The organism is Paraburkholderia sp. BR14374, from assembly GCF_040948685.1.
Lineage (GTDB): Bacteria > Pseudomonadota > Gammaproteobacteria > Burkholderiales > Burkholderiaceae > Paraburkholderia > Paraburkholderia youngii.
In genome coordinates, this window is sequence record NZ_JBFPKF010000010.1 from 56208 (window position 1) to 171550 (window position 115343).

92 protein-coding genes, 1 tRNA gene and 11 pseudogenes (2 of these 104 cut by a window edge) are annotated in these 115343 nt (G+C 62.5%); 56 read left to right on the forward strand and 48 right to left on the reverse strand.

Annotated elements, in window-relative coordinates; translation table 11 throughout:
• Together AB3X86_RS22825 and AB3X86_RS22830 are read left to right on the forward strand one after the other, a co-directional pair.
• Positions 1-360, forward strand: the 3' end of a protein-coding gene (locus AB3X86_RS22825; protein WP_368597765.1) for a cytochrome c oxidase assembly protein. It extends 591 nt beyond the left edge of the window; the window shows 360 of its 951 coding nt (coding positions 592-951); its start codon lies off the left edge, out of view; its stop codon occupies positions 358-360.
• A complete protein-coding gene (locus AB3X86_RS22830) occupies positions 357-1715 on the forward strand; it encodes a cytochrome c (RefSeq protein ID WP_368597766.1) in 1359 nt (452 codons plus the stop codon). The genes AB3X86_RS22825 and AB3X86_RS22830 overlap by 4 nt, the downstream gene beginning before the upstream one ends.
• Before the next feature lie 18 nt (positions 1716-1733).
• Here the strand turns inward: AB3X86_RS22830 and AB3X86_RS22835 are convergent, their stop codons facing one another.
• The 3 genes from AB3X86_RS22835 to AB3X86_RS22845 all read right to left on the reverse strand — a co-directional run bounded on the left by AB3X86_RS22835 (position 1734) and on the right by AB3X86_RS22845 (position 5874).
• Positions 1734-2486 (reverse strand): endonuclease/exonuclease/phosphatase family protein, encoded by a 753-nt coding sequence (locus AB3X86_RS22835; protein ID WP_368597767.1) that lies wholly within the window; start codon positions 2484-2486, stop codon positions 1734-1736.
• Entirely contained in the window at positions 2483-4762 is a 2280-nt protein-coding gene (locus AB3X86_RS22840; RefSeq protein ID WP_368597768.1) for a VTT domain-containing protein, read from the reverse strand. Before AB3X86_RS22840 ends, AB3X86_RS22835 begins: the two co-directional genes overlap by 4 nt.
• A 308-nt stretch (positions 4763-5070) precedes the next feature.
• A complete protein-coding gene (locus tag AB3X86_RS22845; protein ID WP_368597769.1) occupies positions 5071-5874 on the reverse strand; it encodes a gamma-glutamylcyclotransferase family protein in 804 nt (267 codons plus the stop codon).
• A 257-nt stretch (positions 5875-6131) separates the two neighbouring features.
• Between AB3X86_RS22845 and AB3X86_RS22850 the strand changes: the two genes are divergently transcribed.
• Entirely contained in the window at positions 6132-6620 is a 489-nt protein-coding gene (locus AB3X86_RS22850) for an NUDIX domain-containing protein (RefSeq protein WP_368597770.1), read from the forward strand.
• Between the two features lie 88 nt (positions 6621-6708).
• Here the strand turns inward: AB3X86_RS22850 and AB3X86_RS22855 are convergent, their stop codons facing one another.
• Together AB3X86_RS22855 and AB3X86_RS22860 are read right to left on the reverse strand one after the other, a co-directional pair.
• Positions 6709-8067: a 2-hydroxycarboxylate transporter family protein gene (locus AB3X86_RS22855; protein ID WP_368597873.1), complete on the reverse strand. Its 1359-nt coding sequence runs from the start codon at positions 8065-8067 to the stop codon at positions 6709-6711.
• Between the two features lie 486 nt (positions 8068-8553).
• A pseudogene (locus tag AB3X86_RS22860) lies at positions 8554-8835 on the reverse strand (DUF3579 domain-containing protein); the annotation flags it as partial.
• Between the two features lie 695 nt (positions 8836-9530).
• Here AB3X86_RS22860 and AB3X86_RS22865 point away from each other — a divergent pair.
• From AB3X86_RS22865 to AB3X86_RS22875, 3 genes and pseudogenes are all read left to right on the forward strand, one after another.
• The gene (locus tag AB3X86_RS22865) at positions 9531-10661 is read left to right on the forward strand and encodes a porin (protein WP_368597874.1); all 1131 of its coding nucleotides are present in this window, start codon (positions 9531-9533) and stop codon (positions 10659-10661) included.
• 105 nt (positions 10662-10766) lie between these two features.
• Positions 10767-12392, forward strand: coding sequence for a methyl-accepting chemotaxis protein (locus AB3X86_RS22870; protein ID WP_368597771.1), 1626 nt, complete (start codon positions 10767-10769; stop codon positions 12390-12392).
• 346 nt (positions 12393-12738) lie between these two features.
• Positions 12739-13236: pseudogene (locus AB3X86_RS22875) on the forward strand (LysE family translocator); the annotation flags it as partial.
• A 58-nt stretch (positions 13237-13294) separates the two neighbouring features.
• On the opposite strand, the gene AB3X86_RS22880 reads toward AB3X86_RS22875, so the two are convergent.
• The 9 genes from AB3X86_RS22880 to AB3X86_RS22920 form a co-directional block, all read right to left on the reverse strand.
• Positions 13295-15304 carry a hydantoinase B/oxoprolinase family protein gene (locus tag AB3X86_RS22880; protein ID WP_368597772.1) on the reverse strand — a complete coding sequence of 670 codons (2010 nt, stop codon included), beginning with the start codon at positions 15302-15304 and terminating at the stop codon, positions 13295-13297.
• Between the two features lie 29 nt (positions 15305-15333).
• Positions 15334-17373 (reverse strand): hydantoinase/oxoprolinase family protein, encoded by a 2040-nt coding sequence (locus AB3X86_RS22885; protein WP_368597773.1) that lies wholly within the window; start codon positions 17371-17373, stop codon positions 15334-15336.
• 68 nt (positions 17374-17441) lie between these two features.
• Entirely contained in the window at positions 17442-18770 is a 1329-nt protein-coding gene (locus AB3X86_RS22890) for an NAD(P)/FAD-dependent oxidoreductase (protein ID WP_368597774.1), read from the reverse strand.
• Between the two features lie 52 nt (positions 18771-18822).
• Positions 18823-19167 (reverse strand): cupin domain-containing protein, encoded by a 345-nt coding sequence (locus AB3X86_RS22895; RefSeq protein ID WP_368597775.1) that lies wholly within the window; start codon positions 19165-19167, stop codon positions 18823-18825.
• Positions 19164-20156: a M14 family metallopeptidase gene (locus AB3X86_RS22900; protein ID WP_368597776.1), complete on the reverse strand. Its 993-nt coding sequence runs from the start codon at positions 20154-20156 to the stop codon at positions 19164-19166. The genes AB3X86_RS22895 and AB3X86_RS22900 overlap by 4 nt, the downstream gene beginning before the upstream one ends.
• 2 nt (positions 20157-20158) lie before the next feature.
• Positions 20159-21637, reverse strand: a complete 1479-nt coding sequence (locus AB3X86_RS22905; RefSeq protein ID WP_018435674.1) for an NAD-dependent succinate-semialdehyde dehydrogenase — start codon at positions 21635-21637, stop codon at positions 20159-20161.
• A gap of 89 nt (positions 21638-21726) precedes the next feature.
• Entirely contained in the window at positions 21727-22821 is a 1095-nt protein-coding gene (locus AB3X86_RS22910; RefSeq protein ID WP_368597777.1) for a tartrate dehydrogenase, read from the reverse strand.
• Between the two features lie 94 nt (positions 22822-22915).
• Positions 22916-23839: a 2-hydroxyacid dehydrogenase gene (locus AB3X86_RS22915; RefSeq protein ID WP_368597778.1), complete on the reverse strand. Its 924-nt coding sequence runs from the start codon at positions 23837-23839 to the stop codon at positions 22916-22918.
• A 6-nt stretch (positions 23840-23845) separates the two neighbouring features.
• A complete protein-coding gene (locus AB3X86_RS22920; RefSeq protein ID WP_368597779.1) occupies positions 23846-24727 on the reverse strand; it encodes a GNAT family N-acetyltransferase in 882 nt (293 codons plus the stop codon).
• 290 nt (positions 24728-25017) lie between these two features.
• Here AB3X86_RS22920 and AB3X86_RS22925 point away from each other — a divergent pair, with 290 nt between their 5' ends.
• The 11 genes from AB3X86_RS22925 (at position 25018) to AB3X86_RS22975 (ending at position 35422) form a co-directional block, all read left to right on the forward strand.
• The gene (locus tag AB3X86_RS22925) at positions 25018-25632 is read left to right on the forward strand and encodes a cupin domain-containing protein (protein ID WP_018435678.1); all 615 of its coding nucleotides are present in this window, start codon (positions 25018-25020) and stop codon (positions 25630-25632) included.
• A gap of 459 nt (positions 25633-26091) precedes the next feature.
• On the forward strand, positions 26092-27585 hold the full coding sequence (locus AB3X86_RS22930; protein ID WP_368597780.1) for an aldehyde dehydrogenase: 1494 nt from the start codon (positions 26092-26094) through the stop codon (positions 27583-27585).
• A gap of 106 nt (positions 27586-27691) precedes the next feature.
• Positions 27692-28360 (forward strand): haloacid dehalogenase type II, encoded by a 669-nt coding sequence (locus AB3X86_RS22935; protein WP_368597781.1) that lies wholly within the window; start codon positions 27692-27694, stop codon positions 28358-28360.
• Between the two features lie 79 nt (positions 28361-28439).
• Positions 28440-29717, forward strand: coding sequence for an NAD(P)/FAD-dependent oxidoreductase (locus AB3X86_RS22940; protein ID WP_368597782.1), 1278 nt, complete (start codon positions 28440-28442; stop codon positions 29715-29717).
• A gap of 77 nt (positions 29718-29794) precedes the next feature.
• Positions 29795-30607 carry an ABC transporter substrate-binding protein gene (locus tag AB3X86_RS22945; RefSeq protein WP_176366235.1) on the forward strand — a complete coding sequence of 271 codons (813 nt, stop codon included), beginning with the start codon at positions 29795-29797 and terminating at the stop codon, positions 30605-30607.
• A 115-nt stretch (positions 30608-30722) separates the two neighbouring features.
• A complete protein-coding gene (locus AB3X86_RS22950) occupies positions 30723-31379 on the forward strand; it encodes an amino acid ABC transporter permease (RefSeq protein ID WP_129958560.1) in 657 nt (218 codons plus the stop codon).
• 18 nt (positions 31380-31397) lie between these two features.
• A complete protein-coding gene (locus AB3X86_RS22955; RefSeq protein WP_368597783.1) occupies positions 31398-32174 on the forward strand; it encodes an amino acid ABC transporter ATP-binding protein in 777 nt (258 codons plus the stop codon).
• The gene (locus tag AB3X86_RS22960; RefSeq protein WP_176381850.1) at positions 32171-32482 is read left to right on the forward strand and encodes a (2Fe-2S)-binding protein; all 312 of its coding nucleotides are present in this window, start codon (positions 32171-32173) and stop codon (positions 32480-32482) included. The genes AB3X86_RS22955 and AB3X86_RS22960 overlap by 4 nt, the downstream gene beginning before the upstream one ends.
• Positions 32461-33837, forward strand: coding sequence for an FAD-dependent oxidoreductase (locus AB3X86_RS22965; protein WP_368597784.1), 1377 nt, complete (start codon positions 32461-32463; stop codon positions 33835-33837). The genes AB3X86_RS22960 and AB3X86_RS22965 overlap by 22 nt, the downstream gene beginning before the upstream one ends.
• Positions 33834-35006, forward strand: coding sequence for an NAD(P)/FAD-dependent oxidoreductase (locus tag AB3X86_RS22970; RefSeq protein ID WP_368597785.1), 1173 nt, complete (start codon positions 33834-33836; stop codon positions 35004-35006). Before AB3X86_RS22965 ends, AB3X86_RS22970 begins: the two co-directional genes overlap by 4 nt.
• Positions 35007-35017: 11 nt before the next feature.
• Positions 35018-35422, forward strand: a complete 405-nt coding sequence (locus AB3X86_RS22975; RefSeq protein WP_368597786.1) for a helix-turn-helix domain-containing protein — start codon at positions 35018-35020, stop codon at positions 35420-35422.
• 35 nt (positions 35423-35457) lie between these two features.
• On the opposite strand, the gene AB3X86_RS22980 is transcribed toward AB3X86_RS22975, so the two are convergent.
• The 3 genes from AB3X86_RS22980 to AB3X86_RS22990 all read right to left on the reverse strand — a co-directional run bounded on the left by AB3X86_RS22980 (position 35458) and on the right by AB3X86_RS22990 (position 38535).
• A complete protein-coding gene (locus AB3X86_RS22980) occupies positions 35458-35961 on the reverse strand; it encodes an Lrp/AsnC family transcriptional regulator (protein ID WP_176110758.1) in 504 nt (167 codons plus the stop codon).
• Between the two features lie 88 nt (positions 35962-36049).
• On the reverse strand, positions 36050-37450 hold the full coding sequence (locus AB3X86_RS22985) for an aspartate aminotransferase family protein (RefSeq protein WP_368597787.1): 1401 nt from the start codon (positions 37448-37450) through the stop codon (positions 36050-36052).
• A gap of 194 nt (positions 37451-37644) precedes the next feature.
• Entirely contained in the window at positions 37645-38535 is an 891-nt protein-coding gene (locus tag AB3X86_RS22990; protein ID WP_368597788.1) for a GNAT family N-acetyltransferase, read from the reverse strand.
• Between the two features lie 495 nt (positions 38536-39030).
• On the opposite strand from AB3X86_RS22990, the gene AB3X86_RS22995 reads away from it, so the two are divergent.
• The 6 genes from AB3X86_RS22995 to AB3X86_RS23020 all read left to right on the forward strand — a co-directional run bounded on the left by AB3X86_RS22995 (position 39031) and on the right by AB3X86_RS23020 (position 46171).
• Positions 39031-40611 carry an ABC transporter substrate-binding protein gene (locus AB3X86_RS22995; protein ID WP_368597789.1) on the forward strand — a complete coding sequence of 527 codons (1581 nt, stop codon included), beginning with the start codon at positions 39031-39033 and terminating at the stop codon, positions 40609-40611.
• Between the two features lie 75 nt (positions 40612-40686).
• Entirely contained in the window at positions 40687-41640 is a 954-nt protein-coding gene (locus tag AB3X86_RS23000) for an ABC transporter permease (protein ID WP_176110762.1), read from the forward strand.
• Positions 41637-42629 (forward strand): ABC transporter permease, encoded by a 993-nt coding sequence (locus AB3X86_RS23005; RefSeq protein WP_368597790.1) that lies wholly within the window; start codon positions 41637-41639, stop codon positions 42627-42629. Before AB3X86_RS23000 ends, AB3X86_RS23005 begins: the two co-directional genes overlap by 4 nt.
• Positions 42629-44578: an ABC transporter ATP-binding protein gene (locus AB3X86_RS23010; protein ID WP_368597791.1), complete on the forward strand. Its 1950-nt coding sequence runs from the start codon at positions 42629-42631 to the stop codon at positions 44576-44578. The genes AB3X86_RS23005 and AB3X86_RS23010 overlap by 1 nt, the downstream gene beginning before the upstream one ends.
• A 93-nt stretch (positions 44579-44671) precedes the next feature.
• Positions 44672-45052 carry a helix-turn-helix transcriptional regulator gene (locus tag AB3X86_RS23015; protein WP_018435697.1) on the forward strand — a complete coding sequence of 127 codons (381 nt, stop codon included), beginning with the start codon at positions 44672-44674 and terminating at the stop codon, positions 45050-45052.
• A gap of 498 nt (positions 45053-45550) precedes the next feature.
• Positions 45551-46171 carry a glycine zipper 2TM domain-containing protein gene (locus tag AB3X86_RS23020; RefSeq protein ID WP_368597792.1) on the forward strand — a complete coding sequence of 207 codons (621 nt, stop codon included), beginning with the start codon at positions 45551-45553 and terminating at the stop codon, positions 46169-46171.
• A 126-nt stretch (positions 46172-46297) separates the two neighbouring features.
• On the opposite strand, the gene AB3X86_RS23025 is transcribed toward AB3X86_RS23020, so the two are convergent.
• Positions 46298-47119: a LysR substrate-binding domain-containing protein gene (locus tag AB3X86_RS23025; RefSeq protein ID WP_368597793.1), complete on the reverse strand. Its 822-nt coding sequence runs from the start codon at positions 47117-47119 to the stop codon at positions 46298-46300.
• On the opposite strand from AB3X86_RS23025, the gene AB3X86_RS23030 reads away from it, so the two are divergent.
• The 4 genes from AB3X86_RS23030 to AB3X86_RS23045 all read left to right on the forward strand — a co-directional run bounded on the left by AB3X86_RS23030 (position 47085) and on the right by AB3X86_RS23045 (position 50384).
• Positions 47085-47291 (forward strand): hypothetical protein, encoded by a 207-nt coding sequence (locus AB3X86_RS23030; RefSeq protein WP_368597794.1) that lies wholly within the window; start codon positions 47085-47087, stop codon positions 47289-47291. The two genes, AB3X86_RS23025 and AB3X86_RS23030, sit on opposite strands and share 35 nt — an antisense overlap.
• Positions 47292-47308: 17 nt before the next feature.
• A complete protein-coding gene (gene hcaD / locus AB3X86_RS23035) occupies positions 47309-48535 on the forward strand; it encodes a 3-phenylpropionate/cinnamic acid dioxygenase ferredoxin--NAD(+) reductase subunit (protein WP_368597795.1) in 1227 nt (408 codons plus the stop codon).
• A 340-nt stretch (positions 48536-48875) separates the two neighbouring features.
• A complete protein-coding gene (locus tag AB3X86_RS23040; RefSeq protein WP_176110770.1) occupies positions 48876-49151 on the forward strand; it encodes a transposase in 276 nt (91 codons plus the stop codon).
• Between the two features lie 165 nt (positions 49152-49316).
• Entirely contained in the window at positions 49317-50384 is a 1068-nt protein-coding gene (locus tag AB3X86_RS23045) for a purine nucleoside permease (RefSeq protein ID WP_368597796.1), read from the forward strand.
• A 470-nt stretch (positions 50385-50854) separates the two neighbouring features.
• On the opposite strand, the gene AB3X86_RS23050 is transcribed toward AB3X86_RS23045, so the two are convergent.
• Positions 50855-51547 carry a Crp/Fnr family transcriptional regulator gene (locus tag AB3X86_RS23050; protein WP_176366223.1) on the reverse strand — a complete coding sequence of 231 codons (693 nt, stop codon included), beginning with the start codon at positions 51545-51547 and terminating at the stop codon, positions 50855-50857.
• Positions 51548-51750: 203 nt separating this feature from the next.
• On the opposite strand from AB3X86_RS23050, the pseudogene AB3X86_RS23055 reads away from it, so the two are divergent.
• Positions 51751-51858: pseudogene (locus AB3X86_RS23055) on the forward strand (LysR family transcriptional regulator); the annotation flags it as partial.
• Positions 51859-52160: 302 nt separating this feature from the next.
• Here the strand turns inward: AB3X86_RS23055 and AB3X86_RS23060 are convergent.
• Positions 52161-53630 carry a PLP-dependent aminotransferase family protein gene (locus AB3X86_RS23060; RefSeq protein ID WP_368597797.1) on the reverse strand — a complete coding sequence of 490 codons (1470 nt, stop codon included), beginning with the start codon at positions 53628-53630 and terminating at the stop codon, positions 52161-52163.
• 103 nt (positions 53631-53733) lie between these two features.
• Here AB3X86_RS23060 and AB3X86_RS23065 point away from each other — a divergent pair, with 103 nt between their 5' ends.
• The 5 genes from AB3X86_RS23065 to AB3X86_RS23085 all read left to right on the forward strand — a co-directional run bounded on the left by AB3X86_RS23065 (position 53734) and on the right by AB3X86_RS23085 (position 59134).
• The gene (locus AB3X86_RS23065; RefSeq protein WP_368597798.1) at positions 53734-55788 is read left to right on the forward strand and encodes a PepSY domain-containing protein; all 2055 of its coding nucleotides are present in this window, start codon (positions 53734-53736) and stop codon (positions 55786-55788) included.
• A gap of 43 nt (positions 55789-55831) precedes the next feature.
• Positions 55832-56575, forward strand: coding sequence for a DUF4198 domain-containing protein (locus AB3X86_RS23070; RefSeq protein WP_368597799.1), 744 nt, complete (start codon positions 55832-55834; stop codon positions 56573-56575).
• A complete protein-coding gene (locus AB3X86_RS23075) occupies positions 56572-56739 on the forward strand; it encodes a hypothetical protein (RefSeq protein ID WP_368597800.1) in 168 nt (55 codons plus the stop codon). Before AB3X86_RS23070 ends, AB3X86_RS23075 begins: the two co-directional genes overlap by 4 nt.
• Before the next feature lie 210 nt (positions 56740-56949).
• Positions 56950-58104, forward strand: a complete 1155-nt coding sequence (locus AB3X86_RS23080) for a porin (RefSeq protein WP_368597801.1) — start codon at positions 56950-56952, stop codon at positions 58102-58104.
• Between the two features lie 76 nt (positions 58105-58180).
• Complete coding sequence (locus AB3X86_RS23085) at positions 58181-59134, forward strand: IS5 family transposase (protein WP_368597802.1); 954 nt, start codon at positions 58181-58183, stop codon at positions 59132-59134.
• A gap of 223 nt (positions 59135-59357) precedes the next feature.
• Here the strand turns inward: AB3X86_RS23085 and AB3X86_RS23090 are convergent, their stop codons facing one another.
• The 5 genes and pseudogenes from AB3X86_RS23090 to AB3X86_RS23110 all read right to left on the reverse strand — a co-directional run bounded on the left by AB3X86_RS23090 (position 59358) and on the right by AB3X86_RS23110 (position 63789).
• Entirely contained in the window at positions 59358-60605 is a 1248-nt protein-coding gene (locus tag AB3X86_RS23090; RefSeq protein ID WP_368597803.1) for a GNAT family N-acetyltransferase, read from the reverse strand.
• A 63-nt stretch (positions 60606-60668) separates the two neighbouring features.
• The gene (locus AB3X86_RS23095) at positions 60669-61064 is read right to left on the reverse strand and encodes an RcnB family protein (protein ID WP_368597804.1); all 396 of its coding nucleotides are present in this window, start codon (positions 61062-61064) and stop codon (positions 60669-60671) included.
• Between the two features lie 155 nt (positions 61065-61219).
• Positions 61220-61561 (reverse strand): DUF4148 domain-containing protein, encoded by a 342-nt coding sequence (locus tag AB3X86_RS23100; RefSeq protein ID WP_368591899.1) that lies wholly within the window; start codon positions 61559-61561, stop codon positions 61220-61222.
• Between the two features lie 765 nt (positions 61562-62326).
• A pseudogene (locus AB3X86_RS23105) lies at positions 62327-62583 on the reverse strand (TRAP transporter substrate-binding protein); the annotation flags it as partial.
• A 300-nt stretch (positions 62584-62883) separates the two neighbouring features.
• Positions 62884-63789: an AraC family transcriptional regulator gene (locus AB3X86_RS23110; protein WP_368597805.1), complete on the reverse strand. Its 906-nt coding sequence runs from the start codon at positions 63787-63789 to the stop codon at positions 62884-62886.
• Between the two features lie 141 nt (positions 63790-63930).
• Between AB3X86_RS23110 and AB3X86_RS23115 the strand changes: the two genes are divergently transcribed.
• Complete coding sequence (locus tag AB3X86_RS23115; RefSeq protein ID WP_368597806.1) at positions 63931-64710, forward strand: SDR family NAD(P)-dependent oxidoreductase; 780 nt, start codon at positions 63931-63933, stop codon at positions 64708-64710.
• A 404-nt stretch (positions 64711-65114) separates the two neighbouring features.
• Here the strand turns inward: AB3X86_RS23115 and AB3X86_RS23120 are convergent.
• A pseudogene (locus tag AB3X86_RS23120) lies at positions 65115-65662 on the reverse strand (substrate-binding domain-containing protein); the annotation flags it as partial.
• Complete coding sequence (locus AB3X86_RS23125; RefSeq protein WP_368597807.1) at positions 65647-68187, reverse strand: DUF3772 domain-containing protein; 2541 nt, start codon at positions 68185-68187, stop codon at positions 65647-65649. The gene AB3X86_RS23125 and the pseudogene AB3X86_RS23120, both read right to left, overlap by 16 nt.
• Before the next feature lie 923 nt (positions 68188-69110).
• On the opposite strand from AB3X86_RS23125, the gene AB3X86_RS23130 reads away from it, so the two are divergent.
• Together AB3X86_RS23130 and AB3X86_RS23135 are read left to right on the forward strand one after the other, a co-directional pair.
• Positions 69111-69293: a hypothetical protein gene (locus AB3X86_RS23130; RefSeq protein WP_368597808.1), complete on the forward strand. Its 183-nt coding sequence runs from the start codon at positions 69111-69113 to the stop codon at positions 69291-69293.
• Positions 69294-69649: 356 nt separating this feature from the next.
• The gene (locus tag AB3X86_RS23135; protein ID WP_368597809.1) at positions 69650-70705 is read left to right on the forward strand and encodes an AI-2E family transporter; all 1056 of its coding nucleotides are present in this window, start codon (positions 69650-69652) and stop codon (positions 70703-70705) included.
• Positions 70706-70808: 103 nt separating this feature from the next.
• On the opposite strand, the gene AB3X86_RS23140 is transcribed toward AB3X86_RS23135, so the two are convergent.
• Positions 70809-71570: a TetR/AcrR family transcriptional regulator gene (locus tag AB3X86_RS23140; RefSeq protein WP_368597810.1), complete on the reverse strand. Its 762-nt coding sequence runs from the start codon at positions 71568-71570 to the stop codon at positions 70809-70811.
• 219 nt (positions 71571-71789) lie between these two features.
• On the opposite strand from AB3X86_RS23140, the gene AB3X86_RS23145 reads away from it, so the two are divergent.
• The 7 genes from AB3X86_RS23145 (at position 71790) to AB3X86_RS23175 (ending at position 81716) form a co-directional block, all read left to right on the forward strand.
• Complete coding sequence (locus AB3X86_RS23145; protein WP_176381923.1) at positions 71790-71978, forward strand: hypothetical protein; 189 nt, start codon at positions 71790-71792, stop codon at positions 71976-71978.
• Positions 71979-72047: 69 nt separating this feature from the next.
• Positions 72048-73172: an efflux RND transporter periplasmic adaptor subunit gene (locus AB3X86_RS23150; RefSeq protein WP_368597875.1), complete on the forward strand. Its 1125-nt coding sequence runs from the start codon at positions 72048-72050 to the stop codon at positions 73170-73172.
• Positions 73169-76342: an efflux RND transporter permease subunit gene (locus AB3X86_RS23155; protein WP_368597811.1), complete on the forward strand. Its 3174-nt coding sequence runs from the start codon at positions 73169-73171 to the stop codon at positions 76340-76342. The genes AB3X86_RS23150 and AB3X86_RS23155 overlap by 4 nt, the downstream gene beginning before the upstream one ends.
• A 2-nt stretch (positions 76343-76344) precedes the next feature.
• Positions 76345-77826: an efflux transporter outer membrane subunit gene (locus AB3X86_RS23160; protein WP_368597812.1), complete on the forward strand. Its 1482-nt coding sequence runs from the start codon at positions 76345-76347 to the stop codon at positions 77824-77826.
• Between the two features lie 164 nt (positions 77827-77990).
• Entirely contained in the window at positions 77991-79412 is a 1422-nt protein-coding gene (locus AB3X86_RS23165; protein ID WP_368597876.1) for a paraquat-inducible protein A, read from the forward strand.
• The gene (locus AB3X86_RS23170; RefSeq protein ID WP_368597813.1) at positions 79384-80979 is read left to right on the forward strand and encodes an intermembrane transport protein PqiB; all 1596 of its coding nucleotides are present in this window, start codon (positions 79384-79386) and stop codon (positions 80977-80979) included. Before AB3X86_RS23165 ends, AB3X86_RS23170 begins: the two co-directional genes overlap by 29 nt.
• Positions 80976-81716 carry a membrane integrity-associated transporter subunit PqiC gene (locus AB3X86_RS23175; protein ID WP_368597814.1) on the forward strand — a complete coding sequence of 247 codons (741 nt, stop codon included), beginning with the start codon at positions 80976-80978 and terminating at the stop codon, positions 81714-81716. The genes AB3X86_RS23170 and AB3X86_RS23175 overlap by 4 nt, the downstream gene beginning before the upstream one ends.
• A 68-nt stretch (positions 81717-81784) precedes the next feature.
• Here the strand turns inward: AB3X86_RS23175 and AB3X86_RS23180 are convergent, their stop codons facing one another.
• The gene (locus tag AB3X86_RS23180; RefSeq protein WP_368597877.1) at positions 81785-82540 is read right to left on the reverse strand and encodes a TetR/AcrR family transcriptional regulator; all 756 of its coding nucleotides are present in this window, start codon (positions 82538-82540) and stop codon (positions 81785-81787) included.
• A gap of 394 nt (positions 82541-82934) precedes the next feature.
• Here AB3X86_RS23180 and AB3X86_RS23185 point away from each other — a divergent pair, with 394 nt between their 5' ends.
• From AB3X86_RS23185 to groL, 10 genes and pseudogenes are all read left to right on the forward strand, one after another.
• Positions 82935-83945 carry a VOC family protein gene (locus AB3X86_RS23185; protein ID WP_368597815.1) on the forward strand — a complete coding sequence of 337 codons (1011 nt, stop codon included), beginning with the start codon at positions 82935-82937 and terminating at the stop codon, positions 83943-83945.
• Between the two features lie 41 nt (positions 83946-83986).
• Positions 83987-84540 (forward strand): annotated as a pseudogene (locus tag AB3X86_RS23190) (fumarylacetoacetate hydrolase family protein); the annotation flags it as partial.
• Positions 84537-85009: pseudogene (locus AB3X86_RS23195) on the forward strand (AMP-binding protein); the annotation flags it as partial. The pseudogenes AB3X86_RS23190 and AB3X86_RS23195, both read left to right, overlap by 4 nt.
• Positions 85010-85637 (forward strand): annotated as a pseudogene (locus tag AB3X86_RS23200) (4Fe-4S dicluster domain-containing protein); the annotation flags it as partial. It abuts the pseudogene before it with no gap.
• A 174-nt stretch (positions 85638-85811) separates the two neighbouring features.
• Positions 85812-86480, forward strand: coding sequence for a TetR/AcrR family transcriptional regulator (locus AB3X86_RS23205; RefSeq protein ID WP_368597816.1), 669 nt, complete (start codon positions 85812-85814; stop codon positions 86478-86480).
• A 55-nt stretch (positions 86481-86535) separates the two neighbouring features.
• The gene (locus tag AB3X86_RS23210) at positions 86536-87435 is read left to right on the forward strand and encodes a LysR family transcriptional regulator (protein WP_368597817.1); all 900 of its coding nucleotides are present in this window, start codon (positions 86536-86538) and stop codon (positions 87433-87435) included.
• A gap of 257 nt (positions 87436-87692) precedes the next feature.
• Positions 87693-87848, forward strand: a pseudogene (locus AB3X86_RS23215) (DDE-type integrase/transposase/recombinase); the annotation flags it as partial.
• A gap of 204 nt (positions 87849-88052) precedes the next feature.
• Entirely contained in the window at positions 88053-88691 is a 639-nt protein-coding gene (locus AB3X86_RS23220) for a diguanylate cyclase (RefSeq protein WP_368597818.1), read from the forward strand.
• A gap of 167 nt (positions 88692-88858) precedes the next feature.
• Entirely contained in the window at positions 88859-89176 is a 318-nt protein-coding gene (locus tag AB3X86_RS23225; RefSeq protein ID WP_026228167.1) for a co-chaperone GroES, read from the forward strand.
• 76 nt (positions 89177-89252) lie between these two features.
• Entirely contained in the window at positions 89253-90875 is a 1623-nt protein-coding gene (gene groL / locus AB3X86_RS23230) for a chaperonin GroEL (protein WP_368597819.1), read from the forward strand.
• A 62-nt stretch (positions 90876-90937) separates the two neighbouring features.
• Here groL and AB3X86_RS23235 read toward each other — a convergent pair.
• The 4 genes from AB3X86_RS23235 to AB3X86_RS23250 form a co-directional block, all read right to left on the reverse strand.
• Positions 90938-91010 (reverse strand) — tRNA-Lys (locus tag AB3X86_RS23235).
• A 43-nt stretch (positions 91011-91053) separates the two neighbouring features.
• A complete protein-coding gene (locus AB3X86_RS23240) occupies positions 91054-91617 on the reverse strand; it encodes an Hsp20/alpha crystallin family protein (RefSeq protein ID WP_368597820.1) in 564 nt (187 codons plus the stop codon).
• Positions 91618-91852: 235 nt separating this feature from the next.
• The gene (locus AB3X86_RS23245) at positions 91853-92260 is read right to left on the reverse strand and encodes an Hsp20/alpha crystallin family protein (protein ID WP_176110855.1); all 408 of its coding nucleotides are present in this window, start codon (positions 92258-92260) and stop codon (positions 91853-91855) included.
• 15 nt (positions 92261-92275) lie between these two features.
• Entirely contained in the window at positions 92276-92716 is a 441-nt protein-coding gene (locus AB3X86_RS23250; RefSeq protein ID WP_368597821.1) for an Hsp20/alpha crystallin family protein, read from the reverse strand.
• A 247-nt stretch (positions 92717-92963) separates the two neighbouring features.
• Between AB3X86_RS23250 and AB3X86_RS23255 the strand changes: the two genes are divergently transcribed.
• Positions 92964-93347, forward strand: a complete 384-nt coding sequence (locus AB3X86_RS23255; RefSeq protein WP_176381952.1) for a hypothetical protein — start codon at positions 92964-92966, stop codon at positions 93345-93347.
• 685 nt (positions 93348-94032) lie between these two features.
• A complete protein-coding gene (locus tag AB3X86_RS23260) occupies positions 94033-94326 on the forward strand; it encodes a hypothetical protein (protein ID WP_368597822.1) in 294 nt (97 codons plus the stop codon).
• Between the two features lie 645 nt (positions 94327-94971).
• Here the strand turns inward: AB3X86_RS23260 and AB3X86_RS23265 are convergent.
• The 12 genes and pseudogenes from AB3X86_RS23265 to AB3X86_RS23320 all read right to left on the reverse strand — a co-directional run bounded on the left by AB3X86_RS23265 (position 94972) and on the right by AB3X86_RS23320 (position 112034).
• Entirely contained in the window at positions 94972-95754 is a 783-nt protein-coding gene (locus tag AB3X86_RS23265; RefSeq protein ID WP_368597823.1) for an ABC transporter ATP-binding protein, read from the reverse strand.
• Positions 95751-96629, reverse strand: coding sequence for an ABC transporter ATP-binding protein (locus AB3X86_RS23270; RefSeq protein ID WP_368597824.1), 879 nt, complete (start codon positions 96627-96629; stop codon positions 95751-95753). Before AB3X86_RS23270 ends, AB3X86_RS23265 begins: the two co-directional genes overlap by 4 nt.
• 1 nt (position 96630) lies before the next feature.
• Positions 96631-97545, reverse strand: a complete 915-nt coding sequence (gene nikC / locus AB3X86_RS23275) for a nickel transporter permease (protein WP_368597878.1) — start codon at positions 97543-97545, stop codon at positions 96631-96633.
• Positions 97546-97609: 64 nt separating this feature from the next.
• Positions 97610-98680 (reverse strand): ABC transporter permease, encoded by a 1071-nt coding sequence (locus AB3X86_RS23280; protein ID WP_368597825.1) that lies wholly within the window; start codon positions 98678-98680, stop codon positions 97610-97612.
• A gap of 55 nt (positions 98681-98735) precedes the next feature.
• Positions 98736-100343 (reverse strand): ABC transporter substrate-binding protein, encoded by a 1608-nt coding sequence (locus AB3X86_RS23285; protein WP_368597826.1) that lies wholly within the window; start codon positions 100341-100343, stop codon positions 98736-98738.
• A 63-nt stretch (positions 100344-100406) separates the two neighbouring features.
• Positions 100407-100970: a D-alanyl-D-alanine dipeptidase gene (gene ddpX / locus AB3X86_RS23290; protein WP_176381967.1), complete on the reverse strand. Its 564-nt coding sequence runs from the start codon at positions 100968-100970 to the stop codon at positions 100407-100409.
• Positions 100971-101003: 33 nt separating this feature from the next.
• Positions 101004-101892, reverse strand: a pseudogene (locus AB3X86_RS23295) (MurR/RpiR family transcriptional regulator).
• A 290-nt stretch (positions 101893-102182) separates the two neighbouring features.
• Positions 102183-103696, reverse strand: a pseudogene (locus AB3X86_RS23300) (ISNCY family transposase).
• 385 nt (positions 103697-104081) lie between these two features.
• Entirely contained in the window at positions 104082-104846 is a 765-nt protein-coding gene (locus AB3X86_RS23305; RefSeq protein ID WP_368597827.1) for a hypothetical protein, read from the reverse strand.
• Between the two features lie 14 nt (positions 104847-104860).
• Positions 104861-108649: a hypothetical protein gene (locus AB3X86_RS23310; protein WP_368597828.1), complete on the reverse strand. Its 3789-nt coding sequence runs from the start codon at positions 108647-108649 to the stop codon at positions 104861-104863.
• A 236-nt stretch (positions 108650-108885) separates the two neighbouring features.
• Positions 108886-111033, reverse strand: a complete 2148-nt coding sequence (locus AB3X86_RS23315; RefSeq protein WP_368597829.1) for an ATP-binding protein — start codon at positions 111031-111033, stop codon at positions 108886-108888.
• A gap of 2 nt (positions 111034-111035) precedes the next feature.
• Positions 111036-112034: a hypothetical protein gene (locus AB3X86_RS23320; protein ID WP_368597830.1), complete on the reverse strand. Its 999-nt coding sequence runs from the start codon at positions 112032-112034 to the stop codon at positions 111036-111038.
• 252 nt (positions 112035-112286) lie between these two features.
• On the opposite strand from AB3X86_RS23320, the gene AB3X86_RS23325 reads away from it, so the two are divergent.
• Positions 112287-112631, forward strand: coding sequence for a hypothetical protein (locus AB3X86_RS23325; RefSeq protein ID WP_368597831.1), 345 nt, complete (start codon positions 112287-112289; stop codon positions 112629-112631).
• A gap of 361 nt (positions 112632-112992) precedes the next feature.
• Here AB3X86_RS23325 and AB3X86_RS23330 read toward each other — a convergent pair whose 3' ends face one another.
• The 3 genes in view from AB3X86_RS23330 to AB3X86_RS23340 are tightly spaced (at most 23 nt apart) and all read right to left on the reverse strand, a layout consistent with a single transcriptional unit that may run on beyond the window.
• Positions 112993-113556: a hypothetical protein gene (locus tag AB3X86_RS23330; RefSeq protein WP_368597832.1), complete on the reverse strand. Its 564-nt coding sequence runs from the start codon at positions 113554-113556 to the stop codon at positions 112993-112995.
• Between the two features lie 18 nt (positions 113557-113574).
• Positions 113575-114723: a hypothetical protein gene (locus AB3X86_RS23335; protein WP_368597833.1), complete on the reverse strand. Its 1149-nt coding sequence runs from the start codon at positions 114721-114723 to the stop codon at positions 113575-113577.
• Between the two features lie 23 nt (positions 114724-114746).
• Positions 114747-115343, reverse strand: partial view of a hypothetical protein gene (locus AB3X86_RS23340; protein ID WP_368597834.1) — the final stretch only. 1440 nt of this gene lie beyond the right edge of the window; only the last 597 of its 2037 coding nucleotides appear in the window; its start codon lies off the right edge, out of view; its stop codon occupies positions 114747-114749.

Here is a 115343-nt window from a genome sequence, read left to right on the forward strand (position 1 = left end):
AGCTTTTTGCTGAGTGCGCTGCTCTTCTGGTGGACGGTGACGGGCGACGGCGCGCGCCGCGGCAATGGCGGACACGCGATGCTGTCGCTGTTCACGACGATGGTTCACACGAGTGCGCTGGGCGCGCTGATCACGCTCGCTCCGGGCCTCTGGTATCCGTCGTATACGGAGCCGTGCGCGGCGTTGGGCGTCGATCCTCTGCAAGATCAGCAATTGGGCGGACTGATCATGTGGGTGCCGGGCGCGCTGGCCTATCTGACCGGCGGGCTGCTGGTTGCGGCGCGCTGGCTGAGCCGGGCGGACCGGCAGCCGGCTTTTACGCACGACGCGGCGCGGGCCCGCGGGGAGGGCGCGCGATGATGCGAACGCGCACGGTGGTGCGAGCGGCGGCAGCGGGTGCGTTGCTGGCGGTGTGCGTTGGGATGCTGGCGATCGCATTCAGCGGCGGGGCCAGCGCGACGGATGCAGCGGCGAGCACTGACGCGCAGGCTCCCGGCGGTGCGGCGAGCTTGGATCCGTCCCGGCTCGCGCGTGGCGAGTACCTGGCGAAAGCCGCCGACTGCGCCGGCTGCCACACCGCGCCGCAGGGCGGCGCGCCGTACGCGGGCGGCCTTGGCATGGGCTCGCCGTTCGGCACGATCGTGTCGAGCAATATCACGCCGGACCCGCAGTACGGCATCGGCCGCTACACCTACGAAGACTTCGAGCGCGCGCTGCGAGAGGGCATCGCACGCGGCGGCAAGCGGCTCTATCCGGCGATGCCATACGTGTCATTCTCGAAGCTCAGCGACGAGGACGTGCACGCGCTATATGAGTACATGCTGCACAGCGTCGCGCCGATCGCGAAACCGACGCCGCGCTCGGACGTCGCGTTTCCGTTCAACCAGCGCTGGGCGCTGCGCTTCTGGCAGATGGTGTTCGTGCCGTCGAAGCCATACGTGCCGCGCCCGCAAAGCGACGCGATCTGGAATCGCGGCGCGTATCTGGTGCAAGGCGCGGGACATTGCGGCGCATGTCATACGCCGCGCGGCATGTTCTACCAGGAAAGCGGCCTTGACGAGTCGTCGAGCGACTATCTGGTGGGCGGCGTCAACGATCACTGGTTCGCACCCAACCTGACCGGCGACATGGGCTCGGGACTGGGCCGTCTCACCGCCGCGGACATTGCCGCGTTCCTGAAGACCGGCCACGGCGCGGGAGTCGTCGCGTACGGCAGCATGGTCGAAGAGGTCGAGGACAGCTCGCAATACCTGACCGACGAGGACCTGCATGCGATCGCGCATTACCTGAAGTCGCTGCCCGCCCAGCAGCCGTCGGGCACCTATACGGGCGGCGCCGATCCCGCGCGTTCGAGTGTGAACGGCAGCCGCGTGGCCGACACGCTGAGCGTCGGCTTCAACGTCTACCGGTCGTTCTGCGCGAGTTGCCATCACGCGGACGGACGCGGCGTGCCGAACGCGTTTCCCGCGCTCGCCGGCAACCCGTCTGTGATCGCGGAAAATACGACCTCGCTGATCCGGCTGCTGATCGAAGGCGGCAACAGTCCGACGACCCAAAGCGGACCGCCACGTCAGTCGATGCCGGCGTTCGCGACGACCCTCGCCGACGTCGAGATCGCCCAGGTGTTGACGTACATCCGCGGCGCCTGGGGCAACAATGCGCAGCCCGTCACCGCCAACGACGTCGCGACGTTGCGCAGCGAATTGCACAAATAGCCGGAAGCCGCGCGCGGATCATTCATTGACCGACGCGCTGATATGCGCGATCAACGGATAGTGATCCGACGCGATTCGCGAAAGCGCCGTGCGATGCACGACGACACGCAACAGCCGTTCGCCCGGATGCACCCAGATGCGGTCCAGCGCGAACAGCGGAAAGCGCGTAGGAAACGTACGCAGCGCAGTCGCGCGATGGAAGTGTGTGACGAGCCGCCTGAGCGTACGGCCGTAGACGAACCACTCATTCAGATCGCCGAGCAGGATGACGGGCAGCGCGGGCGTGTCGAAGCTCTGCAATACCTGCTCGACTTGCGCGCGCCGTTCGCTGGAGGCAAGGCCGAGATGCGTCGCTACCACGCGCCACAGTTCGCCGTTGCAATCGATATCGGCGTCCAGCGCGCCGCGCGGCTCGCGGCTCCTGAAAGATAGGTCTAGCGTGCGCACCGCGCGCACCGGATAGCGCGTCAGCACGGCGTTGCCATAGCGCCGCGCGGGGGTGTCGAAAGTGGGTCCGGAGACGGCGTCCAGGCCCGTCATGCGTTGCAGAACTGCAAGCACATCGGGCGAACTCGCACCGCCCAATGGCACTTCCTGCAGCGCGAGAATATCCGCATCGATTTCAGCGAGCACATCGCCAATGCGTTCCGGCGCGAACTTGCCGTCGATCCCCACCGCGCCATGCAGGTTGTAAGTCCCGATGCGCAGTTCGCGTTCGCGCGCAAGCGTCATGCGCGGCCGCTCGATGCCAGGGTCGTGCATCAGTGTCATGGGCTGGCCTCGTCCTGACATCGTGACGACGTTTTGCCCGATGTATCACGAGGCATCCCGCTGTGGTCGCGCAAACGCTGCGCGCGTTCGGCTTCATCGCTGGCGCGCGGCTTGTCGGCATCGCTCGGGGCGCCTTCGTGCGCATCGCTCCCGCCCGATCTGCCGAGAAAACGCTGCAACAGCACCGACAATGCAATCAGCCCCGCGCCAATGCCGATCAGCACGGCGAACGAGCCGGCCGTCGGGCGCCGCAACGAAGCGACCAACTGATGCGCGAATGCAACCGTCAGGAAGATGCCCGGACCCATGCCGAGCATCGTGCCGATGATGAAGTCGCGCATGCGCACGTGTGATGCACCTGCAACGAGATTGACGATGGCGAACGGTGCGACCGGCAGGAGCCGCAACACGACGACCGCGACGATTCCGCGCTTAGCCACACGCTCCGACAGCCGGTTCACGCGTGCGCCCGCGAGTTTGCGGACCGCATCGCGCCCGAGCCGGTGGCCTATCCAGAAAGACGTCGCGGCGGCCACGGTGGTGCCGATGAACGCATACAAGCCGCCCCACGCCGCGCCGAACACGACTCCCATTGTCGCGATGAGCAAGGTCACGGGCGCGGCGACGACGGCCGCGGCGACATAGGCGAGCACGATCCACAGCGGCGCAAGCGGCAGCGCCTCGATCTGCCGCGTCGCATTCGCGAATGATTTCAGGTTGAGGTAGCTGGCGAGCGGCGACCAGTGCCACGCCGCCGCGAGCCCGACGACCAGCAACGCGAGCACGCCGAGCAACGCATATCGTCCAATCAGCGGCCGCGCTTTCTCGGCGGGCACGAACTGATCGATGAGCTCGTTCGCGGCGATGGGTGTTTCGGGATCGATGAGCGCATCGGGCGGAATGAGTCGATCGAGCTCGGCTGAGACCTGCGGATCGAGATCGACGAGCGTTCGATGCTTCGCGCGATCGCGCTGCAACGCATGAATCGCCGCTGTCACGCTGCCGCGCGCATCGCGCTCGCGCACGAAGTCCGCGACTTCGCAGCCGAGATGCTCGGCGAGCAAGGTATCGCGCATCTTCGCGATCGCACGGCGGATGCGTGCATCGGCACCCGCATCGATCGACACATTGCACTCGCTGTCGAGCACCATCGAGCGATTGTTCAGGTTCGCGGAACCGACGATCAGCAATTCGTCGTCGACGATCATCAGCTTGCTGTGCACGTTGACGATGGATTCGCCCAGGCCGGGCACGTCGGGACTCAGCAGGCGATAACGGCCGTACTGGTCCGCATCCTTGAGAATGCCGTGCAGTCGCGCACGCAGCACGCCCATCGTCACTTTCTGCAGCCAGCCGGTCTGATTGCGAGGCACGACGATCGTCAGCTCCGGGCCATCCTCCCGCGCGAGCGATTCGCTCAGCGCCGCGCCAATCGATGCCGACGTGAAGTACTGGTTCTCGATATAGATGCTGCGGCGCGCACGAGCGATGGCATCGAGATACTGGGTGCGGATTTGCTGCTTACTTTCGCGGCCCAGGTATGCGGGCTCGGTGAGCGAGATGGCGATGTCGACATTTTCCAGCTCGACGCTGCGCGACGGCGGCCACGGGTCCTGCGTCGGGGGCACCGGTTGCGCGTGGATTGCGTGCTTTCTCTTGCACGCACGTGCCCACCGCTCGCGCGCGAGCGTGCCGATTTCGCGTGCGGCCTCGCCATCGAACATCGAATGGACATCGTGAGACGGCTGATACGGCGCGCCGTTTGCATCACGGCGCAGAGGGTTATCGGCCTGATGCTGTTGCGTGTCCCAGCGCGACCGCGTGAGATCGAGACCGCCGACGAACGCGAGACAATCATCAATTACGACGATTTTCTGGTGGTGCGAGCCGCCCAGCGGATGCTTGCCGTCCATCTGAAACGCGATGCGCCGGTGCGTGCGCCAACCCATCCTGAACACCGGTAGCCATTCGCGTTCGAACGCATAGAGCATCGCGAAGTCCCACGCGAGAATGTAGACGCGCAGCAGGCGCTTTTGCGCGGCGACTGCGTGCAGAAAATCGCCGAGCGCTTCAGGAAAGCCATCGTTCGAACCTTCGGGCGTCAGCTTCATGCGGCTGTCGATATCCCAGCCGAGGATGAACACCGTGCGCTCAGCACGCGTGATCGCCTCGCGCAGCACGCGGAAATAATCGGCTCCGTCGATCAGCAGGGTGAAGCGATTCGCATGACGCACGCTCGCGCAGTTGCGTCCCGGCTCGAAGAACGATTCATTCATGGCAAGTTCGCGGTCACATTGCGGAAACGATGCGCAAGATGCGTGCCGCGGCGTCCATCAGCCGCGCTTTCGACGCCTGAAAGTATCGAGTCTCGCCCGGGAATCGGGACACATCGTGCGGAACGCGGGTATCGACATGGCAGCTCGAGAACATACCGAGCTTCGCCAGTTCTGCATCCACGCGCAACCGGCCCCCGCGGACAGGCTTGCCCAGCCTGATAGCCAAAGCAGACGACGAACGCCGCGAACGGCAACGCTTTGTGTTTGAGCCATTTGGCCGCATTGATGCCCGCAGGGCGGTGGCCGGTCTAGCGACCGTGATTCACCAGAATGCACACGGGACTTTTGCGTTTGGCGATCGCGGCGGCATAGTCCTCGGAGAACGCCCGCTGCGCGAAGCAAGGCGCCGAGCTCGCGAGCAGGGCATCGACCTGCGCATATTGTTTGTTGAACACCCATGGCCGGCGTGCGAGCGTGCGGTCGTCGAGCCAGTAGGGACTCCAGTCTCGGGTCGTCTCGATGACCTCGCGCGCGAATTCCGGCCCGTACTCTAGCGCGCCCTCGATAACAACATCGATATACGACTCGACGAGCGGGAATTTCGCATCAGGCACCGGAAGCCCTTCTCCCGGCGCTTTGCCCTGGGCCTTCGGCACGTAGACCCAGACAGTTCCCTGCGTCGGCAGCGGCTGCCAGGACACCGCCTCGATAAGCGCCCGCGGCACCTCGACGCGCACGTATCCCTTCTCGCGCTCGTCGAACGCGGACATGTCGTTGCCGGCAACGGGATAGATCACTCCATTGATCGTCATCGGCGTCTCGCCCTCGAACGGACGCCGCAGGCCGAGCGCCGTGAACCCGGAGGATGCGCGGTCGCTCCAGCTGCGCACATAGCCGAACGCCGCCGAGACGCGCACCGGAATCGCCGCAACCGGCTTGCCGGCCGTGGCGGCGCGCGATGGCGTGTTGATGAGCGATCCGTAGCCGAAAATGAACTGCGTCGGCTGATCGGGAAGACGCGTTCCCCAGAAGTCGGTGGTCTGCGCTTGCGCTGCCGAGCCAAGCAGCACTAGCGATACAACGAATGCTCGAATCTTTGCCATCGCCGACATCGTCATATCTCCGTCCAATGCGTTACCGCAGATGATCGCTCCAGCCAGGGCGGCCCCGGCAAACGCGCGCGCCTGGCCTCAGGGTCGTCCAACCGGATTTCCGAGCCAACTGAAATCGAAACTGGCGGCAGGACCGACGCACGGAGCGATTCTAAGTCGAAAGCGTCCTGTGCGAGCCGGCACGTACAATCCGGTAGATCCGGACAGGTGACGCGCAACGGAAGATCTTTCGACAATGACAGGAAAGGACAGACCCGATGCCGAATTCTGAGCGCACGCGGCTGACTGCGCTGATCGACTCTGTCTGGCGCATCGCGTTTCGCCTCGGATTTCCGCTCGCCCGCGCGTGGTGGCACTTGCGCCGGCCTCCCCATGAGGGCGCGCTAGTCGCTATCTACGTCGGCCAGTCGCTGTTGCTGCTGAAGTCATCGTACCGTGCCGAATGGGGGTTCCCGGGCGGCAGCGTCCGGGCCGGTGAGACACCTGCTGCCGCGGCGCTGCGCGAGATGGCCGAGGAAATCGGGCTCGCGTTTCACCCGTTACTCCCGGCAGGCAGCGCAGCCGGCGAGTGGGATGGGCGAAGGGACCGGGTGCATTTCTTCGAAATGCGCGTCGATCACTTACCCGAACTGCGGCTGGATCATCGCGAGATCGTCGCCGTGCATCTGGCGTCGCCGCAGGAATTGCCCGGCTTCGCGGTGACGGGCGCGGTCGCTGCGTATCTCCGCAGGGATGTGCGCCGCTAGCCGAGCCGCCCGGCGCGCGGTCGGTGTGACGCCGGACCCCGCGCGATGCGCGTTGCGCGACCATCGCGGGGCCATGGCCAGTAACGCGTCATCCGATATGCGCGAGCACGATGAGCGTCAGCGTGACGACGATAGCGCCGCCGATTCGCGTGGCGATCTGCGCGAAGGGCATCAGTTGCATCCGGTTCGCCGCGGTCAGGATCGCGACGTCTCCTGTGCCGCCCTGGCCGCTATGGCATGCGTTCACGATCGCCGTGTCGATCGGGTAGAGCTTGAGCCGGCGCGCAACCAGAAAGCCGGTGCCCATCAGTGTCGCCACGGTCGCGACGATCGTCACGAGATTGGCCAACGTGAACGCGGCGATCAACTTGTCCCACGGGGTCATGGCGACACCGATCGCGAACAGCAGCGGATATGTCACCGCGGTCGAAAAGAACTTGTAGACGACGAATGCGCCTTCCTGCAACTGCGGCGAGACCGCACGCGCCAGCTTGACCAGCACCGCGAGGAACAGCATGGCAACCGGTGCGGGCAGACCGAACAGGTTGCGGCACATCAAGCCAAGCAGGTATAGCGTGATCGCCGTGATGCCGGCCGCCGCGATATGCGTCACGTCGATATGACCGCGAATCTCCTCCTCTTCCGGGTCCATTTCGTCTGTCTCTCCGGGCTGCAGACGCCCCTCGCCGGTGAGATGCGGATAGCGCTTGCCGAGCATGTCCAGCGCGCCAGCGAGCACGATGGCGGTGAGGCTGCCGAGCATCACCGGCGGCAACACTTGTGCAAACAGCTCGCCCTGCGGCAGATGCATGATTTCCGAATAGCCCACCGACAGCGGAATGGCGCCTTCACCGACACCCCCCGCCATGATCGGCACGACGATATACAGCAGCGTATGACGCACGCCGAGTCCGAATGCCGAGCCGACCGCGATACCGACGATGCATGCGGCCAGCGAACCCAGCGCGAGCGGCACGAAGATCTTGAGAAAGCCCTTGATCAGCACGCGCCGGTCCATGCTGAGAATACTGCCGACGATGATCGACGCGATGAACAGATAAAGAAAATTGCTCTGCTTCGTGAACTCGGTCGTGAGGCCGAGAATTGGCTTGGGCAACAGGTGATAGTAAGTCAGTGCGGAAGGCACGAACGTCGCGCAGATCGCGGCCGCGCCGATATTGCGCAGAAGCGGCAGGCGCTTGCCAAGTTCCGCGCAGGTGAAGCCGAAGAACGCCAGCACGGCGATCGCCATTGAAATCTCACCCGGGATCTTGCCCGTCACCGCGAACCCGGTAATTAGCGCGAGCAGAATGAAATAGACCGGCAGCGGGATGATGCCGATTCTGTATTCCATCAGCTTCCACCAGCCTTCGGGCCAGAATCGAGTGACGTTGTCGGGCCGCTGCGCGGCCGCCGCCGGTGAGTGCTTCGGCGTAGGTGAGGTGATGGACAAAATACGACTCCTTGATTTGATGCCGGGAATGTATGCCGGCGTCGCGTTTCTGTACTGTCGAAGTGGTATCCGATGAGTGAGCGGAACCGGAATGACAAAAAGCCCCAGGATGAAAGGCGCACGCGCGCTTACCCAGGCAATACGCCATGCCGGATCGAACAACGGATCAACTCGGAATTATTCGCAATGCAGAGCTTCTGCATCGTCCGCGTCTTGGGTTTGCTGATGTCTTCGCGGTGAGAAGACTGCCGAAGCTTGCTCCCGGGCGGTCGCGTCATCAACGCTGAGCCACACCTGTCCGTCGCACCGCGCGCAAATGGCCAGCTTCCTCGCATGCGACGCGTCCGGACGAACTACGCTCCCGCGGCATCCGCATGCTGCGCATGCGTAGGTGAAACGTACTCCAGTGAGTGTCTCCATCAGCCTTGTCTGCCGCTCAGGTTGCGGATCTCGCCCGGGCTTATCGTCCAGCGCGCGGCACATATCGACCATCAGGTCGTTGTCGCTGGCAAAGCGCATCACAAAATCAAATCCGTCCGGACAGATACGTCGCAATTCGTTCGAGATACGTAGGCATTTGATGTCCTGCTCCATGACCGGCATCGCGAGCCGTGTGCTGGCTATAGGGTTGCCTGCGCAGCGTTCGCCTACGAACAGTGCAACGACTCCCGCCAGGCGCTCGGCCCAGTCGCCTGGCCGGAAGAGCTTGCGCTGCGACGACACGCCGCGGATCAGGTGGTGTTCGATGCCATCGGTAGTCATGTTGCGGCTATCGCGGCACGCGCGTCGTCAGGTAGCAGGTGTAAGCATTGTGATTGCGTGGGCTCGTCCAGCATCGCGTTCCGGCGTTGAAAGCACGATGGAGTCCCCGCAATCGATGATGCAATTCTAGGGGCGCGGAACCTTCTGAACGCTTTCAGCCACTGCACGTTCCGATGCGGGTTTTCCATGAGCAAATCCGCAGGCCGTTTCATGGAAATCCCCTAAATGCAGGTCCTGACCGTGAAAGCCGGGAGAAGGGTTGGCGCTCCGACAATCCCGCCACCGACGCAATCGAAGTTAAGTTTGTCTTGTCATTGCGGTGGCTTCCAGCCTGTTGTTCAGCCTTGCCTCGCAGCACGCGGCAGCCGCGGAGAGCGGCAAATCACGATCATGGTGGGCAGTATCACGAAGCTCACCTGGAGTTGGGCAAGAACGTATACGAACGAGTTAGTGAGCCCGAAAGAGGTCGAGGGCGTCCTCGCCGTATCACAAGAGGAATCCGAATAATCGGTGCAAGCGTCGTCGTGTATATCAGTAGAGCCACTGTGTTGCATAAATGACACGGGAAAGGAAGGTGAAGGATTGGGATCACTAGCATGGCCACCATTCGCATACCAGACCGGTTGCAGGGACCTTGAGACGCACGCAATCGTGTGCAGGGAAAACACAATTTCAACACAGTAGTCTGAGGAGACATCTTGAAGACGAAATATCTTTCGCTGGCCGTCGCGGTCAGCGCACTCGGGGCAAGCGGCGCGCACGCGCAGTCGAGCGTGCAGCTTTATGGGCTGATGGATCTGAGCGTGCCGACTTACCAGTCCCACGCGGATGCCAACGGGAATCACGTCATCGGCATGGGCATTGGGGGAGAGCCGTGGTTTAGCGGCAGCCGCTGGGGCATGAGGGGTGCCGAAGACATTGGCGGCGGCTCGAAGATCATCTTCCGACTCGAGAGCGAATACGTTGTCGCCAACGGTCAGATGGAAGATCCGGGTCAGCTCTTCGACCGCGATGCGTGGGTCGGTATCGAGAACGACACGTTCGGCAAAATTACCGCAGGCTTTCAGAACACCATTGCGCGCGATGCTTCGGCGATCTATGGCGATCCGTATGGCAATGCGCGGCTGACGACGGAAGAGGGCGGCTGGACGAACGCCAACAACTTCAAACAGATGATTTTCTACGCGGCCAGCGCGACCGGCACGCGTTATCAAAACGGCGTCGCGTGGAAGAAGCTGTTCGACAATGGCATCTTTGCGAGTGCAGGTTACGCGTTCGGCAACCAGACGAGTTTCGGCACCAACGCGAATTATCAGGTTGCGCTGGGCTATAACGGCGGCCCGTTCAATGTGTCGGGCTTCTATAGCCACGTGAACCGCGAGGGCAACACGAACCAGTCGTACTCAGTCGGCGGCAACTATACGTTCGGTATTCTGCGCGCCAACGCCGGCTACTTCCGTTACCTCGGCAATCAGGGCGCACTGGGTCAGCGTCAGGATAATGCGTGGACCGTGTCGCTCAAGCTGTCGCCGAAGGGGCCGCTCGATTACCAGCTCGGCTATCAGCAGATGCGGGTGAAGAATGCCGCGTACAACGCCGACGGCAACATTCCGAACGCGAATATCGGCGCCTTCGATCCGACCTCGGGCTTGCACAACGGTTACAAGGAAACCCTGTACTGGTCGGCGTTCTATCACCTGTCCAAGCGCACTGAAGTCTATCTGGCCGGCGACTATATGAGGCTGCATGGCGGCTATACGGTCGGCAGCACGTTTGGCGCGACCAATCAGCTCGAACTGACCACGGGTGTGCGTACCCGATTCTGATCGGGAACACAGCCTCGCAGCGCATCCGTTTCAACGATGTTCTCCAGCGTGCGGTCGCGGACTTTTCCGCGGCCGCTTTTTCATTTCAGCAGGCGAGGGAGAGGCATGTTCAGCAATACGTCTATCAGAACCGCGCTCACCGTGACCATCGCCGGCTATACAGCCGCGTTGATGTTCTTGATCGCGATATCCGTCGCCGGTTTGAAGACCACGAACGAGGCGCTCGAGAAGATGTACACCGAACAGACCGTTGCGATGCGCCACCTCGCCGCGAGCAGCGAGGCGCTTCTGAACGTGCGCGTCGATCTCGGCGCCTACGAAACGCTCGTGGCACAGGGAAAGCCCACTGGTGCGGTGCTCGCTCGCGTCCATGCCGGGCTTGCGGACAGCGATCGCGAACTGGCGGCCTATTTCGCGCAGCCTGCGTCGGACGACGACGAGAAGGCGCTGACCGACACGCTGCGCGCAAAGCGGGAGCAGTTGCTGAAACAGGTGCTTCTACCTGAAGTCACGGCGCTCGACCAGAACGATTTCATCACCTTCCGGAGCACGGAACGGCAGGCGCCCGATGCGGTGTTCAGCGACTATAAGCATGCCGAATCTGCGCTCGAAAACTTCCAGATGAGGCGCGAGGAAACACGCTTTACCTCGGCCCAACAGCACTTTCGTCTACTGTGCTGGGTGTTCGCCGCAATCGGGCTGGTCGCGCTGGTGCTTGGCCTCTGCACGCGCTTCATGGTGAAAGCAGCGATTCTTCGACCTATCGACGCGGTAATCGAGCACTTCGAACGAATCGCGGCCGGCGACCTCACGGGACAGATCGGCGGCGTGCGCGCCAACGAAATGGGGCGCCTGATGGCCGCGCTGGCCCGCATGCAGCAGAGTCTCGTTGCCGCGGTCAGTCAGGTTCGTTTCGGCACGGCGGCAATCGCACAGGGTGTGCGAGAGATCGCGAGCGGTAATGCCGATCTGTCGGCGCGCACCGAACAGCAGGCGGCGACGCTGGAGGAGACGGCCGCGAGCATGGAGGAATTGACGGCGACGGTCAGGCAGAACGCCGACAACGCGCGCGAGGCCAATACGCTCGCTGAAAACGCGTCGCGAACCGCGGCACGCGGCGGCGAAGTGGTCGATCAGGTGATCGACCTGATCGCCGACATGTCGTCGGGCTCGAACCGGATCGTCGACATTATCGGCGCGATCGAAGGTATCGCCTTTCAGACCAACATACTTGCACTAAATGCCGCCGTGGAAGCCGCGCGAGCCGGCGACGAAGGACGAGGATTCGCCGTGGTGGCGGGTGAAGTCCGTGCGTTGGCGCAGCGCTCGGCGGCCGCCGCGAAAGAGATCAGGGAACTGATCGTCAGTTCGGTGGCGAAAGTGGAGAATGGGTCCGAACTGGCGATACGCGCCGGCGCGACCATGTCGGAGATCGTTGGTGCTGCGCGCAATGTGACCCGTATCGTGAGCGAAATCAGCGTGGCTTCGGAAGAACAGTCACGAGGCATCGAGCAGATCAGCCGCGCGGTCACGCACATGGACAAGGCGACTCAGCAGAATGCCGCGCTCGTCGAGCAGGCTGCGGCTGCTGCGGCATCGCTCGAGGAGCAGGCGGCCGCGCTCGACGGCGCGGTCGCGGTGTTCCGGTTGAGCGAGCCGCTCGCGTCTTCCGGCGAGCCAAGCGGGAAGCGGCCGGAGCGGGTTGCCGCGCTTTCGCCCGCGTGCGCATGACGATGCGCACGCCATCGCAGCGCAACCTGTGCGGTAATTGAAGATTCAACTGCACTACAGTGACGTGCGCGGAGGTGCAACATGGACACTCGAGCGATGCTGCGCCGCATTGCGACCGGTTTGCTTGCCGGCATGATTCTCTTTGGCTTAAGTGGTTGCAATGCGTTGAGCGGGCCGCCCGCGCCAGAATGGCCGGGTCCTCACGCACCGTATCCGTTCCCCGGCGATGTCCCGCATCGAACGCAGTGATGACGAGCACTGCCAACCTCGGCGCTTGCCTGTCAATGCCCGAGGCCGGGAAACCCAATCCAGTACTGCGGCAGTGTGTCGATGTGCGACGAGCCCGGTCGCGCTTGTCGCCGGGATCGTGACGGTGAATCTGTTCTGGGCGACTTGTGCCATCCTTGGTATCGGAATGGTGTTCGCTATTTTCCCGTGGCTCGCTGTCGGCGTTAGGCTTGCTGGCGCGGCCTATCTGATCTGGTTCGGGCTGCGGCTCGTTGTGTCGGCACGGGCAACCCCCTCGGGAGCACGTCACCCAACGAAGGCGCCTCTGTTTCGTGCCGCGTTCCTGCAAGGTATCGCGACAAATATCGCGAACCCGAAGTCCATCGCCTTTTATGCGGCGGTCTTTTCCTCAGCGGTGCCCACCCACGTTTCCATGCCGACATTCTTCGCGATGCTTGCTACTGTCGGTGCATCAGCGACGTGCTGGTACGGAGCAGTCGCGCTCGTTCTATCGCACACGGTGATCGCGACGGCGTATCGTCGCGCGAAGGCATGGGTCGACCTCACCTGTGGAGGGCTCATGATTGCGCTGGGAATCCGGCAGGCATTGCGTTAACAAAGTGCCCGGCGCAGGCCATCTGAACGGCCGCTTTGCGTGTGGGCGATCGTCGCTGCTATGCGGCTCGCTGCGCTTCGAGCAATTGCGGATAACTGCCCGCGACCTCGCGGAAGATGTCGCTGATCGACTGCCCGCCTGGATCAAGACGGCCGTCGGCTTCCCATGCATCGAACGCGTCGAAGATCTTGTGCTTCAGGAAGTGCCGCCACACGACCGGCACACCGGCCAGGATTTCCGTCAACACCGCGTAGCGCTCGCGCGTCCAGCGCGCTTCATAGGCGGTGCGCGCCGCGCCGTAATCGAAGTGCGCGGCCGGCGTGCGCGGCGCGTTCGCCTGGAGTTCGGTGCGCCGGGCAGCGGTCGCTTCCATATCTAGTTCGCCCGCGCGCAGTACGACGCCGTAGAGCGCCAGCGCATCCGCTTCGCTCAGATAGCCGCGCGTCACGTCGGTCGCGACCATCCGCGGATCGCGCTCGTACGGGTTGCCGTAACCGCCGCCGCCGCAGCCTTCGAGGCGGATCACGTCGCCTGGGTCGCACACGACCAGATCGGTCACGCCAAGGTTCTCTTCCTGCACGGTGCCCGGGTTGCGCGTGAAGCGCGACGTCGATCCCGCCTTGCCGCCGAGCACGCCCCACGACGCGAAGCGTGAGCGGTCGCGATTGCGCGCGGTCACCAGCGTGCCCGGCGAGAACACGCGGAACTCCATCACGGTGCCGAGTCCGCCGCGATAGCGTCCCGCGCCCGCGCTGCCGGGCACCATGCCGTACTTCAGGATGCGGATTGGCACCTCTGCTTCGTTGATCTCGACCGGCGTGTTGCGCAGGAACGCGACGTTGGCGCCTGACGCGTCCGAGCCATCGCCGTTGATCATGCCGCCCGCGCCGCCGCCGACCGGACCGATTGCCGCGATCACGGTGCGTCCGTCGCTATCGACGGTGCGCACGTTCAGAATCGACATGCCGCCGGCCGGGCACGCGGGCAGCCGGTCTGGACAGACCATCGAGAACGCGCCGAACGTGACGTTCTGCGCGACCTTGCAGGTCAGACTGCGCATGCCGACCGCGGCGGGCGGCAGGCAGTTCATGATCGTGCCTTCCGGCAGCACACAGCGCGCGACCTTCAGCATGCCCGCATTGAGCAGCAGATCCGGGTGCAGCGAATACAGCACGTAATTGAGCCCGACGAGCGCGAGCACGTGCCGCTCCTTGCCACCGGTCGGCATGTTCAGCGACGAATTGAGCTGCGGGTCGCTACCGGTGAAATCGAGCACCAGCGATTCGCCTTGCACTTTCAGATTCAGCGCGACGCGCAGCGGCTTGCCGTTGACCGCATCCTCGTCGGCGTACTCGGCGAAGAAATATTCGCCATCCGGCATGCCGGCGACGATCGCCCGCGCCTGCTCTTCCGAGTAGTCGATCATCGCGTGCATGCCGGCCTTGAAATCGTCGATGCCGAAGCGTTCGATGATTTCCAGCACACGCCGCTCGCCGGTCATCAGCATCGCGATTTGCGCCTTCAGGTCGCCGCGATTCTGCTCGGCGGCGCGGACGTTGATCGCCATATGGTCGAGCAGCGTCTCGTCGAGCACGCCCGCGCGCACGATCCTGGTCGGCGCCCAGCGAATGCCTTCCTGATAGATCTCGGTCAGCGTGCGCGACAGCGACGCGGGCACCGCGCCACCCATGTCGGTGTTGTGGATGTGCCCGCCCACGTAGCAGACGATCTCGCCGTTGTAGAACACCGGCTTCCACATCATCACGTCGGGGGTGTGCGTGGCGACGTAACCGCTGTACGCGTCGTTGGTCATGCCGATGTCGCCCGGCTCGTAGTGATCGATCGCCTCGATCACCGAGCCGAAGTCGAGGCCCGGATACCAGGTCGCGCCGAGCGTTTTAGGCGATGCGAACGTGCGTCCTGCGGGCGTCATGATCGTGCAGGAGAAATCTTCGGTTTCCTTGACGAACGCCGAGTGCGCGGTGCGCATCAGCGTGTGGGCCATGCTTTCCGCGGCCGCGACGCAGTAATTGGCGAAGATCTGCAGAACGGATCGATTGAATGTCATGGTCTAGTCCTTCGGATATCACTCGCGCTTCACTGAGCCGACAGCAGCAGGTTGCCGTATTCGTCGACGACGGCTTCGAAGCCCGGCAGCACGCAGGTCGTCGTGTCGTCCTGCGCGATGATCGCGGGGCCGTGAAAGCGATGACCGGCGAGCAGCACCGAGCGGTGGTACAGCGGCACCTTGCGCCAGGCGCCGTCCAGATACACGTCGATCAGCGCCTCGAGGCGCGGCGCGCCTTCGCCGAGCGCGATCTTCGGCATCTCTGGCTTCGGTGTCGGCAGGCTGATCACGAGGCGCAGCGCCACGACCTGCACGGGCGAACTCGCGTCGCTGTGGCCATACAGCCGATGATGCTCGCGGTGAAACGCGGAGCCGATCGTCGCGATGTCGCCGTTGCGAATGGCTTGCGGATCGAGCGGTGTGTCGACCTCGAACGACTGGCCGCGGTAGCGCATCTCGGCCGAGACGAGCATTTCCGCGCCTGCATCGGAGCCCGTTTCGTTGATGATCCACTCGCGCGCCTGCGCTTCGAGCGTCGCGAGGTCGCCGGCGAGTTTGTCGAGCGAAGCGGTGTCGAGCGGATAGTAGGTGGTGCGCACGAAGTCGTTCTTCGTATCGGCGATCAGGCCGCCCAACGCGCTCAGCACGCCCGGCGTGGTCGGCACGATCAGATGGCGCATGTTCAGAGCGCGCGCAAGGAAGCCGCCGAGCATCGGGCCCGCGCCGCCGAACGGCATCAGCGAGAATGCGCGCGGATCGATGCCGAAGCGCGACACGATACGGCTCACGCCGCCGTACATGCCGGACACCGCGACGTCGATGATCGCGGCCGCCGTTCGATGCACGTCGAGGCCGAGCCGTTGCGCGAGCGGTTCGATCGCGCGGCGGCTCGCTTCGACGTCGACCTGCACCGCGTTATAGCCGAGCGACGCACGGCCCAGCACGCCGATCACCGCGAACGCGTCGGTGATGGTCGGGCGTGTGCCGCCGCGGCCATAGCAGACCGGACCCGGGTTCGAGCCGGCGCTTTCCGGACCGACCTTCAATACGCCGAAATCGTCGACCCATGCGATCGAGCCGCCGCCATCGCCGATCGACGAAACCGACACCGACGGGATATGAATCTGGAAGTCGCCGATGTACTCGCCGGTCGCGTACTGCGGTTTGCCATCGACGATCAGCGCGACGTCGGCCGTCGTGCCGCCGATGTCGAGGCTCATGCAGTCCTTGATCTTGCACATGCCGGCCAGATACGACGCGCCGATCACGCCCGCGGCGGTGCCCGACAGGATCATCTGCACGCAATTGCTCTTGCCGTGCTCGGCGCTCATCACGCCGCCATTCGACTTCGTCACTTTCAGGTCCGCGCCGACGCCGCTTTCGGCAAGTGCGGCCTGCAAGCGTGTCAGGTATTGCGACACGCGCGGCTGCACGTAGCCGCCGATCGTCGCGGTGACCGTGCGCTCGTATTCGCGGATGATCGGCCACACTTCGTGCGAACACGATACGAAAAACCCGGGCGCCGCTTTCTCGATGATCGCTTTGACCTGCTGCTCATGCGCGGGATTGCGATAAGAATGCAGCAGCGAAATCACGACGCCTTCGCAATGCGCCGCCTGCAGCGCTTCGAACGCGGCGAGCACGCTCGCTGCGTCGATGGGCGCTTCCTCGGTGCCGTCGGGGCGCATGCGGCCATCGACGCCAAATACGCGATCGCGCGTGATGAGCGGTTCGGGGCGCCGCGACATCAGGTTGTACATGTCGGGGATCTTCAGGCGCGCGATATCCAGCACGTCCTCGAAATGGCGCGTCGTGATCAGCGCGAGGCGCAAGCCCTTGCGTTGCACGACCGAGTTCACGCCGACCGTCGTGCCGTGCGTGAAGTACACGACTTCGTGCGGATCGATGCCAAAGCGCGCTTTCAGGCCTTGCATGCCGTCGATCACTTCGCTGCCCGGCGAATCCGGCCGCGAGAACACTTTCAACGTGCGCGTGGTGCGAGTCTCGTCGTCCAGCACGGCGAAGTCCGTAAACGATCCGCCGATATCCACTCCAATTCTCAAGCCCATTGCCGTCCCTTTAGGTAAGCCTCGCAGACCATTCGCGTCTGCGTCCACCCGACGCGCGGCGCGGGTCGTCACATCATCTCGGGACTCGCCAGCCGGGTTCCATCGCTAAAGCGCGTCAACCGGTAAGGCTGAATATCGATCCCGGTTGCGTCATTGGTTACGATGCGGCTAACCAGCATGCCGGCTCCCGGTCCCAGCCCGAAGCCATGACCGCTGAACCCGGACGCGATCACGAGGCCGGGCGTGCTGTCCACACGCGACATCACCGGCACCAGATCGGGCGTCGTATCGATCGCGCCGGCCCAGGCATGCGCGACACGCAATCCCGACAGCTCGGGAAACACCGTCGCGACGTTTTTCAGCGCACGGGTCGGCCACTCGGCATCGGGCACAGGATTCAGAACCCGCGTTAGCTCGAACGGCGAGATGTCGTCGTTACGCCAGTCGGCACTCCCTTCGGGGCCGCCGAAGAAGGGTTGCGCGATCCGGAACTTGAGCTTCTTGTTGAGTTTGCTGCGGAACATCTTGCGAAACTTGACCGCGTGCCGCAGGTTCTGCGGCGCGATTTCCATGCGTGCGTAGCCGGGGACCGCGATCGTATAGCCGCCGTCGAGCCGCCGCCTCATCGCGAAGTTCGGGCCGGAGAAGCACCCGTCTATCACGGCCGGCGCTTCGGCCGTGCGCAGCGCGGTGCCGATCACGTTGACCGCCGGCAGATCGATGCCATGACGCCGGCAGAACAGGGCACTCCACGCGCCGCCGGCCAGCACGACGCTGCTCGCGCCGACCAGGCCGCGCTCGGTCCACACACCGGAGACACGGCCCGCGCTGATATCGAGTCCGCGAACCGCGCAGGTCTGATGCACACGCGCGCCGAGCCGTTGCGCGCCTCTTGCAATGGCGGGCGCCGCTTTCGACGGCTCCGCGCGTCCATCGGAATGCGACCACACGCCGCCTGCCCACTTCGCCTGACCATTGGGAACGCGCGCCGCCAGTTCGCGAGCCGACAGCAACTGACTATCGAAGCCGAGCGCACGGGCCCGGCCGAGCCATGTTTCCCATTGCGCGACGTCCGCGGACTGCTCGCTTCCGTACAGGATGCCGGCTCGCCTGAAGCCGATGTCTTCGCCGAGTTCGTCGCTCAACTCGCTCCAGCGCGCGAGGCTTTGCATCGCGAGCGGCAACTCGTGCAGATCGCGGTTCTGCTGACGCACCCAACCCCAGTTGCGTCCCGATTGTTCGGCGCCAATGATGCCTTTCTCGAGCAGCACGACCGATACGCCGCGCCGCGCAAGCTCGTAAGCGGTGCTGACGCCGATAATGCCGCCGCCGATCACCGCGACGTCACAGCGAGCGGGGAATCCGTCGCTATTCGAAACTTCGTCGATTCTTAGCATGTTCGAGCCACCATGATGGATGTGAGCGACTACCGGGTGCGTGTGGCTGCAGTCAAAAGATCACGTAGATCTTGCGCAGCGTTTCGTCGATGTTCCAAAGCCCTTCGGTGTTGGCTTCGAAGAGCAGCGTGTCGCCGGCGGCGAAGCGGATCGTGTCTTCTCCGTCGGGTGTGAAGGTGCCGCTGCCCTTGATGAAATGCATGACCTCCGCCTGCTTGACCGAGCGCCTGTAGGTGCCGGGCGAGCACTCGAACAGCCCGGTGTCGACCGCGTCATGACCCGGAATCAGGTACTGGCGTCCCGCTACGCGTGACGGCTCGGTGCCGGGCAGGCCGGCGGTTCCCCAATCCTCGAGGGCGGTGACTTCCGCGGCTTGCCTGATCTGCTGGACTTTCATGTGGTTTGTTCCTGTTGGCGTGAGCGCAGGTCGATACGGCGTTCGATCCGGCCTAGCCGGACCACGGTGACGCCGGCGCGCAACTGGCGCAGCGACGGCATCACTAGCATGCAGTCGTCGTACGGCGTCGCGACCGGCTGGCCATCGGACCAGGCGATCACGGTGCCGGCGTGCTCGAACGTTTCGAGCCCGGTGTAGGGTCCCGCGAAGCGGAAGTCCATGCTCTTTGCAACGACCGGTTCGGTCACGCGGACGATGCGCATTTCGTCGGGCAGCGGCCTGATCCAGTCGGACGGCAGATCCGCCGCGTCGACGATGCCCGAGAGCAGCAGAAAACGCGCGGTACTGTCGCGCGCGACCGTCACCGCGCTGGCTTCCCAATGCTGGCCGCATTCGATCAGCAGCGCGTTCTTCGCACTCGCGTCGTCGCCGAAGCCTTCGTAGTCGCGCATCCGGCGACCTTCGGGATGGCCTTCGTCCTGGATCACGGTGGCGGGCGCGCCGAGCCGCTCGGCCAGTTCCGCGCCTTTGCGCAGCGGGCCCGCGACGATCAGCGGCGCGCTTTTTTCATGCATCGAATGCAGATCGAGCAGCAGGTCGACCGTGTCGATCACCGGCCGCATCGCGCGCGCACGATCGAGTTCGGACGAGCGAGCTGCAACGTCGTCGAGTTTCGCGGCGGTCCATACGCGATTGAAGTCCTGATCGACGAAGCGGGCCTTGTCGGGCATTGCCGGATCGAAGCGCGCGTAGGCGGCGACGTTCGCGAAGGACAGCGTGAGCTTGCCGCGGCGCGGCCGCAGCCCGCCGCGCAACAACGCGTCGACGGTGATCGCGCCGCACACTTCGTTGCCGTGCGTCAGCGCGTTGATCATCACGTGCGGCCCGGGTTGGCCGGAGTCGAACGTGTGCACGTATGCGATGCCGGTATTGCCGTCGGCGTGCGCCGAGATGTCCGGGAATTCGACCTCGATGGGATAGGCTTGCATGTTTACTCCAGTCCTCCCTGACACAGATACTTGATCGACAGATAGTCATCCAGTCCGTACTTCGATCCTTCGCGACCATAGCCGGATTCCTTCACGCCGCCGAACGGCGCCGCCTCCGAGGCGAGCGCGCCTTCGTTGATGCCGACGATACCCGCTTCCAGCGCGCGCGACACGCGCTCGATACGGCGCATGCTCTCGCTATAGAAATACGACGCGAGCCCGAACGGCGTGTCGTTCGCGGCCTGCACCGCTTCCTGCTCGCTGTCGAACGGGAACAGCGGCACGACCGGGCCGAAGGTTTCCTCGCCGCACAACGCCATCGACGCCGTGGCGTTGCCCAGCACCGTGGGCGCGTAGTAGTGCGGTCCCAGCTCGGTGAGCCGCCGTCCGCCCGTCAGCACGAGCGCGCCATTCGCGAGCGCGTCGTCGACATGACGCGCGATCTTGTCCACGGCCCGTTCGTTGATCATCGGGCCGATCTGCGAAGCGGGATCGCTCGCGGGGCCGACCCGAAGCTCGGCCACCTTCGCGCACAGCAGCGCGGAGAAATGCTCGTAGACGCCGCGCTGCACGTACACGCGGTTCGGGCACACGCAGGTCTGCCCGCCATTGCGGAACTTCGCGGCGAGCAGGCCATTGGCCGCGGCATCGAGGTCGGCGTCGTCGAATACGATGAAGGGCGCATTGCCGCCGAGTTCCAGAGAAAGCTTCTTCAGCGTGCCAGCCGATTCACGCGCGAGGTGCTTGCCGACGGGCGTCGATCCGGTGAACGTGATCTTGCGCACGCGGCTGTCGGCGAGCCATTCGCCGACCGTCTCCGCCGCGCCGGCGCGCGAGGCCGAGATCAGGTTGAGCACGCCGGCTGGCACGCCCGCCTCGTGCGCCAGCATCACCAGCGCGATGGCGGTGAGCGGCGTGTCTTCAGCGGGCTTCGCGACGACCGTGCAGCCTGCCGCGAGCGCCGGCGCGATCTTGCGCGCGATCATCGCGAGCGGAAAATTCCACGGCGTGATCGCGGCGACGATGCCGATCGGTTCCTTGATCGCACTCATGCGTTTGCCACGCTGCTGCTGTGGAATCAGATCGCCGTAGATGCGGGTGGCTTCGTCGGCGAACCACGCGACGTACGACGCGCCATAGCTGACCTCGCCGCGCCCTTCGGCGAGCGGCTTGCCCTGTTCGAGCGAAATCAGCGCGCCGAGCGCGTCGCGATTCGCGACGATCAGCGCGTGCCAGCGGTGCAGCACGGCCGCGCGTTCGCTCGCGAGCCTTGCACGCCATGCGGGCAGCGCTTTGGCGGCGGCGTCGGTGGCGGCGCGCGCGTCGCTGGGACCACTGTCGGCCACCTCGGCAATCAGCTTGCCGGTTGCCGGATCGGTGACCGCGAAGCGGCGGCCGCTCGCGGCTGCGACCCACTCGCCGTTGATGAAGTTGTCCGTGCGGATCAGCGCGCGGGCCTGCTGTTCGAGATTCGTGCTCATAGGGGTTCTCCAGTGCGGTTGGCGTGCGACGGCGGAGCGCCCGACACGCGCCGGGCAGTCAGGCCGTCTGCGCTGTCAGTGATCGGTGCCTATCGACGGCTCGCGCTGGCGACGTGCGCCGCGATCGCCGCGCCGACTTCCGCGGTCCATGCGCTGCCGCCCAGGTCGCCCGTGCGCGGGCCGTCCTTCAGCACTTGCGTAATCGCGGCGACGATGGCGTCGTGCGCATCGCGCTCGACGCCCGCGCCGTTGCCGAGAAAGTCGAGCATCATCGCGGCCGACCAGATCATCGCGACCGGATTGGCGATGCCCTTGCCGGCGATGTCGGGCGCCGAACCGTGGACCGGCTCGAACAGCGACGGAAAGCGCCGGTCGGGATTCAGGTTGCCTGACGGCGCAATGCCGATCGTTCCGGTGCACGCCGGACCGAGGTCGGAGAGGATGTCGCCGAACAAATTCGACGCGACCACCACGTCGAAACGGTCGGGGTTCAGCACGAAGCGCGCGCACAGAATGTCGATGTGCTGACGGTCCATTTTCACGTCGGGGTAGCGCGCGGCCATTTCATCGGCGCGCGCATCCCACCACGGCATGCTGATCGCGATACCGTTGCTCTTCGTCGCAACCGTGATCTTCTTCGCGCGGCGCCGCGCCAGCTCGAATGCGAACTTCATCACGCGCTCGGTGCCGTGGCGCGTGAAGATCGACTGCTGCATCACGACTTCGCGCTCGGTGCCCTCGAACATCGTGCCGCCCACCGACGAATACTCGCCTTCGGTGTTCTCGCGCACGATCATGAAGTCGATATCGCCGGGCTTGCGGTTGGCGAGCGGGCTGGGCACGCCGTCGAACAGGCGAGCGGGGCGCAGGTTCACGTACTGGTCGAATTCGCGGCGGAACTTCAGCAGCGACCCCCACAGCGAAATATGGTCGGGCACCTTGTCGGGCCAGCCGACCGCGCCGAACAGAATCGCATCGCAGTCCTGCAACTGCTGCTTCCAGTCCTCGGGCATCATCTGGCCATATTGCGCGTAGTAGTCGCACGACGCCCATTCGATATGTCGGTAGTCGATGCCGATGTCGAAGCGCTGGCAGGCGGCGTTCAGCACGCGCAGGCCTTCGGGCATCACTTCGGTGCCGATGCCGTCGCCGGGAATGACGGCAATGCGGTATTTGCGGGTCATACGTGTCTCTCCTTGCGTTGATCGCGCGCTGTCTGCCGGCACCGCGCGGATCGCCAATTGGGGGTGCGTTCTCGTGTCGGGCCGTGCATCGGTATCAGTAGCCGCGAGTCCGGTCGATCAGGCCGTTCATGCGCTCACCGGCGCGATGCAGACGCAGATTTTCCAGCACGGCATCGACAGCCGATTCCGGCCGCGTCGCGCTCGCGATATGCGGCGTGATGCGCACGCGCGGCTGGGTCCACAGCGGATGGTCCGCGGGGAGCGGCTCGGGGTCGGTGACGTCGAGCACCGCGCTATGAATCTGCCCGCTTTGCAGCGCGTCGAGCAGATCGCCGCTGACGAGTTGCGCTCCGCGCCCAACGTGCACCAGCGACGCGCCTCGTGGCAGCCTGTCGAACACCCGGCGGCACAGCAGCCAGCGCGTCGCGTCCGTCAGCGGCAGCAGGCAGATCAGCACGTCGGTGCGGGCCAGCATCGCATCGAGCCCGGCCTCGCCCGCATAGCAGGCGACACCTTCGATGTCGTGCTGCGAGCGGCTCCAGCCCGCGCAGGCAAAGCCGAACAGCCGCAAACGCTCGAGTACCGCGGTGCCGAGCATGCCGAGGCCGAGCACACCGATGCGGCGCGACGCGGCGGCGCAGAGCGGCAACGGCTGCCAGGCGCGCGCCTGCTGTTGCAACGCGTAATCGAACAGATCGCGGTGAATCGCCAGCACCGCCTCGGTCACATACTCGACCATGCCTTCGACGATGCCCGGTTCGAGCATGCGCACCACCGGCAGATGCGCTGGAATCTGCGACAGGTCCAACTGATCGACGCCTGCGCCGACCGAGAACACGACTTCGAGATTCGGCAGCGTGAGCGCGAGGTCGCCCGGCTGCCACGCGACCAAGTAGCGCACGGCCGCGCGATCACCGAGGTCCGGCCAGACGCGGAACTGGATCTCGGGCGCGGCCTGCGCGAAGCGCTCGGCCCATAACGCGCCACGCACCGGATCGGCCTTGTAGAGGACCGTCATCGCCGTTTATGCCATCGCCTGATTGATGATGCCGTACGCGCGCCAGGTCGCGTCGGGGGCCGCCTCGCGCGCGTCGGCAGAAGCGTTGCGCACCATCTTTTCGACCGAATCGACGCGCGTCAGGCCGAGGCTCGTCAGCCAGTCGTTGATGCCGGCGTCACCCGGCACGTCGATCCGCACGAAATCGCCGGCATGCTGCGCGAGCCAGTACGAGATCAGTGAGCGGGCGCGCAGATCGTCGGCGGGGCGTTGCGCGACGACCGGCCCGATCGAGTAGCCGCGTCCGAACGGGCGGAACAGCGAGAAGCCGAGCACTTCGCCGTCGCGTTCGAGCACCACGGCTTGCGAGAATTCGAGCAGCGACGGGATCGTCGCGCTGCGCTCGAGGCCGGTCGCACGCGACGCGATTTCGATCAGCCGGGGCGTGTCCGCGTGCGTCGCCGCGCGCAGATGCTCGCCGGGCGGCGGCGCGACGGCGGCCACGCTGGCAGGCGTTCCCTGATGCTGGGTGAGTGCGCCGCAGGCGACGAAGCCCAGCTTTTCGTAAAGCGGCTTGCCGGCGACCGTTGCATGCAGGAAGGTCACGCGGTTGCCGAGTTCTTCGAGCACCAGTTCCATCAGCTTGCGGCCGATGCCGCGTCCCTGTTCGTCCGGCGACACGATCACGAGGCCCAGCGTGCCCCGGTCGGCGCCGAATTTCCAGCACAGCGCGGTGCCGATCACCGTGCCGTTGTCTTCGGCGACGAAGCCGCATCCGGCGTCGTACATGAAGCGCCAGTCCTCGGCGCGGTGCGGCCAACGCACCGCAACTGAGAGGCGATGCGCGGCCGCGATGTCATCGGAGGTGAAACGGCGGTAGCCTGGCGATTTCTTCACTATTTTGGACACTGCAAACTCCTGCTGGCGGCGTGGTCAGCCTAGACTTTCGCATTCCCAGCGCCCGCTTCATAGGACGATCTTTTTGTTATTGGGGCGCGCGCGTGGTCGGGCTCGATTCGCGTCGGCCAGTCACGCGCAACGCAAGCGCGCAGGTATTTTGTCGTTCACTCCGATGGTGCTATATTCAATATAATGATGGAAATTGCACGACCGTTCGGTGTGGTGAAGCGGCTGAAGCCACTTCGCATGCCACGGCGCGTGTCCGGCACAACAACCGCAACGTCATCGACAGGAAACCCATGCAGCGAACACAGATCAGCAGGAAGCGCGAGGCCGACCCGGGTCACGGCGACGTCGGCACGCGTCTGCGCGCGCTGCGCGTCGCGCAGGGGCTGTCGATCAACGAGCTGGCGATGCGCGCGGGCGTATCGGTAGGCACGGTCAGCCAGGTCGAGCGCAACAAGGCCAATCCGTCGGTGCGGATTCTCGAACGCCTGCGCCAGGCGTTGGAGGTTCCGCTGACCGCGCTGCTCGAAGAAGACGACGCGGTCTCGGACCCGGTCACCGGCGATTTCGTGCGCAAGGCGGCCGAGCGGCCGCTGTTCGAAGTCGGCACGAACGGCATGCAGAAAGAATTGTTGTCGCCGCACGGCGATCACGATTTGCAGATGATGATCATCATGCTGCCGGCCGGTTCCGGTTCGGAGGAAGTGCTGGTCGGCATCGGCGAGAAGGCGGGGCTGGTGCTGGAAGGCACTGTCGTGCTGAACGTCGGCGACCGGCGCTCCGAACTGCGCGCGGGTGACAGCTTCCAGTTCAAGAGCACGGTGCCGCACAGTGTGCGCAACGAAAGCAAGAAGACCGCGCGTTTGCTATGGATCATGAATACGCAGCCGCCCGTCATTCATCTTTGATCCGTCCGTAGTTCGAGCCGCGTGCCGTGTGGCGCGCGGCTCTGTCCTTCCTCTGTTTCCTCCGATCGTTCCGATGCGTCGCGTCCGGTTCACCTGGACCTCGGCTGACGTCGACGCCTTTCGTTCCCTGTTGTCCTTTTCGGTTTTGCGTTGCACGAACGGGTGGACGTGACGCATGGCCTTGCTCGCCCGCCGCGCTCGCGCCGGTCTGTCGCTCGTGTGCGCCGGTGCCGCGGCGCCTTCTGCGCGGCAGGCAACCTATCGCAGCGCACAACGAACTTTTCACAAAGTTTATTTTTGACCACTAGTATTTCATTTGATGTTCATTAAAATGAACCTCATCCGATGTTCGTTCATTCGGTGGTCGCGATGGCGAACAGCAGTGCCGGGTGGTGCCGGATTCATCAGTGCGTTGACGCACGCCGCACCACACACTTGAACCTACTGATCAGGCCAGGCATGTCCACTCCGTCACTCGATTTCGATCCTTCAGCCGTTCCGTTGCCGCAGGGGCATTTCATTGGCGGTGCGTACTATTCGGCGGACGAGGCGCAGATCGCCGTTCACCGGCCCTCGGATGGCGCTCTGCTCGGCCATGTGCCGGATGCGTCGGACGCGACCGTCGATTACGCAGTGAGCAATGCGCTTGCTGCATGGAAGACGAGCGGCTGGGGCACGCGTTCTCCGCGTGAACGCGCGAAGGTGCTGAGCCGCTGGGCCGAGCTGATCGATCGCGATGCGGTGAGCCTCGCCCAACTCGAGACGGTCAGCTCGACGCGCCCGGTGGCGGAAAGCTACGCGTCCGACGTGCCGTTCACCGCCGAGGCGATCCGCTTTTTCGCGGAGCTCGCCGACAAGCTCGGTGGCGATATCGCGGCGACGCGCCGCGACAGTCTCGGCTTCATTGCATCGGAGCCGTACGGCGTGATCGGTGCGATCACGCCATGGAATTTCCCGCTGTCGATGTGTTCATGGAAGTGCGGCCCCGCGCTCGCGGCGGGCAACGCGGTCGTGATGAAACCGTCGGAAATGACGCCTTATTCGACCCTGCGAATTGCGGAACTCGCGATCGAAGCCGGCATGCCGCCCGGCATCTTCAACGTAGTGAACGGCCGGGGCGCGACGGCGGGCGCCGCGCTGACGCGTCACCCGGGCATCTCGAAGATGAGCTTCACGGGTTCGACCCGCACGGGCGCCGCGATCATGAGCGACGCCGCGATGCACGGCACCAAGCCCGTCACGCTGGAACTCGGCGGCAAGAGTCCGCAACTCGTGTTCGAGCACGTGCGGGATCTCGAACATACGGCGCGCTGCGTCGCCCGCGGCTTTACGGCCAACGGCGGCCAGGCCTGCGTGGCCGGTACGCGGCTGATCGCGCACGAGCGCATCGCCGAGCCGCTGATCGCCGCGATTGAACGGCAACTGCAGCCGATCAAGCCTGGTCCGCTGTGGGACAGCCGCACCGCTTATTCGCCGATCATCAGCGCTGCCCAGGCGCGGCGCATCGAAGCGCTGGTCGAGCAGAGCCGCGAGGGCGGCGCGGAAGTGATCTTTGGCGGCGGCTTTTTCGAAGGCACCGCAGAAGGCTATTTCCACCGCCCCACACTGATCGCCAATGTGACTGCGGAGACACCCGCCGTGCGCGAGGAGCTGTTCGGCCCGGTGCTGACGGTACAGACATTCAAAGACGAGGAAGAGGGCATCGCGCTCGCCGCGCATCCGATCTACGGTCTCGCGGCGGGTGTCCATAGCAGCGACATCGGCCAGGCGCTGCGGGCGATGCGCCGCATCGCGGCGGGCACGATCTGGATCAACCGCTACGGCCGCAGCGGCGACATGATCATTCCGACCGGCGGCTTCGGCCAATCCGGTATCGGCAAGGATCTCGGCCGCGAGGCAATGGTGGCCAGCATGCGGCACAAGAGTGTGCTGATCGATTTCGAAACGTTGTGAACAATCGCGCTACACCGGCTTTACGCAAGCAGCAACCGCATTGATTCAACCCGCAACTGAACCCCGAGCCTGCGAACAGGTTCGCCACGACGACAGGATGTTGACCATGATCGATTTCGAACCGAAGTACATCACTTTCGACTGCTATGGCACGCTGACCAACTTCCAGATGGGCCAGACCGCGCGGCAGCTTTACGGCGACAAGCTGGACAAGGCGAAGATGGACGAGTTCGTCGAATTCTTCCGTGGCTACCGCCTCGACGAAGTATTGGGCGCATGGAAACCCTACCGCGACGTGGTCGTGAACTCGGTGCGCCGCACCTGCGAACGCACCGGCGTGCCGTTCGACGAAGCGACCGCGCAGAAAATCTACGAAGCCGTGCCGACTTGGGGCCCGCACGCGGACGTGCCCGAAGGGCTGTCGCGACTGGCCCAAAAGTACAAGCTGGTGATCCTTTCGAACGCGTCGAACGACCAGATCCACAGCAACGTCGACAAGCTCGGTGCGCCGTTCCACAAGGTCTACACCGCGCAGCAGGCGCAGGCGTACAAGCCGCTGCAGAAAGCCTTCGAGTACATGTTCTCGCAACTGGACTGCAATCCCGAAGACGTGCTGCACGTGTCGTCGAGCTTCCGCTATGACCTGATGACCGCGTACGACATGGGCATCAAGCACAAGGCGTTCGTCAACCGTGGCCACGAGCCGCTGAACCCGTACTACGGCGTCAACGAAGTGTCGGGCATTCCGCAACTGGCGTCGCTGCTCGGTCTCTGATCCACTGCTTCGGCCCTTTGGCGACATCGCTTCCCGTGCGCCAGTGAGCGGCGCACCCAACCGACAGGAATGCATCACGATGAAGCTCGACTCCTACTGGCTCGACACCGCGCCACGGTTTACCGGAGGCGCCCAGAGTCCACTGCCGCAGCGGGTGGACGTGGCCGTGGTCGGCGGCGGCTTCACCGGACTGTCGGCGGCGTTGGAACTCGCCAAACGCGGCAAGTCGGTGATCGTGTTCGAGGCGGGCCGGCTCGCGGCGCAGGCATCGGGCCGTAACGGCGGCCATTGCAATACGGGCGTCGCGCAGGACTACGCCGCGTTGTCCGCGCGCATCGGCAGCGAGCGCGCGGCGGAGTTCTACCGCACGTATGCGGGCGCCGTCGAGACGGTGAAATCGATCATTGCGGAAGAGAGAATCGACTGCGATTTGCGCCACTCCGGGAAGATCAAGCTCGCGGCGAAGCCGCAGCATTTCGCGTCGCTCGCGAAGTCCTGCGAGGTGTTGCGGCGCGAAGTCGATCCCGATGTCGAACTGGTGCCGCCCGAGCAGATTCACAAGGAGATCGCGTCGGACAGCTTTTTCGGCGGGCTCGTGCAGCGCAACGGCATGCAGATGCACATGGGCAAATTCGGCGTGGGTCTTGGCACGGCGGCGGCACGCCGCGGCGCGCAGATCTACGAGAACGCGCCGGTGACGGACCTGAAGCCGCTCGGCGGCAACGCGTTCGACGTGCAGTGTCCGCTCGGCACGGTTCGCGCCGGGCGCGTGCTGATCGCCACGGGCGCGTCGCAGGTCGGTCCGCTGCAATGGTTCCGGCGCCGCATCGCACCGGTCGGCAGCTTCATCGTCGCGACCGAGCCGCTCGGCAAGGACCGCCTCGATGCGTTGTTGCCGACGCGCCGCTCGTATGTGACGACGCTGAACATCGGCAACTATTTTCGGGCCACGCCCGACGAGCGTTTGCTGTTCGGCGGCCGCGCGCGCTTTGCGATGTCGAACCCGCGTTCGGACGAAAAGAGCGGGCGGATTCTGCGTGACGGGCTCGCCCGCTATTTCCCGCAACTGGCCGATGTGCGCATCGATTACTGCTGGGGCGGCCTCGTCGATATGACGGCCGACCGCCTGCCGCGCGCGGGGCAGCATGAAGGACTGTTTTATTCAATGGGCTACAGCGGCCACGGTGTGCAGATGTCCGTGCACATGGGTCGACTGATGGCCGACGTGATGTTCGGCGCCGCCGCGCGCAATCCGTGGCGAACGCTCGAATGGCCCGCGATTCCAGGACACTTCGGACGCGCGTGGTTTCTGCCGCTGGTCGGCGCGTATTACAGGTTGCAGGATGTACTGCATTGAACGGATCGACTGATCGCGACTGTCAGATGCCAGGGCAGCGCGCAGATTGAAAATCAATATTCCCAAAGGAAATCCCCATGTTGCGTTTCATGTTCCAGCCTGCTTCCGCCGTCCGTTTCAACACCGTGCAGCGCTTTGCCGCTGGCGCGGGCCTCGCGATGACGATGATGTTCGGCGCCGCCCACGCCGCCCACGCGGCCGAAGGGGCGACGCTGACCGCAGGCTCGCCGCCGTCGAGCGCGCCGACTACGTTCATGAACGTGAAGACCCAGAAGATCGAAGGTCTGATGCCGGACGTCGTGAAGGAGATCGGCAAGCGCGAGGGCTTTAGCGTGTCGTACGACGCGGTGCCGTTCTCGGCGCTGATCCAGTCGGTGGTATCGGGCAAGATCGACATCATCGTGGCCGGCATGACGCCGACGCCGAAGCGCGCCGAAGTGGTCGATTTCTCGCAGCCGGTTACGGCGTTCGGCGAAGGCATCATCGTGAAGGACTCGAACAAGGCCGTCTATCGCTCGGTGCAGGACATGAAGGGCATGACGGTTGGTGCGCCGACCGGCACCGACTATGGCGATCAGTTGAAGAAGCTCGGGATCTTTACCGAAGTGAAGATGTACGACAGCCCAGCCGACATGACGCGTGACGTCGCGCTTGGCCGCATCGTCGCGGGCTTCAACGACTATCCGATCCTGAAGGCCCAGGAGGCGGCGGGCGCGATGGCGGGAACGCGGGTGGAAGATGCCTATGTGCCGATGGAAAAGTTCGACATCGCGATCGCGGTGAAGAAGGGTAACAGCGCGCTGATGGCGAAGATCAACGACGCGCTGACGAAGATGAAGGCCGACGGCACGCTCGACACGATCCTGAAGAAGTGGCACCTCACGAGCTGATTCGCTTCTCGTGACAAGAGGCGGGCCCGCCACGACGCGGGAACCGCCCTGCGATGTTCGCCGCCCAGCGGAGCGGCGGACTGAAACGAATGCAAACAGCAATGGAAGGCACGACATGCGCTGGCAAGACATAGCCGACTTTGTACCGATTCTGCTGCAAGGCGCGATGATGAGCATCATCATCACGCTGGGTTGTCTGCTGTTGAGCACCGTGCTCGGCCTGACCTGGGCGCTGTTGAAGATGTCGCGCTATCCGCACGTGGTACGCGGTGTGAGCGCGATGATCAACGTCGTGCGCGGTCTGCCGATGATCGTGCTGCTGTTCTACATCTACTTCGTGCTGCCGGATATCCACATCCAGGTGTCGGCGTTGCAGGCCAGCATCATCGGGCTCGGTTTCGGTTACTCGACTTACGTCGCCGAAATCTTCCGCGCGGGTATCGAGGCGGTCGATCCGGGCCAGTACGAAGCCGCGCAGTCGATCGGCATGGGCCGCGTGAAGACGATGGTACGGGTGATCCTGCCGCAGGCGATCAAGGTCGCGCTGCCACCGTACAGCAACACGCTCGTGATGATGCTGAAGGACTCATCGCTTGCATCGACGATCACGGTCGCGGAAATGACTCGCGAAGGCCAGTTGATCGCGTCGTCGACGTTCCAGAATCTGACGGTGTACACACTCGTCGCGCTCGGCTACCTGGCGATGAGCCTGCCGCTGATGAGCATGACCCGCAATCTGGAACGACGATTCGGTCGGCACAGGGCCAGGTGAGTGCGAAGCGAGGATGCGATGATCGAAATCACGAATGTGCACAAGAGTTTTGGCTCCGTACCTGTTCTCAAGGGCATTTCGCTCAACGTGAACCAGGGCGAAGTGGTCTGCCTGATCGGTGCGTCGGGCTCGGGAAAATCAACCCTGCTGCGCTGCATTAACGCGCTGGAGTCTTACGACGAAGGCGAAATCCGCCTGCTCGGCGAGCGCGTCGAGCAGCGCGCGCGCAACATCAACCAGTTGCGCACCCAGGTCGGCATGGTGTTTCAGCGCTTCAATCTGTTTCCGCACCGCACCGCGCTCGAGAACGTGATGGAAGGGCCCGTGCACGTCAAACGCCTTGCGCGTGCGCAAGCGCAACGCGAAGCGTCCGAACTGCTCGACAAGGTCGGGCTCGGCCACAAGCTGCACGCCTACCCTCATCAGCTTTCGGGGGGGCAGCAGCAACGGGTGGCGATTGCCCGCTCGCTCGCGATGAAGCCGAAGGCGATCCTGTTCGACGAGCCGACCTCGGCGCTCGATCCGGAACTGGTCGGCGAAGTACTGGGCGTGATGCGCACCCTTGCGCGCGAAGGCATGACGATGCTGGTCGTCACGCATGAAATGGGCTTTGCGCGTGAAGTGGCAGACCGGGTGTGCTTTCTGCACGCGGGACTCATCATCGAGGAGGGCACCGCGCAGCAGGTGCTGGGTTCGCCGCGCGAGGCGCGTACCCGCGAATTCCTGCGCCACGTGCTGGGCAATCGCAGCGACGCTCCCGTGTCGCCGGACGGCATGGCCGGAGCCGCGGCATGAACGGCAGATTCGTACGCTTGGGCGAGACGGCTCGCGCCAAAGTCGAGCTGACGATCGACGGTGACACCGTCGAAGCGCTGGCCGGCGACACGTTGCTCACCGCGATGCTGTGCTCGGTGCGGCATGTGCGGCAGTCCGAATTCGGCGCTGAAAAGCGCGCCGGCTTTTGCCTGATGGGCGCGTGCCAGGATTGCTGGGTATGGACCGCCGACGGCGAGAGGCTGCGCGCCTGCACCACCGTGGTCGAAGCAGGCATGCGCGTCGTCACGACGCAACCGGAGGGCCAATGGGCGAACCTCGCATCGTAATCGTCGGCGCCGGGCCCGCGGGCGTGCGCTGCGCGCAAACACTGCTGGCAGCCGGCATCCGCCCGATCGTCGTCGATGAAGGACGGCGCGATGGCGGGCAGATCTACCGGCGCCAGCCCGACGGCTTCACGCGGCCGTACGCGAAGCTGTACGGCACCGAAGCCGCGCGCGCGGAGGACCTGCATCGCAGCTTCGAGCGACTGCGCCCGCAGATCGATTACCGTCCTCAGACGCTCGCGTGGAACGTCGCGCAAGGCAAGCTGCATATCGTGCATGAAGGACACGCGAGCGCGCTGGGCTACGACGCGCTGATCCTGTGCCCCGGCGCGACCGACCGGCTGATGCCGGTCAAAGGCTGGCAGTTCGCCGGGACCTACAGCCTCGGCGCCGCGCAGATCGCGCTGAAGTCGCAGGCCTGCGCGATTGGCCGCCAGGTCGTATTCATCGGGACCGGCCCACTGCTGTATCTGGTCGCGAACCAGTATGTGCAGGCGGGCGCCAAGGTAGCGGCAGTACTCGACACGTCGACTACCGGTGCGCGGCTGCGTGCGCTGCCCAAATTGCTGGCGCGCGTCGACGTCCTGCGCAAGGGCCGCGCGCTCGTGGCGGCGCTGAAGCGCTCGGGCGTACGGGTCGAAAACGGCATCGAGCCGCTCGAAATTCTCGGCACGCCGGACGACGGCGTGCTTGGCCTACGCTTTCGCGATGCGCGCGGCAAGGTCGCGCAGATCGATTGCGACGCGGTGGGTCTCGGCTATCACCTGCGCCCGGAAACTCAGCTGGCCGACCTCGCGCGCTGCGCGTTCCGTTTCGATGCGCCGACGCGGCAATGGGTGCCGCAAATCGATGAACTCGGCCGCGCTACCGAAAAGGGCGTCTATATCGCCGGTGACGGTGCGCGCGTGCTCGGCGCGGATGGCGCGGAGATCGCCGGACGGCTCGCGGCCTACGCTGCGTTGAGCGATCTCGGGCGTGCGGTGCCGGCCGCGACGCTCGCCACGTTGACGCGCGAACAGCGCAAAATGGAGCGCTTCCGGCTCGGTCTCGCTGAAGCGTTTGCGTGGCCTGCCGGGCAGGCGGCCCGGCTGTCGGACGATACGATCGTTTGCCGGTGCGAAGGCATCACCGCGGGCGAACTGCGCCGCGTGGTGCGCGACGAAGGCGCGCAGGAAGCGAACCGCGCCAAAGCGTTCAGCCGCGTCGGCATGGGGCGCTGCCAGGGGCGCTACTGCGGCCATGCGGGCGCCGAGGTGATCGCGGCGGCCGCGCACGTGCCGCTCGAGCAGGTTGGCAGGCTTCGCGGGCAGGCACCCGTGAAGCCGCTGGCCATTGCAACCGTGGAGGATACCGAATGAACCGCGCACAAGCCGATGTGCTGATCGTGGGCGGCGGGTTCATGGGTGCTTCCGCCGCATTTTTTCTGAGGCAACGGGGCCGCTCGGTGATCCTGCTCGAGCGCCAGCTCGTCGGTCAGCAGGCGAGCGGTACCAACTTCGGCAACGTGCGCCGGCAAGGGCGCTTTCTGCCGCAACTGCCGCTTGCGAACCGTTCGCGCGAAATCTGGGGGCGTCTGCCCGAACTGATCCAGCACGACGCCGAGTTTTTGATGTCCGGCCATGTGCGCGTCTGTTATCGCGAAGAGCAGGCCGACCAGTTCGAAACCTATGCGAAGGAGGCCGCGCACTACGGTCTCAAGCTCGATCTGCTGCGCGGCGACGCGCTGCGCGCACGGTTTCCGTTTCTCGGTGCCGAGGTGCTGGCGGGCTCGTACTCGCAAATGGACGGGCACGCGAATCCGCGGCTCGCGGCGCCCGCGTTTGCTCGCGCGGCGGCGCGGCTCGGCGCGCAGATCGTCGAAAACTGCGATGTCGTGACAGTGGAAAAAGAGGGCGCCGAGTTTCGCGCGACGAGCGCCGACGGCCGTACCTTCCATGCCCCGGTGCTGCTGATCACCGCGGGCGCGTGGGGCAATCTGCTCTCGGAGCAGTTCGGCGAGGCGGTGCCGATCGCCGTCAACGGCCCGCAAATGGCTGTGACCGAACCCGTGCCGTATGCGATCCAGCCGGTGGTCGGCGTGTCGTCGCCGCAGATCGAGGAGGTCGTGTACTTCCGCCAGGTCGCGCGCGGCAATATCGTGATCGGCGGCTGCGCGCGTGCGCCGGCGTATCTCGACGAACGCCGTGCGAAGGTCCTGCCGCAAAACACGTTGCTGCAGTTCAGGCAATTGCAGCGCGTCGCGCCGATGCTGCGCAGGCTGAACATCATCCGGGTATGGAGCGGCGTCGAAGGCTATATGCCCGACGACCGGCCGATCATGGGCGCGAGCGGCACGACGAGCGGCCTGTTCTATGCGTTCGGTTTTTGCGGCCATGGCTTCCAGTTGGGTCCGGGAGTCGGCGACACGATGGCCGAACTGATCGACACGGGCGCGACCAGCACGCCGCTCGAGCCGTTCGACATCCGCCGCTTCGCGGCCAGCCGGGGTGCTTCGCCGGCGGCTCCTGTCACTTCGCGCGTTGCGTGAGCGGAGCGTCGATGCTTAGCCCGAGCCGAACCTCGTCGTCATCATCCGCGCCCGATCTCGCGGGCGCGAACCGTCATGCGCGACGTGTGCCGGATCTAGTGAGCCGCGCCGTCGAGCGCGCGGTCAACTTCATCGATGCATGTTTCGCCGAGCCGATCAGCCTATCCGACCTGGCCGCCGTCGCGGAGCTGAGCATTTCGAGGTTTGCAGTGCGCTTCAGCGCGGAGATTGGCGTGTCGCCGCAGCAATACGTGAGGCTGGTGCGGGTACGGCATGCGCAACGCCTGCTGCGGCGAGGCATGCCGCCGTCGATCGTGGCGGCCGAGGTGGGCTTCTTCGATCAAAGCCATCTATGCCGGCATTTCAAGCGCGTGCTTGGCATAACGCCGGGTGAGTGGCTGAGCACCAACGGCTGATTGCGACCTGAAGGCTCACCGGGCCCGCGACCGCTTCATTGATGCCGTTGCGAGAACAGTGTTTCCAGCGGGTATTCGGATTTCACGAATGGCGTCTTGATGATCACGTAGCTGAAATACTTCTCGATGCCGATGTCGCGCTCCAACAGTCCTTCGATCACACTCTGATAGTGATTGACGCTGCGCGTGACGAACTTCAGCAGATAATCGTATCCGCCGCTCGCCAGATGGCATTCGATGATCTCCTCCACGGGGCGGATCGCCGCCTCGAACTTGGCGAAGTCCTCGCGGCGATGGTCGGCAAGTGTGACCTCGGTGAACACGATCTGCACGTCGCCGAGTTTCTGCAGTTGGATGTGCGCGCCGTAGCCGACGATATAGCCGGCCTTTTCGAGCCGTTTCACGCGGATCAGACAGGGGCTCGGCGAGAGCCCCACGGCGTCAGCAAGCTCGACGTTCGTGATGCGGCCTTTTTTCTGCAGTTGCGAAAGAATACGCAGGTCGATCCGGTCCAGCTTCGTGTCGCCGCTTGTCGTCATGTATCGGTCTGCCCGTCGAAGGTTCTGCTTTTCGCTGCATGGCGCAACGCCTGAGTCAAGCGACGCGCAGGCCGATGTTATCACGCGCTCAGGCGGCTGCGCGGCTTGCGCCGCGCAACGCGGCACGCACCTCCGCATGGTCGAGCACTTCATCCAGCGTGCGCCGCAAACGGCCGAACAGCTGGTCGAATTCCGCCTCGCCGAAGCAAAGCGCGGGCGCGAAACCGAGGATGCTGTCGCCGAACGCGCGGAACACGAGCCGGTTGCGGTAGGCCGCTTCGGCGATCCGGTCCGGCAGCTTCAGCGACGCATCGAAGCGTGCGCGCGAATCCTTGTCGGCGACGAGTTCGAGCGCGCCGAGCAGTCCTCGATGACGCGAGTCGCCGACCAACGGATGATCGAGCAGCGCGTCGAGTCCGGCGGCAAAACGCGGCGCCTGCGCAATACCGTTAGCGAGCAGACCACCCTCCTGATAGAGACGCAGCACTTCGAGGCCGATCGCGGCGCTGACCGGATGCGCGGAGTAGGTCTGGCCGTGACCGACCACCGCGGTATCGCGCGCATCGCCCGCGATGCCCTGGTAGATTTCGTCGGACATCAGCACCGCGCCCATCGGCGCATAGCCCGAGGTCAACCCCTTCGCCACCGTCATCAGATCCGGCTCGACCTGTTCCGCCTCGCATGCGAACAGCGGACCGGTACGACCGAAGCCCGTGATGACTTCGTCGGCGACGAACAGGATGTCGAGACGGCGGCACGCGTCGCGCATCGCCTTCAACCAGCCGACCGGCGGCACGATCACGCCGCCCGACCCCTGGATCGGCTCGCAGAAGAACGCGGCGACGTTCTCCGCGCCGAGTGAGGCCACCTTCGCTTCGAGCGCGGCGACCGACGCGGCGATCAGCGCCTGCGCGTTGTCGCCTTGCGGCTGACGGTATGCATAGGGCGACGCCAGGTGGTGCTGCTGCGGCAGCGGCAGATCGAAGTTGCGGTGAAACGCGGGCAGCGCGGTGAGCCCCGCGCCGACGCTCGACGATCCGTGATAGCCGCGCTCGAGCGCGATCATCTGCTTTTTCGCCGGACGCCCCGTCGCGTTGAAGTAATGCGTGATGAAGCGTACCGCCGAGTCGATCGCATCGGAGCCGCCGAGCGTGAAGTAGACGTGCTGCAGCGAAGCGGGGGAGAGCGCAACCAGCCTTTCGGCCAGTTCGATGGCAGGTTCCGACGAGAAGTGGAAGTAGGTGGTCGCGTAGGGGAGCTTCGTCATCTGCCGCGTCGCCGCTTCGACGATGCTCTGCTGGCCGTAGCCGACGTTCACGCACCACAGGCCCGCGAACGCGTCGAGCAGTTCGTTGCCGTCGATGTCGCGCAGATACGCGCCGTGTCCGGATTCGAGTACGGTGGTGCCCCGCGCTTCGTGCGCGCGGTAGTTGATGACCGGGTGAATCAGATGCTTGCGGTCGGCGTCGATGAGCGATGTTCTTGACATGGTGGTATTTCCCCGCGGGTTGCGATCAGGTGAGCGTCACCTTGATAGTAGCGAGAGCCGCATGCGAGCCGTTCCGCCAAAAAAAGGCTCAAAGAGCGCAGGCGCAGCGTTTTCTACCCCACAGACAGCATTTTCTGCCGCGCGTGCTTAATAGCGGCGCGAACGGGAGTTCAGCCCGAGCGTTCGTGGCCGCGTCAGGTCAACGACTGCGCGATCACCGCGTACTGATGCAGCGAGCCGTCGGCGCGCGTCGGCTCGGAACGGGTTTGCGCGGATGCGATCCGCCGCATCCTGACGACCGTCTCCGTGGGTGCGAGGCCGAGGCCGGTTAGCCACGTTCGCAGGCCTTGCCCGTGCGGCACGTCGATGCGCACCAGCGCGCCTTCGTTCAGGGCGAGCCAATGACGGATCAGCGCTTTGGCATGCACGGCGTCCGGGCTCGCGCCGGCGACCACGGGGCCGATCAGGAAACCGCGTCCGAAGCGGCGGAACAACGAGAAGCCGAGGAGTTCGCCGTCGCGATCGAGCGCGATACCGTCGGCCAGATCGAGCAGCGGTGGCAGCACGCGGCTGCGGTCGAGACCGCTCGCGCGCGATGCGAGCTCGACGAGTTGCACGGCGTCGCTCGCGCCGAGCGGGCGCAGCCGCTCGTTGGCGGCCAGCGCGACGAGCGGCGGGCGGAACGCCGCGCCCTGCATCTGGTCGAGTGCGCCGCAGGCCTCGAAGCCGAGCGCGTCGCACATGGGCTGGGCAGCGTCGGTCGCATAGAGCGTGATGTCGCGCTTGCCGATCTCGTCGAGCGCGTAAGCGAGCAGCGTGCGGCCGATACCCAGGCCGCGATGCTGCGGCGCGACGAGCAGCATCCCGAGCGTCGCCTGATCGGCGCCGAACTTCCAGCACACCACGGTGCCGACCAATGTGCCTGCCGTCTCGGCGACGAATCCGATTCCCGTGTGCGCGGAGAATCCCCAGTCTTCACGGCGATGCGGCCAGCCGATCGCGGCGGACAGGCGTTGTGCGGCGGGCAGGTCGTTGGCGCTCAGGCGTCGGTAGGTGAAAGGTGCGTGCGTGGTTGAATCGGGCACCGGGTGCTCCGTGATTTGTCGGCCGTGCCGCGACTGTTGCACGTTGCTCGCGCGTTGACTAGTACGAACTTCTCATCGTCGTGCGTGCCGCGCCCGGCGAGGCGCCGCTGCGCCCGTGCCGGGCATGCCACGCGAAATGTGTGGTTCCGTCGTGCAGATTGCGTGCGGTGTGCTGAAGTGGCCAATTTTGTCGGTGCAATCCGCGGTGCGCTCGCCGCTACGATGATGTGCATGCACCGACGCCTCGCTTCGAAGATCGCACACGGCGCCGGGCTCGCGCGTCAGGGTCAATGCCAGGGGCGGCAAATCATGCTGTTTGGACCACTCAAAACCATGTTTTCGAATGGTCGAATCCAGCGATACGCGATCAAAGCCATTTTTGGCAGTGCTTAAATCGATTCATGCAGTGCCGCCGCGCCGCGACCAGCACGCGGAGCGCCGTCGAACACCAATGCTGGATATCCCGCGTTCAATCACCAGTGAGGAGCAGTTCGCATGTACGACGACGAAATCAAAACGGGCGGTTTCAGCCGCCGCGACATGATGCGTTTGCTGGCTGCCGGCGGCATGCTCGCCACCGGCGCGGGAGGCTTGCTGGCGGGCGCTCGCCCCGCGCTTGCGGCGACCGCGCCGAAGAAAGGCGGCAAGATCCGGGTCGCCTACGACTCATCGTCGACCGCGGATACGCTCGACCCGGCCAAGGGATCGGCAGGCGCCGACTACATCCGCTTCTTCATGTTTTACAGCGGCCTGACGCAACTCGACAGTTCGCTGACGCCGCGGATGAATCTCGCCGAAGCGGTGGACACGAGCGATGCGAAGGTGTGGGTGATCAAGCTGCGCAAGAGCGCGACCTTCCACGATGGCAAGCCGCTTGCGCCCGCCGATGTCGTCTACTCGCTGATGCGTCATAAGAATCCGGCCACTGCTTCGAAGGTGAAGACGCTGGCCGATCAGTTCGTGGAAGCGAAGCAGACCGGCCCCAACGAGGTCACACTGACGCTCGCGTCGCCCAACGCGGACTTGCCGGTGATTCTCGCCACGCCGCAATTCGTGATCATCAAGGACGGCACGACGGACTTCACGACGGCCGTCGGTACCGGCCCGTACAAGGTGAAGACGTTCAAGCCCGGCGTCTCGACAGTCGGCGTGCGCAATGACAACTTCTGGAAGACGGGCGGCGGCCCCTACCTCGACCAGATCGAGCTGATCGGTATCGGCGACGACGCGGCGCGCATCAATGCGCTGCTGTCCGGCGATGTCCACCTGATCAACGCGGTCGATCCGCGCTCGACGCAGCGCATTGCCGCGACGCCGGGCTATGAGGTGCGCGAGACCAAGTCGGGTCTCTATACCGATCTGATCATGCGACGCGACAATCCGCTGACCGGCAACCCCGATTTCGTACAGGGCATGAAGTATCTGTTCGATCGTGACCAGGTCCGCACGGCGGTGTTTCGCGGCTATGCGGTGGTCGGCAACGATCAGCCGATTCCGCCCAGCCACCGTTACTTCAATGCGTCGCTGCCGCAGCGGCCGCACGATCCGGACAAGGCGAAGTTCTACTTCCAGAAAGCCGGAGCGATCGGGACGGCGTTGCCGCCGATCTATGCGACGACCGACGCAAACGGCTCGATCGAAATGGGCGTGCTGCTGCAGCAGTCCGCCGCGAAGATCGGCGTGAATCTGAACATCAACCGCGTGCCGGCCGACGGTTACTGGTCGAACCACTGGATGAAGCATCCGCTCGGGTTCGGCAGCGTCAATCCCCGCTCGAGCGCCGACGTGCTGTTCACGCAGTTCTTCAAGTCGGACGCGCCGTGGAACGAGTCGGGCTGGAACAACCCGAAGTTCGACCAGCTGCTGGTCGCCGCGCGCTCGGAAACCGACGATGCGAAGCGCAAGCAGATGTACGGCGACATGCAGGTGCTGGTAGCGGAGCAGGGCAGCATCGGCATTCCGACCTTCCTGAGCCTGCTCGATGCGAACGATAAGCGCCTGCAAGGGCTTCAACCCATACCTACCGGCGCGATGATGGGCTTCAACTTCGCCGAGTACGTGTGGTGGAACGCGTAATACGCGCAAGCGCGCGCACGCGCCGGGCGTCGCCCCGGCGCGTGCCCCAAAGCCTCAACCGAGGAGGTCATGCCTATGAACGGGAATATCGCCCAGTTGATCGGCCGGCGCATCGCCGTCACCGCGCTGACGCTGGTGATCGTCTCGATCATCATCTTCGTGATCACCAATCTGTTGCCCGGCGATGCCGCGCAGGCCGCACTCGGCCAGTCGGCGACGGCCGAAACGGTCGCGGCGCTGCGCCAGCAGTTCGGTCTCGACCAGCCGGCTTACCTGCGGTACTTCCATTGGCTCGTCGGTCTGCTGCACGCGAACTTCGGCGTGTCGCTATCGAATAATCTGCCGGTCTCCGAGCTGATCGAAGGGCGCTTGCCGAAGTCGCTGACCCTCGCGGCGATCACCACCGCGGTGTCGGTGCCGATCGCGGTGTCGGCGGGCATCCTGGCGGCGGTCAAGCGCGACTCGCTGATCGACCGCATCGTGAGCCTCGGTACGCTGTCGCTGGTCGCCACGCCCGAGTTCCTGATCGCGACGCTCGCGGTGCTGGTGCTGGCCGTCAAGCTGCACTGGCTGTCCGCGCTGTCGTACAGCGGCGACATTGAGAGCCTGCACGACTTTCTGCGCGCGTATGCAATGCCGGTCGTAACCCTCTGCGCAGTCGTGATTGCGCAGATGGCCCGCATGACCCGCGCCGCGGTGATCGAGCAGCTCAGTTCGTCGTATGTGGAAATGGCGATGCTGAAGGGCGCGAGTCCCGCGCGCGTGGTACTGCGCCACGCACTGCCGAATGCGATCGGCCCGATTGCCAACGCGATCGCGCTGAGCCTGTCTTATCTGCTGGGCGGCGTGATCGTCGTCGAGACCATCTTCAACTATCCGGGCCTCGCGAGCCTGATGGTCGACGCGGTGAGCAACCGCGACTTCCCGCTCGTGCAGGCCTGCACGCTGCTGTTCTGCCTCGGCTATCTGATGCTCGTGCTGCTAGCCGACCTGTGCGCCATCATCTCGAACCCGAGGCTGCGGACATGACGACTCTTCGACCTTCTTCCGATTCGTCTCACCCACTCGGCGCGCTCGAGCCGGTGCAGCGCAGCAGCATGCTGCCGCAGGGCGCGGAGCCACCACAGTCCTGGCGGGGCGGCGGCGCTCCGGCGCCGCGGCCGGTGCGCCGTCGCAGCGTCGCGCAGCGCATGAATCTGTCGACCGGCGGCTGGATCGGTCTCGCGATGGTGAGTTGCGCGCTGTTCGTCGCGGCGTTCGCGCCGTGGATCGCGCCGCACGCGGTGGGCGCGATCATCACGCCCGACGTCTTCGCTGGCTTCAGCGCGAAGCTGCCGCTCGGCTCCGACTACCTGGGCCGCGACATGCTGACCCGCATCATCTACGGCATGCGGCTGACGGTGGTGCTGGCGCTCGCCGCGGCGCTGCTCGCGGCGCTCACCGGGACGATGCTGGGCTTGCTCGCGGCCGTCGCCGGCCGCCATATCGACGAAACCATGAGCCGGCTGCTCGATGCGGTCACCTCGATTCCGTCGAAGATGTTCGCGCTGATGATCGTCGCCGCGTTCGGCTCGTCGCTGCCGTTGCTGATCGCGACAGCGGCCATCAGCTACATGCCGGGCTCGTACCGGATCGCCCGCTCGCTCGCGGTCAATATCGGCACGCTCGAATATGTGCAGGTCGCCCGGGCGCGCGGAGAAAGCGCGCTTTACATCGCGTGCTTCGAGATGCTGCCGAACATGATCCACCCGATGCTTGCCGACACCGGGCTGCGTTTCACGTTCGTCGTGCTGCTGCTGAGCAGCCTGAGCTTTCTCGGCCTGGGCGTGCAGCCGCCGTATGCCGATCTCGGTTCGCTGGTGCGCGAGAACATCGCCGGTCTCGGTGAAGGCGTGCCCGTGGTGATCCTGCCCGCGATCGCAATCGCGGTGCTGACGGTCGGCGTGAACCTGCTGATCGACGGACTGCCGCATCGTGGGCGCCGCAAGAGCATGCCCGATGCCGATGGAGGCCATTGATGAAGGGACACCTGTTCAGACGTGCTCACGCGGACTTTACGGCCGCCACGCAGACCGCGTCGTCACCGTCGTCCAATCTGGTCGAAGTGCGGGGCCTGCGCGTGGTGGGAAGCCGCCCCGGCGAGCCTGATACGACGATCGTGCACGACATCGACTTCGAGATTGCGCGCGGCGAGGTGCTCGCCTTGATCGGCGAATCGGGCTCGGGCAAGACCACGATCGCGCTGTCGCTGATGGGCCATGCTCGCAGCGGCTGCCGCATCGCGGGCGGCTCGATCCGGGTCGGCGACACCGACGTGCTCGGACTCTCGCCGAAACAGCTCGAGGGATTGCGGGGCCGCAAGGTTGCCTATATCGCGCAAAGCGCGGCGGCCGCGTTCAACCCGGCGCGCTCGATCATGGACCAGGTGATCGAAAGCGCGCTGATTCACGGCACGCTCAGCAAGCGCGCCGCGCAGGCAAAAGCGGTCGAACTGTTCCGCGCGCTCGCGCTGCCGGACCCGCAGAAGATCGGCCAGCGTTACCCGCACCAGGTGTCGGGCGGCCAGTTGCAGCGGCTGATGGCGGCGATGGCGCTAATCACCGACCCCGCCCTCGTGATCCTCGACGAGCCGACCACGGCGCTCGACGTCACGACGCAGATCGACGTGCTGCAAGCGTTTCGCGGCGTGATCCGGCAATGCGGAATGACCGCCGTCTATGTGTCGCACGATCTGGCGGTGGTCGCGCAGATGGCCGATCGGATCGTCGTGCTCAGCAACGGTGAGGTTCGCGAAACGGGCCGCACCGAGCAGATTCTGCATGCGCCGGCCCATCCTTATACGCAGAGCCTGATTGCCGCGGTGACGCCCGTTGCACCCGCTGCTGCCGCGCCGGACGCGTCGCAACGCAACGCGGCGCCGCTGCTCGAACTGCGCGGGCTGACGGCCGGCTACGGCGGCACCGACGCGCACGGCTGGCCGCACAAGCTCATTCTGCGCGACGTCGACCTCGCAATCGGCCGTGGCCAGACGGTGGGCGTGATCGGCGAGTCGGGTTCGGGCAAGACGACGCTCGCGAAGGTGATCGCGGGGCTCGTGCCGATGGCGCGCGGCAAGCTGCTGCTCGATGGTGAGCCGCTTGCCGCCAACCTGAACCGTCGCAGCCGCGAACAGTTTCGCTGTATCCAGATCGTGTTCCAGAACGCCGACACCGCGCTCAACCCGACGCATACCGTCGAGCGCACGCTGGCGCGCCCGTTGAAGTTCTATCACGGCATGAAGGGCGAGGCCGCGCGGCGCCGCGTCGCCGAACTGCTTGGCCTGGTTCGCCTGCCAGCCGAACTGGCGCAGCGTCGCACCGGGGAGTTGTCGGGCGGGCAAAAACAGCGCGTGAATCTCGCGCGGGCGCTGGCCGCCGAACCCAAGCTGATCCTTTGCGACGAAGTCACCTCCGCGCTCGATACGGTGGTCGGCGCAGCCATTCTCGAACTGCTGCGCGATCTGCAGAAAAAGCTCGGCGTGTCGTATCTGTTCATCACGCACGACATCGCCAAGGTGCGCGCGATCAGCGACGACATCGTCGTGCTGTACGCGGGGCACCGCGTTGAGGCGGGTAACCGCGACGCGTTGTCGGCGCCGCCGTACCACCCGTATTCGCATCTGCTGGTGTCGTCCGCGCCGGAGCTTCGCGCCGGCTGGCTCGAAGAAGCGGGCGAGCGCTGTCATCAGACGCTGCCGCCGATCGGCGAGCCGGCCGATGAGCCGCAGCTATGCACGTTTCTCGCGCGCTGCCCCCTGCGCATCGATGGGGTCTGCAACCGCACGCCGCCGGCCGCGCGCACGCTCGCGAGCGGCGCTCAGGTGCTGTGCCATCGCAGCGAAGCGGAACTGGAGCAATACCAGAACGGACCGCCGGACGGCGCTACCGCGGCTGGTGGGCTCGCGCAGTCTGTCACGCTGCGCGTCTGATGGAAACTCGCGCTACGCGATGACGGCATCGGCCTTGCCGAATCGGTGTCGTCCGAGCGGCGCGCATGATTTTGTGGCCCGAAGGGATACGACATGACTGGAATCTTCGACTACACCGCCAGCGGCACGACCGTGGTGATGTCGCGTGCGATCAGGCGGGCCGTGGCCTTTATCGACAGCTCGTTCGCGCAGCCGGTCAGTCTTGCGACGCTCGCGGCGACGGCGGGCTTGAGTGTGTCGCGTTTTGCGACGCTGTTCCGCAAAGAAGTTGGAATCTCGCCGCATCGTTATGTGTGTTTGGTGCGGATCCAACACGCCAAGCGGCTATTGCGCGACGGCGTCCCGCCGTCTGAGGTCGCGACCGAGGTCGGGTTTTTCGATCAGAGTCACCTTGGTCGACATTTCCGGCGCGCGGTCGGTGTGACGCCCGGGCATTTCGTCGCTTCGCCGGAGGCGGTCAGCGCGTGCCGATAAAGCGATCGCGCAACGGCAATGCTGTCGATCAATGGAACCGCGGGCGGTCTCGAACGCGCGCAACCTACGACGTCTCAAGGCAGAGCCGACGCAGATAGACCGGTTGAGCATCGGCGTCTCAGGGGCGCGAGAAATCTGCCGGCTTCAGGGCATCGTGATAACGGAAGGCTCGATGCGCGCTTCGGCAAGGCGCTGTGTAGCGAATGCTAACGTGCAGCGCACTCCTGATGCCTAGTGCGGCACCAGCAGACGTCCCGTCAGGCTCGGGGGATAGCGGGAGTCGTCGATCACATCACAAGCGCATTCCAACAACCGCCAGAGTGTTCGCAATGCGGTTGCGGATATGCCGGCGCCCCGTCGCCATTCACCCGGCAACGGACTTTACACGTTGTTACCGTCGCGCAGCGGACGTTTGGGCGGGCTTTCCTTATACTGCCGCGCAACCGCCTTCCTCTTTATTCTCGCCGTGCCCGGCGCGGCAGAAATGCCAACCATACCTTGATGCCCATGCTCTCTACCAAGTTCGCCCTGAACTCTGCGCTTGTCGTTGCAGCAAGTCTTGCGTTGTCGGCCTGCGTTGCCCCGGGCTACGCGCCGTACGGCTCGCAGCAAGGCTACCAGGGCCAGTATGCAGCGCCCGCGTATAGCCAGCCCGTCTACGCGCAACCGGGCACCGTGCAGCAACCCGCCTACGCGCCGCAGCCTGCGCCGCAACAGCCGTATGACATACAAAACGGCGGCCAGTACGGGTCGCAGTACAACCCGCAATACGGCAATCAATATGGCACGCAGTACGGCACGATCTCAAGCATCCGGCCCTTGAGTAGCGCCACGGGTACTTCGGGTATCGCGGGAACCGTCGTCGGCGCGCTGGTTGGCGGCGTTCTTGGTAATCAGATCGGGGGCGGGCACGGTCGCGACGCAGCGACCGTCATCGGCGCGCTCGGTGGAGCCTACGCGGGCAACCAGATCGGCCAGCAGATGGGTCGGCCCGCCGGCTACCAGATCGACGTGCAGCTGAGCGACGGCTCAACGCGCGCGTTCGACGTGCCGACGCCCGGCGACCTGCGTCCGGGCGAGCGCGTGCAGGTCAACGGCAGCCAACTCTCCCGTTACTGATTACGGGGACTGTCGGCTGGCGTCACGATCCGCGGAGCGGACAGGCGAGAGACCACGCCAACGCGGGCGCTCTACGCCAGAGCTGGCCATCTTGTTGCGACTAAACCCGCTTTGCTGTTGCGCCGCTTAGCTGGCGTTGCGGGATTCCCCCGGATTACTGTCCGAGCGGTGCGCCACCAGCTCCAGCAGTGCGTCAAGCTGAGGCGAGCGGTTGCCGGCGCGCCATGCCATCAACAGTTCGATCTCGGGCACCGGTCCCACCAGCGGCCTCGTGCAGATCGCTGGATTCGTCAGCGATGCGGTATAGGCGGGCAGCAGTCCGTAACCGAGTCCCATGCCGATCAGGTTCAGCTTGAGCAGGATATTGGTCGCCACCTGAATGACCTTGGGTTGCAGCCTATGTTGTTTGAAGTAGCCGTCCACGACGTCATACGCATCGCCCGAATAAAGCGGATGCGTGCTGATGAACGCTTCGCCGTCCAGCTGCGCCGGCTTGATCCGCTTGTATCGCGCGAGCGGATGAGCGACCGGCAGTACCACCAGAATAGGTTCTCGGAGCACGACTTCAGAGAGGATCTCGGGCGAGCGGATCGGCTTGCGCATGAAGGCGACGTCGATTTCGTTGTCGAGCAGCATCTGCTCCTGCTCGGACGTCGGAATGCTGCGCAGATCGACGTTCAGTTCGGGAAAGCGTAGCCGCAGCCGCGGCAGTATGCCCGGGAAAATCCGCACTTCGGCGGCCGGCACGAAGCCGATGGTGACAGTCGAGCTGCTTTTGCGCCCTATGTGACGCGCCCGCGTCACTGCGCGTTCGGCCTGCGCACCGAAGGTGCGCGTCAACGGCGTCGGCCCGTGCGGGATGGCGAGCGATTTGCGCGGTCCGACCGCACTCGGCCAGGAGGACAAACGCATCATGGATTCGCGCTCTCCCGAGGCGATCGCCAGCATCCTGCCGCTGCAGTTCTTCCCCGAGCCCGCCGATTTCACCGGCCCTTACGTGATGCTGGCTTCGCGCGCGAACAACCGCGTACTGAGCGGCGTGATGATTAATGCTGATGCCGGTCTCGGCATTCGCGGCATTCGCGGCATTCGTCACGTCGCGGGTGGTCTTCATCTTTGATTCGCGAGAAGGGATTCATGAATCGTCCCGTTTATGTGATCGTCGGCGCAGGGCAGGCTGGCGCGAATGCAGCCGTCGAACTGCGCCGGCAAGGTTTCGAGGGGCGTGTCTTGCTGGTGGGTGACGAAGCGCATCCGCCTTACGAGCGTCCGCCGCTTTCGAAGGATGTGCTGTTGCGTCCCGAGCAAACGCGCTGTGCCGTGCATGCGGATGATTTCTACGCCCAGCGCGATATCGAATTGCAGATCGGCGTGGCTGTCAGCACGCTCGATCGGCAAACGCGCAAGCTGACACTGGCGAACGGCACATCGATCGCATATGACAAGCTGCTGCTCGCGACCGGTGCGCAGGCGCGCCGGTTGCCGCTACTCGATGCTTTAGGCGAGAACGTGCATACGCTGCGCACACTCGACGATGCGCGCAAGCTCGCGAGCGAATTGCGCCCCGGCAAGCGCATTCTGCTGGTCGGCGCGGGCGTGATCGGGCTCGAACTCGCGTCGAGTGCGGCTGATCTCAGCGCGCAAGTCACCGTGATCGAAGCTGCGCCATTGGCCATGGGGAGATGCGCGCCTGTGCTGCTCAGTCAGTTCCTGTGCGATGTTCATCGCCGGCGAGGGGTGACGTTCCACTTTGGCGCGACGCTCGCGAACGCCACGCGCGAAAACCGCGAGATCGTTCTGAACCTTCAGGACGGCACGCGAATTGCCGGCGACGCGGTGATCTACGGTGTCGGCGCGCAACCCGACATTGCACTGGCGCGGTCCGCTGGGCTCGCGATCGATAACGGCATCGTGATCGATGCGGCGTGCCGTACTTCTGACGTGCATATCCACGCGGCGGGCGATGTCGCGAGCCGGCACGACGCGAGCAGCGGGACTTATCGACGCCACGAAACCTGGGACAACGCGCAAAAGCAGGGCATTGCGGCAGCGCGCGCCATGCTCGGCCTCGCGCCCGACGCGCAAACCGCGCCGTGGTTCTGGACCGATCAGTGCGGCCTGAACGTGCAGTTCGTCGGCGACATGTCCGCGGCGGACTGGATCGTGCGCGGGCAACTCAACGAGCCACCTTGCATGTTGTTCGGGCTTGATGAAGCGGGCGCGCTGGTTGGCGCGATCACCGTGAACTTCGGTCGTGAAATGCGCAGCGTGCGGCAGTTGGTGGAGCGTCGCGCGAAGCTGGCGCGCGAGGTACTGCTCGATCCAGGGCGGACGATGCGCGAGATCGCCAAAGAAGTTGTTTGAAGGGGATTTGTCGTCCGATGGGAATTGCTCGACGAAAATGCGGCCAACAGGCGCAAGCACGTCGTTTAACTCCGAAGGAAATCCTGACAAGCAGGCCAGCCATTTCCGACGGCATAATCGGCCAGCACCGATGGAAGTCGGATTTACGGTTGCCTACGATGTTTTCGACCGAGTTGCGGAGGCAATGGCGGAAACTCCGTGGTTGCATCCCGTTGGCATGACCCCGCCGTGGCAGAGGGACTGGTGCGTCGCACCCGATTCGGAAAAAGGAGGTCGATGATGCGATCAATATTTGACGGGACGGAGCGGGAGCCCGCAGCAAAGAAGACGATTGAATGATATGTCCGCATCCATACCACTGAGCGACGCGGACTGGGCCCGTATCGCCAGTCTTTTCCGGTTCGACGAAGCAAGGCGGTATGGAAAGACACCCAGGCATCCGCGCGAAATATTGAACGCGATATTATGGGTCTCGACACACCAAAAGGCATGGACATATTTGCCGCCGGACATGCCACCTGCACGGACCTGCTACATAAAGTGCCTGCAATGGCGACGCGATGGGACCTTGAGACAGGTGGAAGCCCTCCTCGGACTGCGCATCGATTTCCGCTAACGCTTGCCAATTCATATCTTTCTCTGCTTATACTCATAGTCGCCTGAACGGCTCACGCCCAGGTCCCACGCTGCACGCCGACAAGAAACCACGACATCGGTCGACAATACGGCACGCGATCCACGTTTTGGAACCGCAGTTCTTACATATCGGGTGGGACCTCTTATGCGAAATCGTGCTTTTGGTGCTGCAATTTCATCGTTGCTGCTGGCAGGCGCAGCAGCTTCACCGGCCATCGCGCATACCGACGACGGCTTCGCGCAGGACGACGGCGCATCGCATGGCCGTCCGGTCAAGGTGATGATCATTTCGATGTTCGGTCCGGAAGGCCAGGTGTGGCTCGATCATCTCGGACCGTGGCAGGACATCCCCGTCGCGGGACTGTCTCCTGACTATCCCGCAGTGCACTGCAATCGCCAGGAGGTGTGCGTGATGACGACGGGCATGGGGCACGCGAATGCCGCCGCGTCGATCATGGCGCTGACGTTCTCGCCGCGTTTCGACTTGCGTCATACGTACTTCATGGTGGCAGGCATCGCGGGTATCGATCCGCTGCAGGGGACCGTCGGTTCCGCTGCGTGGGCCAACTGGCTCGTCGACTTCGGGATTCAATGGGAGATCGACGGGCGGGAAATTCCGCCGGGCTGGAACACCGGCTATCTCGGCATCAACACGACGGGCCCGACGCAGAAGCCGCCGCTCGACTATCGCAGCGAAGTGTTCCAGCTCAATCCGGCGCTTTCGAACGCGGCATTCGCGCTGTCGCGCAACGTGACGCTCACCGACGACGCACAGGCGCAGGCTGCCCGCGCCAAATACAACTATGCGCCTGCGAACCGTCCGCCCACAGTGATCCAATGCGACACGCTGGCGGGCGACACCTGGTGGTCGGGCACCGATCTCGGCGAGCGCGCGCGGCAATGGACGAAAATCCTGACCGACGGCAAGGGCACCTATTGCACGACGCAGCAGGAAGACAACGCCACTTTCGAGGCGTTGACGCGCGCGGCGACCTCGCATCGTGTTGACCTGGACCGTGTAGCGGTGCTGCGCGCCGGCTCGGACTTCGACCGGCCTTACGCGGGCCAGTCGAGCGCGGACAATCTGCTCAACTACGCGTCACAGGGCGGCTTCACGATCGCGATCAACAATCTGTTCCTGACGGGCAATTCGCTCGTGCAGGACATCGTCACGCATTGGGGCGAGTGGCGCGACGGCGTACCGCGGCGGTAGCGGGTTGGCGGCTTGGTGAAGCACAGCGCGGTCGGTCTGCACAGCGAATCTGTCTGTGGTTGTCGTGGGCGGCCGAGTAGAGAACGGTGGCCACGACAACGCAACGGGCGGTACGCTCGGCGCACCGCCGCCTGCAGTTTTAGTCAGTCATGCAACGCGCAGCGTCGTGTCGCGGGCGCGTTGTGCCTCTTCAAGCGGTCCGTCGACGGCAACGTCGCGGCGGATGTACTGGGTGCCGTCGTGGTCCGCATTGCGTCGGCCATCCCGGAACTCGCATATCAAGTGGACAGACGGATTCCGAGCTTTAATCACGTGGCGCTTAATTGCCGCTAATAAAATCCCGTCACCTGAAAACGTCGGGTGTCGTTTGAAGGCGGATTACAAGAACGAGTTAAGCGTCGCGGGAATCGCTCGAACCGCTGTTGCCAGACACTTTCGTATTGAAGATCTCTACACGCCACTGTGTCCGTTCAGATAACAGAGCGAGAAGCGATTGCTGATCCTTTGGCAATTGCGCGCAAGGCAGCGTAGTCCAGAATTGATATCTGATGACGGCCCCGTTTTGCGAGCACGCCGCGTCGCGTAAGTGACGCAAGAACTCGGGAGACTGTCTCGCGGCTCACATTTGCCATTGCTCCAAGCGACGCGTGACTCGGAAGTTCAATTGTCTGCTGCTCACTGCTAGCTGCGCCGATGAGTGTCGAAACAATCCAGGCGGACACCCTCGCGGTAGCGCCCAGAACACCTTGGTCCGTTTGGCGCTTCGCCAGGTCCCGAACCAATTGAGCCAGACATCCATTCAATGCGCTCGCAACCCCTGGCTCGCGAAAAATCCGACGCGCGTCGGAACGACTGATCAGAGCGACGCTGCTGTCACGGGTGGCGACAATATTGCCAGGCAACGGCATGTCATTGATGGCCGACACAGCGCCGACCATTTCGCCGGCACTGGCCGTACCAATGGGGATCTCATGTCCGTCTTCCGATAATGCACTCACTCGCAGGTGGCCGGCTAACAGCATAACTAAAGGCGAATCAGTATCGCCCTGAAAACATACATAATCATCTGCTTTGAATTCGCTAATGCGCGCCACCTGCCTTGCAAGGCTGAGTACCTGCTCATCAGATGTTTTGAATAGCGTTTGTTCCCTGAGTCTTTCCATCGTTGCCTTGCAGTACCAGTAAATCTCTAGCAGAAAGAGGCATTTTAGGTGCGACTTTTAAGCATTGTTAAATCCTTTTTTCGATTGGACGAAATTGAATGAAAAGTTTCGATGAAAAACTGGTGCGCAAACGTTGTACTCGAACTCTCAGAAAAAATGCCGTCGTTTTTGTGCAACAAACTTTGCTTCCACGGGCGGACACTGGCAGGGCATTTCTGGACCATACCCGCCTCGCCCTTGCACAAGTCGATGCGGCGTGCGAGGCAGCGCGGCGGGCGGCGCGACCGTCCAAGCCGACGTTTGCTGTTGGCTGCGCGCAGAACGGATGGTCATGCAGACGGTTTGATCATCCCTGCGCTGAGATGATCGGACATTTGTTGCGAGCCCCTTGATGACCATCGCAAGCTGCACGTCTTCAAGATCAAGGGCCGGTGCTTTGTTCGATTCAACGTCTGCGCCGGTTCCTCGCGCACCTTTCCGCTTCGCGGCCGACTTATGCGAACCCGCACCCCGCGTGCGACGTCAATCGACGCTGACGGTCCACCCGGACGGCTAGTGAAAATCTTCCCTCGCGAGCAGCGGTACGACCCTGGCGAAAAGTGCGTGAGGGGCATTACCGCGAATCCGGCACGGATATTACGCTCTCGACGATGCCGGCGAAGGTCTGGACAGCGGGACGGATGGCTTCGATCTCGAGCGCACCGAATCCCAGCAGAAAGCCGTCGCGAAATCCCGGATCTCCTTGATTGAACGTGTGCAGCCTGCGAAGGTAAATTCCCTGTTCAAGCGATCGCGATACAGTCGTATCGAAGTCAAGCAGATCACGGATTCTGATTGTCATATGCAGACCCGCCGCGTTCCGTGATGTTTCAAGTGCATCGCCAAAGCACTGGTCCAGACATCGGAGCAATTCCGATTGTCTTGCCCCGTAGATATCGCGCATCCGCCGGATGTGCTTCGAGAAATGCCCGTCCGCAATAAAGTCTGCCATTGCTGCCTGCAAGGAAAGGTGCCCTGGTCTGTATAAGCGCAACGAAGCGGCTGCGAAGGAATCGACCAGGTCGGGCGGAACAACTATATAGCTGAGCCTCATGCCGGGATACATGACCTTGCTTAACGTTCCCATCAGAATGACACGGCCGTTTTCATCGACGCCCTGAAGAGACGGAAGCGGACGCTGGTCATATCGGAACTCACTGTCATAGTCGTCTTCCAGAACGAATGCATCCCACTGCTCAGCGGCCGCACGCAGACCGGCACGCCGTTCGTCCGACAACGTCACCCCCATCGGAAACTGATGCGATGGGGTCGTCACTATGAGGCGAGCCCGGCGCGAACAGCGTTCGAGCTTCATACCGTTATTGTCGACAGCAATAGCCTCCACTTCCAGCCCGTTGGCGCGCAACAGGATTGGCGTTGCCCAGTGGCAAGGGTTTTCAATGTAGGCCAGTTCGCCCACGTCGGCCAGAATTCGTGAGCAAAGGTCAATCGACTGGTTGCTCCCCATCGTCACGATGATTTGTTCCGGGGAGGCCCGAACCGCGCGCGATACGCGCAAATATTCCGATAGCGCGCGGCGCAACGGCAGATATCCGCCCGGATTGGAGTAGCCCATGAGTTCCGCATGCTGCTCGCCGAGATAGCGATTCTGGATACGCCTCCATATCTGATACGGAAAACAATCCGTGTCGCAAACCCCCGGAACGAACGCCCCCTTGCGTTCCTGGATGCCCGCAGGAGCGCTTATCAGTCGCTGCCCGCGCTCGGACAGGGTTCGTGCGGTCGATTCCCTAGGCGCTGACTTCATTGATTGCGGCAGCTTGTCGGAGACACGCGTACCACTCGTGGAATCGGTATGGAGATAGCCATCGGCCGACAGCCTGTCATAAGCCGTTACAACGGTTATCCGGGAGACTTTTAGTGCAGCCGCGAGCGTTCGGGAAGACGGCAAACGTGTGGAAGCCTTCAGAGTGCCGTCCGATACTGCGTCCCGGATCCCGTTCGCAATCTGGATCTGTAGTGGTACGGACCCATCCCGGCGGAGGTGGCCGATCAGGAGGTCAGCAAGCAACGAGTCAGCCATTGGACCTATCCAGCTTTTTGAATTGGACTCATAGGTTCGCAGTGGGTACGCGTACTGTCAAGGCTCGTCATCGACCAGGGCCTTTTCAGTTATTGGGGATCCTATGCATGTATCTCTACGTGAGCGTATTCGTCAGTTACATCGCGTGATAGGCCTGAGCATCGGTCTGTTCGTCGTCATGGTGGCGATTACTGGCGCGGGCATGCTGTTTCGGGAGCCACTCGAACCCGTCATCTACCACGGTCTGCTCAAGGTCGAATCGTGCAAAGAGCGCCTACCGCTCGATACGTTGATTGGCAATGCCAGCGCTTCCAATCCAGCCGCAGGCCGGCCAAAGCAGGTGCGCATATACGCCGACGTGGATTCCAGCACACGTGTTCTCCTCAGCGACGACCGGTGGTACTACGTCAATCCATGCACTGGCGAAGTGCTTGGCAGCGAGCATCGTTACGGCGGCCTGTTCGGTACGATGGCCAGCCTGCACAGTTTTCAGTTTCTGAAGAATGGAAGCGTCGTCGCTGGAACGCTTGCGCTGACATTCGCGATTGTGCTGGTCGGTGGCGGCCTGGCTGTGTGGATTGCAGAGGCGTTGCGCAAACGCAGGCGAGTCGTCACGATCAAGCCCAACCTCACCGGTCGCACGCGCTGGCTCAGTCTGCACAAAACCCTTGGCGCGTATGTCAGCCTCATCGTACTTGCGTGCGCGCTCACCGGCGCGCTGCAATCGTTTCAATTCTTGAGAGATGCGCTCTACACACTGACGGCATCGAAGCCCCCCGCACCTTCCCCAAGACCGGTCGCGCAGGCCGCGACGCAACGCCTGCCAGTCGAGGCCCTCTGGAAACGCGCAGAGGCACTGGTGCCGCAACCAGAATATGCCCGCATTCGCTACCCTGGCAAGCCGGGCGATGCTTTCAACTTCGATCTTGTCGCACGCGACGCGCCGCATATAAATGCGTTCTCCTACGTTAGTGTCGATTCGAACACAGGCAAAGTGTTGCGCTTTACTTCATATGCGGAGAACAGCCTGGGTCATCGAATTTACCTGACGGCGCTTGCGCTGCATTACGGTTGGCTGAGCGGCGGATTTCTGCAAGTGCTGCAACTGATTGGCGTGCTATCTGTACCGGTATTGGCTTACGCCGGCATCGGCAGTTATCTGCGCGGCAGACGGCCTCGGCCGGCTCCCGTGTGGCCCCGGGCGACTCTCGCGTTGAAAGTAGCCAGAAAAACGGCGGAAGCGGAGAACATCCAATCTTTTGAACTTGTCGACCCTGCTGGAAAAGCGCTGCCGCCGTTTGCGGCCGGCTCCCACCTCGATGTTCACGTACCCGGCGGAAAGATTCGACAATACTCGCTGTGCAATCCTCCTGGGGAAAGACATCGCTATCTGATTGCCGTCATGCGGGCAGAACCAACGCGCGGTGGGTCAAGGGCCATGCATGAGCAGGTCAAGGAAGGCGACCTGATCGAAGTCAGCGCTCCTAAAAATCACTTCCCCCTCGTGGAATCCGCGAAGCATTCCCTGCTCATCGCGGGTGGTATCGGTATTACGCCGATTCTTTGCATGGTGGAACACCTGGCTGATCTCGGAGCCGATTTCGAAATGCATTACTTCGCGCGCTCGCCGGCGCGCGCGGCCTTTGTCGAGCGCATCAAGCGCTCGACATTCGCCGACCACGTTTTTTTCCACTTCACGGAAGAAGAGAAACAGCAACGGCTGGATCTGGCCGTGCTTCTCCAGACGCACGACGCCGGAATGCACCTGTACGTATGCGGCGGCGAGGCATTCATGAATGCCGTCATCGACACCGCATTGCAGAAAGGCTGGCGCAAAGACCGCGTGCACAGGGAATATTTCAGCGTTGAGAAGAAGGAATCCGACAGCAATGTCGAATTCGACGTCACGATCGCAAGCACAGGTAGGACTATTCGTATCCCGGCAGACAAGACGGTAATCACTGCTTTGGCCGATTGCGGAATCCATATTACGGCGTCCTGCGAGCAGGGCGTCTGCGGCACCTGTGTGACGCGCGTGCTGGAAGGCGAACCGCAGCATCGCGACGTATTTCTCTCCGACAACGAGAAGAATAGAAACGATCGATTCACTCCCTGCTGTTCGCGTGCCAATAGCCGGACGCTGGTACTCGATCTGTAGATGGAAAGAGCGGAACTGTTTCAACCACTGGAAGGAGACACAAATGGGGATCACCGGAAAACTCGCTGTCGTGGCAAGCCTGATTGCAGGCATGGGCATCGCCAGCCTGGCGCACTCGCATGGCATCTATTTCGCGCAGCGCTCGAACCAATTGGCGCTGATCTACGGCGAGGGCAGCGACGACCTGGATGTCATCAAGCGCCAGCACAAGGTGAAGAGCGTCACTGCCTACGACGAGCAGGGCAAGGAGGTCGCCACGCATCTCACGCCCAACGGACCGCTGCTCGTGGTGGATACCGACACGCAGCCGGCAATCGTTGCCGGGATGATGGACTACGGCCTGTGGAGCAAGACCGCGAACGGCGAGTGGCAAAACAAGGGCAAGGACGAGGTGCCCGGCGCCACGTTCAGCGAGCACACGTTCAAGTACGCGGTGCATCTGCGCCGGCCCCTGAATGGGGCGATGCCCGTACTGCCCGGGCAGAAGTTGCAGATCGTACCGGTTGACAAACAGATGCCGGATCAGTTGGGCCAGCCGCTCACGGTTCGGGTGCTCTACGACGGCAAGCCCGCGCCCGGCGTCGACGTGCAACCCGATTTCGTCAATGACCCTGATTCCAAACCAATGAAGACCGGTGCAGATGGCACCGTGACGATCAAGGTGCGCAACCAGGGCCTGAACGTGGTCGTAGCAACACTCGATACGCCGCCGTCGGAACCAGCGAAGGCGAACCAGGACGAGCACAAGGCCACACTGTCGTTCGTGCTGCCGCACCTGCCCGAGTGATCAACGGTTATCTGCTGGAGCTCCTGCCCAATGAAACGATTTTCCGGCCTGCTGCACTTGCTGCAGCCGCTTGCGGCGTGAAGCTTGTCGCGGACGACAAGGCGATCGCTCTCGCGACGATAGAAGACGAGTCGACGAACAGCGCGCGCTTTGTCATCAAGTAAGGAAGGCGTCCCTCGGCGCCGGCAACTCTGATTGCCGGCGTTTTCGTCGTTCCCCGAAGCGCTGCGCCGCAACCGGCTACATCCATCTCGACGCAGCGAAACGGGAGAAGTTTTATCCACCACATCGCATTCGCCGGGTAGTCGGGTGACGACGCTTGATGACTGTCGTTCGATTTATTTCATTTTCTTATTCAACCACAAGACCTTCTTATGAAAAAGTCTTTGATTGCCGCGGCGCTCGTAGCCTCGTTCACATGTACGGCACACGCTCAGAATAGTGTGACTCTCTACGGTGTGCTCGACGTCGGCATGAACTATGTGAACAACGTTGGTGGTCACAAGCAGTATTCGATGGTTGCCGGAAATCTGAGTGGCAACCGTTGGGGATTGCGAGGCGCTGAGGATCTCGGCGGCGGACTTCAAACACTTTTCGTGCTAGAAAACGGCTTCAGTGTTGCGAACGGGAAGCTCGGCCAAGGGGGCGACGAGTTCGGTCGTCAAGCCTATCTCGGCTTTTCATCATCGAACCTAGGTACCGTTACGTTCGGGCGTCAGTATGATTTGATTAACGATTTGACCTACATGTTCGTGGCGGCACAGATGTGGGGTGGATTCGCCAGCGCCCATCCTGGTGATTTGGATAACACAGATGGTAGCAACCACGTCAACAACGCGATCAAGTTTCGCAGTGTGTCGTACGCTGGATTGTCGTTCGCGGGCCTCTACAGCTTTGGCGGTGTCGCTGGAAAATTCAACCAGAATCAGATCTGGTCGGTCGGGGCGAACTACAAGTTGGGGCCACTCACGCTTGGCACCGCCTTCGTTGACGCGCGAGATCCTAACTTTGCTTATTTTGGCAATACCGCGGCCTCGAGCACGACGGGGTCCAACATGTCTGGAAGCCGCGTGTATTCGGGCTATGCGTCCGCAAAAAGCCAGCAGATTTTCGTCGCAGGCGCTTCTTATGTCGTTGGTGCCGCTACGTTCGGCGTTGTCTACAGCAATACGCAGTTCAAGGATATCGGGACGCTACCGGGTCTCCCGGCTACCGGCGCAGGCGGCGATGCCAAATTCCACGACGTTGAAGTCAATCTCGGCTATCAACTCACGCCAGCCCTCCACCTCGGCGTCGCCTATAACTACCTGAAAGGATATGGCGTGAACGGTGCAATTTACAATCAAGGCACGATCGGGGCTAACTACTTGCTATCCAAGCGGACTGACCTTTACACAGTCGCGGTTTACCAGCATGCGTCGGGCACCGATTCGACCGGTGGGAAGGCGGTCGCAAACCTCAACGGCCTAACCGCCTCCACAACTCAGAGCCAGGTACAAGTAGTTGTTGGCATCAGGCATCGCTTCTAGGGAAGGTCTGCAAAAGTTCTGACGTTGACGTCTCGGTGGACTATCCTGGGAGAAGGCAGGTTTAAGGGGTACCTCGATGACACAGCTTGGTCTTGGTCTGGATCTTTCAACGAAACGCACGCGCAAGCGGGAATTTCTCGATGAGATGAGTCGCGTTGTGCCATGGTCGAGGTTGATTGCGTTGATCGAACCGAACTATCCAAGGGGTAAGACTGGAAGGCCGCCGTTTCCTATTGCGACGATGCTGCAGATCCACTTCATGCAGCAGTGGTTTGGTCTGTCAGACCCGGCGATGGAAGAGGCGCTTTATGACGTGCCGCTGTATCGTGAATTTGCTGGGCTGGACGAGGGTATGACGCGTTTGCCGGACGAGAGCACGATTCTCCGGTTCCGTCACCTTCTCGAAACGCACGGCCTGGCTGCGCAGATGCTCACGCTGGTCAATGAGATCCTGAGCGAGAAAGGCTTGATGCTGAAGGTGGGGTCGGCGATCGACGCTACTTTGATTTCCGCACCCACTTCGACGAAGAACAGCTCTGGTACACGGGACCCGGAAATGCACCAGACGAAGAAGGGAAATCAATGGTACTTCGGGATGAAAGCGCACGTCGGCGTGGACGCAGAGTCGGGCCTGGTCCACACGGTCATCGGCACAGCCGCCAACGTTCATGACATCAATGCGGCCGAAGCGCTGTTGCACGGCCAGGAAATGGATGTGTACGCTGACGCCGGATATCAGGGTATCGAAAAGCGCTGCCAGGTAAACGCGGTACGCTGGCATGTCGCGATGCGACCAGGCAGGCGCAGACAACTGGACCTAACCGATCGGCTGGACGCGATATTCGATCAGATTGAACGCCTGAAGGCCGGCATCCGCGCCAAGGTTGAACATCCGTTCCGCGTCCTCAAACAGCAGTTTGGCTATACGAAGACCCGGTACCGAGGGTTGATGAAGAACACCGCCCAGATCACGACACTATTTGCTCTGGGCAACCTGTGGATGGCACGCAAGGCTTTGTGGAAAGCTTGAAACGCTCGCAGATTCAGGCCGCGAATCTCGGCAAACAGTGGTCGTCACGCTTCAAAAGCCAGACGACCAACCTACCAGCAGACTCTCATGGCTGATAAGACGCAAGTGGCAAACGGCCAACTCTCTGAAAAACGAGTTGTGCAGACCTTCCCTAGCAGAGCTTGAAGTAGGTTTCGGATTGACGAGATGGGCTGGCATCCAATGCAAAGTGAACTGACGACTATTAAACCCCTTCAGAGTGGTTCGTTGTTTTTTTGAAAGGAGAACATTCCGGCGCATCTTCGTGTTGGATCAATCGCAGCAAAGGGCCGATGGCCTGGTTTAGCAGAGGCTGGCGGTGGCGTACCCAAATCTGCATCGGCTCCGGCCGGCAGCCAATGCGCGCTTTAGGTGCGAGCGCTGTCCTGCCGAAAGAGACACGTCGGCAACGGAAATCAATTGCCTGCGTCAGTGACGCATGCAGCAGGCGCAGATATAGCGGCACACCATTGGCGGCTGTTTCGCGATCGAAGCCGATGTGCCAGACGACCGCGGTCTCAGCATCCTTGAGCGTAACGACGAAGCCGTAAATTTGGCTTCCCTTGACTGCGACGTGGAACGCGATGGATTCAGCGGCAGCTAGCGCTAACGCCGACCAGTATTCCTGTTCCAACATAAACGGGCGCAATTTGGCATTAGTGTGGGTCTGCAGATAGAGATCTTGCAAACGTGCAGAAAACGGCGTCACCTGGTCAAGACGCTCGATCCGGAATCCAGCCGCCTCGAATGGCTTGTAGATCTGGGACTTGACGGCATTGCGATACTTGGAAGCGAGACTCGCAAGATAGTCATCGTGGGTATGGACACCTTCAGGTAGCGTCAGCACCATGTTCGGCTCGGTTTCGACGGCGGAATAGCTGAGTTCCCCGAGGCAGGCACTGGGCATCTTGTCGGCCTCCAGAATGTCCTTGACCAAAATCACGTTGGTCTGGCCGTCCAGCTTTTCGCTTCGACGGGTACGATACAGTGCCTCCGCCACGGCGGGCCACAGTTCCGCAGGGGTGCTGCCGGGCGCGAAACAAACGCCGTGCTGCCCGTAGCTGAGCAGGTTGCCACAGATAAGCACGCGCTCTTTGAATGGAACCTTGAGTTTGTGGTTGCGTTGTTCGCCTAGGTGCTCGAGGCTCACCTGGACGATTTGCATGCAGACAGTGGCGCGCGGTCCGTCGTCATCCGAGATCAAGGCGTAGCGCGGCTCTAGATTGGCTGGACCTGCCGCTTCGATCATTTGCAGGTATTCCGGCGAAAAATAAAAGCTCTGCCCAGCAGTTACCGAACGCCAATCCTCCACATTGAGCTGGCGGAGGCGATGAGCAATGGCGATTTGAAACCCGCTAGCGCGACGCAGTTTCTTGCGTAGTTGCAGGCGGGTGTTCAGTCGTGGTGGAAGTAGTTTCATCGCGAACGGGCCGAGGACCAGCGGCAAACTCAAAACGACTGCACATCCTGCTTTCTTATCTTAGGCGAAGCCTCGTCGACATTGTTGCCGCCGGTGTTAGTGGCTGGAGAACAGGACGTCCGCAATGATGCCAGTCGTGATAGCCGCGAGCACGTAATCCCCGTTCACCCCGACCCAGTGATAACCGTGCGGCGGCGGTCGGAGGCCGTGGCCGCGCCAGTCGTCGACGACGTAGTTGTGATTGCGGTATTCGGGCGGAAGTCGATCGCCCTGACGCCAGTCGGCGTGCGGCATCGGGCCGCCCGGCCGCCCGCGATAGGCCTCCGGCATGGGGCCATGACTGTGAACGGGCGGCGGACGCATGTCGTGTTGTTTGGGACCGTGCGCCGACCAGTCACTGTGATGCTGATTGTCGTGAGGCTGGGCGAAAGCGGGGATCGACGCACCGAGTAGGGCTGCAATCATGAGTTGCGCGAGCAATTTTGATTTCATGGCTGCCTCGGGAGGAGAATTGATCGATATGAAACAGTGGCGTTTGACGGCGATGATGTTTCCCTAGCCGTTCAGCGGAGATGGTCAGTGCGCAGGCTCTCTGCGCACTTCCATGGAAAGACGGTCGGACGAAGAGCCGTCCGGCAGTCAGCAGGTTAGTGACCGAAGTAGACGGAACCCGGGCCGGTGCGGGCTGCTTCGCTCGTGTAGGCATGGCCGCCCGCTGCGGACGAACCGCTTATGACGCCACCCACTCCGGACGTGTCCCCGTGTTGCGCAGCAACCTTGGCTTCAGCAGCCTGGATATCCGCTGGATATTCGCGCGGGTTCGCACGGGCTGGGTTGTAGCCGGCAGCTTCTATTTCGACCAGTTGCTCACGGACTTCAGCGCGGGTTAGTGGATGGTTTGCTGCCGCGTTCGCTGCGGCGAAAACCGTAATCGGAGCAGCGAAGGCGATGGCAGCGACAAAGGCGGCGAGTTTAACGAGGGGCTTCATGGTTACTACCTCCTTGGTTGTTGGTTGGACGTTGCAAGCTTCTGCTTGTTTTCAACCGTCATGAGAAGTGTAAGGAAATAGTAAACAAGGGTAAACACCTACTTTGCAAGACACTATTGCATTCGGTGTAATAAACATAGGCTATTGCGGCACAACCGCAGATATATACGATAAATTAGATGGCAATCCACATGCGGGCAGGGACGAGGAGCGGCTGTCGTAGTTCGCGCTCGCGAAGCCACTAGCCTGCGCACGACCTTGGAACTGCGGATCAGTTCGTGGCGGCTTATGGATTCATAGTCTTCCAAACTGAGAGAACTATGAGGTGTCCCCGCCGTGATCCATTCAGTGTTCTTGCTCTTTGCCGGCGGTCTGAAATTCATCTTGCTTTCAGCCGTCCCGTATGCGCTTGCGACCGCGCTCTACGTCTGGGCTGACCGCGAGCAGGGCAAGCCAGTATTTATCACGTCGGACTGGATCATTCGTCGTTGTCGTGATCGGTGCGGTCATTGGCATCTATGGTCTCGCGACAGGAGGGATCATGATCTGGCGGTCCTGGGCGGATAAGGGCTCCGATATCTCCTTGCGCCGTTGCCGAACACGCAGTACAGGCGCGACTCGACTTGCTGGATGTCCGGCTGAGTCACATTGAGCCGTTGTACTAGCCAGCGGACATGACGAGACGATCCTCTCGAGCGCGACCTATAGCATTCATCGAGGCTTCGTCGGCAAGGTCAACGTATGGTGGAGCGAGTTGGCTGACGTCGGCGTCAGCGTGTCCCACACCTTCTTCGAGAACACCAGCACTTCGGGGGTCATCGTATGCTGGGTTGCCGAATGGACCGTGGCGACTTCGAAGTGCTCGCCTTCTTCATGAGTCGGGAAGTTGTTTTCTGCGCTCTTCGCGTACATCGAGCGCGCGCCTCTCTCGTAGACGTCAGCGCGATCATGCCCTTCGCGGTGAACGCGTCGAGGATCTTCTGGCCTTCCGGGCCGCACATGACCTTGCGGAAATGGTCGATGCCGAAGACTGCTGCACGCGCTGCAGAGTGTTCCAGCAGATCACGTAACGGCCGAGTTTGAGACGCCGTAGGCATCGACTTGCACGAGGCAATGAGTGGCCACCTGCAGCCGTTCACCATCGTTGCCACGCGGTGATGCGAGCGCCCGCTATGTGCAATACAGCGCACTCCCATGCAGGAACCGTGCTGGAGCCGTCCCCATTGAAATTGTCACTCTCTGACTGGCGCAGACAGATGCCGACGCGCTTACGTTGCAACGCGCGGGCTCACGAAGCGGGAGCCCCGGAACCCCGGAGTAACTCAAGCAGCCTCGCGCATCGTCTTCGCATTGGTTGAGTCCTCTTTGTCTCTTTTGGGTGGTGCGCCAAACATCCGCGCGTACTCCCGACTGAATTGCGAAGGGCTCTCATATCCCACCGCAAATGAGGCGGCTTGAACGCTCATCGACTGTGACAGCAGCAGCCTGCGGGCCTCCAGTAGGCGCAATTGCTTCTGATATTGAAGAGGGGAAAGTCCGGTCAGCGCCTTGAAGTGACGGTGGAACGCCGACGGACTTAGTTGGGCGATTTTAGCCAGATCTTCCACTCGCACTGGCTGCGAAAATCGAGTTCTGATATTTTCCATCGCGCGCAGAACACCGTGCGAGGCATTTCCGCTCGACGCCAGCTTTGCTATTTCGGGGCCTTTCGGACCTCTTAGCAACCAATAACAAATCTCCCGCATGAGCAGCGGGTAAAGAATTCCGACCGCGTCCGGGGTATCCAGCAAGCGTACAACCCGCAACGCGCAATCGGCCAGCGGGCCATTGAAGTCCGCAACGAACACGCCGCGGCTTGCGTCTCCTGCCGCCACAGGGGGCGACGACATCTCCCTTGCAACGGCGCGCATGATCATCAGGTCGAGTTCCAGAACAAGAACCAGGCAAGGATTGTCGGGACTCGCTTCGAACACGCGGCCCTGCGACGGAGTCTCAACGCCGACCACCAGCGCCTGTCCGGCCCGGTACTCCAGTTTCGCCCCACCGAAGCTGGCCCATTTGGCACCTTGTGCAACGATGCACAGTGCTGGGCGCGCCACGAGAAATGTCGGCAGTTTCGGGTGGTCGGAGCGCAGAATCAGAAGCCCGTCCACGGCCGTGCGGTATGGGCTTGTTCCTGTTTGCGTTTCGATATAACGAAGCAGTGCAACGGCCAGTTCATTCGACATAGCTGCCTTGCATGGAGAATGCGCGTGGATCAAGCTTAGTGAGCGCAGCAGGATCAGGCAAGATTTGGGTAGCTTCGGGTATTAACTGCTGGTGGCTCCGCCGGGAGAATTGAGGTTTTCAAACTTACCGCGAGGTGCCAAATGGCAACAAACAATGGTCGTCACCCGACTTCGAGAATCGCGGTCGTCACCGGAGGCAGTCGCGGGATAGGCCGCGACACAGTTCTGCGCCTCGCGACTCGTGGAGTCCGCTCGGTCTTCACCTACCACTCGAATCGCGTCGAGGCGGAAAAGGTCTGTGCGATGGTTGCCGAAACGGGCGGACAGGCGCTTGCCCTCCAGTTGAACGTGGGTGATGCAAGCGCATTTGATGATTTCGTCACACGTCTGCGAGAGGCACTCTGGCAGTTGGGCGCGCAACACTTCGATTACCTGGTGAACAATGCAGGGACGTCGTCAGCGGCGACGTTCGCAGCGGGCACCGAAGCGGAGCTTGACGCTCAGTTCGCGGTGCATTTCAAGGGGCCGTTCCTGTTGACGCAAAAGCTGTTGCCGCTCATCCACGACGGCGGACGTATTGTGAACATTTCCTCGGGGCTGGCACGTTTCGCGTTTCCGGGGCGGGCGATCTACGGGCCGATGAAGGCAGCCGTTGAAGCGCTGACGCGCTATATGGCCCTTGAGCTCGCGCCGCGCCGGATCGCGGTCAACGTCGTCGCGCCAGGCGCAATCGCGACGGACTTTAGTGGTGGCATCGTGCGAGACAATCCGCAGGTCAACAAGGCCGTCGCCGACCATACCGCTCTTGGCCGAGCCGGACTGCCGTCGGATGTGGGTCCAGTGATTGCCGGTCTTTTGTCGGATGACTTTGGTTGGGTAAACGCGCAGCGCATAGAAGTGGCGGGTGGCATTCAAATCTGACTCGCCGTTGCTAGCGGCGGTAGCTCGAGGCGGGTGCCAAGTCAATGCTCAGTACATTTATGCATGACGGGGTTCGCCACGCCCATTCGTCAAGATGACGCCCCCATATGTGCGCACCGCCATGACCACAGCGCGTGCGTCAGTGGGGCTGAACGGCGAAGCTGTGAAACTGCAGCGCCGTGGGCGACCCGCTGCTTGCCGAGAGCGATCCAGCCATAGGCTGGGCCTCCAACGAATCGCCCGGCCAGCAAACGCTTCAGCCGCGCCGTCGCGCGGCCGAAGCGTTGCCGAAAACGACGTTCGTATTGCCGCTAGCGGTCAAAGACACCGGTGCGGCTCCTACAATCCTGGCGTCGTCTGTGGCTCAGGGCGATGGCCGCGTGGGTGCTCGAGGCGCCGTCAGCTCACTTCTTCCCATCAATCACGGCGACCACCTCGTCGCGCGTGTACTCCTTGTTCGCCAGCGCACCGGCCGGCGTCTTCCCGCGCACCGCATCGAGTTCTTCCGGCTTCACTTCGAGCACCGGCATCCGGATATCGTGCGGCACCTTCTTGCCGGCCAGAATCTGCTGCGTCACCCAGAACGCGAACGCCGACGCGCCGGGCGGAATGGTCACCGACATCGTCTCGTAGCCGCTCTTCTTCTGATCGGCCCACCACGCGAGTTCTTCCTGACGGTTGCCGAGGATGATGATCGGCGTCGGCCGTCCCGCCGTCTTGATCGCCTGCGCGGCGCCGAAGCCGTCGCCGCCTTGCGTCACGACGCCGTCGATCTGCGGCAAGTCGGCAGAATGCCCGCGACCTGCTTTTCCGCGACCGTCTGCGTCCAGTCGCCGTGGACCGAGCCGACGATCTTCAGCCCGCCTGCGCAGGGCGTTTACCGGCGCTGATGGCTTTGTGCAGGCCGGTCGACTGACAATCCTCGCAAGACCTGCGCTACGCCTCGACGCTGCTCGCAATATTTCGCGTATTCGCCGGTACGCTCGTGGTGCCGGCTGACGAAGAACTGCTATGGTGCGGTCCACCCGCAGCCGCCCCAAGCCCATTGGGGAGGCAACCGCGCGGTGCATGGATCAAAACCGTTCGTGGGTTCGACAAAGGGATGTCCGCGCCACGGAGCCGCTTGAGGATGGCGAACAGGAGTTCGCTTTTGGTGTCGGCAGCGATCCTGGGGCTCCTCACATGCCCCGTAACGGTGAGCGTAATGCCTTCGGGCGTCAACTGACTGAACATGACGGATGGCGCCGGATGTGCCAGAACCGAAGGATGATCCCTGTAAGCATCGAGAAGAATGTCGCGGACTTGCTCCGGGTCGACGTCGAGGGCGAACGTGAGCACCAGGGAGGCGATACCCTGTGTGGTGTTTCCCATCGTGACGTTGCGCACGTTCTGCGAGATGAGCTGTGAGTTCGGCACGATCACAGTCGACTTGTCCGCAAGCTGGATCTGGGTCGCACGCACGCTAATGCGCCGTATGTCTCCCTCGATGCCGGCGATACTGATCATGTCGCCCACCTTCACCGGCCGCTCCGCGAGCAAGATTAGTCCGGAAATAAAGTTCTTTACGATTTCCTGCAGACCGAAACCGATTCCGACCGACAACGCACTGACTATCCACGCAAGGTTGTGCCATCTGACGCCTAGCACCGACAACGACTGCAGCATGACGAGCACGTAACCGATGTTCGCAAACAATGTGAGCAGCGACGCCCGCATTCCGGGACTCATTTCCGTCTTAGGCAGCAACTCTCTGTCTAACCATTTGCGCACGGACCGCACCAGATGGATTCCGACGCCGGCCGTGAGCACGGCGCTAAAGATGTGAGCGGGGACGATATTGAGCGCACGCAGCCGGTCGCCGCCCAGCACCTCGAGAATGCTGTCGATCAGGTCCGCGGGCGTTGTTCCGAGACCGCCTGTGAGCAGCGCAACGACTGCGGCGACGATGAGCGCGCTTCGGAAAACCCCGGTAAGCACTGTCGAAATCTGCGCGAGATGAGCGTTTTCGAGGCCAAACAGATGCTTGATCGCATTACCGCTTGCATGCGTCGGCGAAAAGATGCTTTCGCATACATCGCGCGTAAGCATCACCAGAAAATAGAGACTGCACAGAACGATATAGAACCACACGAGTTCGTAGGTCAGGAAACGCGCAACGGAAATGTATCCGAAGACCAATGCAGCCAGGGCGCCCACTACGACAACGCAGACAGCAGCGTGAATCAGACCCGCAACTGTTGACCGACCTTCCGGTGAATTTCCGGCTGCGGCCAGAGCGGTACGTACCCGGTTCGCATGAAGCAACGAAGCGCCGATGGCCAACGCGACGATCAACGCGACCAGACCGCGAGTGAAAATCGTGATTTGAAGGCTGGTGTCCACCGCTCTGTTGATCTGCTCTATCGCCCCTGAAAATAGCAGGAGCGCGGCCAATGTCCGTGGAAAAGATCTGAGCGCCTGCGCCACAGGATCAGCGATAGCAGGCAGGCGCCAGGTAGGATGCTCTGTACACAGGAACGCCCTGCCAAGTGCGAGGATCAACGCACAATTGACGATGTGCTTGACAAGCTCGTCAGTGAAGGTCTGCAGGGCGGGCGACAAGCTTTGTCGACCGCCAATGGCCACGCCGACCAGGTGTATTGCAACCACCGTGGTCGCAAGCGTCGCAAGTACGGTCGATATCGCGAAAGCACTGCGGCGCAGCCGTCCTTCCGGCAGACGGCGAACGCAAACCCATCCTAGCGTTCGCTCAAGAAGGCTGGCACCGACTGTTGCGCAGGCTACCGCGGCCAGCAGAAGGACCGTGGTGGCGAGGAAGCGTCCCGGTTGCCACATCGGTTGCATCTGCTTTTCGACCTGCTTTCCAAGCGCTCGCAGACTCTGATAGTCAGCCGCTTCCGGGTGAACCATGGGTGCCCAGAATGCAGTGCTCAGAATGCTGTCGGTGCGGAGCGCCAGTTGGTCTTTCAGATGTTCGTGGAGCAATCGTCCGATCTGTGCATCGACGTTGGCCAGATCGCCCTTAATGCTTCGCGCCTGCCTGAGCTGCGCATCAAGCCGCGTTTGCTGCGCCGTGAGGGCGTCGCGTTGCTGGGCGACGGCGGGTGTTTCGGACCTTGCACCGGCGATGGGTGCCGCGCCGAGCAAATCGAGCTGCGCGTGCGTCCGTTCGAGCTCGGGCTGCAGCGAGGTTGCGACCAATGTGTCGACGTCGTCGACCATGCGCCGGCTCAGCAAGTCCAGTTTGATCAGTTCTGCATCACCGGTTGCCCTCGACGCTCGCTGCCTGACCGCGTCTTCCCTGGCCTGAAGCGCATTGAGTGCTTCCGCCGCCTCAGAACCCACACCAGCGATGGGCGCGACGTACCCGCGGTCAGCCCCGGCAGACGGACCGCCCGCCGAGCATGCAACGGCCGGGACGAGGGCCCACAACGCAAGAACGATGAGGCGGAAAGTGACCAGAAGTACTTGTCGCATGGCTCGGCCAGGGAAGGAGACGCGCAAAACGTCATTGCCTGCCTCATGGCGCAGCAGGTGCCATCCACCGATGTGCCCATGCCGGTAGCGCAGGAGACGTTCGCTGTCCGATGTCTAAAGTGATTAGTATATCATCAGTGATATATAAACCATAATTGTAGCGAGCTCGCGACAAGCGCCCGTCGACGCAACGCGCGGTAACAGATCGTGGGGCGGTCGGCAAAAGAGTGCACTGCAGTACAAACATCCATACCGGCCTGAAAAAAACCGGCCACCTGAACTTTTTCGCCGCTAACTTCAAATATCCGATATCACGCCGCTGCCGGAAACGGGTTGGACTGACGATTGCTTTGCGGACGAGCTTCTCACGCCACCATATTGTTCAAACGCCTGTTGTTGGGCTTGCATCCGCGCCTTGGCACACGCAAAGTCCATTGGGTAGCCTGCGGCGGCGGTTGTTCTGTCCAGGTAGCTAGCACCCTGCGGCCGAACCGGGGCGTGCACTAGCTCGCTCATTGGCGAGCTGGTGATGTGTGCGAATGAGACAGCCGGTACGGTTAGCGCAGACGCGAGAACGGTACCCGGGATGAACTTTCTTGCCTTCACGATGATGGTCTCTCCACTAGCGCGTCGGACATAAGAGGACGCGGATTTCTGAAATAACGTGCTGGGGCAGCAAGCCGCCAGTTCGTTGAGCGAGAGTCTATCGAATCGCTAACCACTCACAAGCAACTGCACGGCAACGAACAGTTCCGCCGGGCGCAACCTTGCGACCTCCCACGGACGCCCATCGCCTCCTTCGTTGGCAAGATGGAAACACACAATTGCGAGCGTTCCTTCAAGGCCTACGGCACATATACTTCCCGCCGCCGTCATCTCATCCATCAGGTGCCGGATTCTTATTGTCGAGACAAGGAGTACTTATGGAAAAGCCATTCATCGCGAGGATCGGTAAAGAAAGACCAGAAAGCGCTCACCAGATCGTGCAGGCCGCGCTTCGCAGTGCAGCGACGGCGTCCACGCCCAACGGCGCCATCGACCTGCTTGGCGAGGCCCTGCTGGAGCTGGAGCGCCTGCTCGCACTGAATAGCGGGCAGATGCACTGAACTTCAGTGGCGCGCGCGGCTGCCCGAGAACACATGCAACGCTCCGGGGAGGTGTCAATGAACAGATCGCTTGCCGCACTGCTCCTGCCGTTAATCGTCGATGCCAATGCGGTTATCGCTGTCGTCAGGTATTCCGCATCTCCCGGAACAGGGCAGATCAGTTCACGATTGACGATCTATCCAATAATGATGATAATATCACTCATGCGGATTGCAGGTGTGTCGCCACTGTCATCACGCGGGGACGGCAAATGTGCGGCGATGACGGCAGGATAAGGGCAGCGCATGCGAGTCAGGCGAATTGTGCAGCGCCGCTCGCCTGCCGAACTGAGCTTTAACGCAGAAAGGTCTTACGTATGACTGTCTACCATCGCCAATCATTGTTCTGGGGAGCGGTTGCCCTGTCGGCTGGCATCCTGCTATGGGTCCTGCGTCCCGTCCTGACGCCGTTTCTGCTCGGTGCCATGATCGCGTACGTTTTGCAGCCAGGCGTGGAGTGGCTCGTACGGCATCGTGCACCCCGCGGTCTGGCGGCGTTCGTCATGATTTCCCTGTTCGCGTCGCTTGTTCTGCTGTTTGTTTTGCTGGTATTCGCGGTCATCCAGAGAGAAGGGCCCGAACTCGCAAAAGAGGTGCCCTCGTTGGCGGCCAAACTGGACGCTGCGCTGAAACCCCGGCTGGCTTTCCTCGGGATCAACCATTCGCTCGATCTTGAGCATGTTCGCGACGCATTGGCAGCGCGACTGACTTCAGGCGAACACGGCGCTGTCCTCGCTGTGTGGCAGTACTTGCGCACGAGCGGCAATGTGATGATCAGCTTGGTGGGCAATGCGGTGCTGGTGCCGGTCGTTCTTTTCTACCTTCTCTACGACAGGCATGAGGCGCTCGAGTGCATGGAGAGTTTTGTGCCGCGGCGCTGGCTCGGAAAAACTCGCCACTTCGTTGCGGAGATCGACCAGATGCTGGCGCAATATCTCCGTGGGCAACTGCTCGTCGTCGTGATACTTGCGGTGTTTTACCCCGCAGCGCTGGCGATCGCCGGGTTGGACATTGCGCTGCCTGTCGGCCTTCTCACTGCACTTGCTGTATTCGTGCCGTATATCGGCTTCTCCACCGCGCTGGTCCTTGCACTGCTCGCCGCGTTTCTGCAATTCGGGAACTGGTACGGCTTCGCAGCGGTGGCCGTCATATATGGAATCGGACAGATCCTCGAGAGTGTTGTTCTGACACCGAGGCTCGTTGGCGAGCGCATTGGCCTGCATCCGTTGGCGGTTATTTTCTCGTTGCTGGCGTTTGGGCAACTGTTCGGTTTCTTCGGCGTGCTGCTGGCGCTGCCGGTGAGTGCCGTCGTTGTTTCAGCGTTACGGGAACTACGGCGGGGCTATCTGGCAAGTGCGCTTTACCATGACTGATCGTTTTTAGACCAGCAGTAGTTGCGCACTGCGCCAGCAAACAGCGGATGATGCTCGCTTGCCTGCGAAGGCATGTGGCGCCGAGCCTGAAACCGCTGTCGCTTCAGATGGGCGCCGCTCGAGTGGGTGCAGGAAGTGGACGGCGAGCAATCTTTTCTGCTTCCGCGCGCTTGATGCCGAACGCCTGCAGCACGGTGGCCGCCGTGCTCTCGGCGAACTTTTCGTGCCTGGATCGAAGGGTCTTTCGTGCGCGAACCGCCCGGTTTGAAAATCCGGAGAAGTGAAGCTCAGCTGCTACCCCAGCGACAACAGTGCCGATCACGGAAAACACACACATCAGTTCGTCCGCGACCACGAAGCGTCGTTCCGAGATCCCTCTCTTCGTATCCCGCAGCAGCCGCTGACCCAGTCCCCTGCTCAGTACGCGCGTCGACAGCCCTTCGCGTATCAGGAGTTGCCCCCAAACGGGCTCCCGATACGCGCGTAAAAGCGTATGACGCACCGACACTGCAACCGCTTCCGCTGGGTCCGGCAATCCCGCGGCCAGGCGATCGAGCGTACCGGCGAATTCCTCGAACAGCCATTCGACAAGCGCCGCGAAGATCCCTTCCTTTGAGTCGAAGTAGTTGTAAAAGGACCCGAATCCCACGTCGGCGGCGTTCGTGATCTCGGTGATCGTGACGCCGTCCATCCCCTTCTGCGCCACCAGTTCGAACGCAGCATCGAGCAGACGAAGCCGCGTTTCGAGCTTGCGCCGGGCCACGCGCGGCGATCGTGCTGCGATGGGTTCACGGCCGGAATTGGATGGATTCGATCCCTTTTTGGGTTGCCGACGGTTCGTGCGCGAACTCGGAACGTTGGGCATGTCAACTCCTCCTCTGTTTGCAACAGATTGTAGATTTAAATCTCATAGTTGACAACATAATCAGAAATGGATTTAATGTCACCTGTGCGACGGCGGAAGCGGGAAAACGGCGGAACCGGGAAGCGGCGAACAAGTCTCCGGAGCGCTACTAGTTGCCCCGCGCCCAAGTCCGCACACGTCGTGCAGACGAGCGCGTGCATCAGCGAATGTGCCTGTCAAATGGCGCAGACCCGCTTCGAGGCACGTGTTGCTTACCCGATGCGATGGTCTGTCAAGGAACTTGTGCCGCCGTTCCATCGGGTCATCAAAGAGGATCAATTCCGCATCAATGGCTTTGTTTTCGCGTTACTGGCAACGCACGTCCCGCAGGCGCGGCTGGCCATCGGCGCGGACGACTTTTCCACCTGACTTCATCACCTGCCTTGTGTGAACATCGTGAAACATTCCGGTCTTGTCGCGCTGAAACGAGTGCGCTCCCTGTTACCTTGCTTCTTTCCATCCACACGCAAGGCAACTATCGTCCTTGCGGCGTGCAGCGCCATCGTCCTTGGCGCATGCCACCAGCGCGACCCGGTGGTCGCCGAGGTTAAGCCCGTCGTTGCGCTTGCGGTTCACCCGGATGAGCGCGTCGATAGCACCTCGCTGCCCGCACAGGTGCAGGCGCGCTATTCCACGCCTCTGTCGTTCCGGGTGGGAGGCAAGGTCATCGAGCGCCGAGTGCATATCGGCGATACGGTCAAGGCGGGACAGACCGTTGCACTGCTAGATCCGACGGATCTGCAGAACAACCTCGTCAATGCGCGCGCGCAACTCGATGCGGCTGAGCATCGCCTTGTCTTCGCGAAGCAGCAGCTCGACCGCGATGAGGCGCAGGCGCGCGCAAACCTGATCGCGCCGTCGCAGCTTGAGCAAACTCAGGATGCCTACGCTTCCGCACTCGCACAGCGCACTTCCGCTCTCGCGCAGATGGCGCTCGCGACGGATCACCTGCGCTACGCGACGCTGACCGCGGACCACGACGGTGTCATCACATCGGAGGATGCGGATACCGGCCAGAACGTTCAGGCAACGCAGGCTGTGTATCACCTCGACTGGACCGGCGAGGTCGATATCGTTTGCGACGCTCCCGAAAGGACCGTGAGCTCCCTGGCCGTCGGCAGCAAGGCGCGCGTCACCTTGCCAGCGCTGCCCGGCAAGACGTTTGAAGCGCAGGTACGCGAGGTGTCGGCGGCGGCCGACCCCGAAAGCCGCACGTGGCGCGTGAAGCTCACGCTGACTGCGCCGGGTCCCGACGTGCGTCTTGGCATGACCGCGAATGTGGCATTCAGCTCAGCCGACGATCTCGGTGCCGGCCAGGTCTTTACGCTCCCGGTGACGGCGCTCTTTCACAAGGGTGATAACCCGGCCGTGTGGGTCGTGCGTAAAGGCAGCGACACGCTCGAGTTGCGCCCCGTCACGATTCAGCGGTATGACGAGCGCACGGTTTCGCTCAGTGCGGGGCTGCACGATGGCGATCGGGTGATCCTCCAGGGGGTGCATGCCGTGAGCTCCGGGCAGCAAGTTCAAGTGGTGCCTCCGCTGCATCAGGAGGGCTCGGTATGAACGCGCGCGACAACGAGACTTCGGTCGAACGGGCGCCGGCGAATGCTTCTGGCGAGGAACGCGCGAGCGGTACGGGCTTCAACCTCTCCGCGTGGGCGCTGACGCACCAGCAGCTCGTGATCTTTCTGATCGGGCTCGCCACGCTGTTCGGCGTGATCGGCTACACGCACCTCGCGCAATCGGAAGATCCGCCCTTCACGTTTCGCACGATGGTGATCAAGACGTACTGGCCGGGCGCGACCGCCCGCGAAGTGCAGGAGCAGATCACCGACCGCATCGGCCGCCAGTTGCAGGCGGCGCCGTATGTGGACAACATCAAGAGCTACTCGCGGCCCGGCGAGTCGATGATCTTCTTCGCGATGAAGGACTCGGCGCCGGTCAAGGAGGTGCCCGAGACCTGGTACCAGGTTCGCAAGAAAGTCGGCGACATCCAGGCGACGCTTCCGAAGGGGACGGTCGGACCGTTCTTCAACGACGAATTCGGCGACGTCTATACCAACATCTATGCGCTCGAAGGCGACGGCTTCTCACCGGCGCAACTGCACGACTATGCGGATAAGCTGCGCACGGTGCTGTTGCGGGTGCCCGGCGTTGCGAAGGTCGACTACTTCGGCGACCCCGATCAGCACATCTTCGTCGAGATTTCGAATGCGCAACTGACGCGTCTTTCGATCACGCCGCAGCAGCTTGCTCAGGCGATCGACGCGCAGAATGCCGTCGCGCCTGTCGGCACGATCACCACGGCGGACGACCGCGTATTCGTGCGTCCGAGCGGCGCGTTCAAGGACGAGCGCGCGCTTGCGGACACGCTGATCACCGTCAACAAGCGCTCCTTCCGCCTCGGCGACATTGCGACGATCAGGCGCGGTTACGACGATCCGCCCGTCACGCAGATGCGCGTCGGCGACCAGGCGGTGCTCGGCATTGGTGTGACGATGCAAAAGGGCGGCGACGTCATCGACCTCGGTCGCGCGCTCGACGCGAAGACTGCCGAACTGCAGGCAACGCTGCCGGCGGGTCTGAAGCTCGTGCCGGTTTCGAGCATGCCGCACGCGGTCAAGCACTCCGTGGACGAATTCGTGCGTTCGGTCGGAGAAGCCGTCGCGATCGTGCTGGTCGTGAGCCTCGTTTCGCTCGGTCTGCGCACGGGCATGGTGGTGGTGATCACGATCCCGATCGTGCTTGCCGTGACCGCGCTGTGCATGCATACCTTCGGTATCGGGTTGGACAAGGTTTCGCTTGGCACGCTCGTGCTCGCGCTCGGGCTGCTGGTCGATGACGCGATCATTGCCGTCGAAATGATGGCGGTGAAGCTGGAGCAGGGCTGGAGCCGCATGCGCGCGGCGGCGTTTGCGTATTCGAGTACCGCATTTCCGATGCTGACCGGCACCCTCGTGACGGTCTCGGGCTTTTTGCCGATCGCGCTGGCGAAATCGAGCACGGGTGAGTACACCCGCTCCATCTTCGAGGTGTCGGCCATCGCGCTGATCGTCTCGTGGTTCGCGGCGGTCGTGCTGGTGCCGCTGCTCGGCTTTCATATGCTGCCCGAGCGCAAGGCTCACGCCGGGGCCGGGCACGACCATGAGCACGCCGTCTACAACACCGGCTTCTACCGACGCCTGTCGGGCTGGGTCACGTGGTGCATCGAGCGGCGCTGGATCGTGCTCGGCGTCACCTGCGGCCTGTTCGCGCTCGCCATGGTTGCGTTCACGCGCGTGCCGCAGCAGTTCTTCCCGAACTCCGAGCGTCCTGAATTGCTGGTCGACTTGAGGCTGCCTGAAGGCGCTTCGTTCGAGGCGACGCTGCGTGAATCGAAGCGCCTCGAGAAGGTTCTCGATGGCAAGGCCGGAATCGACCACTACGTCGACTTCGTCGGCACGGGTGCCCCGCGCTTTTATCTCCCGCTCGACCAGCAGCTCCAGCAGCCCAATTTCGCGCAGTTCGTGATCACGGCCAAAGACGTTGAAACACGCGAGGAACTGATGCGCTGGCTCGACGCGAAACTGGAGAAGGACTTTTCCGGTGCTCGCACACGTGTCGCACGGCTCGAGAACGGTCCGCCTGTTGGCTTTCCGATCAAGTTCCGCGTGAGCGGTGACGACATCGCGACGGTGCGATCGATCGCGGATACGGTCGCGGAAAAAGTCCGTGCCGATTCGCGCACGCGCAACGTCCAGTTCGATTGGGACGAGCCGGCCGAACGCTCGATTTCGTTCGAGATCGACCAGAACCGCGCGCGCCAGCTTGGCGTCACGTCAGCGGACGTTTCCAGCTTCCTGGCCATGACGCTGTCCGGCTACACCGTCACGCAGTACCGCGAGCGCGACAAGCTGATCAACGTCGATCTGCGAGCGCCGAAGAGCGAGCGCGTCGATCCCGCCAAGCTCACGAGCCTTGCAATTCCGACACCGAACGGCCCGGTTCCGCTCGGCTCGCTCGGACACGTGCGCGACACGCTCGAATATGGCGTGATCTGGGAGCGTGACCGCCAACCAACCATCACCGTGCAGGCCGACGTGCGCGGCGACGCGCAGGGCATCGACGTGACACACGACATCGAGAACGCACTCACGGCTGTGCGCGCAAAGCTCCCCGTGGGCTACCGGATCGAGGTGGGCGGGGCGGTCGAGGAGAGCGTGAAGGGCCAGACGTCGATCAATGCGGAAATGCCGCTGATGATCATTGCGGTGCTGACGCTGCTGATGATCCAGCTGAAGAACTTCGCGCGCACCTTCATCGTCGTGCTGACCGCGCCGCTGGGTCTCATCGGCGTCGTGACAGCGCTGCTGCTGTTCGGCAAGCCGTTCGGCTTCGTCGCGCTCTTGGGCGTGATCGCGATGTTCGGCATCATCATGCGCAACTCCGTGATTCTCGTCGACCAGATCGATCAGGACATCGCGGCGGGGCACCCGCGCTTCGACGCCATCATCGGCGCAACGGTGCGACGTTTCAGGCCGATCATGCTGACGGCCGCCGCCGCCGTGCTCGCGCTGATTCCGCTGCTGCGCTCGGGCTTTTTCGGGCCGATGGCGACTGCGCTGATGGGCGGCATCACCGTGGCCACATTGTTGACCGTGTTCTTCCTGCCGGCACTCTACGCGACCTGCTTCAGGGTCCGTCGTGACGAGCGCGGCGAGCAACCGGTCGTCGTCGAGCATACGGAGGTTTGATCATGAGCTTTACTTACAAGGCATCCGTGTTTGCGGCGGCCGCGTCGTTCGCGATGACGGCGTGTTCGTTCGGGCCCAGCGGCGAGCCGCCGGCGATGCCGTCTCCCGAGCATTACGGTGCGCAGGCGCAGCCTGCGAAGACGGTGGCAGCGGGCGGCGTTGCGCAGACCTTCGATGTCGGCGCCACGCCGGGGCCGCAATGGTGGCGGCTCTACCACTGTGCCGCGCTGGACGCACTCGTCGACGAAGGACTGCGCAACAGCCCGACGCTTGCGGCAACGCAGCGTACGCTCGCATCGGCGCAGGAGCAATTGCGCGCGCAGATCGGCTCATCGACGCTGCCATCGATCGACGGCGCAGCGCAGGTGCAGCGCGCCCGTTCACCGGTCGCGCCCCAGCTTGGCCTGCCCGAGCAGGTGCAATACAACTTCTTTGCCGGGCAGCTGCAAGCGCATTACACGTTCGACCTGTTCGGCCAGACGCGCTATGCGAACTCCGCGAGCGCTGCCCGTGTGAATGTGCAGGCGTTCGAGCTGGAAGCGTCGCGCCGTGCGCTCGCGGCAAACATCGTGGCAGCCACGATCAACGTGGCGGCCCTCGACCGGGAGATTGCACTCACCGAGCGGCTCGCCGCCGTATCGAACGATGCGGCGAACGAAGACGCGCAGCGCTACGCGCTCGGCTCGGTTTCGCGAGCCCAGGCGTTCGAGTCGAAACAGGACGCGGCCTCCATCGCGGCGAGCTTGCCCGCGCTGCGTCAGCAACGCGCGACCGCGGTTCATGCACTCGCGGTGCTGATTGGCCGTACACCGGACAATGCCCCGAGCGTGCCGGATCTGGACAGCCTGTCGCTGCCCGAGCACGTGCCCGTCGCCGTGCCTTCGGACCTGTTGCGCTCGCGCCCGGACATCCAGGCAGCCGACGCGGCCGTCAAGGCCGCAGCCGCCGACGTGGGCGAGGCAACGGCGCAACTCTTCCCGAGCCTGTCGCTGACGGGCGCGATGGGGCGCGGCGGCTTCAGCTGGCCGGCAGTCGTTTCGGGTGCGGGCGGGCTGTGGGCCATCGGAGCGAGCCTTTCGCAGCCGATCTTCCATGGCGGCGCGCTGTTCGCGCAACGCCGCGCGTCGATCGATGCGTACGACGCCGCCGTGCTGCACTACAAGGCGACCGTGCTGTCTGCGTTCGAGGACGTGGCGAATTCGCTCGCCGCGCTGGATAACGACGCACAGACTCTGGCGTCGAGCGAAGCCGCCGCCGATGCCGCGCGCACGGCATTCGACGACACCGCGTCGCGCCACCGCATGGGCTCGCTGCCTTCGGCGGCAACGCACGCCAGCGAATCGCGCTACCTGAACGCGCAAATCGCAGCAGCACGCGCCGCAGGTCAGCGCATGGGCGATACGGCGGCGCTTTTCCAGGCGATGGGAGAACTGCCCGACGCCCAGCAAGCGACCGCATCGACTGCAAAGACCGGGCGCTCGTGACACACGAGGGCGATCCAGCGGGACCGCCCTCGCCGTTCAGCAGTGGCTCGAGCCACGTCGATAGCCGTTGGACCCACATCGATTGCCGGCTGGATCCGCGCCGCAACGCGCGGTCTGGGCCTGCTGTGAGTGTGAATGCCCGCGGTTTTCCGCTTTATTTTCGTATGGGTTACCAAAGACTGATTGTCTGCCACGAATGCGACCTGTTGTTTCGCAAGCCCGCTGCCGCGAAAAGACACCGCGCGGCCTGCTCGCGATGCGGTGCGGGCTTCGCAGCGCTACCGGGTTGCGCATTGTCGCTCGACTGGATTTGCGCTGTGACGCTCGCCGCGTTGATCGTTTTTTGTATCGCGCAGAGTTTCCCGCTCATCGAAATGCACGCGAACGGCATGACGTCCGAGGCGACGCTGTTTGGCGCCGTGCGCTCGCTGTGGTTCGGCGACATGCGTGTCGTCGCGGTGATGGTGTTGTGCTCGGCGGTACTTTTTCCGTTGATCGAATTGCTCGCATTGCTCTACGTGCTGGTGCCGCTGCGGTTGGGTATACGGCCACCCCGTTTCAATGCGATGGTGCGTCTCGTGCAGATCGTCCGGCCGTGGGGCATGGTTGAAGTGTTCATGCTCGGCGTGCTGGTGACGATCGTGAAGATGGTCAGCATCGCGCAAGTGATCCCGGGACCGGGGTTGTTCGCATTAGGCACGCTGACCGTCATGCTGGGCGTGGTTGCTTCATTCGACCCGAGCGGGCTTTGGGCGATCAGTGAAGAAATCAGGCGCTCGCGAGTGGCGGACATTCGGTGGTCGAAGGTGAGCACCGGGCGAGAGCGGTTCATGCGGCCCTCGGGGGCGCGCAAAGCCAGTTCGTCGACCGCCATCACGGCACGGCGAGCCGGACTTGCCGGCTGTCACGCATGCGGACTCGTTCAGACGCGTAGCGAACGGGATGCCCACCAGCGCTGCACCCGATGCCAGCATGTGCTGCACGAACGCAGGCCCGACAGTCTCACGCGGACGGCCAGTCTGCTTCTTGCCGCCGCGATTGCCTATATTCCGGCGAATCTGCTGCCGATCATGCACGCGTCATCCGTGGGCGGCTCGGAAGACGACACGATCCTTGGCGGCGTGGCGTATTTCTGGACCTCGGGAGACTGGCCGCTCGCTGTCGTCGTCTTCATCGCCAGCGTTCTCGTGCCGGTTCTGAAGCTCGTTGTTCTCACGCTTCTCACAGTGGCCGCTTCGCGCGGTTCGGGCTGGCGCGCTCGTGAAAGAGCGACCCTGTACCGGCTCGTCGAGCGCATTGGCCGGTGGTCGATGCTCGACGTGTTCGTCGTTGCACTGACAGTCACACTGGTGCATTTCGGCTCGCTCGCCGTCATCACTGCTGGACCGGCCGCCCTCGCTTTCGGAGCGGTTGTGATCCTGACCATGCTTGCATCGCATCAATTCGATCCTCGGCTCATCTGGGACAACGTGGGTCCGGGGCCGCGTGCCGCTTTAACTGCGAACGATGAAGCTCTAGCTGCTCCTCTCTTGAAAAACCGAATTCCTGAAAAAGACGATGCATCTTTCCAATCTATCCAGACCTGACATCAAGCCGCGCAAGCGTTGGCTGCCATCCCTCATATGGTTAGTGCCCCTGATCTCGGCATTGATCGGTGTTGCTCTGGTGGTCAAATCCGTTGCGGAAAAAGGACCCGTCGTGACGGTCACCTTCAATAACGCCGAGGGTATAGAGGCGGGCAAGACGAAGGTCAAGTACAAGGACGTTGAAATCGGTGTCGTGCAAGGCGTCGCGTTGTCCGCGGATTTGCGGCACGTTATCGCGAGTATCCAGTTGAGCAAGGACGCAGAGAAGTTTGCCACGCAAGGCACGCGGTTCTGGGTGGTACGCCCGCGCGTCGGCGCCAATGGCATCTCCGGCCTCAGTACGCTGCTTTCGGGCGCCTACATCGGCGTGGACATCGGGCGCTCGACCGAGAGGCAAACCGCCTTCCTCGGTCTTGAAAGTCCGCCTATTGTCACCACGGGACAACCGGGGCATCAGTACACGCTGCGAGGCGACTCGCTGGGCTCGGTCGATATCGGCGCCCCCATCTTCTACCACCGTATCCAGGCGGGTCAGGTGATCGGTTACTCGCTCGATCCTCACGGCGCGGGCGTCATCGTGAATGTGTTCGTGAATGCACCGTACGACCAGTACGTTGGTACCAATACGCGGTGGTGGCATGCAAGCGGCGTCGATCTGCGTCTTGACTCCAACGGGCTGAAGCTCAATACGCAATCGCTCGCGACTGTCGTCGTCGGAGGGCTGGCATTCGAGTCTCCGGCCGGGCAGGACGCGGGCCGACCGGCGGCAGACAAGGCGGAGTTCCGGCTCGCCGCGGATGAATCGGACGCCATGCGCGAGCCCGACGGCCTGCCGCTCAACGTGGTCATGCGCTTCAATCAGTCTTTGCGCGGACTGTCCGTTGGCGCACCCGTCGATCTTCGCGGGATCGCGCTGGGGCAGGTGACGGAGATCGGCATCGAGTACGACGAAAAGCGCAAGAGCTTCAGCATGAAGGTGGCGATGGCGCTTTACCCCGACCGGCTCAGCCGGCGCTCCAGCGAAGCACTGCCGGCGCCGGACACGCCTGGCGGGCACGAATTGTTGCAACACCTGGTGACGGAAGGGCTGCGCGGGCAATTGCGGACCGGCAATCTCCTGACGGGACAGTTGTATGTTGCGCTGGACATGTTCCCGAAAGCGCCTCGCGCGACGGTGGACGTGCATAGCAACCCGATCGAACTGCCGACCGTGCCGAATACGCTCGACGAGCTGCAGGTGCAGATTGCGGACATCGCAAGGAAGCTGAACCAGGTGCCGTTCGACCGGATCGGCGCGAACCTCGACGGTGCCCTGGCGAACGCCAGCAAGCTGTTCGGACATATGGACACGGAGGTTGTGCCGCAGGCACGCGACACGCTCGCCGCCGCGCAAAAGACATTCGCGACTGCGGAATCGACACTCCGGCAGACTGCGCCGATGCAGTCGGACGTTCAGGACGCCATGCAGCAGCTCACGCGCACGCTGCAATCGCTCAATGCGCTCTCCGACTACCTGGAGCGGCATCCACAGGCGCTACTGTTTGGCAAGAAAGGAGACCAGCAATGATCGCGAGGCAATCCCGCTCGTCCCGCACCATGATGAGGACACTCGTCTCTGTCGTCGGGCTGGCCGTTCTGACGGCGTGCGCATCACCGGCGACGCGCTTCTATACGCTCGGAACGGACGCAGAGCCGGCTGTCGCGAAGAGTGTGACAAGCCCCGCTTTGCGGATCGATGTACGCCCGGTAAAAGTGCCGGCCGCAGTCGCCCGAAGCCAGCTTGTGGTGCAGGTCAATGCGGCCCAGGTGCAGGTGCTTGAAGACGACCAATGGTCGTCGGCGCTTCCGGACGAGATTCGCTATGCACTCGTGGCTCGCGTGAGCCAACAGGCCGCCGCATCCGCTGCCAGCGCGATTGGGCGTGGCGATGCGGTTCCTGTCTATCAGATTGGCGTCGATGTTCAGCGCTTCGAATCGTGGCCCGGTTCACATGTGCTGATTGACGCCGTGTGGGGAGTGAGCGGGTCTGCGGGCCAGCAGACGCTGGCTTGCCACAGCACTGTGACGGAGCCCGTGTCTGGCGGATACCAGGGCATCGTCGAGGGGCATCGTCGTGCGATCAATGCGATTGCTGACCAGATAGCCGAGGTCGTGCGCGCCTCCGCGGCGACCGCGGTGGATCGGCCGTCTGGCCTTACGGGTGGGCTCGGCGGAACGGGAATGACAACGCTGTCCTGCCCGCCATTTTCAGGCGGTGCGCAAACCGAGGTAAACAGGCCGGCGGCTCCGCGCTCCGGCGGATAGATTCGCAGCCCGTCGCCAGTCGGGACAGGGACCGATCGCCAGAGACGTTCCGCTCACGACTGGCGACCTCAAGCTGCCTCGTCGGCTACCTCGACGACCGGCAGTGGACGCGCGGCAATCTTTTCCGCCTCTGCGCGCTTCAGGCCGAGTATCTGGAGCAACATGGCTGCCGTGCGCTCGGGAAAGTGCTCGCCGCTGAAACCCAGCTCCTTCAGCATATCTGCGGCACTTGCGCCCGGCGCGACATAGTTCAGTTCGGCCGCGATGGCAGACAGAACGGTGCCGCCCACCGCGAGATAGCCGATAAACGGGTCGGCAACGACAAATCGCTTTGCCGCAATGCCGTTTCGAATGTCGCGCATGAGCCGCTGAGCCAGCCCACGACTCAGCGCAGGCGCCGAAAACCCTTCGCGAATCAGAAAGCGTCCCCACACCGGATCGTGCCGCGCTCGCAGGATAGTGTGGCGCACCGAGACGGCCACCACTTCCGCGGGATCGGTGATGCCTCCCGCGAGGCGATCCAGCACGTTCGCAAACTCTTCGAATACGTTGTCGACGAGCGTCGCGTAGATCGCTTCCTTCGACTCGAAGTGGTTATAGAAGGAGCCAAAGCCGACATCGGCGGCCTCGGTGATTTCATTGATCGCCACGCCCTCCATGCCCCTTTCGGCCATCAGCCTGAGGGCTGCGTCGAGCAGACGCGCGCGCGTCTCACGCTTGCGGCGGGCGCCGCGAGGCTCTTTTTCTTCGATGACGGGAGCCGGGGAGGCGGACGCCTTAGCCGGCGAGCGCCTGGCTGGCGCGCGCTTTGTCGTGGTTGTCATGATGGATCCAGTTCTGGTCATAGCCACAGTATAGATTCGAATGTCTTTATTGACAAAACGATCAGTAATGAGTTTAATGTCATAGACGGCGGCAAAAGCCGGTCTTACTAGAACAGACGGAGTGACTGTGGAGACAGCAAACAGAACCGGCATTGCGCCCAGCGGCCGGCATCACCTTACCCAACGGCCCATCCGGGCTTTAGGGCCCGCCATCGATCCCGCGTCCGCAAATTGCCCATCTAGTGAGGCCGCCAGCGCCCGCGTGCTCGCGCGGTGCGGCGCGCCAGCCCTGCGCGCGGCTTCATCGATCCTAACTGCCTGATCACCGTTCACCACGAAAGTGACCACTGCACAGCCGGCTCGTCACCCGAATCCAACGGCGAAAGCGACCGCATTGGCCTATCTGATGTTCGATCGGCCGGACCTCGAGAAAGCTGAACGGTTTCTCAACGACTTTGGGCTTCGAACGGTCACGCGTGGCGAAGAGATGCTGCTCCTGCGCGGTACAGGGGCGTCGCACTTCTGTTACGTCGTGCGAAAGGCGCCCAAGGCGAGATTTGTCGGCTTTGGCCTGGGGGTCGGCAGCGTAGCCGAACTGGATGCGCTCGCCAGGCTGCCGGGCGCGTCGGAGGCGAAGGCCTCCACGCTGCCGGGCGGCAGCTACGTGGTGCAGTTGGAGGATCCGTCGGGGTTCCGTGTCGATGCGGTCTGGGGCCAGGCGCCCGCCACTGCGTTGCCGCACCGGCTGCCGTTGGCGTTCAATTCCGTCGATGCCGCGGTTCGCATCAACGGCACGCAGCGTCCCCCCGAGGGCGCTCCTGAGATCATCAGGCTTGGGCACGTGGTGCTGGAACTGGCCGATTATCAGGACACCTGTGCGTGGTACACGCGCCATTTCGGCTTCATCCCGAGCGACGTGCAGGTGTTGCCCGATGGGTCACCGGCTGTCGCTTTCATGCGGCTCGATCTCGGCGACAAGCCCGCCGATCATCACACGCTCGCGCTTGCACAGAGTTTTGAGCCGAAATACAGCCATAGCGCCTTCGAACTCGTTGATGCGGACGCGGTCGGCATGGGCCAGCGTGTTCTGCGCAAGGGCGGATGGACGCACGCGTGGGGCATCGGCCGACATATCCTCGGCAGTCAGATTTTCGACTACTGGCAAGACCCGTGGGGAGACAAGCATGAGCACTACTGCGACGGTGATCTTTTCACCAGCGAAGCCGACACGGGAATCCATGCCGTGAGCCGCGAGGCGATGGCCCAGTGGGGGCCGACGATGCCGAGCAGCTTCACCAAGCCCCGATTGGCGCTTGCGAGCATCGCGGCGCTGATCGCAAACCTGCGCCGAAGCCCCGACGTCACGTTAGCGCGGCTTCGCGCACTGTTGAAGATCTTTGCCTGACGCACCTCTTTACCGAATCCGGAGACAGCCAAAATGGCAATTCACTGGACGGCCCCACGATTCCCGAAGCGGACGTGCAATGGCTGTCGCGCCTGACGGCCAATCAGCAGTTCAGCTGCCAGGGCGCGAACTACCGCCAGCACATGATCGAATGCGGCATGGACCCTTTCGGACGTTCGGCCCGGTCGGCCCGTATCTTTGCCTGCTCGAAAAGCACGATATGCCGAAGCTCGAACAGCTCGTGCTGACGCTGACTGTCAACGGAACGGTTCGACAGAACGACTCGACCCCGGGTCTCGTGTACGGTCCGGCGGAAACGTTGACCGAACTGTCCGGCGTTCAGGACCTGCACGCCGGGGATCTGCTTGCAACAGGTACGCCGTCCGGTTGCGCGCTGATGATTCCGTCGCCGGAAAAGCAACGCGCTGCGGCACAACTGCCCGAAGCGGAGAAATGGCGTCTCTTCCTCGCGCTGCAAGCGGAGCGACCGCAGTACCTTCAGATTGGCGATGTGGTCGAAGCACGTATCGTTAGCGAGGATGGCTCGATCGATCTCGGTACCCAGCGCAACGTCGTCGTCGCAGAGGCCGCATGAAAGCCGTCGCTAACGAGCAGGGTGTCCTCGCTATCGAATCGCGGGCGCAACCGGCGGAACTTCCGTCGAGCACCTACGAAATGATCTGCCGGGGCGCCGCGATCAATCCATCGGCACCCGCGCTCTCGTTCTTCACAACCGCGGACGACTACGCGAGCCCGAAGTGCTGGACTTACAGCGAACTGGTGCGCGACATCACGCGCACGGCGAACATGTGGTCACGACTGGGTGTGCAGCGAGACACGGTGGTCGCCTATGTGTTGCCGAATCTGCCCGAAACGCACTTCGTGGTGTGGGGCGGCGAGGCGGTCGGCATTGTCTGCGCGATCAATCCACTGCTCGAAAGCGACGCAATAGGCGGGCTGCTCATGCCTCAGGCGTGAGTGTGCTTGTCACCTTGGCGCCGCACCCCGGCATAGACCTGTGGCCGAAAGTGCAGGCGATCTTGCACAAGCTTGCGTCGCTCAGGCGCGTCGGCGGCGATGCGGTCCGCAAGCGCTCCGACGGCATCGTCATCATCGATCCGGAGAAGGCGCGAGGGCGCAAGGACATCGTCAAGTCGTGCCCGTACAAGGCGATCGTCTGGAACGAGGAACTGCAAGTGCCGCAGACGTTGATCTTCGATGCACATCTGCTCGACCAGGGCTGGCAGCATCCGCGCTGCGAGCAGGTTTGCGCCACTGGCGTCTTCGAGACCGTCAAGCTCGACGATGCGGCCATGGCGGAAAAGGCCCGACGTGAAGGGCTCCAGGTATTGCGGCCCGATCTCGAAACAAAGCCTCGCGTCTGGTATGGCGGCTTCAAGCGCTGGAAAAGCTGTTTCATAGGTGGCAGCATCAGTGCCACGGTCGGCGGCGCAGTTGAATGCGTCGCTGATGCAGCGGTTGTCCTCTACGCCGGCGATCAACGCGTTGCAGACACTCTTTCGGACGCTGTCGGCGACTTTCGCTTCGGTGGTCCCGAGAAAAATAGTGGCATGTACCGGATCGAGATTCGTCACGCGCGAGGCAATGCAACGCGCGTGTGCGGTCGGCGAAAGTGTGTACCTGGGAGAAGTCAGCCTCGCGCTGACGGCCAGCGAGCTGGAGGCTAACTGAAGCGTCGCTCGCGCCCTCAATTTCTGTATTGACATAAATATCAATTATGAGTCTAATGTCTAACATACGCTGTGGAGCATGAGCCGGTCTCAGCGGGGCCACCGAGTAACGGCGATTTCACAGCTTCGTCTTGCGCAGACGATCACGGACAGAGAGATCGCCTCGAGCCACGCCATGAAGAACGAACGCCTGAGCCACGCGCGCAGAAAAGAGCAGACCCGGGAGCGCCTGTATGGTGCCGCAAGGACCATGTTCCTCGGGAAGGGCTTCGCAGCGACGAGCGTGGAGGACATCGTCGAGGCCGCCGGGTACACGAGGGGCGCGTTCTACTCCAATTTCAGAAGCAAACACGAGCTGCTGACGGAACTGTTGCGGCGCGACGTCGAAGCGGCGCATGCGGATCTGCGGGCGATCTTTCAAGATGCTGGCACGCCTGAGCAAGCGACCGCGCGCGTGATTACGAATCTTGTCCGTTTCTGGCGTGAGCGTGAATGCTTTCCGCTTTGGGTCGAGGCGTACCTCCTCGCACGCCGCGACAGCATCTTTCAGGAGCGGCTTCATGGGTTGCGACGCGAGAAGCTTTTGCAGGTCAGCGCCCATATTCAAACGCTCCTGAGGGAAAGCGACAGCGCATTGCCGCTGCCGTCGGATGCGTTGGCGCTCTGCCTCGTGAGCCTTTGCGAAGGCATGCAGCTTTTTAACCTGTGCTATCCGCAGAGTGTGATCGACCAGTTGGGTCAGACAGTGCTAGCGCAACTTGCTTCGTCCGTACCGTATCGGCAGTCAATTCAAAAAACACCGCCGATGGGATGGCACGAGTGCTGCACTCTCGAGAATCGTTGAACGAGGTCGCAAAGGGTCGCGATTGCAATACGTCCAGATGCCCGAAACGTAGATCATGGAATATATAGAAAGCTTGCGTCTCTTCCGCACGATCGTCGAAGTGAAAAACTTCCGGCGCGCGGGCGAAATGATGGACCTGTCACCTTCGGTCGTTTCACGCGCGATAGCCTCGCTGGAGGAGCGTCTGGGAGCACGACTGTTTCATCGTTCGACGCGGCAGTTTTCTCTCACGGAAGCCGCGGAGCGCTTTTACGAGGGGTGCTGTCGCATTCTCGACGATCTCGATCGCCTGGAAGCGAGCGCCGCAGGTCATGGGCGACTACCGGCAGGCGTCTTACGTGTGGTCGCGCACACTACGGCTGCGTTGACATGGCTTGCGCCGTTGATGGCGTCGTTCAAGCGCAAGCATCCAAATATTAGTCTGGACATCACTTTGACAGAGCGATCTGTCGACCTGACGGCCGACGGGTACGATCTGGGCATCGTGCTACCGTTCATGCTCGCGACGGATCTTGCCGTGACGCGGCTTCTTCAACGGCTGCCGCTCGTCATCGTCACGACGCAGGCGTATCTCGGCAGGCGTCCACCACCGCGGCATCCTGCCGAGCTGGCCGATCATGTGTTCGTTACGGTGCCGCCCTCGATGCATAAGCCAACCCTGACGTTCCAAATCGACCACGAAACCGTTGCAGTCCAGATCAAATACGAGATCGCCTCGAATAACCCGATATTCAATCGCGACATCATTCTCGAGGGATACGGTGTGGGTTTGCTTCCCTTCGCGCTTGTGGACCAGGACATCAAGGCTGGCCGGCTCGTACGTCTGCTTGAAGGCTTCGAGATCGTCGATACGGCGGCTGAAGTCCGACTGGCTTATATCGGCCGCACGCTATTACCCGCAAAGGTCAGGGCATTCATCGACCATAGCGCAGAATTCTTTGAACGGGGCATGTAAGCGACTCGCCGCTCAACGACGACCGACGCCGCGTCGACTGTGCGGTCTGCCGGGACGGACCATGCTGGGGCGAGGCGCGAGAAGGGGCGCTGGTCGGGTCTATGATGCGCTGGACGCGAGCAAGGCCGTCGACTTGCTCGCGCGTGAAGTGATCAATACGGTGCCGGGCTGCCAGGCCGGTGCGGGTCCTGGCACTGCGAACTGAGTGCGGACCAAAACAAGCTGTAGGCACGGCCGCACTCATGCGCGGCCCTTTCAAGGTCAAGGGACAGTGGAAGTACTTGTACCGGGCCGTGGACAAGGCGGGAGACACGATCGATTTTCTGCTGCGCGCGCATCGTGACAAGGCTGCGGCGAAGCGCTATTTTGAGAAGTCGATCGAGCATAACGGCGAGCCCGAGGTCGTGACCCTCAGGCGACACAGATGATTCGGGATATGCAGCATCTCAGGAAGCGCGAACCTGACCACGCGCTCCAGTTCGCCTGCCCGTGGGAAGCCCCACCGACAAACAGATCGAAACACGCAACGCTTGGTCGCGACTGCCTGAGCGATGGATAAAATAGCGCAAGGAACGCAAATTTCAAGAGGCCCTGCAACATGTTATCCGGGAGGCTTCATGGAACTTTTCGACAGGCTTCAGGAGCAGATCGACACCGTGGGTCTGCCGCTCTTTGCCGTCACCGTCACGGCGGTGGCGCAGGTGAATACACCGCTTTTTGCGATACTCCACTGGCACGGATTCCGGCGAGCGACGCCGCTTGTCCTGCCCGGCATCGAGATCCCGCGACGACCGGTTCCGGGGTCGGCCTTTCGCTTCGACGCACCGTGGCACAGCTTTGAGACCGTGGACGCCATGCTGCTGGATGCCGCCTGGCAATCCGGCGCGTGGGACGTCGAGCGCGTCGAGCGGCGAGGCTGCAACGTGATCGGTGCCAGCGAGGCCGAGGCGCTCGCTTGCCGTCAGGCGTTCGGAAACTATCCCGAGCACGGGGCCCGCGACCCGCAGCTTGTCAGTGACGATATGGACCGCGACGCGCTGATGCGTCTTGCCGCGCACAGCGGCTACCTGCGCTGGCTGTTCCGCCCGGTCAAGGGCGGCCTGTGGCGCACGCTCAACGAACCCGACGACACCCTCGATGCGGATGGTGGACGCCAGCCGCCCTGTCCGGTGCTGCCTGACCCCCCCCGCCCGGATCGGCGCGGCCGCACGGTTTATCGCCTCGGCAAAGTGCAGCGCGTGCTGCTGCCGCGTTGAAATATTCTGTTACAAATAGACATTTTCGCGCCCCTTGAAGCGCGGCATTGGCGCCTCTATTTCGCATTCCGCCAGACATTGGCTCGGCTGCCCGCGGCGTATGCGCGCCCCGGTTCCCGCAGCCGGATTCCCTTATTGGTGATCCTTTAATCGCTCAGGAGATGGAAATGCAGATTCGTCCCCTCTACGACCGGGTTATCGTCAAGCGAATCGAAACGCAACGGACGACGGCTTCGGGCATCGTGATTCCCGATTCAGCGGCAGAAAAACCAGAACAAGGCGAAGTCGTCGCCGTCGGCAGTGGCCGGCTGCTGCAGGATGGAACGCTGCGCGCGCTGCAACTGAAAGTCGGTGATCACGTGCTGTTCGGCAAATACGCAGGCCAGACCGTCAAGGTCGACGGCGAGGAGTTGCTCGTCATGCGCGAGGAAGACGTCATGGGAGTCCTCGAGGCCGACGCGGGCGCCGCCCGAAAGGCCGCCTGAAACCGCGTTACGGTCGCGGACACCCGACCGGCTGTTCGCGACGCGTTCAGTCAACGACTTCACCAGGAGCAAGAACATGAGTGCAAAAGACGTCAAATTTCATGACAGCGCTCGCGCCCGTATCGTCAAGGGCGTGAATGTCCTCGCCGATGCCGTCAAGGTCACGCTCGGACCCAAAGGACGCAACGTGCTGATCGAGCGTAGCTTCGGCGCGCCGACCCTCACGAAAGATGGTGTGTCGGTCGCAAAGGAAATTGAACTGAAAGACCGCTTCGAGAACATGGGAGCGCAGGTGGTCAAACAGGTCGCCTCGAAGACCGCTGACGTGGCTGGCGACGGCACTACCACCGCCACCGTGCTGGCGCAGGCCATCGTGCAGGAAGGCATGAAGCACGTCGCCGCTGGCATGAACCCGATGGATCTCAAGCGCGGCATCGACAAGGCCGTGGCCGCAGTGCTCGACGAACTGCGCAATCTGTCGAAGCCGATTTCCACCAACAGGGAGATTGCGCAGGTAGGTTCGATCTCGGCGAATTCCGATGAGGCGATCGGAAAGATCATCGCGGACGCGATGGAAAAAGTCGGCAAGGAAGGCGTGATCACCGTCGAAGACGGCAAGTCGCTCGACAATGAGCTGGATGTGGTCGAAGGCATGCAGTTCGACCGCGGCTACGTGAGCCCCTACTTCATCAACGATCCGGAAAAACAGGCCGCGTATCTCGACGACGCATTGATCCTGCTGCACGACAAGAAGATCTCGAGTATCCGGGACCTGCTGCCAGCTCTCGAAGCGACCTCGAAGGCCGGCAAACCGCTGCTGATTGTCGCGGAAGATATCGACGGTGAAGCACTGGCCACGTTGGTGGTCAACGCAATGCGGGGCATCCTGAAAGTTGCGGCCGTCAAGGCCCCCGGCTTCGGCGATCGCCGCAAGGCCATGCTCGAGGACATCGCCGTCCTCACCGGCGCGACCGTGATCTCCGAAGAGACGGGCAAGCAACTTCAGAACGCAACACTGGAAGACCTGGGGCGCGCCAAGCGCGTGGAAGTTCGCAAGGGCGACACGATCATCATCGACGGCGCAGGCGACGAAAAGCGCATCGAGGCACGCGTGAAGTCGATACGTGCGCAGATCGAGGAAGCGACTAGTGACTACGATCGGGAGAAACTGCAGGAGCGCGTTGCAAAGTTGGCAGGCGGCGTGGCCGTGATCAAGGTCGGGGCGGCGACCGAGGTTGAGATGAAGGAAAAGAAAGACCGCGTCGACGACGCGCTGCACGCGACCCGCGCGGCAGTCGAAGAAGGCATCGTGCCGGGAGGTGGCGTGGCGCTCCTGCGCGCGCGTTCGGCCGTGACGAGCCTCAAAGGCGTCAACAGTGATCAGGACGCGGGCATTCAAATCGTGCTGCGCGCACTCGAAGCGCCAATGCGCGTGATCGCCTCGAACGCTGGCGATGAGCCTTCCGTGGTCATCGCCAAAGTGCTGGAAGGCAAGGGCAACTTCGGCTACAACGCGGCTACTGGCGAGTTCGGCGATCTCGTCGAGGCGGGAGTGGTCGACCCCACGAAGGTTGCGCGCACGGCGCTGCAGAACGCCGCGTCGATTGCCGGACTGATCCTGACGACGGATGCAACGGTGGCTGAAGCGCCGAAGGACGAAAAGCCGGCGCAGGCGAGCGCGCCGGAACTGGAGTATTGACCGCTTCGGTTCCGCTGCGCACCGGTCAGCGAGGCTGACCGGTGCATTTTCTTCATGGCATGCGGGCCGTACTGGATTCGAACCAGTGACCAACGGACTAAAAGTCCGCTGCTCTACCAGCTGAGCTAACGACCCAATCCTCTCTTTTTTCGCCGTTATAGCGCTTTGGACGCTCGCCCTAACCGATATCGATCGGGCGACTCGCGGACGGTGCCGGCTCGATTTTCGGCACCGTCAACGTGAGTACCCCGTTGTCGAATTTCGCAAGCGCGCGACCGGGATCAGCGTATTCCGGCATTGGGATCGTGCGTACGAAGTGTCCATGAGCACGCTCCAGCCGATAGCAGCCGTTTTCCTCACTATGCACATCCTGCTTTTTCTCACCGCGCAGCACGATCGCGCCGTCCTCGACGCTTGCCCTCACGTCTTCGCGCGCCATCCCGGGCAGTTCTGCGGTGACGCGCAGCACCGGTCCCTCGTCGACAACGTCGATGCGCGGCTGGAAGCGCGATGAACTGAAGTCGCCGAACCATCGTTCGAGCGCGCCGCGGCCAGCAAACGGGTCGTGAAAGAACTCTTCCACTGCGCGCCACGGTTCGCGGGAGAATAGTCGCGGAATGTCGGGCCATGCGCTACGCCACGGTTCGCCGGCGGGCGTGCTCTCCGGGTTGTCCGCATCGGCCTTGCGCACAGTCCCGCGAAGGAACTTGAAGGGGTTCCACTTCTTCGGATCGCTGTTCATCGTTTCCTCCTCGGTGATCTGTCACAGCGAACAGGATTGCGTTCTTGCGTCACGGCGCAATCAGCTGATGATCTCAGGATGGCTCCGGCGAGCTCCCGCGGTGAGCCACTGCTGTGTTGGCCACGGACATTTCTGTGGGGAACGGCCGGCTCACCCGCGCCTGGGCTGCCGGAGGGTGGCAGCCAGGCCGCCGCCACCTCGCGTGCTTCCTGGCGTTGCCGCCGACGCGCTGACTTCAGCCCGTACGCACTTCGATCCGCCGCGGACGCGCTTCGTCGCGGCGCGGGATCGTGAGCTTCAGTACGCCGTCCTTCAGGCTCGCCTCGATCTTGGACGTATCGAAGTCCGGGGAGAGCGTGAAGGTTCGCGCAAAGCGTGGCTCACGGATCTCGGCATGCTGCAGCCGCAGATTTGCCGGTGTCGGCACGACCGCCTCGGCCTCGATGGCGAGATTGCCGTCATGAACCCGCACATCGAGCTTCTCTTTCGTGACCCCCGGCAGGTCCGCCCACAACGTGACGCCCTGGGTGTCCTCGTAGATATCGACAGCGGGGGTGATCGTCATCCGCCGCGCGGACGACCCGCTTTCGCTGCGCGTCACCGCGGACGGTTCGCGCTTGCTCAGTTCAGTGGTATCGCTCATTTTCGTCTCCTGGAATTACTGGACAGTGATCGCGCGAGGCTTCGACGATTCGCGCTTGCCGATAGCGATCGACAGGCAGCCATTCTCGTAGCGCGCCTCGACCTTGTCGGGGTCCGCGTTCTCCGGCAGCTCGATGACCCGCCGGAACGGGCCAGTGAAGCGCTCCTGCACATAGACCCGGGCATCCTCGCCGGTATCCGGTCGCGCTGGCTTGCGCTCACCGCTGATGGTCAGCAGCCCTTTATCGATCGATATATCGAGTTCGGCCGGATTGACGCCGGGTGCGAACGCGACGATGTGAATCGAGTCGTCGGTGGCGCCAATGTTGACGGGCGGGAGCGAGCCGAGGCGGCTTGCCCGAAGACTGGAGGGGAAAGTACCGAAGAAGTTTGCCATCTGCCGCTGCAGCCGGTCGAACTCGCTGAACAGGTCAGTGCCAGAGTAAAGATCGCTCATGATGTAGTTCTCCTCAGGTGACGCATCGAGGTGAACCAGCCTACGCGCTCCGGTTCGCCTGCCAGCGTCTGGCAAATAAATCGAAACACGCAGCGTACGATCCCGTGAGCACCGCACGTCTGCCTGAGCGAAACCTAAGATAGGCTCTGCGGCAGATTTTTCAAGGGAAGAGTGCAGGGGCACGCTTGAATTTTTTGAGGCCGGTCCTATTATCGCGGACGAGGCCGTTTGACCACAGGAGGAGGTCATGGAATTCGATACAGACTGGTTGACGCTGGGCCCGCACCGCGTGCGGCTGCGCTCGACGAAGGGCTTCCCGACGGAAGCCATGCGCAAGGCGGTGGAGGTCGTACGCATTGCGGTCGACAGCAACATGAGCGCCCGCGCGCGCCTCGTAGAAGTTGTCTGCCGCCAGGAGAAGATTTACGAAGTCACGATTGGCACAACAGTGGCAAAGGACAAGGCATGTGCGCCACAACTCGAAACGTACATCGCTGGCGTGCTTGGGCTCCCATCGGACCACATCAACCTGATCGTCACGACGGTGGAACAGTCCGAAGTGGATTTGCACTTTGGCGTGTATGAGAGGATGCTCGCCGAAAAGCTCGGTACGGCGCCGCCAATCCAGTGACACGGCACGCTCGCAAGCAGAACAACGGTCTGCTGGCGCAGCTACGATAGGCTCCCCCTAACTAAGGGGTGTGCCAGTGTCTGGTCACGCGGATTCAGACAATTAAAAGTCTGACGATTTCCCGTGTGGCGCGCGTTGCGATCCATCTTTGTGCGGCTGACGCCTTACCTCGGCAGTACCAAGGCCTCGGCAGCATTGAAGAACTTGAATTTTTTAGTGAGCTAAACTAATTTATATCCAGCTCAGGCAGTGTGCTGAATCATCCACTAATTGCACACTGCGTGTTTCGATTTGTTTGCCCCGCAGCATGGCAGGCGAACTGGAGCGCGCAAGCCCGTTCTCTTCCTTGCTGCCTATAAGGAGAAGACAATGAGCGGCCTTCACCCACGCCTGTACTCCAATCTGTTCGAGCTTCTGAACCGCACGACTGCCTCCGTTCTCGACGTTCTACGATCGCTTCGGGAACGGGCTGGTCGCTTGCTCGATGCACAGGTCACCGCGATGCGAACGACGATCCGACGGTGGATCTCGCACATACACAGGCGCTAGCGCAAAGTGACTGACAAAGCATGCGGCGCCGATGCCTTTCACCACAGCGGCGAATGGGACAGGGGCGCCACGCTCGCTTAGCCGTTGGCGCCACCGGCGTGCGCGACATTTAGCCAGGCGATGACACGGTGATCCGATGAAGACGATAAAAATCGAGCAGTGCAACGGATACGAGATTGGTATCAGAACGGTCCTTGTGCATGACGGCCACGGCTGCCCAGAGGCGGACGCAACTTCGGCGGGCGGCTATGCTGCGTTCGTGCAGATCGCGCGTGAAGGCGAGGTCTGCGTGGACTGGCACATGCCGCAGCGTCAAAGACGCTGCGGCACGCGTGAGGATGCGGAAGCGCAGGCGATGGACTACGCGATCCGACTGGTCGAGCGGCGCCCATTCGACGGACCGCCTCCGGATTTCCCGGAGGCCGCCTGATGGCGTCGTCAAACGTGATCAGAGACGCGCAGTTCGAAAGAGGTCATGGTGGAACTTCATTGGCATTCACATCGTTTCGATTGCCGCATCAGGGACGTGGAAGAGGAGCAGTGACTTGCAGGCGAGCGTTACTGGACGTCAAGAGGTTTGCGGCATGAAAAGACGATTGTGTGTCCTTGTCCCAGCAGCCATGATCGCTGGGTTATGGTCAGAGAACGTCAGCTCGGCCAGCCCCCTGCCGACGTTGCCCCTGCAGCATGACATCTGGATCACCGGGACAGTGGAGCGTGGGGGCGGGAAGTACGCGCTGGGTGACTATCCGACGATAGTGCTGGATCGACCTTCCACTTCCCCCTGCAACGACAAGGTGCTCTCGAACATCCCTCTTGCCGACGGAGGCGAGGCAGCGCCCTCACTGCTGCTGCCGTACCTGAACCAGCGGGTTGCAGTCAAGGGACGCGTAAGCTGCCCTGACTCGGGGATTCAATTTACGCCACAGCCGGATGTCGTGTTTCCCGTCTGGTAGGGGGCAAGGGGAAGCACACGACCATCACCTTTCGGCCGCGCCTGCGGCGTTCCTGGCGGCTGTTGAGCGTGCTCAGTTCGCGAATACGCACGGCGACGAAACCTCGCCGCAACGGACATTTATGACAGCGCGTCCGCTCCGTCTACCGCGACCGACTTGCGCCGGTAGCCCGTGGTCGCGAGCAGCAGGCTGCGCGTGTATTCGTGCTCGATCTGCTGCGCGCGAATGGATGCGATATCGCGTTGCTCGACAATCTCACCATGGCGCATGACCGCGACGCGCGAGCAGAGAAAGCCCACCACCGCCAGATTGTGGCTCACCAGCATCATCGTCAAATTGCGTTCGCGATGAAGCCGTCTCAGCAGGTTGAGGATTTCGGCTTGCACGGACACATCGAGCGCGGACGTCGGCTCATCGAGCAGCAGCACGCGCGGTTCGACGATCAGCGCCCGAGCAATTGCGACGCGCTGCCGCTGCCCTCCGGACAGCTGATGCGGATAGCGGAAACGATAAGACGGACCCAAGCCGACTTCGCGCAGCGCATCGACAATGCGTTCTTCCTGCCCGCCGATGCCGTTGATGGTCAGCGGCTCGCGCAAGCTCTGATCGATTGTGAAGCGCGGATGCAGCGAGCCGTACGGGTCCTGAAACACCATCTGCACGTCGCGTCGGAAGGAGCGGTCGAGTTTTTCTCCGAGCACGTGCGAGCCGATTTTCATATGACCGCCGGCGACGGGCGCGAGACCGGTCAACGCGCGCAGGATCGTCGACTTGCCGGAACCCGATTCGCCGACCAGTCCGAACACCTCACCTTCTCCGACATGAAAGCTCGCCGCGCGCACCGCGTCGAAGTGACCGGTCCTGGTTTTGAAGCGCACCGTCAAAGCGTCGACATCGATCATGCTGAATCTCCTGCCGGTTGCGTGAGCCATGCCGCGTCCCGCTTCAGCACGGGCAGTTGCTCGGGCGGATCGACAAGCGGAGGATTCGCCGCGAGCAGGGCACGCGTATAGGGATGCTCGGCATGGACGAGATCGCGTGCCGCGCATGTTTCCACGACCCGTCCGGCGAACATCACGACGACGCGGTCGCAGAATGACATGACGAGGGGCAGGTCGTGGCTGATAAAAATGAGGCCACTGTCATGCTTTGCGATCATCTCGTCGAGAATCCCGAGGACCTGCATCGAGACGAGCACGTCGAGCGCGCTGGTGGGTTCATCGGCGATCAGCAGACGCGGCCCGGACGACACCATCATGGCGATCATCACGCGCTGCCCCATGCCACCCGACAACTCGTGCGGGTAGGAGTCGGCGACACGCTCTGGATTGCGGATATGCACCGCTGCCAGTGCCTCGATGATTTTCTCGCGTATCTCGCGGCGGCCGAACTTCGACCCGTGCAGTTCGAACGCTTCGCGCATTTGCTGCGCGACGGTCATCACCGGGTTCAGTGAGTATTTCGGATCTTGCAGGATCATGCCCATCTGCTGGCCGCACAGTTGCCGGCGCTTGCGCGCGGGCATGGCAAGCAGATCCTGACCGTCGAACTTCATCGCCTTCGCATGACATTGCGCCTCAGGCGGAAGCAGGCCGAGCAGCGCGCGCCCGGTCAGCGACTTGCCGGAACCGGATTCGCCGACGATGCCAAGCCGCTCGCCGCGCCGCAGCGTCAGCGAAAGGCCACGCACCGCTTCGCTCAATTCGCCGCCATGACCGCGAAAGCCGATTCGCAGGTCGTCGATTTCACACAAAGGCTGGGCCATATCGACTGGCATGTCAGCCTCCATGGCGCGGATCGAGGACGTCTCGCAGACCGTCGCCGAGCAGGTTGAAGGCAAGACTCACCAGCAGAATGGCGAAGCCGGGAATAGTGGCCACCCACCATGAATCGAGCAGCACATTGCGGCCGGATGCGACCATGAATCCCCACTCCGGGCTCGGCGGTTGCGCGCCGAGGCCGAGGAACCCGAGGCCCGCGACAGTGAGAATGATGCCGGCCATATCGAGGGTCGCGCGCACGATCACCGACGACGAGCAGAGCGGGACGATATAAAGCAGGAGGATGCGCTTGCGCGAGGCGCCCTGCAAGCGCGCGACGTGAATGAAATCGGCTTGCACGAGCCGAAGCGTTTCCGCCCGCGCGAGGCGGGCATAGGCCGGCCACGCCGTAATCGAAATGGCGATCACTGCGTTGATCACACCGGGCCCCAGTGCGGCCGCGAAAGCGAGGGCGAGCACGATCTTCGGGAAGGCGAGTGCTACGTCGGTGATCCGCATCAGCACGTTGTCCACCCAGCCGCCGAAGAAGCCGGCAGTGGTGCCGATCAAAAGCCCCACCGGAACCACGATCACGACGACGAGGATCGCAATCGAGAGCGTGAGGCGTGAGCCGTAGATCAGACGCGAGAGGATATCCCGGCCAAGCTGGTCAGTGCCGAACCAGTGCGATGGCGAACCCGGCGGCAGCAGGCGGTCGGAGAGGACTTGCTGCAGCGGATCGTGCGGTGACATTAGCGGCCCGATTGCTGCGATGATGATCAGCAAGGCCAGAATCACGAGGCCGAAGACCGACAGCGGATTACCCGCGAAGCGTCGCCAGCGCCGGTAAGCGAGGCCAAGCGCGGCCTGCTTGCGTGACGCGGGCGTGTCGCTCAGCAGCCAATCTTTCCATCGTCGGGGCGCGGCATTCATCGGCCAGTCCTGCGTTTGCATCGATTCATCGGTAGGGGGACGCACGAAAGAGACCTCCGCAATGTCAGCGGGCGCGTGGATCGAACACGCGATAGAGCGCGTCGGTCAACAGGTTGAGCGCGATAAACGTGACGCCGATCACTAGCGTGCTGCCGAGCACGGCGTTCATATCGGCGTTCAGGAGGGCGCCCGTCAGGTACGAACCGATACCGGGCCAGGCGAAGACGATTTCGGTCAGCACCGAGCCTTCGAGCAGATAGCTGTACGTGAGCGCGATCACGGTCAGAAGCGGCACGGCGATATTACCGAACGCGTGGCGCCAGACCACCCGGCGCTCGGGCAAGCCTTTCGCGCGCGCCGTGGTGATGTACTCCTGGCTGAGTTGATCGAGCATGAACGAACGCGTCATGCGGCTCAGATAGGCGACCGAGTAGTAGCCGAGAATGGCTGCGGGCAGCGCGATATGCGAGAACGCATTGAAGAACACGTCCCATTCGCCGGCGATGAGCGAGTCGATCAGCAGGCTGCCCGTGCGCGTATCGACCATGCCGTCGAATACCGGATCGACGCGTCCCGGCCCCGCCACCCAATGCAGCTTCGCGTAGAACAGCAGCAGGCCCATCAGCCCGAGCCAGAACACCGGGACCGAACTGCCGACGAGTCCGACGAAGCGCGCGACGTGATCGATCCAGCGGTTGTGGCGCACGGCGGCGATCACGCCCAGCGGCACGCCGATCAGCACGCCGATGATGGTCGACAGGGTCGCGAGTTCGAGCGTTGCGGGAAACACCCGCTGGATGTCCTCGATCACGGGATGCGCGGTCAGCAGCGACATACCGAAATTGCCATGCAGCACATCGCGCACGTAGATCAGGAACTGCACTGCGAGCGGCGCGTCGAGCCCGAGTCGAAGACGCGCCGCCGCGTAGGCTGCGGCTGATGCGCGATCGCCGAGAATCGCTAGCACCGGATCGATCGGTATTTTGCGGCCGATTACGAACGTGACCGCCAGCAACCCGGCGAAGGTGATGACGAGCGTGACGATCCAGCGCACGAGGCGCAAGGTCCAGCGCACGCTGGCGCTTTCAACCGAGAGCGCGCGCATGCGCTCGAAAGTCGTGAGGCGAGTGGACATGGTAAGTTCCTCGGTCGAAGGCGAAGCCCGGGCAGTCTCGCCTCCACCGCAAACGTTACTGCTTCTTCAGATCACGATACGACACGAGGTCGTTGATCGGACCCACCTCGAGACCCGTTACGCCCGGTCGCGCGGCCACCTGCGAGACCTGCTGGAACATGATCACGAAGGGGGAGCTCGCGAGCACCTGCTTCTGCATGGTCTGGTACAGCTCGGCGCGCTTCGCCGTCGACGATTCGGCGAGCGCCGCGTTGGTTTCCTTCGTCAGGCCAGGGATGTCCCATGAATTGCGCCACGCGAGCATCTTATAGGCCGACTTGTCGGAATTGTCGGGATTCCAGGTGAATCCCTGGGCGTTGCTGTGCGGGTCGATGTAATCGGCGGACCATTCGCCGATATAAATGTCATGCGAGCGCGAGCGGTACTTGGCGAGCGTCTGCTTGTTGTCGCCGGGGATGATCTGTACCTTGATACCGCCTTGGGCAAGGTTCGCCTGCACTGCCTCGGCGATTTCGCTGTACGGGTACCCGTTACGCACGTCCATCGTCACGGAAAAGCCGTTCGGAAGCCCGGCCTTTGCCAGCAGTTCCTTGGCCTTGGCGACGTTCTGCTGGTAGGGGTCGGTATTCAGCGCGCCGAGGAAACCTTCGGGGAGGAAGGTTTCGTGCACCTTGTAGGTGGTTTTGGCGACGTTGCTCTGAATCCCGTTGTAGTCGATCAGCCACTTCATCGCTTGCTGGACTTCCGGTTTGACCAGATTCGGATTCTTGACGTTCAGGCCGAGGTATAGAAGCGTCGCTTGCGGCACCGCGCTCACATGCGCCTTACCGGACTTCGTCAGCGCGACGAGATCATCCGGACTCAGGTTGCGCGCCACATCGACGTCACCGTTCTCGAGCAGCAGGCGCTGGCTCGATGCTTCCGGCACGTGACGCAACACGATCCGCTTCATCGCGAGCGGTACGCGATAACCGTCGAAGCGCTGCAGGACGATGCTGTCGTTGGCAGTCCATTTGACGAGCCTGTAGGCGCCGGAGCCGGCCTCGTTCGTGCGCAGCCATTCGTTGCCGAAGTCATTGCCTTTCTGGTGCGTGAGCAGCAACTGCTTATCCACCACCGAGGCAGGCCACGAACCGAGTATGTTCAGCACAAACGTCGGCGCGTATTTCTGGTCGGTGGTCACACTGACGGTTGTGTCGTCGACCTTCTTCACGTTGGCCAGCACGTTGTCTTTGGCCAAACCGATGCCTTGCAGCACGGCCGCCGCGCCTTTATCGAGGAGGACGGTGCGCTGGATCGACCACGCGACGTCGTCGGCGCTCAACCCGTTGCCCGAGTGGAACTTGAGACCTGGACGGATCTTGAACGTGAAGGTCAGGCCGTCGGGGCTCACGGTCCAGGATTGTGCGACATCGCCGTTGAATTTCGATGGGTCTTTCAGGTCGACCCGCACCAGCCGGTCATACGTATTCGCTACGTATTCTTCCGGCACCAGTTCGTAGATTTCGCCCGGATCGAGCGTGGTGAATTCGTCGAGGAGCGTGGCCATGACGAACATGTCTTTCGGCGTCGCCGCCGCAGCGGGGACGGCGGCTGTGAACGACAAGGTCAAGGTGGAGGAGATCACCGCCGCCGTCAGTGCATTGCGCAATACCAGTTTCATTGCCGCTCCATAAGGAATGGGTAGAGTCTGTCAGGGAACAACGGATGGAGAAATCGAACGCCATTACATGAGACGCAACGGACCGCTTTCGCTGTTATCGATCAACGGCAGCGCCCGGGAGCCAGGCAACTCGTAATGCCACCATTCGCTCTTGATGTGGATGAAGCCGGCGGCGTGCATGATGCCGAGCAGTAACAGGCGGTTACGCTGCACATGCGCGGGCAGGCCAGTATGGAAGTGTTCGGACTCGATCGTCATCGCGTCGAAGCCCGTGCCCATGTCGAGTTCGTTGCCGTCGGCGTCGAGCAACGTCAGATCGATCGCAGTGCCGCGGCTATGGTTCGAACCACGGCCAAGCTCAGCGATGTAGGTCGGGTCGGGCAAAAAATCCCACAGCACCTGTTGCGCCTGGGGCGGACGGTACGCATCGAAAATCCGCACGGTCAAGCCGGCGTTGCGGGCAATCTCTACTGCCTCGCGCAAAGCGGCTTCTGCGGGTTCGAGCAGCAGGCAGTGAGCTTCCTTGTAGATGGGCTTGCCTGTCAAGTTGCGCTCGGTGGCATAGACGAGATCGATGTCCACGCCATGCGTGGCGGCGGTGATTTCGATGAGTCGCGGTTGTGTCATGGCGGGCGCGTTCAGATTCCGGATGTGAGAGGTTTAGAGATCGAACTGGTTGAATTCGCCTTGCAGCTCGCTGCGACGCGTTCGTCGATCGCGGCCCCCAGTTGAGCAACGATCGCGGTAATCATCAGCAGGTTCAACAGACAGCTGAGCGGCGCCAGCGAGTCCCAGAACCGGCCGACATCGGTTTTGATCTGCAACAAATCGCAATCGAATTCACGAGCCCACGGGCAATAGATGTCGATGGCCAGTGAAACTGCCCGCCACCATGCGCCGCGGCTTCACAGTAGCGGCGCACGATCACCGGGTAGGCGCGCGTGTCGGTAATGACGAGGTACGGTGCGGCGAATTCCGAGTTCAGCGAATCGACGTATGAGCCGGACATGCCGTCGGAGTACAAGACGCGCGGACGGATGTATTTGAGGTAGCCGTAGAACGCGTTGCTGGTGCCGCGGGTCGACTGGATGCCGAGGATATATACGGCGTCCGCATGGGAGATGCGCTCCGCGATGCGGGCGAACATGGGCGATTGCGCCAACTGATACACATGCTGGACCGTGTCGACGAGTTGCAGCGAGTGGGGCAGGGCGCTAGTTTGGAGGTTTTCGCCGCTTTTGCCGTGGCGCGGGGCGTTGGCCAACTGCTCGCGCATACACCGGTATTCGTCGAGCCGGTCGGTAATCATCCGCGGGCGCCCCTGCGCGCCGCGCAGTTCGCGCTTGAGGTCGTCGGGTTTGCGATAGCCGACGCTGCGCAGGAAACACCCCACGGAGATTCCGCTGGTGGCCGTTTGCTGCGCGATCTGATCAGCCGTTGCCAGGCCTAGTCGCTCGAGATGCGCCAGCATATAACTGGCAATGCGCTGGGACGTTGCAGTGAGTTCGGCAAAGTGGGCCTCGACGGTCTGTGCGAAAGCGGTCGGCATGTCAGCGCGGATGGATTTATGGTTAAATAGCTGTCATATATTTCGTCAATGACATGCATCTAACAAAGCCAATAAAGTCAGCGCCAGCTTAAAAAATCAATTGGATGCGCTGTTCAATAGCTTCTGGCCGAGACTTCCGCTCTCGGTTCCTCGCGTGCCTGGGTGGATGCCGTTATTCGATGCCCTCATTCTGTGGCTCCAACCATCACAGGTCAATTATCCAGTTGGCAACACGTGACCGACAAGGCCAGTCGGTCGACGCAGGTTTATAGCAACGCACTCCGCTAATGTCATGGCCAGATCCAGATGTCGTAGCGCTGGCTAAAAATACAGATGTCGGGTTTGGCTTTGGTTTTGGGTGTGGGTGAGGGGCGTGTTGCAGTCCTTTTATCCCGCTCCAGAGGGGCTTTTAGCACCGGGCCTGCCGGGCTCCGGTGTGTCCCCATGACTGCCGCATTCCAGTCCTCAAGCGTCACTTCGCGCTGCTTCCTCGTGCCGGGCAGCCGCTCCCTGGGCCGCACGGCTTCACCGCGGTTCGTGCGGGACGGTGAACCGGAGATCCGGCGGTTGTCGCGCTGCGCCTGGATGGCCTGGACCACCTGCAGCGCATGACCGAGCCGCTTGTGTTCAATCACCGCCCCCTGGTCAATGGCGGCCAGCCGGTCATAGGGGACGCAGGGCAGGGCCATGCCATCCACCCTGGGCTCGATGCGCCCGTCCGGGTATTCCCACACCTCGATATACCGGTGAACCAGCCTGCGGTTCGCCGGCGTGTCATCCAGCAGGTACAGCACGCGGTCGTACTGTACCGTCAGCGACTTCGACACGCGGCGTGGCTCGCGCCACGTCATCAGCCGGTCCAGGTCCTCGTCTTCGCGCAGCGGCCGGTGCGCGTCGAACGCACTGCGCGGCGGCTTCGCAAAGCGTGCGTTATACGCGGCGATGAAGGCGGGCGCGTACGCGTTGGCGCTTGCGATCGTGCTGATATTCCGGAGCCGGAGCTCCTTTACCAGACGGTCCTGCAGCGTCAGGTGGGCGCGCTCGACGCGGCCCTTCGCCGGGCTGCTGTTCGCACAGAAGGTGTCAATGTTCAGCTCGTACATCGCCCGGCCAAAGTGCGTGACACTGCGCCCCGTCTTGCCGGCCGCCGTGCTGCGGAACACGCTCGCCCGGTCGCTGTAGAACGCCACCGGCTTGCCGTACCGCTCCAGATACGCACGCGTTGCCTCGAAGTAGCCGAAGGTCGATTCGGTCGCCGTGAAATGCAGCGCCATCAGGCGGCTGGTCGCGTCATCGACATACACCAGCAGCGTGCAGGCCGGTGCGCGGTCCTCGAACCAGTGATGGTCACTGCCGTCGATCTGCACCAGTTCGCCGAGACAGGCCCGTCGGGCACGCGGCTGGTAGACCTTCGGCGGACGCTGCCGGCGTGGCACCCATAGCCCGGCATCGGTCATCAGATGCCGTACGGTTTCCTTCGACAGCACCAGACCATGAGATTCCCGCAGCTTCTCGCAGGCCAGCGTCGGGCCAAAATCGGCGTAGCGCTCACGGATGATTCCCAACGCCCGCTGCGCCAGATCGGCGGCAGCTGGTGATGGCCGGGCTGGCAACGCCTGCGCGACACCAGCCCGGCTGCGCCTTCGTTGCGATAGCGCAGCACAAGGCGCTCGACCTGACGGCGACTGATCCCGAGCCGTTCGGCGGCCTGGCCCGGCTTGAGCCGGGCCTCGGTCACGGCCTGAATAACCTTCAGCCGATCGATCTCACGCATCGTCATCGTGATCGTCCCGGTCGCGTTCATCGCCGGCTCCCTGAGCGGATGTCCGGCAGTCAAATTACCCACAACACGACATTTCAATTTGGCAGAAACACGACATCTGAACTTTGGACTAACAGCTAAATCGTTGATAATTAAGATTATGTCAAATTGTTCGATAGCGAGCTGGCGCCCGCACTGCGCGTCTCGACACCGACTCGCAAAGCGCTTCTAGGTCCGCCCCCAGGGTATCGGCACGTTGGCTACCTAAAGGTTGACCTGCCCTGGAATTTTCGGACCAGCTGAAAGTTGAGAGAATGGCCTCCAACGGAGAAAGGAAGTCATGAAGCAGAACTGGTTCTCTGCTAAAGAGAGACGAGCGGCATAATTCCCTCAGTCATGGTATTTGTCAAACGAGGGCAAGGTCAGTTTAAGCTTGGACGTCGAGGAGGATTCCTTTAGGCTCAAGCATAAAATTAAGGCTTTTCTTACTCGCATCATGGTCGAGATCCCAGCTACCTCCGATACGACAGGTGCTCTCGCAGACAAAAGAGAGGAAGCGATTCAGTCGACCCGTATGGAACTGAGCAAGGGCACGATTATCGCGCCACCGCTCCAGATCAAAGGAATCATCCAGAAACCCTCGTACCCAAGGAAACCAGACGTCAGAGTGAATCTGGAATCGTATTTTGACCTGATCCGCCTTGAGGTCCCAGATCGACTGTTCTGGATATGCAAAACTGATCCTAGGCCCATGAATTGCCAGCGCCGGGCAACTGGCTGTCAGTCCGGCAGCCACTGGAACGTCCGCGGGCCGCAGGGTCTTAAGCAATGCCCCGAGATCGGCCACGTAGGAACTAGTGAGTCGTCCCAGCATGTCAAAATATGCGATCAATGCGACCGTCCGAAACTGAGAGCCTTCGATTTGCCGAAATCGCGATGCTGCGAACTGAAACAAGTCGACAACGCCTTCTTCCAAAACCTTGCCGCTGAGGTACTCGACAAGCGGTCCATCTCTCTCTCGCCGGTACCTCAAGAGAGGGGCCTCTTGTACGGAGTACACGTCGCACGTTTCTCCAAACGCTAAGGTGTCAAGCAACCATTTCTGCAAGGATGCTGCATCACTTCTGACAGAAGACAAGTCAGCTACCCAGGTCGCGATAGGCTCATCTTGGGTTACCCAGAGATTTTTCATGGTGATTCGATATGCTAAAGCTCGTTCGGTGAAAATCTGTGCTGGCCAGTTCCATTGGTGACTCGTAGTTCGGACACACGGTTCAAGGTAGATTGCGTTATGCCCTCTTCGCGCAATGCATTGAGCAGTTGTGCCCGATCCAATGCGAACATCGGATTCTTGGGATTAGTGATGCGGACATCATCAATCCAGCTGTAGCCATCAGGCGGGTGTTCTCCCCCTTCGCCACGCAGCTGCCGTGCAGCAGAGTCTATGTTCGTTGCAACCTTGTCCGATGCAGCGCTTGTTACCACCTTTATCTGAAGCGCCTCACGTGCGCCGTGATCAATCACATCAGCATCACCTAGGGTGGAATGTTCAATCGCTACACGACCGCCAGCAGATCGCAGCGCCGCTTCCTTCAATTGCGTCAGTTTGCCCTCTTGCCCGTTTGCAACTTCGTCGGCGACCTGTCTCATGAAGTTGCGAAGCCCTCTCGGATTTTCGAGATTACCACTGTTTGCCAGGCTGTGTACTTCGTCCAGTGCGCCGACCAGTTTCGCGATCTTAGCGACCTCGATCGCTGCCTGCTTCTCGACATTCTGATCAATTAACCGGTCAATAATCTCCACGCCCTTCTTCCCCAACTGATCGACGAGAAGGACAGTCTCATCTGGATCAAAGCCATCTTTCAGAAGACGCTCGAGCACACCGCTATCCGCTAGATCTGCAACGACATCAAGATTACCTATCGACTGCGCGCTTTCAACGAGACCTACGATTTTCGCTGTTTCTATTCCGGCCGCAGACAACGAATCGAGCACGCGGACACCGGCTTGCCCGTGGCCATCGGTTATGAGCGCAACCGTATCGGGATCTGTACCGCGTCCCAATATCCGATCGAAGGTGCCGACGTCCACTCCACTTTCCCGAAGTATTCCAAGGACCTCCTGCGTGAGGCCATATTTCCCGGCGAGGATGAGCCATGGATCTGTTATGGGGCCCACGGCCGGAGGCTCGTCGGGATCAATTGTCGGCTCGCCTTTGCCGCCGAAACGCGCCGATATAGCCTTTCCGAGCAGTGCAAAGATGAAGGCGAACGCCATGTTCGCCAGCAGATTCTTGTCCCAATTCTCGAGGCCACCCGTGATCACGTTGAATACGACTGTGAGTGCGCCAGTCGCGAGCGAGATCAGCGCGATACCCTGAAGCGAAGCGGCTAGGGAAGCCCCCAGCCACACGATGAAACCGCCAATCGCTGCTCCGAAAAGCCCGCCGATCAACGCGCTGACCGCAACCTTGCCCCAATCCACACGCGACAAATCAAATCCACTTCCGAAATTGCCTTTAGTGGCCTGGCTGACAATCGACCCTACTGCAGCGGCCACGGCCCCTACCGCAGCGAGGATCAGGACGAGCGCGAGACCTCCGGTAGCCACAGTGAGGACGCTGGCCGCAATTAGAACCACAATGATGAGCAAGCCGACGATCAGGCCTGCCCAGAAACCAGGGTCGCTGACCAGTTCCTTGAAATCGTCCCACTGATTCTCGAGGAAGCTTTGCTCCGCTCTCTTCTCCGCTCGCTTTTGAGCCTCCTCAACCCTCGGCCCGAGGGTGTCCACCGGCTCCTTCGCCTTGGCGTCCGCCGCGGTCACCTGGTCGCTCAGCTTGCCGTGGTACGCGGCGAGACCCTCGCCGAATCCCTGATCCGCTTCGCCGAGTTTTGCATCGAGGCTCGTTCCGACCTGGGTGACGGCACCGGTGCCGGCTGCGTTCGACTGCGCGACGAGCCTCGTAAGCTGACCCGAGATGGCGTGGCGCTGTTGGTCCACCTGTCCTGCGGTCTGGCTGACCAAGCCTTGGGTCTGACGGGCAACCGTAGCCGATATGGCATTCGTCGCGTTGGCGGCAGTCCCTCCCGACTTGGCGATGCCAGCGCTGATCTGCGCTGCGACGTCATCGGCACTGGCGCTCAGCCCGCCAAATGCTGTCTCGACCTGGCCGGAGATCTGATCAGCCAGCTCCGGCGCCTTTGGTGGATCGATGCCTGTGTGCGCGATACGCCGGGTTAGATCGCGGAGATGTTTGTCGCCGGCCGTAGCTGCCTTTATACCGTGATCGTGTAGTGCATTAATGGCGTGAGCCGCAACCACGTGCGTCTCGTGTATCTTCTGGCCGATCTGCGCATGCAGCTGGGAGATCAGGCTGTCTTCCGCGGACGACAGTTGCGCCGTCATCTGGGCCTTGAGATGACTGAGCTGTTGCCGACCTGCAACCAGGGCCTGTTGGAGCATCCCGGACATGCGCTGGGACATGCTGGTCAATTGATCGGTGAGCTGTGATTGTCCGCCCCCGAGCTGGCCGGCGATCTCCTGTCCGTTTTGGCGGAATGCGTCGGCCGCCTGCGGTCCGGTGGCGCGCAGCTGCTCCGCGCCGTCCGACACGCCGTCCGCAATCTTCGTAGCAGTGTCGGAGGCCAGATCGCGCGCGGCCTGTGCCTTCGCTGCAGCGACCTCTGGAGTGCTGCCGCCGACTCTGCTCTTCTCCGCCCCAATCGACCGCGCTTCTTGCGAATGGCCCTTAACCCGTGCAACAAGCTGGTCTGCCACGCTCCCAGCGGTTTGGATCGAGCGGTCGGCATATGTGGTTCCGAGGGCCTGGGCGCGTTGCTGTCGCGCCGCAAAGGTAGCTTGAGCCTGGGCCAGGTTCGTCGCGTGACCCCGGCCGAGCGCTGATTGCTGTGTTGACTCGTCAGCCGTCAGGTGACCCTCGGCCTGGACGATATGCTGACTCAATTTCGCCCGCGCGGCCGCGAACATTCCACGCACGGCCTTCTGTTGGTTACCACCGGTGGCGAGAAGGGACTCCTGAGCTTGGAAGGCGCTTGACGCGATCGCCTTACCACCCCGCGCAATTCGGTCGGCGAAGCGTTGCCTCGCAACTGTAACTGTAGCCGAGAGCCGTTCAAGGACGCGTCTTGCCCCAGGAGATCGCGCCGTCGAAAGCTCGATCGTGGACGGGGGCAGAATCATCTGCCCAGACTCCCCGGCTCGCCCCGCCTGAGGCGCTACCGCGGAAGTTATGACGCCGCCGGTTATCGCGTGTGTTTCCGGCACAATTGCGTCTGGAACTGCGTGCGTCGCATGGTCCGCGGCACGGCTCGGCATCGGGACGGCGGGGCCGGCGCGCAATGGTGGCCGCCCGATGGTCTCGAACGACGGCTTTTCGGCCAACGGCGCTTCCGATTCGTGCACACGAAGCGACACATCGGGCCTGGTCGGGATGCCGCTCGCGCCCGTCGGCTTGCTGCTTGTAGCGTCGTCGATCAGGCCTGTCGCATGCTTCTCGCCTTCATGAATGCTGTCCAGCGGCTCGGCTTTCGTGTTGGGCAGTTTGCCGCTTACATGGCGTTTCCCTGCGACGCCGTAGGTCTCGAGCGTTTCATCGTCGACATTCTTGAGAGGGGCCGCCTTGGACGCCGCGCTGTTCGAGGAATGCTGCTGTGGGTGGTCCGCATCCGGAACATGTAAGTCGCCCGCGATGATGGCAATGTTTCCGGTAGTCGCGACCGCGGTGATCTGCGCCGCGCGGTGCTCTTTCCGGACGGCGGCAGGATCGCCGACCCTTGCTTCTGAAGTTCCGGCGACGGACGTGCCTTTCGCGGGATAGCCTCTTCTCTCGACCCGTGCATCTTGCTCGAACGCCATAGGCGGCAAGACCGTTGGAATTGCGGGTCGCCGCGGCGCCAGTTTCGGCTCAAAGGCGATGTCGCCGGTCGCGGTCGCTGCGCGCGCCACGGCAGCATTACCGTAGGCAGCCTGCATTGATCTCACCTCAGCGGAACTGTTCGGCGCCGGGGAAGCAATGGACGGAGAGAGAGCAGGCTCAGGCTGCGATCGAGCTAAACCCCTGACGGCGTTGCTCATGTCGCTCTTCTCGAACGACGTGGCGCCCAAAGCGAGCTCAGGTGGCGGCCGAGTGTCGAGCGTGAGAGCCGCCCGCGGACTTGCCGTCGGCGCGGACCTAGGATCTTTCGCCTCCCCGGCGACGGTGGCCTGGCTCATGACGCGTCTTGTAGCAAGGTGCCGTAAGGGCCAAGCTCAGAGGGTGTGAGCACGCGTGCGTCCCGACGGAACTGGCGTGCCGTGGCGCGGACCGCGTGCGCCATCGTAATGGTATCGGAACTTGAATCAGCTGCGAGAAGCGCGGCCGTCCGCGCCGAACTCACGATCGCCGCCCCAGTCATTTCCAGCCGCGCGAGGGCCTGCAGATCCAAGTCGGCATTGAGCGGCGCGGATTTCGGAAACGCACGCTGCCAGATGCACCGTCGTTCGGGCAGACCAGGACGCGGAAAGTGCATCACCACTTGGAAGCGGCGGACGAAAGCTGAGTCGATCTGATCCTTCATGTTGCTCGCGAGAATCACCAGACCCCGAGAGCTCTCCAGCCGCTGAAGCAGGTAGCTGACTTCCAGGTTGGCGTAGCGGTCTGTTCCATGCTGGACTTCACCACGCTTTCCAAAGAGGGCTTCGGCCTCATCGAAGAACAGTACCGAATGGCTGTCCTCAGCCTCACGGAATGCCTCTTCCAGGTTCTTCTCCGTCTCACCGACCCATTTCGAGACGATCCGCGCCAGATCGACCTTGCAGAGTGGTAAGCCGAGCAGCCCGGCGATGACCTCAGCGGCCAGCGTCTTGCCGGTTCCTGGGTCGCCCGTAAACAGCGCTTTCATCCCGGTCCCGTTCACCAGCCTGCCGAATCCCCAGTCGTCGTCGACGCGCGATTGCAGCCGGAAGAATGTGGCGATTTCGATGATCTGGCTGTGCAGTTGTTTGGGCAGAATCAGGTCGTCGGCCGAACGTCTGGGATGCACTACCGTCGCAAAGCAACTACTGGAGCGCCGCGTGACGATGGTACAGGCGGCGGGCACGTGCCGGGCGACCGGGTCTGCGACCCCGTTGCCAGCCAGACGGGCGTGCGTGCGCGCCACCGAGGACACCGATTCGATATCACGCCCGCTGAGGCGGTAGCGAGACGCCAGGTCTTCGATGTCCTGCTGCGACAACTCCGGAAAGTGCTTGGACCAATCCAGTTCACGTAGGCGGAACGTGGGTTCGGCGAGTGCAACTTCGGCGTACCCTCCTGCTCGGATCAACTGCTCTGGTCGCCACGGATTTTCCCCAGTAACCAGGATCGGAACGGGTGAATCGGCGAAGGCTTCGGCGAGCACATCGGATCCTGCTTTGTCACTCGGATTGTCACCGGAGTTGGCCTCGAACCATAGCGCGGAACCGAGACACGCCGCCACCCGAATCTGTTCCTGAACGAGGTACAGTGCCTCCAGCCGCGCCCTTCCCGCGTCCGGCCTCTCGATGCGGCGAAGAGGCCGTTTTATGGCAGCGGCCAAAGCCAGCGCGAGATCCGCACCACCGTGCTGTCCTGGCCCCGAGATTCCGAGCACGCGAATGCGGCCTTCGATGAGGAAATTGCTCAGCCGTGTGAATTCAGTGTCCGTGATTTGTGGTGAGGGGACGGCACCGGTCGGGATTCTGACGTCCAGGCGGTCACAGAACAAGTTGGACATCCCGGGCCCGGCTCCCGTCAGAAAGTCGAAAACCCCCGGGCCAAGCCGAAATTCCTGTCGTGACTCGGTCGGCGGATCGCCAAGCGGAGCGAGAATTCCACAGCGACGCAATCGACTAGCACGACTCAACGCTGGTCGTCGTTCAATGCAAGCATGGCGAGACTCGGCGGTCAGCGAGACCAGCAACTCAAGGCATGGATACCGCCGGTTCAGGTCATCCAGGATGAATGCGTAAATGCGCTCGTAGGCTCTATCGATTTCCGGTGCCAGGCAAAGAAGCACGGCGTCCATTTCGAACGCTGTCAGGTCGAGTGTCTGGCGGAGTTCGTCGAGCGGAGGTCGGGCGCCCAAGGCCGTCATTCGAGCGCGCAACTCGTCCTCAGCATGTTGCTCGGCGGACGAGAGCACCGACGGCCCGCCGGCCATAAAACCGATCTCGCGGGACTCTACGGTGTCTAGAAGCGCGTTGACCTGGTGCTCGGTCACGCACAGCGCCGTAACGTCAGGTGAAACCTCACGGGACGCAACCCACTTCTGTTGCTCCACGGCGGATCTGAGCGCGCGGTTTAGCGGCTGCAGCCGCAGCAGCAGATGGTCGACGGCGAGCGATGTCAAGGCATCCATGCTCAAGCAACGCCGAATTCAACGACGCGCCCTCTAAACCAAGGGATGCCGGACACCGGGTCGAGAAGTCCTGCACGGGACAAATCGTCGCGTCTTCGCCCCATAGGCAGGCGGACCGAGACCGATTCGTCAGTGAAACGAATATTGGCATCGAAATCCTTGAAGTACTGCAATACTGCTTGAGGAGTCGTCCTTTCCCGGTTTCGCCACAGCTCCCATGCGATGGTTCCTGCGGCGGTGGCTGCCGCAAGTGTCGCAGTACACTCGAGCATGGGACGATCGGCGCACACAATGCCGGGCCGCTGGACAGCAAGCGCTTCCCACAGTCCATTCGATTCGTCCGAAGCGCTAGCAAGGTTACACGCCGCCTGCAGAACAAGCACCGATGATGGCATCTCGTGGTTCGTCCAGCCGAGGCGCACCGGTCCCTGCCGGATCTCCCGCCACGGCTCCCCGCGGGTCGGAGCGAGAACGGTTACGAAGGACAGGCCGAGTTTGGCAACCTCACTGAGCACTGTGGAATTGGCGCCCGTGCCGCAGACCAGAAGAACAGCGGAGCCCAGTTGTTTGAGAAGATTCGGAAGCGTCGCGAGATCGTCCACCCACACTATCGGGAAGCAGCCATCAACGTCCGTCAGTAGAAAACCGGAAGGCCCTTCATCTTGTGCGCACCACAGCATCGGCGCTGTTCCCCGCGTGTAGCCGCGAACTAGAGCATCCGCGAGTAGCCGGTCCAATAGGCCGGTATGTGGTGCGATCCTGTGCGCGAACTGAGTCAAGCCCTCTTCGCCAATCGGTATCCTCTGCCCGGCAAATGCCGTCGCGGTAACGATAGACCCGGGCGAACGCCGCCAGCCCCGCTCCGGGGGATCCAGCACCTTGTACGCGAGCACTCTCGCAAAATGTGTCGCCTCCCGTGACAGTTCCGCCACGTCAAGGACCGCGTCCAGTGCCTCGAAATAGCCGAGCTTCGCCAGCGGTCCAAGCAGTAGAAACGGCAATGCGCACGGAACGTGGACCTCCCAATTTTCCGCTTCTGTCGTGCTCAGACGCGTAGGCGTCGGAGCATGCAGACGCGCCGTGGGAAGTTGTCGCTCTGTTTCGCTCGACCGCGTCACCGATCCAGTTGGCGGGTGCTGTCGCTGCTGGTCCGATCCCCGTGTCCGAGCAACGCTTGCGTCTCTTTGCCCTCCGATTGGCAGCAAACGGTCCAGCGTTTCCCGGACCACTGGGTGGTTTGGTAAGATGCGGAAATGCGCGGCAAGCTGCATCGCCAGAATAAGTCGCTGGCGCAGAGGTTCAGTGGCTTCGCCTCCTCGATTCGACGGGACTCTTCGGATAACGAAGTCATCGATCGTCTCCGCACCCTCGATTGTTACGCCGTCCGGAAGCTGCCGGGAATCACTGGGCCGGACAAGCAACCTCGCGTGCCAAGACTCCAACTCGGCAAACGTGAAGTTCGCGAGACGGGCTTCGAGTTCTCCACGATCGTGCCAGGCCATGAGAAGCCGCTGCGGCGCCCCGCCGGGCAATCGGTCTCCCGGCACGACCAGCCGTGGTACGGCGACAGCCTCCTCTGCATCGAGTTCGCCCTGTGACGGTTCTGCGATCAGCCCAACCCGAAGGTTCAGTGCTTCGCGCAGTGCATCTTCAAGTCTCGTCTCGAAGGACCCTGCAGATTCGTGTGTTGCACAGGCACCAGTCGCAACACGGGTCGGAACGTCATCGATCAAGTCGCTCAATCGGAGTGGTATCCGCACTCGAACGGGCGCAGAAAACTCATAGTCGGTTTCCGTGTCCAGTATCTGCGCCAGTTTCCGGGTGAGCAGTTCTGGGAGCGAATGAACTACCCCGTCGAGGATCCGTCTCGGTGATGGTCCCCAATTCCAGCCGCCTCGTCGAACCACCCTCACCGCGCACCGACCGATTATGACATTAGTCATTGCCGCACCCCTGACCTTAAGTTACCGTGAAATGCTCGAATGCGGGTTTGTAGCCTTCCACAAACAACAACGCGTCATATTCTCCAGGCGACAGCGACGGGAGCTGGATTGTCGTAACTGCGTTGGACGTGTTGGCAGGCCCGGGAACCAACAGCGAAGCGCCGGGCTGCGGCCCCTGCAGGAAAACGAGAACGTTCAGCGCTTTGCCGGGTGAGGCTAGCAGAGTTACCGTAATAGAGGTGGTAGGGTTCGCAGGGCTGAGCGTGGGCATTGGGCCGATCCCGGAAAACTTGTCGCCCGTCGCATCGTAAGTGTATTGTCGAGGCGACTGCATGACCGTCGGGTCGAGACTGGTTTGCCGCAATTTAAGCTGAGTCGTCGGAACGATGATGTCTTGGGCGTTGAAGTGAGCCAAGTCGGGGGCGGCGATGCCATAACCCAGTCCTCGCACATGCAGACCGCCATCACCCACGAAAGTATCCGGCACCTGTTCCGGTATCGCGGGTTCCGCGACGCGAGTGAACACCGCCAGCACGTGTCCGGTCGAACCGAGATAGAGAACATTCATCTGCGGATCCATCTGACATCCTCCTCTTTTTCAGGCTGCTGCGACGGCCGCGATAATCGTGTAATCGCAAAAGGCTGGAAGAAGCGGCCCAGGATTTACGCCCCCCCCCATGTCCCACCACTGCACCCGACAATGCACCTGTCGCGTGGCTGGATCCGCCCAGCATTCGAACGGCACTGGAAGGAAGGGCCCAGATCCTGGCGGGGCCTGCAATTGGTCGACGCGCAGCGAGACATGCACATGCAGCGTGACCTTGGCGGGGTCGACGCCCGAGGGAAGTGGCAGGATCACGCCGTCGAATGCCTGCCCGGACTGGACTTGAATGCTGCCAGGTGTGACGGCCCCGGAGACCTTCCCGGTTGCAGTCAGATCGCCGGATGCACTGAGCGTCAACACCGGCGTCAGTGTGCCATCCGCATTTTGCTTGCCGAAGACCAGTTCTCCCTTGTTCGCCTCGTGAATCTCGAGCGCCATGACCGGGCCCGCTCCGCTGAAGTTCTGGGGATGCGTCGCGAGGCGCAACTGGCCGCTTGCCGAAACCACCTCAGCAGCATTGACACCTGCATAGCGCGGAGCCGTACCGCCGCTGCCAATCTGGTCGCTGACGTCCGCAAACTGCTTCGCGTTGGGTTCCCATTTCACGTAGCCAAGGAGAACCTTCCACGGGATCGCGGAAACACCGTCGTCGGGCGCGTCCGACACCTGCGGCGCCACTTGCTGGTCCGGATTCAATTCACTGCCCGGCGCGCCATAGACGATGTCATAGAGTTCCTGGACTCGCGTGGGCGACGCGTTCGCAGGGCCGCCGGAGAGATTTGCCGTGGCTGCCGCTGGCTGATCCCTGCCGCTCAGGAAGACCGGATACCAGACGTTGGACTGCGGAGCGACCGCGTTTTCCAGATCTGCTGGATTCAGCTCGATGTCAGCCGGTACGACGATTTCCCGGCCGTAGCCGTCGATAGCGATTCCTGCAACAAGCGTGACCGCGACGTAGGCCGTGCCGTTTGCCGTTGCCTTCTTCGCGGCCTGCAACACGAGGCCCGTGGCGATACCCCACCGATGAAGATATCGGTCATGCCGGGCAAGCTGATTCCGTGCATAGTCGACGCCGGCGACAAGGTCCGCTGCTGGCAGAATTTCCCCTTCGTAGAACATTGGGCGTGCAATGGGATCGGCCATGGCGATCTATCCTCTCTTGCTACTCACTTGCGGGCTGGTTGCTTCTTTTCCAGCACGGAGAGCCTTTCGGCCAAACTGGCGTAGTCTGCCCGCACGCTTTCGAGTGAAGCGTACGTATCAGCCAGCTTTCTCTCCAGTTCGGATCGGGCCTCGCGTTGCGACTCTTCGTGGACTCGAGGCGCGGCCACCGTTACCCCTCTTTCGCCCGCGAGCGCCGGGCGCTCATACCCGGCGACCGACCGCAAGACATGCGCTAGCGAATCAAGCGGCAGATTCGCAAGCAGCGCGGTGTGCTTGCGCGGTTCGGGGCAGCCACGGGCGATCATCAGCAGAGGTAGCATGGCGTACCCGTTGATCGGGCCTATGGCACGGATCAACGGATTCTCCTCGACCCCGCGCGGTTCGCACTCTTCGATCTCTTCCTCGCAGTCGCAGCACCAGCGCTCGATCGCCTCCCCGACACGCTGAACCTCCGGAATCCAGTAGGCAATCGATACCGGTGACACGACAATTTTCCGTTCCAGATTGCAGATATCTATAACCCGACAGTCTTCGACCGTCAGGCAGGCAAGTAGAACCCCCGGGTCGTCGCAGGACTGGCAAGGTGGATTCAGCGCATT

Coding starts and splice junctions, on each gene's coding strand:
- AB3X86_RS23265 (WP_368597823.1), bottom strand. CDS start 95,754: ATGATCGATGTCGACGCTTTGACGGTGCGCTTCAAAACCAGGACCGGT.
- AB3X86_RS23310 (WP_368597828.1), bottom strand. CDS start 108,649: ATGCAGGCTGCCTACGGTAATGCTGCCGTGGCGCGCGCAGCGACCGCG.
- AB3X86_RS23040 (WP_176110770.1), top strand. CDS start 48,876: ATGTCCGCATCCATACCACTGAGCGACGCGGACTGGGCCCGTATCGCC.
- AB3X86_RS22915 (WP_368597778.1), bottom strand. CDS start 23,839: ATGACGGTCCTCTACAAGGCCGATCCGGTGCGTGGCGCGTTATGGGCC.
- AB3X86_RS23135 (WP_368597809.1), top strand. CDS start 69,650: ATGACTGTCTACCATCGCCAATCATTGTTCTGGGGAGCGGTTGCCCTG.
- AB3X86_RS22970 (WP_368597785.1), top strand. CDS start 33,834: ATGAACCGCGCACAAGCCGATGTGCTGATCGTGGGCGGCGGGTTCATG.
- ddpX (WP_176381967.1), bottom strand. CDS start 100,970: ATGACACAACCGCGACTCATCGAAATCACCGCCGCCACGCATGGCGTG.
- AB3X86_RS23205 (WP_368597816.1), top strand. CDS start 85,812: ATGAAGAACGAACGCCTGAGCCACGCGCGCAGAAAAGAGCAGACCCGG.
- AB3X86_RS22835 (WP_368597767.1), bottom strand. CDS start 2,486: ATGACACTGATGCACGACCCTGGCATCGAGCGGCCGCGCATGACGCTT.
- AB3X86_RS23060 (WP_368597797.1), bottom strand. CDS start 53,630: ATGGCTGACTCGTTGCTTGCTGACCTCCTGATCGGCCACCTCCGCCGG.
- AB3X86_RS23285 (WP_368597826.1), bottom strand. CDS start 100,343: ATGAAACTGGTATTGCGCAATGCACTGACGGCGGCGGTGATCTCCTCC.
- AB3X86_RS23175 (WP_368597814.1), top strand. CDS start 80,976: ATGATCGCGAGGCAATCCCGCTCGTCCCGCACCATGATGAGGACACTC.
- AB3X86_RS22975 (WP_368597786.1), top strand. CDS start 35,018: ATGCTTAGCCCGAGCCGAACCTCGTCGTCATCATCCGCGCCCGATCTC.
- AB3X86_RS23170 (WP_368597813.1), top strand. CDS start 79,384: ATGCATCTTTCCAATCTATCCAGACCTGACATCAAGCCGCGCAAGCGT.
- AB3X86_RS23240 (WP_368597820.1), bottom strand. CDS start 91,617: ATGAACAGCGATCCGAAGAAGTGGAACCCCTTCAAGTTCCTTCGCGGG.
- AB3X86_RS22900 (WP_368597776.1), bottom strand. CDS start 20,156: ATGCAAGCCTATCCCATCGAGGTCGAATTCCCGGACATCTCGGCGCAC.
- AB3X86_RS23325 (WP_368597831.1), top strand. CDS start 112,287: ATGCGCGGCAAGCTGCATCGCCAGAATAAGTCGCTGGCGCAGAGGTTC.
- AB3X86_RS22955 (WP_368597783.1), top strand. CDS start 31,398: ATGATCGAAATCACGAATGTGCACAAGAGTTTTGGCTCCGTACCTGTT.
- AB3X86_RS22845 (WP_368597769.1), bottom strand. CDS start 5,874: ATGTCGGCGATGGCAAAGATTCGAGCATTCGTTGTATCGCTAGTGCTG.
- AB3X86_RS22930 (WP_368597780.1), top strand. CDS start 26,092: ATGTCCACTCCGTCACTCGATTTCGATCCTTCAGCCGTTCCGTTGCCG.
- AB3X86_RS23010 (WP_368597791.1), top strand. CDS start 42,629: ATGAAGGGACACCTGTTCAGACGTGCTCACGCGGACTTTACGGCCGCC.
- AB3X86_RS23070 (WP_368597799.1), top strand. CDS start 55,832: ATGGGGATCACCGGAAAACTCGCTGTCGTGGCAAGCCTGATTGCAGGC.
- AB3X86_RS23180 (WP_368597877.1), bottom strand. CDS start 82,540: ATGACAACCACGACAAAGCGCGCGCCAGCCAGGCGCTCGCCGGCTAAG.
- AB3X86_RS23110 (WP_368597805.1), bottom strand. CDS start 63,789: ATGTCGAATGAACTGGCCGTTGCACTGCTTCGTTATATCGAAACGCAA.
- nikC (WP_368597878.1), bottom strand. CDS start 97,545: ATGAATGCCGCGCCCCGACGATGGAAAGATTGGCTGCTGAGCGACACG.
- AB3X86_RS23225 (WP_026228167.1), top strand. CDS start 88,859: ATGCAGATTCGTCCCCTCTACGACCGGGTTATCGTCAAGCGAATCGAA.
- AB3X86_RS22840 (WP_368597768.1), bottom strand. CDS start 4,762: ATGAATGAATCGTTCTTCGAGCCGGGACGCAACTGCGCGAGCGTGCGT.
- AB3X86_RS23160 (WP_368597812.1), top strand. CDS start 76,345: ATGAGCTTTACTTACAAGGCATCCGTGTTTGCGGCGGCCGCGTCGTTC.
- AB3X86_RS23140 (WP_368597810.1), bottom strand. CDS start 71,570: ATGCCCAACGTTCCGAGTTCGCGCACGAACCGTCGGCAACCCAAAAAG.
- AB3X86_RS23335 (WP_368597833.1), bottom strand. CDS start 114,723: ATGGCCGATCCCATTGCACGCCCAATGTTCTACGAAGGGGAAATTCTG.
- AB3X86_RS23260 (WP_368597822.1), top strand. CDS start 94,033: ATGAAGACGATAAAAATCGAGCAGTGCAACGGATACGAGATTGGTATC.
- AB3X86_RS22910 (WP_368597777.1), bottom strand. CDS start 22,821: ATGACCCGCAAATACCGCATTGCCGTCATTCCCGGCGACGGCATCGGC.
- AB3X86_RS22850 (WP_368597770.1), top strand. CDS start 6,132: ATGCCGAATTCTGAGCGCACGCGGCTGACTGCGCTGATCGACTCTGTC.
- AB3X86_RS23125 (WP_368597807.1), bottom strand. CDS start 68,187: ATGCGACAAGTACTTCTGGTCACTTTCCGCCTCATCGTTCTTGCGTTG.
- AB3X86_RS23095 (WP_368597804.1), bottom strand. CDS start 61,064: ATGAAATCAAAATTGCTCGCGCAACTCATGATTGCAGCCCTACTCGGT.
- AB3X86_RS22885 (WP_368597773.1), bottom strand. CDS start 17,373: ATGGGCTTGAGAATTGGAGTGGATATCGGCGGATCGTTTACGGACTTC.
- AB3X86_RS23115 (WP_368597806.1), top strand. CDS start 63,931: ATGGCAACAAACAATGGTCGTCACCCGACTTCGAGAATCGCGGTCGTC.
- AB3X86_RS22980 (WP_176110758.1), bottom strand. CDS start 35,961: ATGACGACAAGCGGCGACACGAAGCTGGACCGGATCGACCTGCGTATT.
- AB3X86_RS22965 (WP_368597784.1), top strand. CDS start 32,461: ATGGGCGAACCTCGCATCGTAATCGTCGGCGCCGGGCCCGCGGGCGTG.
- AB3X86_RS23030 (WP_368597794.1), top strand. CDS start 47,085: ATGGATTCGCGCTCTCCCGAGGCGATCGCCAGCATCCTGCCGCTGCAG.
- AB3X86_RS23000 (WP_176110762.1), top strand. CDS start 40,687: ATGAACGGGAATATCGCCCAGTTGATCGGCCGGCGCATCGCCGTCACC.
- AB3X86_RS23025 (WP_368597793.1), bottom strand. CDS start 47,119: ATGCTGGCGATCGCCTCGGGAGAGCGCGAATCCATGATGCGTTTGTCC.
- AB3X86_RS23085 (WP_368597802.1), top strand. CDS start 58,181: ATGACACAGCTTGGTCTTGGTCTGGATCTTTCAACGAAACGCACGCGC.
- AB3X86_RS22985 (WP_368597787.1), bottom strand. CDS start 37,450: ATGTCAAGAACATCGCTCATCGACGCCGACCGCAAGCATCTGATTCAC.
- AB3X86_RS23280 (WP_368597825.1), bottom strand. CDS start 98,680: ATGTCCACTCGCCTCACGACTTTCGAGCGCATGCGCGCGCTCTCGGTT.
- AB3X86_RS22960 (WP_176381850.1), top strand. CDS start 32,171: ATGAACGGCAGATTCGTACGCTTGGGCGAGACGGCTCGCGCCAAAGTC.
- AB3X86_RS23245 (WP_176110855.1), bottom strand. CDS start 92,260: ATGAGCGATACCACTGAACTGAGCAAGCGCGAACCGTCCGCGGTGACG.
- groL (WP_368597819.1), top strand. CDS start 89,253: ATGAGTGCAAAAGACGTCAAATTTCATGACAGCGCTCGCGCCCGTATC.
- AB3X86_RS23165 (WP_368597876.1), top strand. CDS start 77,991: ATGGGTTACCAAAGACTGATTGTCTGCCACGAATGCGACCTGTTGTTT.
- AB3X86_RS22890 (WP_368597774.1), bottom strand. CDS start 18,770: ATGCTAAGAATCGACGAAGTTTCGAATAGCGACGGATTCCCCGCTCGC.
- AB3X86_RS22880 (WP_368597772.1), bottom strand. CDS start 15,304: ATGACATTCAATCGATCCGTTCTGCAGATCTTCGCCAATTACTGCGTC.
- AB3X86_RS23255 (WP_176381952.1), top strand. CDS start 92,964: ATGGAATTCGATACAGACTGGTTGACGCTGGGCCCGCACCGCGTGCGG.
- AB3X86_RS23210 (WP_368597817.1), top strand. CDS start 86,536: ATGGAATATATAGAAAGCTTGCGTCTCTTCCGCACGATCGTCGAAGTG.
- AB3X86_RS22925 (WP_018435678.1), top strand. CDS start 25,018: ATGCAGCGAACACAGATCAGCAGGAAGCGCGAGGCCGACCCGGGTCAC.
- hcaD (WP_368597795.1), top strand. CDS start 47,309: ATGAATCGTCCCGTTTATGTGATCGTCGGCGCAGGGCAGGCTGGCGCG.
- AB3X86_RS23080 (WP_368597801.1), top strand. CDS start 56,950: ATGAAAAAGTCTTTGATTGCCGCGGCGCTCGTAGCCTCGTTCACATGT.
- AB3X86_RS23270 (WP_368597824.1), bottom strand. CDS start 96,629: ATGCCAGTCGATATGGCCCAGCCTTTGTGTGAAATCGACGACCTGCGA.
- AB3X86_RS22905 (WP_018435674.1), bottom strand. CDS start 21,637: ATGAGCACGAATCTCGAACAGCAGGCCCGCGCGCTGATCCGCACGGAC.
- AB3X86_RS23330 (WP_368597832.1), bottom strand. CDS start 113,556: ATGGATCCGCAGATGAATGTTCTCTATCTCGGTTCGACCGGACACGTG.
- AB3X86_RS22940 (WP_368597782.1), top strand. CDS start 28,440: ATGAAGCTCGACTCCTACTGGCTCGACACCGCGCCACGGTTTACCGGA.
- AB3X86_RS23155 (WP_368597811.1), top strand. CDS start 73,169: ATGAACGCGCGCGACAACGAGACTTCGGTCGAACGGGCGCCGGCGAAT.
- AB3X86_RS23045 (WP_368597796.1), top strand. CDS start 49,317: ATGCGAAATCGTGCTTTTGGTGCTGCAATTTCATCGTTGCTGCTGGCA.
- AB3X86_RS22895 (WP_368597775.1), bottom strand. CDS start 19,167: ATGAAAGTCCAGCAGATCAGGCAAGCCGCGGAAGTCACCGCCCTCGAG.
- AB3X86_RS22830 (WP_368597766.1), top strand. CDS start 357: ATGATGCGAACGCGCACGGTGGTGCGAGCGGCGGCAGCGGGTGCGTTG.
- AB3X86_RS23145 (WP_176381923.1), top strand. CDS start 71,790: ATGGCGCAGACCCGCTTCGAGGCACGTGTTGCTTACCCGATGCGATGG.
- AB3X86_RS23015 (WP_018435697.1), top strand. CDS start 44,672: ATGACTGGAATCTTCGACTACACCGCCAGCGGCACGACCGTGGTGATG.
- AB3X86_RS22870 (WP_368597771.1), top strand. CDS start 10,767: ATGTTCAGCAATACGTCTATCAGAACCGCGCTCACCGTGACCATCGCC.
- AB3X86_RS22950 (WP_129958560.1), top strand. CDS start 30,723: ATGCGCTGGCAAGACATAGCCGACTTTGTACCGATTCTGCTGCAAGGC.
- AB3X86_RS23250 (WP_368597821.1), bottom strand. CDS start 92,716: ATGAGCGATCTTTACTCTGGCACTGACCTGTTCAGCGAGTTCGACCGG.
- AB3X86_RS22935 (WP_368597781.1), top strand. CDS start 27,692: ATGATCGATTTCGAACCGAAGTACATCACTTTCGACTGCTATGGCACG.
- AB3X86_RS22945 (WP_176366235.1), top strand. CDS start 29,795: ATGTTGCGTTTCATGTTCCAGCCTGCTTCCGCCGTCCGTTTCAACACC.
- AB3X86_RS23315 (WP_368597829.1), bottom strand. CDS start 111,033: ATGGATGCCTTGACATCGCTCGCCGTCGACCATCTGCTGCTGCGGCTG.
- AB3X86_RS23305 (WP_368597827.1), bottom strand. CDS start 104,846: ATGAAAAATCTCTGGGTAACCCAAGATGAGCCTATCGCGACCTGGGTA.
- AB3X86_RS23050 (WP_176366223.1), bottom strand. CDS start 51,547: ATGGAAAGACTCAGGGAACAAACGCTATTCAAAACATCTGATGAGCAG.
- AB3X86_RS23005 (WP_368597790.1), top strand. CDS start 41,637: ATGACGACTCTTCGACCTTCTTCCGATTCGTCTCACCCACTCGGCGCG.
- AB3X86_RS23220 (WP_368597818.1), top strand. CDS start 88,053: ATGGAACTTTTCGACAGGCTTCAGGAGCAGATCGACACCGTGGGTCTG.
- AB3X86_RS22995 (WP_368597789.1), top strand. CDS start 39,031: ATGTACGACGACGAAATCAAAACGGGCGGTTTCAGCCGCCGCGACATG.
- AB3X86_RS23130 (WP_368597808.1), top strand. CDS start 69,111: ATGGAAAAGCCATTCATCGCGAGGATCGGTAAAGAAAGACCAGAAAGC.
- AB3X86_RS23100 (WP_368591899.1), bottom strand. CDS start 61,561: ATGAAGCCCCTCGTTAAACTCGCCGCCTTTGTCGCTGCCATCGCCTTC.
- AB3X86_RS23065 (WP_368597798.1), top strand. CDS start 53,734: ATGCATGTATCTCTACGTGAGCGTATTCGTCAGTTACATCGCGTGATA.